At 73.8% G+C, this 111,938-nt stretch carries 103 protein-coding genes, 7 pseudogenes and 2 riboswitches (1 of these 112 cut by a window edge); of the genes and pseudogenes, 50 read left to right on the top strand and 60 right to left on the bottom strand.

The genetic code is table 11. The features are described 5' to 3' along the window. On the bottom strand, positions 1–1,548 hold the 5' portion of the coding sequence (locus tag IEY99_RS16465; RefSeq protein WP_189204105.1) for an ABC-F family ATP-binding cassette domain-containing protein. Its footprint begins 87 nt before the window's first position; only the first 1,548 of its 1,635 coding nucleotides appear in the window; it begins with the start codon at positions 1,546–1,548; its stop codon lies beyond the left edge, outside the window. Positions 1,549–1,571: 23 nt separating this feature from the next. Next, positions 1,572–2,444 (bottom strand): PhzF family phenazine biosynthesis protein, encoded by an 873-nt coding sequence (locus IEY99_RS16460; RefSeq protein ID WP_189204103.1) that lies wholly within the window; start codon positions 2,442–2,444, stop codon positions 1,572–1,574. Between the two features lie 97 nt (positions 2,445–2,541). Here IEY99_RS16460 and IEY99_RS16455 point away from each other — a divergent pair, with 97 nt between their 5' ends. From IEY99_RS16455 to IEY99_RS16405, 11 genes are all read left to right on the top strand, one after another. Continuing rightward, complete coding sequence (locus IEY99_RS16455) at positions 2,542–3,951, top strand: sigma 54-interacting transcriptional regulator (protein ID WP_189204101.1); 1,410 nt, start codon at positions 2,542–2,544, stop codon at positions 3,949–3,951. Position 3,952: 1 nt separating this feature from the next. Beyond that, positions 3,953–5,905: a VWA domain-containing protein gene (locus IEY99_RS16450; RefSeq protein WP_189204099.1), complete on the top strand. Its 1,953-nt coding sequence runs from the start codon at positions 3,953–3,955 to the stop codon at positions 5,903–5,905. 179 nt (positions 5,906–6,084) lie between these two features. Continuing rightward, positions 6,085–6,702: a cardiolipin synthase ClsA gene (gene clsA, locus IEY99_RS16445; RefSeq protein ID WP_189204097.1), complete on the top strand. Its 618-nt coding sequence runs from the start codon at positions 6,085–6,087 to the stop codon at positions 6,700–6,702. Further along, positions 6,699–7,586: a DUF881 domain-containing protein gene (locus tag IEY99_RS16440; protein ID WP_189204095.1), complete on the top strand. Its 888-nt coding sequence runs from the start codon at positions 6,699–6,701 to the stop codon at positions 7,584–7,586. Before clsA ends, IEY99_RS16440 begins: the two co-directional genes overlap by 4 nt. Continuing rightward, positions 7,583–7,915 carry a small basic family protein gene (locus IEY99_RS16435; RefSeq protein WP_071803906.1) on the top strand — a complete coding sequence of 111 codons (333 nt, stop codon included), beginning with the start codon at positions 7,583–7,585 and terminating at the stop codon, positions 7,913–7,915. Before IEY99_RS16440 ends, IEY99_RS16435 begins: the two co-directional genes overlap by 4 nt. A 10-nt stretch (positions 7,916–7,925) precedes the next feature. After that, positions 7,926–8,867, top strand: a complete 942-nt coding sequence (locus IEY99_RS16430; RefSeq protein ID WP_229798784.1) for a DUF881 domain-containing protein — start codon at positions 7,926–7,928, stop codon at positions 8,865–8,867. A 28-nt stretch (positions 8,868–8,895) separates the two neighbouring features. Then, positions 8,896–9,276: a glycine cleavage system protein GcvH gene (gcvH, locus tag IEY99_RS16425; protein WP_071803904.1), complete on the top strand. Its 381-nt coding sequence runs from the start codon at positions 8,896–8,898 to the stop codon at positions 9,274–9,276. Positions 9,277–9,498: 222 nt separating this feature from the next. Beyond that, positions 9,499–9,951 carry an oxoglutarate dehydrogenase inhibitor Odhl gene (gene odhI / locus IEY99_RS16420; protein ID WP_189204093.1) on the top strand — a complete coding sequence of 151 codons (453 nt, stop codon included), beginning with the start codon at positions 9,499–9,501 and terminating at the stop codon, positions 9,949–9,951. A gap of 59 nt (positions 9,952–10,010) precedes the next feature. Further along, entirely contained in the window at positions 10,011–10,691 is a 681-nt protein-coding gene (gene ftsR, locus IEY99_RS16415; protein WP_229798782.1) for a transcriptional regulator FtsR, read from the top strand. Positions 10,692–10,959: 268 nt separating this feature from the next. Next, positions 10,960–11,424, top strand: a complete 465-nt coding sequence (locus IEY99_RS16410) for a bifunctional nuclease family protein (RefSeq protein ID WP_189204089.1) — start codon at positions 10,960–10,962, stop codon at positions 11,422–11,424. 173 nt (positions 11,425–11,597) lie between these two features. Beyond that, entirely contained in the window at positions 11,598–12,149 is a 552-nt protein-coding gene (locus IEY99_RS16405; RefSeq protein ID WP_189204087.1) for a MerR family transcriptional regulator, read from the top strand. A gap of 28 nt (positions 12,150–12,177) precedes the next feature. Here IEY99_RS16405 and IEY99_RS16400 read toward each other — a convergent pair whose 3' ends face one another. Continuing rightward, positions 12,178–13,089, bottom strand: a complete 912-nt coding sequence (locus tag IEY99_RS16400) for a LysR family transcriptional regulator (RefSeq protein ID WP_229798780.1) — start codon at positions 13,087–13,089, stop codon at positions 12,178–12,180. Positions 13,090–13,155: 66 nt separating this feature from the next. Here IEY99_RS16400 and IEY99_RS16395 point away from each other — a divergent pair, with 66 nt between their 5' ends. Together IEY99_RS16395 and IEY99_RS16390 are read left to right on the top strand one after the other, a co-directional pair. Then, entirely contained in the window at positions 13,156–14,046 is an 891-nt protein-coding gene (locus IEY99_RS16395) for an EamA family transporter (protein WP_229798778.1), read from the top strand. A gap of 113 nt (positions 14,047–14,159) precedes the next feature. Further along, entirely contained in the window at positions 14,160–14,930 is a 771-nt protein-coding gene (locus tag IEY99_RS16390) for a DUF3152 domain-containing protein (RefSeq protein ID WP_189204085.1), read from the top strand. 6 nt (positions 14,931–14,936) lie between these two features. On the opposite strand, the gene IEY99_RS16385 is transcribed toward IEY99_RS16390, so the two are convergent. Beyond that, positions 14,937–15,737, bottom strand: coding sequence for a DUF3152 domain-containing protein (locus tag IEY99_RS16385; protein ID WP_229798776.1), 801 nt, complete (start codon positions 15,735–15,737; stop codon positions 14,937–14,939). Positions 15,738–15,940: 203 nt separating this feature from the next. On the opposite strand from IEY99_RS16385, the gene IEY99_RS16380 reads away from it, so the two are divergent. The 3 genes from IEY99_RS16380 (at position 15,941) to dgt (ending at position 21,023) form a co-directional block, all read left to right on the top strand. Further along, on the top strand, positions 15,941–16,585 hold the full coding sequence (locus tag IEY99_RS16380) for a nucleotidyl transferase AbiEii/AbiGii toxin family protein (RefSeq protein ID WP_189204083.1): 645 nt from the start codon (positions 15,941–15,943) through the stop codon (positions 16,583–16,585). 312 nt (positions 16,586–16,897) lie between these two features. After that, on the top strand, positions 16,898–19,384 hold the full coding sequence (locus IEY99_RS16375) for a DEAD/DEAH box helicase (protein ID WP_189204081.1): 2,487 nt from the start codon (positions 16,898–16,900) through the stop codon (positions 19,382–19,384). Positions 19,385–19,544: 160 nt separating this feature from the next. Further along, positions 19,545–21,023 (top strand): dGTP triphosphohydrolase, encoded by a 1,479-nt coding sequence (gene dgt, locus IEY99_RS16370; RefSeq protein ID WP_189204079.1) that lies wholly within the window; start codon positions 19,545–19,547, stop codon positions 21,021–21,023. 127 nt (positions 21,024–21,150) lie between these two features. Here dgt and IEY99_RS16365 read toward each other — a convergent pair whose 3' ends face one another. Both IEY99_RS16365 and IEY99_RS16360 read right to left on the bottom strand, forming a co-directional pair. Continuing rightward, positions 21,151–21,498: a hypothetical protein gene (locus IEY99_RS16365; RefSeq protein ID WP_189204077.1), complete on the bottom strand. Its 348-nt coding sequence runs from the start codon at positions 21,496–21,498 to the stop codon at positions 21,151–21,153. A 248-nt stretch (positions 21,499–21,746) separates the two neighbouring features. Next, a pseudogene (locus IEY99_RS16360) lies at positions 21,747–22,136 on the bottom strand (nucleotidyltransferase domain-containing protein); the annotation flags it as partial. A 59-nt stretch (positions 22,137–22,195) separates the two neighbouring features. Further along, a riboswitch (glycine riboswitch) is annotated at positions 22,196–22,289 on the top strand. Between the two features lie 73 nt (positions 22,290–22,362). On the opposite strand from IEY99_RS16360, the gene gcvP reads away from it, so the two are divergent. After that, positions 22,363–25,167, top strand: a complete 2,805-nt coding sequence (gene gcvP / locus IEY99_RS16355) for an aminomethyl-transferring glycine dehydrogenase (protein WP_189204073.1) — start codon at positions 22,363–22,365, stop codon at positions 25,165–25,167. A gap of 142 nt (positions 25,168–25,309) precedes the next feature. Here gcvP and IEY99_RS16350 read toward each other — a convergent pair whose 3' ends face one another. After that, entirely contained in the window at positions 25,310–25,510 is a 201-nt protein-coding gene (locus IEY99_RS16350) for a DUF5999 family protein (protein WP_189204070.1), read from the bottom strand. A gap of 122 nt (positions 25,511–25,632) precedes the next feature. On the opposite strand from IEY99_RS16350, the gene IEY99_RS16345 reads away from it, so the two are divergent. The 3 genes from IEY99_RS16345 to IEY99_RS16335 are packed head-to-tail and all read left to right on the top strand — an operon-like array spanning position 25,633 to position 28,087. Further along, positions 25,633–26,892 (top strand): chorismate-binding protein, encoded by a 1,260-nt coding sequence (locus IEY99_RS16345; protein WP_189204807.1) that lies wholly within the window; start codon positions 25,633–25,635, stop codon positions 26,890–26,892. A gap of 41 nt (positions 26,893–26,933) precedes the next feature. Then, a complete protein-coding gene (gene def / locus IEY99_RS16340) occupies positions 26,934–27,428 on the top strand; it encodes a peptide deformylase (protein WP_189204068.1) in 495 nt (164 codons plus the stop codon). Continuing rightward, entirely contained in the window at positions 27,425–28,087 is a 663-nt protein-coding gene (locus tag IEY99_RS16335; protein ID WP_189204066.1) for a class I SAM-dependent methyltransferase, read from the top strand. Before def ends, IEY99_RS16335 begins: the two co-directional genes overlap by 4 nt. Before the next feature lie 19 nt (positions 28,088–28,106). Here the strand turns inward: IEY99_RS16335 and IEY99_RS16330 are convergent, their stop codons facing one another. The 5 genes from IEY99_RS16330 to IEY99_RS16310 form a co-directional block, all read right to left on the bottom strand. Further along, positions 28,107–28,544: an NUDIX hydrolase gene (locus tag IEY99_RS16330; protein ID WP_189204064.1), complete on the bottom strand. Its 438-nt coding sequence runs from the start codon at positions 28,542–28,544 to the stop codon at positions 28,107–28,109. Next, positions 28,544–29,689 (bottom strand): alanine racemase, encoded by a 1,146-nt coding sequence (locus IEY99_RS16325; RefSeq protein WP_189204062.1) that lies wholly within the window; start codon positions 29,687–29,689, stop codon positions 28,544–28,546. The genes IEY99_RS16330 and IEY99_RS16325 overlap by 1 nt, the downstream gene beginning before the upstream one ends. Then, positions 29,676–31,292, bottom strand: a complete 1,617-nt coding sequence (locus IEY99_RS16320; protein WP_189204060.1) for an IucA/IucC family protein — start codon at positions 31,290–31,292, stop codon at positions 29,676–29,678. Before IEY99_RS16320 ends, IEY99_RS16325 begins: the two co-directional genes overlap by 14 nt. After that, positions 31,289–32,851, bottom strand: coding sequence for an IucA/IucC family protein (locus tag IEY99_RS16315; protein ID WP_189204058.1), 1,563 nt, complete (start codon positions 32,849–32,851; stop codon positions 31,289–31,291). Before IEY99_RS16315 ends, IEY99_RS16320 begins: the two co-directional genes overlap by 4 nt. 90 nt (positions 32,852–32,941) lie before the next feature. Continuing rightward, positions 32,942–33,931 carry an NAD-dependent epimerase/dehydratase family protein gene (locus IEY99_RS16310; protein ID WP_189204056.1) on the bottom strand — a complete coding sequence of 330 codons (990 nt, stop codon included), beginning with the start codon at positions 33,929–33,931 and terminating at the stop codon, positions 32,942–32,944. Positions 33,932–34,048: 117 nt separating this feature from the next. On the opposite strand from IEY99_RS16310, the gene IEY99_RS16305 reads away from it, so the two are divergent. Further along, positions 34,049–34,462, top strand: coding sequence for a VOC family protein (locus IEY99_RS16305; RefSeq protein ID WP_189204054.1), 414 nt, complete (start codon positions 34,049–34,051; stop codon positions 34,460–34,462). Between the two features lie 32 nt (positions 34,463–34,494). Here IEY99_RS16305 and IEY99_RS16300 read toward each other — a convergent pair whose 3' ends face one another. Continuing rightward, complete coding sequence (locus IEY99_RS16300; protein WP_189204052.1) at positions 34,495–35,040, bottom strand: 2'-5' RNA ligase family protein; 546 nt, start codon at positions 35,038–35,040, stop codon at positions 34,495–34,497. A 220-nt stretch (positions 35,041–35,260) separates the two neighbouring features. Here IEY99_RS16300 and IEY99_RS16295 point away from each other — a divergent pair, with 220 nt between their 5' ends. From IEY99_RS16295 to IEY99_RS16285, 3 genes are all read left to right on the top strand, one after another. Beyond that, positions 35,261–36,124, top strand: a complete 864-nt coding sequence (locus IEY99_RS16295; RefSeq protein ID WP_189204050.1) for a sigma-70 family RNA polymerase sigma factor — start codon at positions 35,261–35,263, stop codon at positions 36,122–36,124. Positions 36,125–36,247: 123 nt separating this feature from the next. Then, a complete protein-coding gene (locus IEY99_RS16290) occupies positions 36,248–37,216 on the top strand; it encodes a tyrosine-type recombinase/integrase (protein WP_229798775.1) in 969 nt (322 codons plus the stop codon). 53 nt (positions 37,217–37,269) lie between these two features. Then, positions 37,270–38,115: an undecaprenyl-diphosphate phosphatase gene (locus IEY99_RS16285; protein WP_189204046.1), complete on the top strand. Its 846-nt coding sequence runs from the start codon at positions 37,270–37,272 to the stop codon at positions 38,113–38,115. Positions 38,116–38,177: 62 nt separating this feature from the next. Here IEY99_RS16285 and IEY99_RS16280 read toward each other — a convergent pair whose 3' ends face one another. Beyond that, positions 38,178–39,848, bottom strand: a complete 1,671-nt coding sequence (locus IEY99_RS16280) for a thiol-activated cytolysin family protein (protein ID WP_189204044.1) — start codon at positions 39,846–39,848, stop codon at positions 38,178–38,180. Continuing rightward, the gene (locus IEY99_RS16275) at positions 39,839–40,177 is read right to left on the bottom strand and encodes a hypothetical protein (RefSeq protein ID WP_189204042.1); all 339 of its coding nucleotides are present in this window, start codon (positions 40,175–40,177) and stop codon (positions 39,839–39,841) included. Before IEY99_RS16275 ends, IEY99_RS16280 begins: the two co-directional genes overlap by 10 nt. A gap of 328 nt (positions 40,178–40,505) precedes the next feature. Between IEY99_RS16275 and IEY99_RS16270 the strand changes: the two genes are divergently transcribed. From IEY99_RS16270 to IEY99_RS16255, 4 genes are all read left to right on the top strand, one after another. Then, positions 40,506–43,616: an AfsR/SARP family transcriptional regulator gene (locus tag IEY99_RS16270; protein ID WP_189204040.1), complete on the top strand. Its 3,111-nt coding sequence runs from the start codon at positions 40,506–40,508 to the stop codon at positions 43,614–43,616. Continuing rightward, positions 43,616–46,906 (top strand): polysaccharide deacetylase family protein, encoded by a 3,291-nt coding sequence (locus IEY99_RS16265; protein WP_229798773.1) that lies wholly within the window; start codon positions 43,616–43,618, stop codon positions 46,904–46,906. Before IEY99_RS16270 ends, IEY99_RS16265 begins: the two co-directional genes overlap by 1 nt. Before the next feature lie 111 nt (positions 46,907–47,017). Then, the gene (locus IEY99_RS16260; RefSeq protein WP_189204036.1) at positions 47,018–48,244 is read left to right on the top strand and encodes a cytochrome P450; all 1,227 of its coding nucleotides are present in this window, start codon (positions 47,018–47,020) and stop codon (positions 48,242–48,244) included. Next, the gene (locus IEY99_RS16255; protein ID WP_189204035.1) at positions 48,241–48,444 is read left to right on the top strand and encodes a ferredoxin; all 204 of its coding nucleotides are present in this window, start codon (positions 48,241–48,243) and stop codon (positions 48,442–48,444) included. Before IEY99_RS16260 ends, IEY99_RS16255 begins: the two co-directional genes overlap by 4 nt. 26 nt (positions 48,445–48,470) lie before the next feature. Here IEY99_RS16255 and IEY99_RS16250 read toward each other — a convergent pair whose 3' ends face one another. Genes IEY99_RS16250 through IEY99_RS16230 form a run of 5 tightly spaced genes read right to left on the bottom strand, consistent with a single transcriptional unit; the run spans position 48,471 to position 54,112 of the window. Then, positions 48,471–48,833, bottom strand: a complete 363-nt coding sequence (locus tag IEY99_RS16250; RefSeq protein ID WP_189204033.1) for a GntR family transcriptional regulator — start codon at positions 48,831–48,833, stop codon at positions 48,471–48,473. 18 nt (positions 48,834–48,851) lie between these two features. Continuing rightward, positions 48,852–50,213, bottom strand: a complete 1,362-nt coding sequence (locus IEY99_RS16245) for an MFS transporter (protein ID WP_189204031.1) — start codon at positions 50,211–50,213, stop codon at positions 48,852–48,854. A gap of 46 nt (positions 50,214–50,259) precedes the next feature. Beyond that, positions 50,260–50,823, bottom strand: coding sequence for a hypothetical protein (locus tag IEY99_RS16240; RefSeq protein WP_189204028.1), 564 nt, complete (start codon positions 50,821–50,823; stop codon positions 50,260–50,262). Continuing rightward, on the bottom strand, positions 50,820–52,664 hold the full coding sequence (locus tag IEY99_RS16235; RefSeq protein WP_189204027.1) for a dynamin family protein: 1,845 nt from the start codon (positions 52,662–52,664) through the stop codon (positions 50,820–50,822). The genes IEY99_RS16240 and IEY99_RS16235 overlap by 4 nt, the downstream gene beginning before the upstream one ends. Further along, entirely contained in the window at positions 52,661–54,112 is a 1,452-nt protein-coding gene (locus IEY99_RS16230; RefSeq protein WP_229798771.1) for a dynamin family protein, read from the bottom strand. Before IEY99_RS16230 ends, IEY99_RS16235 begins: the two co-directional genes overlap by 4 nt. A gap of 278 nt (positions 54,113–54,390) precedes the next feature. Between IEY99_RS16230 and IEY99_RS16225 the strand changes: the two genes are divergently transcribed. From IEY99_RS16225 to IEY99_RS16210, 4 genes are all read left to right on the top strand, one after another. Then, positions 54,391–57,141: a LuxR C-terminal-related transcriptional regulator gene (locus IEY99_RS16225; RefSeq protein ID WP_229798770.1), complete on the top strand. Its 2,751-nt coding sequence runs from the start codon at positions 54,391–54,393 to the stop codon at positions 57,139–57,141. Continuing rightward, positions 57,138–57,686: a LuxR family transcriptional regulator gene (locus IEY99_RS16220; RefSeq protein ID WP_189204023.1), complete on the top strand. Its 549-nt coding sequence runs from the start codon at positions 57,138–57,140 to the stop codon at positions 57,684–57,686. Before IEY99_RS16225 ends, IEY99_RS16220 begins: the two co-directional genes overlap by 4 nt. A 147-nt stretch (positions 57,687–57,833) precedes the next feature. Beyond that, on the top strand, positions 57,834–58,445 hold the full coding sequence (locus IEY99_RS16215) for a DUF2975 domain-containing protein (RefSeq protein WP_189204021.1): 612 nt from the start codon (positions 57,834–57,836) through the stop codon (positions 58,443–58,445). Then, complete coding sequence (locus IEY99_RS16210) at positions 58,445–58,696, top strand: helix-turn-helix domain-containing protein (protein ID WP_229798768.1); 252 nt, start codon at positions 58,445–58,447, stop codon at positions 58,694–58,696. Before IEY99_RS16215 ends, IEY99_RS16210 begins: the two co-directional genes overlap by 1 nt. Before the next feature lie 148 nt (positions 58,697–58,844). Here IEY99_RS16210 and IEY99_RS16205 read toward each other — a convergent pair whose 3' ends face one another. Next, a complete protein-coding gene (locus IEY99_RS16205) occupies positions 58,845–59,714 on the bottom strand; it encodes a lysophospholipid acyltransferase family protein (RefSeq protein WP_189204018.1) in 870 nt (289 codons plus the stop codon). 312 nt (positions 59,715–60,026) lie between these two features. Beyond that, positions 60,027–60,887 (bottom strand): alpha/beta fold hydrolase, encoded by an 861-nt coding sequence (locus IEY99_RS16200; protein ID WP_189204016.1) that lies wholly within the window; start codon positions 60,885–60,887, stop codon positions 60,027–60,029. Between the two features lie 88 nt (positions 60,888–60,975). Here IEY99_RS16200 and IEY99_RS16195 point away from each other — a divergent pair, with 88 nt between their 5' ends. Further along, positions 60,976–61,611 carry a TetR/AcrR family transcriptional regulator gene (locus IEY99_RS16195; protein ID WP_189204014.1) on the top strand — a complete coding sequence of 212 codons (636 nt, stop codon included), beginning with the start codon at positions 60,976–60,978 and terminating at the stop codon, positions 61,609–61,611. A 354-nt stretch (positions 61,612–61,965) separates the two neighbouring features. Here IEY99_RS16195 and IEY99_RS16190 read toward each other — a convergent pair. Together IEY99_RS16190 and IEY99_RS35365 are read right to left on the bottom strand one after the other, a co-directional pair. Next, positions 61,966–62,391 (bottom strand): annotated as a pseudogene (locus tag IEY99_RS16190) (hypothetical protein); the annotation flags it as partial. A gap of 327 nt (positions 62,392–62,718) precedes the next feature. Next, positions 62,719–63,060 (bottom strand): annotated as a pseudogene (locus IEY99_RS35365) (hypothetical protein); the annotation flags it as partial. 565 nt (positions 63,061–63,625) lie between these two features. Between IEY99_RS35365 and IEY99_RS16180 the strand changes: the two are divergent. Beyond that, a complete protein-coding gene (locus IEY99_RS16180) occupies positions 63,626–64,579 on the top strand; it encodes a tyrosine-type recombinase/integrase (protein ID WP_189204012.1) in 954 nt (317 codons plus the stop codon). A gap of 42 nt (positions 64,580–64,621) precedes the next feature. Here IEY99_RS16180 and IEY99_RS16175 read toward each other — a convergent pair whose 3' ends face one another. After that, entirely contained in the window at positions 64,622–65,041 is a 420-nt protein-coding gene (locus IEY99_RS16175) for an organic hydroperoxide resistance protein (RefSeq protein WP_189204010.1), read from the bottom strand. A 14-nt stretch (positions 65,042–65,055) separates the two neighbouring features. Beyond that, positions 65,056–65,493, bottom strand: coding sequence for a MarR family winged helix-turn-helix transcriptional regulator (locus tag IEY99_RS16170; protein WP_189204008.1), 438 nt, complete (start codon positions 65,491–65,493; stop codon positions 65,056–65,058). A 47-nt stretch (positions 65,494–65,540) separates the two neighbouring features. Between IEY99_RS16170 and IEY99_RS16165 the strand changes: the two genes are divergently transcribed. Further along, positions 65,541–66,035, top strand: coding sequence for a GNAT family N-acetyltransferase (locus tag IEY99_RS16165; protein ID WP_189204803.1), 495 nt, complete (start codon positions 65,541–65,543; stop codon positions 66,033–66,035). Here IEY99_RS16165 and IEY99_RS16160 read toward each other — a convergent pair. Continuing rightward, the gene (locus IEY99_RS16160; protein ID WP_189204006.1) at positions 66,017–66,817 is read right to left on the bottom strand and encodes an endonuclease/exonuclease/phosphatase family protein; all 801 of its coding nucleotides are present in this window, start codon (positions 66,815–66,817) and stop codon (positions 66,017–66,019) included. The genes IEY99_RS16165 and IEY99_RS16160 overlap by 19 nt on opposite strands. A 39-nt stretch (positions 66,818–66,856) precedes the next feature. Here IEY99_RS16160 and IEY99_RS16155 point away from each other — a divergent pair, with 39 nt between their 5' ends. Then, the gene (locus IEY99_RS16155; protein ID WP_229798766.1) at positions 66,857–67,414 is read left to right on the top strand and encodes a heme-degrading domain-containing protein; all 558 of its coding nucleotides are present in this window, start codon (positions 66,857–66,859) and stop codon (positions 67,412–67,414) included. Here the strand turns inward: IEY99_RS16155 and IEY99_RS16150 are convergent. Continuing rightward, positions 67,399–68,079 (bottom strand): Clp protease N-terminal domain-containing protein, encoded by a 681-nt coding sequence (locus tag IEY99_RS16150; RefSeq protein WP_189204004.1) that lies wholly within the window; start codon positions 68,077–68,079, stop codon positions 67,399–67,401. The two genes, IEY99_RS16155 and IEY99_RS16150, sit on opposite strands and share 16 nt — an antisense overlap. 66 nt (positions 68,080–68,145) lie before the next feature. Here IEY99_RS16150 and IEY99_RS16145 point away from each other — a divergent pair, with 66 nt between their 5' ends. After that, a complete protein-coding gene (locus tag IEY99_RS16145; RefSeq protein ID WP_189204002.1) occupies positions 68,146–68,628 on the top strand; it encodes a GNAT family N-acetyltransferase in 483 nt (160 codons plus the stop codon). On the opposite strand, the gene IEY99_RS16140 is transcribed toward IEY99_RS16145, so the two are convergent. After that, positions 68,625–68,975 carry a DUF6204 family protein gene (locus IEY99_RS16140; protein ID WP_189204000.1) on the bottom strand — a complete coding sequence of 117 codons (351 nt, stop codon included), beginning with the start codon at positions 68,973–68,975 and terminating at the stop codon, positions 68,625–68,627. The genes IEY99_RS16145 and IEY99_RS16140 overlap by 4 nt on opposite strands. 165 nt (positions 68,976–69,140) lie before the next feature. Here IEY99_RS16140 and IEY99_RS16135 point away from each other — a divergent pair, with 165 nt between their 5' ends. Beyond that, the gene (locus tag IEY99_RS16135) at positions 69,141–70,181 is read left to right on the top strand and encodes a beta-ketoacyl-ACP synthase 3 (RefSeq protein ID WP_189203998.1); all 1,041 of its coding nucleotides are present in this window, start codon (positions 69,141–69,143) and stop codon (positions 70,179–70,181) included. On the opposite strand, the gene IEY99_RS16130 is transcribed toward IEY99_RS16135, so the two are convergent. The 3 genes and pseudogenes from IEY99_RS16130 to IEY99_RS35265 form a co-directional block, all read right to left on the bottom strand. Then, complete coding sequence (locus IEY99_RS16130; protein ID WP_189203996.1) at positions 70,168–71,826, bottom strand: alkaline phosphatase family protein; 1,659 nt, start codon at positions 71,824–71,826, stop codon at positions 70,168–70,170. The genes IEY99_RS16135 and IEY99_RS16130 overlap by 14 nt on opposite strands. Positions 71,827–71,940: 114 nt before the next feature. Next, on the bottom strand, positions 71,941–72,624 hold the full coding sequence (locus IEY99_RS16125; protein WP_189203994.1) for a hypothetical protein: 684 nt from the start codon (positions 72,622–72,624) through the stop codon (positions 71,941–71,943). A gap of 82 nt (positions 72,625–72,706) precedes the next feature. Further along, positions 72,707–72,805, bottom strand: a pseudogene (locus IEY99_RS35265) (nitroreductase/quinone reductase family protein); the annotation flags it as partial. A gap of 255 nt (positions 72,806–73,060) precedes the next feature. On the opposite strand from IEY99_RS35265, the gene IEY99_RS16115 reads away from it, so the two are divergent. Together IEY99_RS16115 and IEY99_RS16110 are read left to right on the top strand one after the other, a co-directional pair. After that, positions 73,061–74,062: an ArsR/SmtB family transcription factor gene (locus IEY99_RS16115; protein ID WP_189203993.1), complete on the top strand. Its 1,002-nt coding sequence runs from the start codon at positions 73,061–73,063 to the stop codon at positions 74,060–74,062. Between the two features lie 68 nt (positions 74,063–74,130). Continuing rightward, positions 74,131–74,268, top strand: coding sequence for a hypothetical protein (locus tag IEY99_RS16110; RefSeq protein WP_189203991.1), 138 nt, complete (start codon positions 74,131–74,133; stop codon positions 74,266–74,268). Positions 74,269–74,495: 227 nt separating this feature from the next. Here the strand turns inward: IEY99_RS16110 and IEY99_RS16105 are convergent. Further along, positions 74,496–74,697 (bottom strand): annotated as a pseudogene (locus IEY99_RS16105) (MFS transporter); the annotation flags it as partial. Between the two features lie 333 nt (positions 74,698–75,030). On the opposite strand from IEY99_RS16105, the gene IEY99_RS16100 reads away from it, so the two are divergent. Then, positions 75,031–77,664, top strand: a complete 2,634-nt coding sequence (locus IEY99_RS16100) for a tetratricopeptide repeat protein (protein ID WP_189203989.1) — start codon at positions 75,031–75,033, stop codon at positions 77,662–77,664. A 117-nt stretch (positions 77,665–77,781) separates the two neighbouring features. Here the strand turns inward: IEY99_RS16100 and IEY99_RS16095 are convergent, their stop codons facing one another. The 5 genes from IEY99_RS16095 to IEY99_RS16075 all read right to left on the bottom strand — a co-directional run bounded on the left by IEY99_RS16095 (position 77,782) and on the right by IEY99_RS16075 (position 80,392). Then, positions 77,782–78,369 (bottom strand): hypothetical protein, encoded by a 588-nt coding sequence (locus tag IEY99_RS16095; RefSeq protein WP_189203987.1) that lies wholly within the window; start codon positions 78,367–78,369, stop codon positions 77,782–77,784. Positions 78,370–78,446: 77 nt separating this feature from the next. After that, positions 78,447–78,800: a hypothetical protein gene (locus tag IEY99_RS16090; RefSeq protein ID WP_189203985.1), complete on the bottom strand. Its 354-nt coding sequence runs from the start codon at positions 78,798–78,800 to the stop codon at positions 78,447–78,449. Then, positions 78,797–79,360 carry a thioredoxin domain-containing protein gene (locus tag IEY99_RS16085; RefSeq protein ID WP_189203983.1) on the bottom strand — a complete coding sequence of 188 codons (564 nt, stop codon included), beginning with the start codon at positions 79,358–79,360 and terminating at the stop codon, positions 78,797–78,799. The genes IEY99_RS16090 and IEY99_RS16085 overlap by 4 nt, the downstream gene beginning before the upstream one ends. Next, positions 79,327–79,857, bottom strand: coding sequence for a MauE/DoxX family redox-associated membrane protein (locus tag IEY99_RS16080; RefSeq protein WP_189203981.1), 531 nt, complete (start codon positions 79,855–79,857; stop codon positions 79,327–79,329). The genes IEY99_RS16085 and IEY99_RS16080 overlap by 34 nt, the downstream gene beginning before the upstream one ends. Before the next feature lie 22 nt (positions 79,858–79,879). After that, complete coding sequence (locus tag IEY99_RS16075) at positions 79,880–80,392, bottom strand: hypothetical protein (protein WP_189203979.1); 513 nt, start codon at positions 80,390–80,392, stop codon at positions 79,880–79,882. Between the two features lie 160 nt (positions 80,393–80,552). On the opposite strand from IEY99_RS16075, the gene IEY99_RS16070 reads away from it, so the two are divergent. Continuing rightward, positions 80,553–81,134 (top strand): hypothetical protein, encoded by a 582-nt coding sequence (locus tag IEY99_RS16070; RefSeq protein ID WP_189203977.1) that lies wholly within the window; start codon positions 80,553–80,555, stop codon positions 81,132–81,134. A 6-nt stretch (positions 81,135–81,140) separates the two neighbouring features. Here the strand turns inward: IEY99_RS16070 and IEY99_RS16065 are convergent, their stop codons facing one another. The 3 genes and pseudogenes from IEY99_RS16065 to IEY99_RS16055 form a co-directional block, all read right to left on the bottom strand. Further along, on the bottom strand, positions 81,141–81,566 hold the full coding sequence (locus IEY99_RS16065) for a GNAT family N-acetyltransferase (protein WP_505661154.1): 426 nt from the start codon (positions 81,564–81,566) through the stop codon (positions 81,141–81,143). Between the two features lie 87 nt (positions 81,567–81,653). Further along, positions 81,654–82,478, bottom strand: a pseudogene (locus IEY99_RS16060) (SDR family oxidoreductase); the annotation flags it as partial. Positions 82,479–82,489: 11 nt separating this feature from the next. Next, positions 82,490–83,371, bottom strand: a complete 882-nt coding sequence (locus IEY99_RS16055; RefSeq protein WP_189203974.1) for a LysR family transcriptional regulator ArgP — start codon at positions 83,369–83,371, stop codon at positions 82,490–82,492. A 70-nt stretch (positions 83,372–83,441) separates the two neighbouring features. Between IEY99_RS16055 and IEY99_RS16050 the strand changes: the two genes are divergently transcribed. Then, complete coding sequence (locus IEY99_RS16050) at positions 83,442–84,032, top strand: LysE/ArgO family amino acid transporter (protein WP_189203972.1); 591 nt, start codon at positions 83,442–83,444, stop codon at positions 84,030–84,032. An 8-nt stretch (positions 84,033–84,040) separates the two neighbouring features. On the opposite strand, the gene IEY99_RS16045 is transcribed toward IEY99_RS16050, so the two are convergent. The 3 genes from IEY99_RS16045 to mycP all read right to left on the bottom strand — a co-directional run bounded on the left by IEY99_RS16045 (position 84,041) and on the right by mycP (position 87,329). Next, a complete protein-coding gene (locus IEY99_RS16045) occupies positions 84,041–85,333 on the bottom strand; it encodes a CoA transferase (RefSeq protein ID WP_189203970.1) in 1,293 nt (430 codons plus the stop codon). Beyond that, complete coding sequence (locus tag IEY99_RS16040) at positions 85,330–85,860, bottom strand: DUF6817 domain-containing protein (RefSeq protein WP_189203968.1); 531 nt, start codon at positions 85,858–85,860, stop codon at positions 85,330–85,332. Before IEY99_RS16040 ends, IEY99_RS16045 begins: the two co-directional genes overlap by 4 nt. A gap of 236 nt (positions 85,861–86,096) precedes the next feature. Beyond that, on the bottom strand, positions 86,097–87,329 hold the full coding sequence (gene mycP / locus IEY99_RS16035; RefSeq protein WP_229798764.1) for a type VII secretion-associated serine protease mycosin: 1,233 nt from the start codon (positions 87,327–87,329) through the stop codon (positions 86,097–86,099). 111 nt (positions 87,330–87,440) lie between these two features. Beyond that, a riboswitch (cobalamin riboswitch) is annotated at positions 87,441–87,588 on the top strand. A gap of 37 nt (positions 87,589–87,625) precedes the next feature. Between mycP and IEY99_RS16030 the strand changes: the two genes are divergently transcribed. From IEY99_RS16030 to IEY99_RS16010, 5 genes are all read left to right on the top strand, one after another. Further along, positions 87,626–87,829 (top strand): CbtB domain-containing protein, encoded by a 204-nt coding sequence (locus IEY99_RS16030; RefSeq protein ID WP_189203967.1) that lies wholly within the window; start codon positions 87,626–87,628, stop codon positions 87,827–87,829. Positions 87,830–87,867: 38 nt separating this feature from the next. Then, on the top strand, positions 87,868–88,635 hold the full coding sequence (locus tag IEY99_RS16025) for a CbtA family protein (protein WP_229798762.1): 768 nt from the start codon (positions 87,868–87,870) through the stop codon (positions 88,633–88,635). Beyond that, complete coding sequence (locus IEY99_RS16020; RefSeq protein ID WP_189203963.1) at positions 88,632–89,183, top strand: histidine phosphatase family protein; 552 nt, start codon at positions 88,632–88,634, stop codon at positions 89,181–89,183. Before IEY99_RS16025 ends, IEY99_RS16020 begins: the two co-directional genes overlap by 4 nt. A 338-nt stretch (positions 89,184–89,521) precedes the next feature. Then, a complete protein-coding gene (locus IEY99_RS16015; protein ID WP_308427051.1) occupies positions 89,522–90,967 on the top strand; it encodes a coiled-coil domain-containing protein in 1,446 nt (481 codons plus the stop codon). Between the two features lie 520 nt (positions 90,968–91,487). Further along, the gene (locus tag IEY99_RS16010; RefSeq protein WP_015622005.1) at positions 91,488–91,826 is read left to right on the top strand and encodes an RNA polymerase-binding protein RbpA; all 339 of its coding nucleotides are present in this window, start codon (positions 91,488–91,490) and stop codon (positions 91,824–91,826) included. 154 nt (positions 91,827–91,980) lie between these two features. On the opposite strand, the gene IEY99_RS16005 is transcribed toward IEY99_RS16010, so the two are convergent. From IEY99_RS16005 to kdd, 9 genes are all read right to left on the bottom strand, one after another. Next, a complete protein-coding gene (locus tag IEY99_RS16005; protein WP_189204795.1) occupies positions 91,981–92,559 on the bottom strand; it encodes an FxsA family protein in 579 nt (192 codons plus the stop codon). A 109-nt stretch (positions 92,560–92,668) separates the two neighbouring features. Further along, positions 92,669–93,460 carry a polyprenol monophosphomannose synthase gene (locus IEY99_RS16000; RefSeq protein ID WP_229798905.1) on the bottom strand — a complete coding sequence of 264 codons (792 nt, stop codon included), beginning with the start codon at positions 93,458–93,460 and terminating at the stop codon, positions 92,669–92,671. Between the two features lie 14 nt (positions 93,461–93,474). Further along, on the bottom strand, positions 93,475–95,130 hold the full coding sequence (lnt, locus tag IEY99_RS15995; protein WP_189204794.1) for an apolipoprotein N-acyltransferase: 1,656 nt from the start codon (positions 95,128–95,130) through the stop codon (positions 93,475–93,477). Positions 95,131–95,672: 542 nt separating this feature from the next. After that, positions 95,673–96,950, bottom strand: coding sequence for a glutamate mutase L (locus IEY99_RS15990; RefSeq protein WP_189203958.1), 1,278 nt, complete (start codon positions 96,948–96,950; stop codon positions 95,673–95,675). Next, a complete protein-coding gene (kal, locus tag IEY99_RS15985) occupies positions 96,947–97,312 on the bottom strand; it encodes a 3-aminobutyryl-CoA ammonia lyase (protein ID WP_189203957.1) in 366 nt (121 codons plus the stop codon). The genes IEY99_RS15990 and kal overlap by 4 nt, the downstream gene beginning before the upstream one ends. Then, positions 97,309–98,043 carry a lysine 5,6-aminomutase subunit beta gene (gene kamE, locus IEY99_RS15980; RefSeq protein WP_189203954.1) on the bottom strand — a complete coding sequence of 245 codons (735 nt, stop codon included), beginning with the start codon at positions 98,041–98,043 and terminating at the stop codon, positions 97,309–97,311. The genes kal and kamE overlap by 4 nt, the downstream gene beginning before the upstream one ends. Then, entirely contained in the window at positions 98,040–99,593 is a 1,554-nt protein-coding gene (gene kamD, locus IEY99_RS15975) for a lysine 5,6-aminomutase subunit alpha (RefSeq protein WP_189203952.1), read from the bottom strand. The genes kamE and kamD overlap by 4 nt, the downstream gene beginning before the upstream one ends. Before the next feature lie 2 nt (positions 99,594–99,595). Continuing rightward, positions 99,596–101,137, bottom strand: coding sequence for an amidohydrolase (locus IEY99_RS15970; RefSeq protein WP_189203950.1), 1,542 nt, complete (start codon positions 101,135–101,137; stop codon positions 99,596–99,598). Between the two features lie 5 nt (positions 101,138–101,142). Beyond that, positions 101,143–102,201: an L-erythro-3,5-diaminohexanoate dehydrogenase gene (kdd, locus tag IEY99_RS15965; protein WP_189203948.1), complete on the bottom strand. Its 1,059-nt coding sequence runs from the start codon at positions 102,199–102,201 to the stop codon at positions 101,143–101,145. Positions 102,202–102,332: 131 nt separating this feature from the next. On the opposite strand from kdd, the gene IEY99_RS15960 reads away from it, so the two are divergent. Then, on the top strand, positions 102,333–103,706 hold the full coding sequence (locus IEY99_RS15960) for a KamA family radical SAM protein (RefSeq protein ID WP_189203946.1): 1,374 nt from the start codon (positions 102,333–102,335) through the stop codon (positions 103,704–103,706). Between the two features lie 69 nt (positions 103,707–103,775). Here IEY99_RS15960 and IEY99_RS15955 read toward each other — a convergent pair whose 3' ends face one another. From IEY99_RS15955 to IEY99_RS15925, 7 genes are all read right to left on the bottom strand, one after another. Continuing rightward, a complete protein-coding gene (locus IEY99_RS15955; protein ID WP_189203944.1) occupies positions 103,776–103,967 on the bottom strand; it encodes a CsbD family protein in 192 nt (63 codons plus the stop codon). 152 nt (positions 103,968–104,119) lie between these two features. Further along, positions 104,120–104,299: a hypothetical protein gene (locus tag IEY99_RS15950; RefSeq protein WP_189203942.1), complete on the bottom strand. Its 180-nt coding sequence runs from the start codon at positions 104,297–104,299 to the stop codon at positions 104,120–104,122. A 22-nt stretch (positions 104,300–104,321) separates the two neighbouring features. Next, positions 104,322–106,094: an ATP-binding cassette domain-containing protein gene (locus IEY99_RS15945; RefSeq protein ID WP_189203940.1), complete on the bottom strand. Its 1,773-nt coding sequence runs from the start codon at positions 106,092–106,094 to the stop codon at positions 104,322–104,324. After that, on the bottom strand, positions 106,091–107,836 hold the full coding sequence (locus IEY99_RS15940; protein WP_189203938.1) for an ATP-binding cassette domain-containing protein: 1,746 nt from the start codon (positions 107,834–107,836) through the stop codon (positions 106,091–106,093). Before IEY99_RS15940 ends, IEY99_RS15945 begins: the two co-directional genes overlap by 4 nt. 171 nt (positions 107,837–108,007) lie before the next feature. Continuing rightward, positions 108,008–108,454, bottom strand: a complete 447-nt coding sequence (locus tag IEY99_RS15935; RefSeq protein ID WP_189203936.1) for an Lrp/AsnC family transcriptional regulator — start codon at positions 108,452–108,454, stop codon at positions 108,008–108,010. A gap of 91 nt (positions 108,455–108,545) precedes the next feature. Next, complete coding sequence (locus IEY99_RS15930) at positions 108,546–109,688, bottom strand: acyl-CoA dehydrogenase family protein (RefSeq protein WP_189203934.1); 1,143 nt, start codon at positions 109,686–109,688, stop codon at positions 108,546–108,548. Positions 109,689–109,698: 10 nt separating this feature from the next. After that, entirely contained in the window at positions 109,699–110,631 is a 933-nt protein-coding gene (locus tag IEY99_RS15925; RefSeq protein ID WP_189203932.1) for a 5'-3' exonuclease, read from the bottom strand. A 320-nt stretch (positions 110,632–110,951) separates the two neighbouring features. Between IEY99_RS15925 and IEY99_RS34255 the strand changes: the two are divergent. Then, positions 110,952–111,938, top strand: a pseudogene (locus tag IEY99_RS34255) (putative bifunctional diguanylate cyclase/phosphodiesterase); the annotation flags it as partial.

The following is a 111,938-nucleotide window of genomic DNA, read 5'->3' as shown; positions in this document are numbered from 1 at the left end:
CAGCGTGCCCGGGTAGCCGGCCAGGGCCGACTCCAGCTGCTCGATCGCCGGCAGGTCGAGGTGGTTCGTCGGCTCGTCCAGCACCAGCAGGTTGACGCCGCGCGCCTGCAGCAGCGCCAGCGCCGCCCGGGTCCGCTCGCCCGGCGACAACGTGCCCGCCGGGCGCAGCACGTGCGCCGCCTTGAGCCCGAACTTGGCGAGCAGCGTGCGCACGTCGGCGTCGGCCAGCTCCGGCACGGCGGCGCCGAACGCGGTCAGCAGCGGCTCGCCGCCCAGGAACAGCCCGCGGGCCTGGTCCACCTCGCCGACCACCACCTGCGGTCCCAGATGCGCGGTGCCCTCCTGCAGCGGCAGCCGCCCGAGCAGCGCCGCGAGCAGCGTCGACTTGCCGGAGCCGTTCGCGCCGGTGATCGCCACCCGGTCCGCCCAGTCGACCTGCAGTGTGACCGGTCCCAGGGTGAAGGCGCCCCGGCGTACCACCGCATCGCGCAGCGCGGCCACGACGGCGCCGGCGCGGGGCGCGACGGCGATCTCCATCCGCAGCTCCCACTCCTTGCGGGGCTCCTCCACGACCTCCAGCCGCTCGATCATCCGCTGCGTCTGGCGGGCCTTGGCCGCCTGCTTCTCGGTGGACTCGGCGCGCATGCTGCGGCCGATCTTGTCGTTGTCCTTGCTCTTGCGGCGCGCGTTGCGCACGCCCTGCTCCATCCAGTTGCGCTGCATCCGGGCTCGTTCCTCGAGGGCCGACACCTTCCCGGCGTACTCCTCGTAGTTCTCCCGGGCGTGCCGGCGCAGGGTCGCGCGCTCCTCCAGGTAGGCGTCGTAGCCACCGCCGTAGAGGCGCACCTGCTGCTGCGCGAGGTCGAGCTCCAGGACGTCGGTGACCGTCCGCGACAGGAACTCCCGGTCGTGGCTGACCAGCACCGTCCCGGCGCGCAGGCCGGTGACGAACTCCTCCAGCCGGCGCAGCCCGTCCAGGTCCAGGTCGTTGGTGGGCTCGTCGAGCAGGAAGACGTCGTAGCGGCTCAGCAGCAGCGACGCCATCTGCGCGCGGGCCACCTGCCCGCCGGACAGCGCGGTCGTCGGATGGTCCAGCGCCACGGCCAGCCCCAGGTCGGCGGTCACCTGCCCGGCGCGCTCGTCGAGGTCGGCGCCGCCGAGGTCCAGCCAGCGTTCCAGGGCCGTGGCGTACGCCTCCTCCGCTCCCGCCGTGCCCGCGGCCAGCGCCTCCGCGGCCGCCTCCATGGCCGCCTGCGCGGGACCCACGCCCGTGCGCCGGGCCAGCAGGTCGCGGACCGTCTCGCCGACCCGCGCCTCCCGCTCCTGCGGGAGGTATCCCACGGTGGCCGTCGGCGGGCTCAGCGCCACCGAGCCGGACTCCACCGGCACCAGCCCGGCGAGGGTCCGCAGCAGGGTCGTCTTGCCCGCCCCGTTGGCCCCCACCAGGCCGATGGTGTCGCCCGGGGCGACGACCAGGTCGAGGCCGGAGAACAGGGTGCGGTCGCCGTGCCCCGCGGCGAGGTCCCGGGCGATCATCGTGGCGCTCATCGGGGCCCGACTCTAGCGCCGCCTCAGGCCGGGATCGGCACCGCCGTGCCGCTGACCCGCACGCCGGCCTCGCCGGGCACCAGGGTGACGGTGAGCCGCCCGGGGCGGCCCATGTCCGTGCCCTGCGACAGCTCGACCACGGCATCGCCCTCGACCAGCCACAGGTCGCGCAGGTAACCGCCGAGGGCGGCGGCCGCGGCCCCGGTAGCCGGGTCCTCGTAGACGCCGCCGACCGGGAACGGGTCACGCACGTCGAAGTGGTGCTCGTCCTCCCGCCAGACGAGCTGGACCGTGGTCCAGTCCCGGCGCTTCATCAGCGCGGTCAGCGCCGGCACGTCGTAGTCCAGGTCGGCGAGGCGCCGGCGGCTGTTCGCGGCCAGGATCGGGTGGTACGCCCCGGCGTACGCGACCCGCGGCGGCAGGGCGGCGTCGAGGTCGGACTCCGCCCAGCGCAGCGCGGCCAGCAACGCCGCCAGGTCGTCGCCGCCGAGCTCCGCGACCCGCGTGCCCACGCTGGTCAGCGTCGCGCGGCGGTGTTCGTCCACGGTGACCGGCACCTCACCGGCGTTGGTGACGAAGACATACCTGATCTGCTGCTTCTCGGCGTCGGGCTGGAGGGTGCCGGGTCCCTGCCGGTCGGCGAGCGCCACGGCCGTGCCGACGGTGGCGTGACCGCAGAACGGCACCTCCACGAGCGGGCTGAAGTAGCGCACCCGCAGGACCCCGCCCCCGCGGTCCTCGGTGACGAAGGCGGTCTCGGAGTAGCCCACCTCGGCGGCCACGGCCAGCATCTCGGCGTCCGACAGGGCGGCGGCGTCCAGCACCACGCCGGCCGGGTTGCCACCGGCCGGGTCCGCGCTGAACGCCGCGTACCGGAGAATCTCGAGGTCTGTCATGGTGCCGAGCCTGGCGCGCACCGGTGCGGGAGACCAGGGCCAATCGGAAGGCTCTGGTCTTGGCCGCCCGCCGCGGGCCGGGAGTAGCGTCGGCGGGGTGACGAAGGCACCCATCCCGCCCACGGACCTTCCGCGTACGCTCGGCGACCTGCGCGCCCACGGGCACGAGTTCCGCACCGTGAAACAGGAGCTGCGCGACAACCTGCTCGACCGGCTGCGCCGGGGCGAGCCGCGGTTCCCCGGCATCGTCGGCTACGACGACACCGTGCTGCCCGAGGTCGAGCGCGCGCTGCTCGCCGGGCACGACATGGTGCTGCTCGGCGAGCGCGGGCAGGGCAAGACCCGGCTGCTGCGCGCCCTGGCCGGCCTGCTCGACGAGTGGACCCCGGTCATCGCCGGCTCGGAGCTGCGCGAGCACCCGTACCAGCCGGTCACCCCGGCGTCGCGCCGGCTCGCCGAGGAGGCCGGGGACGCCCTGCCGATCTCCTGGCTGCACCGCCGCGAGCGCTACGGCGAGAAGCTCGCCACCCCGGACACCAGCGTCGGCGACCTCATCGGCGACGTCGACCCGATCAAGGTGGCGCAGGGACGCGCCCTGGGCGACCCGGAGACCATCCACTTCGGGCTGGTGCCGCGCACCAACCGCGGCATCTTCGCCGTCAACGAGCTGCCCGACCTCGCCGAGCGCATCCAGGTGTCGCTGCTCAACGTGCTGGAGGAGCGCGACGTGCAGGTACGCGGCTACCAGTTGCGGCTGCCCCTCGACCTGTTGCTGGTCGCCACGGCCAACCCCGAGGACTACACCAACCGGGGCCGCATCATCACCCCGCTCAAGGACCGCTTCGGCGCCGAGGTCCGCACCCACTACCCGGTGGACCTGGCCCTCGAGACCGCGCTGATCCGGCAGGAGGCGGCGCTGGTCGCCACCGTGCCCGACCACCTGATCGACGTCCTGGCCCGCTACACCCGGCAGGTGCGCGAGTCGCCGGCGGTGGATCCGCGCTCCGGCGTCTCGGCGCGGTTCGCGATCGCGGCGGCCGAGACCGTGGCGGCGTCGGCGCTGCGCCGGTGCGGCCTGCGCGGCGAGCGGGAGGCCGTCGCCCGCATCGGCGACACCGTGTCGGTCACCAGCACTCTGCGGGGCAAGGTCGAGTTCGACAGCGGCGAGGAGGGCCGCGAGACCGAGATCCTCGCCCACCTGCTGCGCCTGGCGACCGCGGAGACGTTCCGGGACCGGCTTTCCGGTCTCGACCTGTCCGGGTTCACCGGCCTCGTCGCCGGGGGCACCACCATCGAGACCGGCGACCTGGTCTCGGCCGGGGAGCTGCTCGCGCAGGTCGGCACCGTGCCGGGGCTGGCCAAGGTCCTCGACCGCCTCGGCCTCGGCGATGCGCCGAGCCCGGGGGAGGCGGCCTCCGGTGTGGAGTTCGTGCTCGAGGGGCTGCACCTCACCCGCCGGCTCGCCAAGGAGCTGACCGGCGACGGGCGTACCCGGTACGGGAGCTGACGTGACCGGCGACCGGTTCCGCTACGGGGCGTGGCGCGACGGGCCGGATCCGCTCGCCCCGCCGTACGACGTGCGCGCCGCGGTCGACGAGGTGGGCGAGCGCGTCCTCGGCGGCGAGAGCCTGCGCGAGGCGCTGCGCGACCTGGTCCGCCGGGGCCCGCGCGACGGCCGCGGCCTCGACGACCTGCGGGCCCGCGCCCAGCGGCTGCGCCGGGAGGTGTTGCGCCGCGGGAACCTCGACGGCGCGGTCACCCGCGCGCGGCAGCTGCTCGACCAGGCGCTCGCCGCCGAGCGCGACGAGCTGCGCGAGCGCGGCGACCCCTTCCGCGAGGCGGTGCTGGACACCCTGCCGCGCTCCACCTCGCGCGCGGTCGAGGAGCTCTCCGGCTACGACTGGGCCAGCGCCCGGGCCCGCGACCTGTACCGGCAGATCCTGGACGGTCTGCGGCGCGAGGTGGTCGAGCAGCGCTTCGCCGGCCTGCGCGACGCCCTGCGGGGCCGGGACCCGGCCACGGACGCCCGGCTGGCCGAGATGATCGGCGACCTCACCGACCTGCTCGGCCGCCACGCCCGCGGCGAGGACACCGGCGACGCGTTCGCGCGGTTCATGGCCCGGCACGGCGACTTCTTCCCCGAGCGCCCGGCGAGCGTCGAGGAGCTGATCGACTCGCTGGCCCGGCGGGCCGCCGCGGCCGAGCGGCTGCTGCGCTCGCTGAGCCCGCAGCAGCGCGAGGAGCTGTCGCGGCTGATGGACCAGGCCCTGGGCGACGGGCCGCTGCGCGACCGGCTCGCCGAGCTGACTCGGCACCTGCGGGACCTGCGACCGGAGCTCGCCTGGGGCCGCGGCGAACGGGTCCGCGGTCCCGGCGACCTCGGCTACGGCGACGCGGCGGCCGCGCTGGGGGAGATCGGCGAGCTGGACGAGCTGCTCGACCAGCTGGGCCAGGAGTATCCCGGCGCCACGCTCGACGACGTCGACGTCCAGGCGGTCGAGCGCCAGCTCGGCCGGGACGCCGCCGACGACCTCCGGCGGCTGCGCGAGCTGGAGCGCGAGCTGCGCCGCCAGGGCTGGGTCACCCGCGACGACGCGGGGCTGACGCTGTCGCCGAAGGCGCTGCGGCGGCTCGGCCGCACGGCGCTGGCCCGGGTGTTCGACGACCTCGCGGGCCGCCGGCGCGGCGAGCACGACCTGCGCGACGCCGGTGCGGCCGGCGACCTGATCGGCTCGTCGCGGCGCTGGCACTTCGGCGACGAGCAGCCGCTCGACGTGGTGCGTACCGTCGGCAACGCGGTCCGGCGCCGGGCGGGCCACGGCGCCGGGCTGCTGCCCGTACGCCTGGCGCCGGAGGACTTCGAGGTCGCCGAGACCGAGCGGCGGGCCTCGGCCGTGGTGGCGCTCTGCGTCGACCTGTCGTACTCGATGCTCGCCGACGGCCGGTGGGGCCCGATGAAGCAGACGGCCCTGGCGCTGTCGCACCTGGTGGCGACGCGGTTCCCGCAGGACTCGCTGCAGATCGTGGGCTTCGGGCGGCACGCGATGACGCTGTCGCAGGGCGAGCTGGCGGCGGTCGAGCCGGAGCTGGTCCAGGGCACCAACCTGCAGCATGCGCTCAAGCTCGCCGGCCGCCACCTGCGCCGGCATCCCGGCGCGGAGCCCGTGGTGCTGGTGGTCACCGACGGCGAGCCGACCGCGCATCTCGAGGCGGACGGCGAGGCGTTCTTCTCCTGGCCGACGACCCCGGAGACGGTCCGGCTCACCGTGCGCGAGGTGGACCAGCTCACCCGGTACGGCGCCACACTGAACGTCTTCATGCTGGGGGAGGACCCGGGTCTGCGGCGGTTCGTGGACGCGGTGGCCCAGCGCAGTGGCGGACGCGTGTTCAGCCCGGACGTGAGCGAGCTCGGCCGCTACGTGGTGGACGACTACGTGCGCAGCCGGCGCGGCCGGCGGTGACCGGCGTCAGCCTATCTTCCTAGGATGACTTACGGGTGGTGGCGCCCGGCACGGGGTGCTCCTCGGCCACGGCGGGGCTGGATATAGTGACTCGGCGAGTGAGCGGCCCGGCGGGGCGGAGACGGCGGTCAGGGACGGCGCCGAGGCTCGTCGCCGGGTCCGGGGGAGAAGGGGGCGCCATGTCGCAGCACGCTGCGCCCGTCGCCGCCAGCAACCGCATCTGGACCCTGCCCAACGTCATCAGCTTCGTCCGGCTGCTGGGCGTGCCGCTCTTCCTCTACCTGCTGCTCGGCCCGGAGCACGACGTCGCGGCGGTGGTCGTGCTCGCGCTCGGCGGCACCACCGACTGGGTCGACGGCTACGTCGCCCGCCGGATGAACTCGGTCAGCCGCCTCGGTGAGCTGCTCGACCCGTTCGCCGACCGGCTCTACATCCTGGCCACCCTCACCGGCTTCACCGTACGCGAGATCATCCCCTGGTGGCTGGCCGGCGCCCTGCTGCTGCGCGAGGCCGTCCTGGCCGTCGCCCTGCTGGTGCTGCGCCGCCACGGCTACGGCCCGCCGCCGGTGCACTACGTCGGCAAGACCGGCACGTTCGTGCTGCTGGGCGCCTTCCCCGTGCTGCTGCTGGCCGCGGCGGTGCCGGCGACCGAGGCGGTCGCCGCGCCCATCGGCTGGGGTCTGGCGTGGTGGGCGCTCGGCCTCTACTGGGCCGCCGCCGTCCTCTACCTGGCGCAGGCCCGCGCGATGCTGCGCGCGGACCGCGCCGCCGAGCGGCGCGAGGCAGTCGCCGGATGACCTCGCCCGACGGCGGCGGCGCGCAGCCCCGGACCTACACCCCGGACTTCCTCACCGAGCTGTTCCGCAACCCGCTCGACCCGGGGTACGCCGACGCCGCGGCGCGCCGGGCCCGTGGCGAGGGCCCGTCCGCCACCCGCCGCAAGCTGTTGCGCGCGGTCACCGCGCTGACCCTGGCCGGGGTCGGTTTCCTGCTGGTCGTCGCCTACCGGCAGACCGTCGCCGACGAGCCGGCCCGGGCGCAGGCCCGCGACACCCTCATCGAGCAGGTGCAGAACCGCCGGGAGGAGACCGCGGAGCTGCAGATCCGCGCCGAGCGGCTCCGCGCGGAGGTCGCCGACCTGCGCGAGCGTCAGCTCGGCGGCGCCGCCGTGGCCCGGCTGCGCGACCTGGAGGCGGAGACCGGGCTGGCGCCGGTGCGCGGCTCGGGCGCGCGGGTCACCGTCGGCGACGGGCCGACCCCCGTCGACCCGGCCACCGGGGAGCGCCGCAGCGAGGCCCGCGTCCGCGACACCGACCTGCAGCTCGCCACCAACGCGCTCTGGGCGGCCGGCGCCGAGGCGATCGCGGTCAACGGCCAGCGGCTCACCTCGACCTCGACCATCCGCCAGGCCGGGCAGGCGATCCTCGTCGACTTCCGGCCGGTGACCACGCCGTACCAGGTCGTCGCGATCGGGCCGGAGTCGCTCGTGGAGAACTTCCGCGACGGCACGGCCGGCCGGTTCTTCCGGGCCCTGCACACCAAGTTCGGCATGTCGTACGACGTGGCGGAGGTGCACGACGTGACCCTCGACGCCGCCACCGAGCCGAACCTGCGCCAGGCCACCCCGTCCACGCCGCCGTCACCGTCGGCGGCCGGCTCCCCGTCGAAAGGCGGCAGATGATCGCCGTACTCGCCCTGATCGCCGGTGTCGTCCTGGGGATCGTGTTCCATCCCACGGTGCCACCGGCGCTGCAGCCGTACCTTCCCATCGCGGTCGTCGCCGCGCTCGACGCGGTCTTCGGCGGGGTACGGGCGAAGCTCGACGGCATCTTCGACGACAAGCAGTTCGTCGTGTCGTTCATCGCCAACGTGGTGGTGGCGGCGCTGATCGTCTACCTGGGTGACCAGCTCGGCGTGGGCGGCCAGCTCTCCACGGGCGTCGTGGTGGTCCTCGGCGTGCGCATCTTCGGCAACGTGGCGGCGATCCGCCGGCACCTGTTCCGGGCATAGGGCGGCGGCGATGAGCGACGAGAAGGACCCTCAGGACCGGCCCGGCGACACCCCGCCGGAGCCGGTCGAGACCGCCCCGGTCGAGCCAGCGGCTCCGGTCGAGGCGGCCCCGGTCGAGGCCGCGCCTTCCGGGGCGCCGTCCGGGCCGGAGCCCGGGCCCGGGGCGTCCGAGCCGGCGGAACCACCGGTCCCGGACGAGCCGGCGCCCGCGGCGTCACCCGATGCGGTGAGTGCCGCGCCGGTCGTCGCGCCCTGGCGCCGGCTGTCGTCGGCGGGCGCGCTCATCTGGGTGCTGCTGGCGCTGTTCGGCTTCACCCTCGTGGTCCAGCTGCGCAGCAACGACGCGGACTCCGGCCTGGCTTCGGCCCGGCAGGAGGACCTGGTCCGGATCCTGTCCGATCTGGAGGCCCGGGACCAGCGGCTGCAGCAGGAGATCAACGCCCTCGAGGAGAGCCAGCGGCAGCTGACCTCCGGTGTGGCCGGTCGCCAGGCCGCCCTGGCGGAGGCGGGCAAGCGCGCGCAGGAGCTCGGTCTGCTCTCCGGCACGCTCCCCGCCCGCGGGCCCGGGTTGAAGATCACCGTCGACCCGCGGGGGCAGCCGCTGAAGGCGTCGGCGATCCTCAACGCCGTGCAGGAGCTGCGCGGCGCCGGCGGGGAGGTCATGGAGCTGCTGGGCAACAACGGCGTCTCGGTGCGCATCGTCGCGTCGTCGTACTTCGTCGATGCCGACGGCGGTGACATCATGGTCGACGGCAAGCAGCTCAGCGGCCCGTACACGCTCTGGGTGATCGGCGTGCCGGCGACCATGCAGACCGCCCTGCAGATCCCCGGTGGGGTGGTCGCGTCGGTGAGCCAGGCCGGCGGTAACGTGACCATGGAGCAGCGCACCACGGTCGAGGTGACCGCGGTGCGTCAGCCAGCCAGCCTGCAGTACGCGCGCCCGGCCTCCTGAGCGGGCGCGCTTCTCAACGGAGGAATGCGTGATTCCCGAGGATCTGCGGTACACGGCCGAGCACGAGTGGGTGTCCGGTGACGGCACCGGGCCCGTGCGCGTGGGCATCACCCACTTCGCGCAGGACGCGCTCGGCGACATCGTCTTCGTGCAGCTGCCCGAGGAGGGCACCACGGTGCAGGCCGGTGACCAGCTCGGCGAGATCGAGTCGACCAAGAGCGTGTCGGAGATCTACGCGCCCGTCGCGGGCACGGTGGTCGCCCGCAACGCCACGCTCGCCGACGAGCCGGAGCTGATCAACGCCGAGCCGTACGCCGCCGGGTGGCTGGTGGAGATCGCCCCGGAGGATCCCGCGGCGCTCTCCGGCCTGCTGGACGCCGAGGCGTACAAGGCGCTGACCGACGGCTGAGCCGGACCGGTCCGCCCGTCGCCCGCGCGTCCGGTTGCCCGCCATTTCGGCGCTGACTAGGCTCGCGGGGCACATGTAGAACTGTTATTACTTCGAAACCGATAGTCGTACGTCCGGAGTACCGGGCAGCGGCGGCGGGGGGCGCTGCGCTCCGGACCTCACGTCCGGCTCGCTCACCCTTCGTCGTCGGGCGGCGACCGAAACAGATCCGTGAGGTGGTCCATGACGCGCCCAGACGACGAGTTCCCCCCGCTCGACGTCACGTCCACGCTGAACCTCGGAGCGCTCGACGAGGTGCTCGAGGGTCCCGAGACCGACGTGGTGCCGAGCCGCATGTCCGGCTCGCTGCCGCCCGGGATGGCCCTGCTGGTGGTGCGCCGGGGCCCCAACGCGGGCGCGCGGTTCCTGCTGGATCACGACGTGACCACGAGCGGGCGGCACCCCGACAGCGACATCTTCCTCGACGACGTGACGGTGTCGCGCCGGCACGCCGAGTTCCACCGTGCCGGGGGTACGTTCACCGTGCGTGACGTCGGCTCGCTCAACGGCACGTACGTCAACCGTGAGCGGGTCGAGTCCGCGACCCTGAGCAACGGCGACGAGGTCCAGATCGGCAAGTTCCGCCTGGTCTTCATCGCCGGCCCGCGGCCGGAGGGCGAGGGCGGCGGGGCGTGAACCCGGCGGGGGCGGCCGCACACGACCCGGGCGCGCGCCCGGGTCGTGACGTCGCGCTGATGAGCATCGGGGAGGTGCTGGCCCAGCTGCGCACGGAGTTCCCCGACACGACGATCTCCAAGCTCCGGTTCCTGGAGGCGGAAGGGCTGGTCGACCCGCAGCGTACCGCCTCCGGCTACCGCAAGTACTCGTGGAACGACGTGGCCCGGCTGCGGTTCGTGCTGACCGCGCAGCGCGACCAGTACCTCCCGCTGCGGGTCATCCGCGAGCAGCTCGAGGCCCTCGAGCGCGGCGACGACCCGCTGAGCCGGCAGCGCCCGTCGCTGGTCGCGGTGGGTTCCGAGGCGGAGGTCGCCGCGGACGCGGCGGACGCCCGGGTGGCCCGGGCAGATCTGATCGAACGCACGGGCGTCGCGGAGCCACTGCTCAGCGAGCTCGAACGGATCGGGCTGGTCACCTCCCGCCCGCCCGGCTGGTACGACGGCGACGCGGTGGTCATCGTGGAGGCGGTCGCCGGCCTGACCCGCCACGGCCTCGAGGCGCGTCACCTGCGCGCCTTCCGCGCCGGCGCGGACCGTGAGGTGGGGTTGTTCGCCCAGCTGCTGGCGCCGCTGGTGCGCCAGCAGGACCCGGCGGCGCGGGCCCGGGCGGCGGAGACGGCCCGGGAGCTGCAGGCGTTGTCGCAGCGGCTGCATGCGGCACTGGTGCGCGCGGGCCTGCGCGACACCCTCGGACGCTGAGCGGCGCCCGGTTACGCCGAGCGCTTAACCGGGCGGCTGTGACCCGTGCGACGGCGCAGCGCGGACGCGCGGTGCCCGATCGGGCCGCCGACCTGCGGTTCGGCCCGGTCCGGCGGGGTATGGCCAGGGGGATCGGACACGGACCTCGTGTGGCGCTTGTCCGGCGGCGTCCGTGTACCGTGCAGGATAGGGCGGGATACAGCCTGACGATCACCGCTTCGCGCGGTGACGGACGGGGCGGCGACGACGTGCGACACGGAGGCGGGCGGTGCGCGAGCTGAGCGTGGTCGGGGTTCGGGTGGAGCTGCCCAGCAACCAGCCGATCGTCCTGCTCAGGGAGGTCGACGGCGATCGGTACCTACCGATCTGGATCGGCGCGGTGGAAGCGACCGCCATCGCGTACGAGCAGCAGGGCGTCAAGCCGGCGCGGCCCCTGACCCATGATCTGCTCCGGGACGTCCTGGCGGCGCTGGAGGCGCCACTGAAGGCCGTCGAGATCACGGAACTCAAAGAGAACGTCTTCTACGCCGACCTGCTGATCGGCGACAGCCTGCGCATCTCGGCGCGCCCGAGCGACTCGATCGCGCTGGCGCTGCGGGTGGGCGCCCCGATCCGCTGCGCGGACCAGGTGCTCACCGAGGCCGGCATCGTCATCCCGGACGAGCAGGAGGACGAGGTCGAGAAGTTCCGGGAGTTCCTCGACCAGGTCCGCCCGGAGGACTTCGCCGGCTGACCGTGGCGTGCGCCACCGGGCGGCGTTTTGCGGCCGAATGTATCGACGTTCGCCACATGTCCGGTCGTCCGTACGCGGCGTGTCGCGGCATTACCTCCCTGCTTCCGGGCACGCTGAGTTATAGGCTCGTTAGGTCCAGGTGAAGCGGCACCGCGCAGCGGGGAGGTAGTCGCGTGCACGGCTCAGATCCTCAGGAGGGTCCTCTCGTCGGCGAGGACGGTGAGGTCGGCTATCGCGGGGTCACCGCGTGCCAGGCGGTCGGTATCAGCTATCGCCAGCTCGACTACTGGGCCCGCACCGCGCTCGTCGTGCCCAGCATCCGTGACGCGTCGGGTTCCGGCACGCAGCGCCTCTACTCGTTCCGCGACCTGGTGGTACTCAAGGTGGTGAAGCGCCTGCTCGACGCCGGGGTGTCGCTGCAGAACATCCGCAAGGCGATCGAGACGCTCCGCTCGCGCGGGGTGGACGACCTGGCCGGCATCACGCTGATCTCCGACGGCACCACCGTGTACGAGTGCCGCTCGCCGGAGGAGGTCGTGGATCTGCTCCAGGGCGGCCAGGGCGTCTTCGGCATCGCCATCGGCGGGGCCTTCAAGGAGATCCAGGGCTCGCTGTCGCACCTGCCCGCCGAGCCCGCCGCCGCGCCGCAGCCGGTCGGCGCCCCGGCCGAGCCGGCGGCCGGTGACGAGCTGGCCGCCCGCCGCGCCCGCCGCCGCGCGGGCTGATCCCGCGCGCCGCCGGGCCGGCGCCTCTTCAGGGTGACGGCCGGTCCCCGGCCACCGCCGGGACGGACCGCAGCAGGCGCAGCACCAGGGCCAGCGGCGGCCACGCGGCCCGGCCGCGCCGGACCACGGCGTAGCTGCGCAGCGAGACCGGGGCGCCGGGCAGCGGCAGCAACCGCACGCCGGGCGCCGGCGGCCGCCCGGCCGGCAGCAGGCCCACGCCCAGGCCCGCCACGATGAGGTCCTCGACCAGCTCCAGGCTGTCGGCCCGATGCGCGACGCGGGCCTCGACGCCCTCCAGGGACGCGACGGTGCGGACCACCTCCTCGTCCGCCGTGTTGCGCGAGTTGACGATCCAGTCCGCGGCCGCGAAGTCGGCGAAGCGGGTGCCGGGCGCCCCGGCCGGCACGGCGAGCCCCCACGGCACCGACCACAGGGCGGTCGTCTCCAGCGTGGCGTCGAAGGCCGCCGGGGCGAGGTTGTAGTCGTAGGTCAGCGCCAGGTCGACCGCGTCGGCGGCGAGGAGCGCGAACGCCTCGGACGGCTCGTGCTCGTGGATGAGCAGGCGGACCCGGGGATGGTCGCGGGCGAGGACGGCCGCGGCCGGCAGCAGCGAGCGGCGTACGGCGGTGGCGAAGCCGGCCACCCGCACGTCCCCGGACGGCACCGCGTCCGGATCCAGGTCCAGGCGCGCGGCGTCGACCGCGGCGAGGATGGTGACCGCGTGCTCGGCCAGCCGGCGCCCGGCCGGGGTGAGCCGCACCCGCCGGCCGTCCGGCTCGACGAGGGTCGCGCCGGCCTCCCTGGCCAGGACGGCGAGCTGCTGGGACACGGTGGAGGTGGTGAGGTGCATCGCATCCGCCACCTCGCGCATCGACCCTCGTCGCGACAGTTCGAGCAGTAGGCGCAGGCGGCGGGTCTCCACCGAAAGATTGTCCGTCATCGTCGAACGGTATGTCCATGACTATCACGTGGACGCGAACGGTGGACCGGGCTTTCACTGGAGCGCATGCGTAGTGACGCCCGTACCGGGACGGCGATGGCCCTCGCCGCGATGCTCCTCGTCCAGCTCGGCCTGGCCGCCTCGACCGGCCTGCTGGACCGCCTCGGCGCGGCGGGCACCGCCTGGCTGCGGCTCGCCTGGGCGGCGGTCGTCCTGCTCGTGCTCGTGCGCCCGCGCCCCCGCGCGTTCTCCCGCGACACGCTGCTCGCCTGCGCGGCGCTGGGAGTCGTGACGGCCGGCGTGACGATCCTGTTCATGGCGGCCGTCGCCCGGCTGCCGCTGGGCACCGCCAGCGCCCTGGAGTTCCTGGGCCCGCTCGGCGTCGCGGTGGTGCGCGGGCGGCGGGGCACCGCGCTGTGGCCGGCGCTGGCGGCGGTGGGGGTGGTGCTGCTCACCGAGCCCTGGCAGGGCGGCATCGACCCGGCCGGCGCGGCGTTCGCGCTGGGGGCGGCGGCGTGCTGGGCGGCGTACATCGTGCTGACCCAGCGGGTGGGCGACGGCGTCTCGGGGCTGCGCGGGCTGGCGGTGTCGATGCCGGTCGCCGCCCTGGTCGCCACCGTGGTCGCCGGCCCCTCGGTGCTCGTGGGGCTGACCTGGCAGGTGGCGCTCGCCGGGCTCGCCCTGGCGGTGATCCTGCCCGTGGCGCCGTTCGCGCTGGAACTGCTGGCACTGCGCCGGCTCACCATGTCGGCCTTCGGCACGCTGATGAGCATCGAGCCGGCCCTCGCGCTGATCATCGGCCTGGTCGTGCTGGGCCAGCGGCCCGGCTGGGGCCCGCTCGTCGGCATCGCCGTCGTGGTGGCGGCGGGCATCGGCGCCGAACGCACGGGCAGCCGCCGCGAACCCGCACCCGAGCGCCCGGCGGTCTCGGTTCCCGCGGCCGCCGGCGCCTGCTGAGGCCGGGCCAGGACGGGTGACGCCCGGAAAAGGTTGACAACGATCGAGATCAACTTTTCGGGGCCCTCACGGGTCTTCTCTGTCGCACTGCCCCTCGTGCGAAGGAGAAGACCATGCCCGTCCGCGGTCCCGCCGCCCAGGCCGTCCTTGCCGCCGCCCTGCTCGCCGGCTGCACTCCCGCCACCGCCGGCCCCGGTGGCGCCGCACCGGCGTTCGTGCCCGCGTCGCCGCCGGCGTCGCCGCGCGCCGCGGCCGCCCCGAAGCCGCGCCTGGAGAAGATCACCTATCCAGCCGCGGGCGCCGGGGCGTTCACCGCCGCCGGCGCCGAACCCGCCGGGGCGCGCCACGGCACCCTGTTGCGCTACCGGGTTCTGGTGGAGAAGGACATCAAGGGCATCAGCGCGGCCACGTTCGCCGACGCCGTCCGGGCGACGCTCGCCGACCCGCGGGGCTGGACCGCCGGCGGCGACCGGTCGTTCCGCCGGGTGGACCGCCGGCAGCCGCACGACTTCACGGTCTACCTGGTGACGCCCGGCACCCGCGACCTGCTGTGCCAGGACGCCGCCGACGGCTACACGTCCTGCCGCAACGGCGACAAGGTGGTCCTCAACGTGGCCCGCTGGGCCAAGGGCGTGCCGGGATACCGGGCGGGCCTGCCGGTCTACCGGCAGTACCTGGTCAACCACGAGGTCGGCCACCGCCTCGGCCAGGGCCACGAGCTGTGCCCGGGCAAGGGCCGGCCCGCGCCGGTCATGCAGCAGCAGACCCTCGGTATGCACGGCTGCACGCCGAACCCCTGGCCTTACCGCGACGGCGAGCGGTACGCGGGCGCCCCGGGCGCCTACGAGGACGAGGTGCCCCCGCGCGAGGGCGGTTCCTCCTGAGCCACCTCAGGCGCCGTGGTCGCCCTCGCGTCCCGGTGCGGCGTCGTCGTACGCCCCCGGCCGGCCGGCATAGCGCTTGCCGTCCCGGTACGGCCACGGGTTGGCGGCGCAGCCGTGCATCCCCAGCGTCTGCTGCTGCATGACCGGCGCGGGCCGGCCCGCGCCGGGACACAGCTCGTGGTCGTGGCCCAGCCGGTGACCCACCTCGTGGTTGACCAGGTACTGCCGGTAGACCGGCAGCGCGGCGCCGTAGCCGGGTACGCCCTTGGCCCAGCGGGCCACGTTGAGCACGACCTTGTCGCCGTTGCGGCAGGACGTGTAGCCGTCGGCGGCGTCCTCGCAGAGCACGTCGCGGGTCACGGGGGTGACCAGGTAGATCGTGAAGTCGTACGGCTGACCCGGGCCGACGCGCCGCAGCCGCAGCGTGCCCTCGGCCGTCCACCCGCGCGGGTCGTCGAGGGCGGCGGTGACCGCGTCGGCGAACGTACCCACGCTGACGCCCTTGATGTCCGACTCCATGAGCACCCGGTAGCGCAGCAGCGTGCCCCGCTTGCCGCCGGTGCGGTCCGAGCCGGGCGCCGTCCGCCAGTCGCCCCGGCCGCGCGCCGGATAGGTGATCTTCTCCACTCGGGTGGCCCGGTCGGTCTTCGGCGTCGGCCGGGTGGGAGCGGGCGGTGCGGGCGGCGGTGCCGCGACGGCCGGCCGGTCGGCCGGGGTGCCCGGGGAGTGGACCGCGATGCCGATCAGGACGAGTCCGGGCAGCACGAGCAGCAGCAACGCCGCCAGCACCGACCAGGACCGTGTCACGCCTGACCATCGGCTGGGGCGCCGGTGCGCTGAGCGCTTGGTCACGCCGCCGCCGGCTCGGTCACGCTCCGGCCACCCATCGTGTCACTCCCGTCGTCGCCGCGGATGTCAGGCAGACAGAAGAAGATAGAGAAGCGGATGTGTGGCGGATGTGAATAAAACTCCGCACCTTTTCTGTCGGAGGCGGACGCTACGGTCTGCCGGTGACCGCACACATCGACGACTTCTACCGCGACGTGGCCACCATCGCGCTCGGGGTGGCGCGCAAGCACGGCTTCGTGCTCGGTGGCGGCGTCGCCTGGCTCGTCAACGGCCTGGTCCGGCGCCACACCGAGGACATCGACCTGTTCACCGACACCGCCGGCGCGGTGCGGGCCGCCGCCGCCGGGGTGACGCGGGCCCTCACCGAGGCGGGATACCAGGTGTTCCGGGAGACCGGCGAGGAGATGTTCGCCGGCATGGACGAGGACCTGCGGGAGTACCACGTCGCCGACGGCCGCCGGGCGCTGCGGCTGACGCTCACCCGGCTCGACCGGCGCCGCGCCCCGGTGGTCATGGACGTCGGCCCGGTCATGCACCTCGACGACCTGGTCGCGTCCAAGGTCGCCGCCCTGGTCAACCGGCGCGAGGTCCGAGACTACATCGACGTGGCCGCCGCCCTCGAGCGCTATCCGCTGGCCCGGGTGCTCGCCCTGGCCCACGCGCTCGACGAGTCCCTCGATGCCGACGACATCGCCGACGCCGGGCGCTACCTGGACCGCCTCGACGACGCCCGGTTCGCGGTCTACGGCCTCGGCCCCGGCGAGGTGGCGGCGCTGCGCCGCCGCCTGGCGTCCTGGCCCCGCTGACCCCCTTCCGGCCGCCGGCAACCCATTGGCAACCGAGCGGGTCCCGCGCCGCAACCGGCGACGCCGAATCTTGCTGTCAGCGAGGCCAGTCACACCGGAAAGGCTCCCGACATGCGCCTGAGAATCGGTTCCACCATCGCCGTCTTCGCCGCCGTCATCGGCCTCGCGGGCAGCGTCGCCGGCCCGATCTACGCGGCGTTCGCCGCGTAGGTCACGCTCCACTCCACAGCAAGGTCCCTTCCGTGGCCGGGCGCGGTGCGCGCCCGGCCACGGTGCTGTGTGCCACCGGGCTGCTCATAGACTGCAGGCATCATGACGCTGACCGAACGCCTGCCCGGCACCGCCGAACCCGACGCCGTCTTCGACGCCTTCCAGACCTGGGCGACCGAGCAGGGCCTGACGCTCTACCCGCACCAGGAAGAGGCGCTCATCGAGATCGCCACCGGGGCGAACGTCATCCTCAACACCCCGACCGGCTCCGGCAAGAGCCTGGTGGCCACCGGCGCGCACTTCGCGGCGCTGGCCGACAAGCGCACCACCTTCTACACCGCGCCGATCAAGGCACTGGTGTCGGAGAAGTTCTTCGCCCTCTGCGCGACGTTCGGCGCGCACAACGTCGGCATGCTGACCGGCGACGCCAGCGTCAACGCCGACGCCCCCATCATCTGCTGCACCGCCGAGATCCTCGCCAACCTGGCGCTGCGCGAGGGCGCCGAGGCGGACGTCGGCCAGGTCGTCATGGACGAGTTCCACTTCTACGCCGAGCCCGACCGGGGCTGGGCCTGGCAGGTGCCGCTCATCGAGCTGCCCCAGGCGCAGTTCCTGCTCATGTCGGCGACGCTCGGTGACACCACCCGCTTCGTCGAGGACCTGACCCGGCGCACCGGCCGGGAGACCGCCGTGGTCGCCAACGCCGAGCGGCCGGTCCCGCTGATGTTCTCGTACGCGATGACGCCGCTGCACGAGACCATCGAGGAGCTGCTCACCACCCGCCAGGCGCCGGTGTACATCGTGCACTTCACCCAGGCGGCCGCCCTGGAACGGGCGCAGTCGCTGATGAGCATCAACATGTGCACCCGCGCCGAGAAAGATGCCATCGCCGCCGCGCTGGGCAACTTCCGGTTCACCGCGGGCTTCGGGCGTACGCTGTCGCGCCTGGTCCGCCACGGCATCGGCGTGCACCACGCGGGCATGCTGCCCAAGTACCGCCGCCTGGTGGAGACCCTCGCCCAGGCCGGCCTGCTCAAGGTCATCTGCGGCACGGACACCCTCGGCGTCGGCATCAACGTCCCGATCCGCACGGTGCTGTTCACCGGCCTGTCCAAGTACGACGGGGTGCGGACCCGCCTGCTCAAGGCCCGCGAGTTCCACCAGATCGCCGGCCGCGCGGGCCGGGCCGGCTTCGACATCCTCGGCACGGTCATCGTGCAGGCGCCCGAACACGTCATCGACAACGAGCGCGCGCTCGCCAAGGCCGGCGACGATCCCAAGAAGCGCCGCAAGGTGGTCCGCAAGAAGCCACCGGAGGGCACCATCGGCTGGGGACAGCCCACGTTCGACCGGCTGGTCGCGGCCGATCCCGAGCCGCTCACCTCGTCGTTCCAGGTCTCGCACGCGATGCTGCTGAACGTCATCGCCCGCGGCGGCGACCCGTTCGCGTCCATGCGGCACCTGCTCACCGACAACCACGAGGAGCCCGCCGCCCGGCGCCGGCACATCCGCCGCGCCATCGCCATCGCCCGGGCGCTGCTCGCCGGCGGGGTGATCGAGAAGGTCGGCGGCGCCTACCGCCTCGTGGACGACCTGCAGCTCGACTTCGCCCTCAACCAGGCCCTGTCCCCGTTCGCGCTGGCCTGCCTCGAACTGCTCGACAAGGAGTCGCCGGACTATCCGCTCGACGTCGTGTCGGTCATCGAGGCGACCCTGGAGGACCCGCGCCAGGTGCTGTCGGCCCAGCAGTTCAAGGCCAAGGGCGAGGCGGTCAACGCCATGAAGGCCGAGGGCATCGAGTACGACCAGCGCATGGAGCTGCTCGAGGAGGTCACGTACCCCAAGCCCCTGAGGGAGCTCCTCGAAGCCGCATACGAGACCTACCGGCGCGGACACCCCTGGGTCGCCGACCACGAGCTGAAGCCCAAGGCCGTCGTCCGTGACATGTACGAGCGCGCGATGACCTTCACCGAGTACGTGTCCTTCTACGGCCTGTCCCGCTCCGAAGGGCTCGTGCTGCGCTACCTCGCCGACGCGTTCCGGGCGCTGCGCCAGACGGTGCCGGAGGACGCACGGACGGAGGAGCTGACGGACCTCATCGAATGGCTCGGCGAGCTGGTCCGCCAGGTGGACTCCAGCCTGCTCGACGAGTGGGAGCGGCTGCGCAACCCGGGCGCGGAGATCGCCGAACCGGCCCCGCTGGACGACAGGCCGCCGGCGGTCACCCGCAACACCCGCGCCTTCCGCGTCCTGGTCCGCAATGCCATGTTCCGCCGAGTAGAGCTGTTCGCGCTGCGCCGCGCGGAGGAGCTGGGCGAGCTGGACGCGGAGTCGGGCTGGACGACGGACCGCTGGATCGAGGCGCTGGAGGACTACTACGCCGAGTACCCGGTGGTCGGCACCGGCCCGGCGGCCCGCGGCCCGGCGCTGCTGCACATCGACGCGGGCCCGGCCGTGTGGAAGGTCCGCCAGGTCTTCGAGGACCCGGAGGGTGACCACGACTGGGGCATCGACGCCGAGATCGACCTGGCCGCCAGCGACGAGGCCGGCGCCGCGGCGATCCGCATCCTCGCCGTCGGGCCGCACTGAGGTGCCCCTGAGGCCGGTGTTCCTGGGGTTACCCAGGTGACCCCGGTCCCGGCTCCGGGTCCGCGGCATCTCGCCGATTCGCCGGGCGGACGCCCTCGTCATGCCATGCTTTGTGCGCAGGAGAGCGGTGTGCGGCACCCGTGACGAAGGGCGACCAGCGATGACGACTGCCCTGCCCGTGGCGGTTCTTTCCTCACCGAGACGGGTCGCCCGGGACATGTGTCATGAGGCGGCGAGGGACGGCCGGCGCTGGCACCAGGACCCGTCGCCCACCGATGCCCGCACCGAGGGGATGCGCGACCGCGACCGCATCCTCTACTCCTCGGCGTGGATGCGGCTCACCGGCGTGACGCAGGTGGTCAACCACCGCCCCTGCGACTCGATCCTGCTGCACAACAGGATGACGCACTCCCTGCGCGTCGCCCAGGTGTCCCGCAGCATCGCCGAACAGCTGCTGATCGGCGACGCGGAGCAGGACATGGAGCGCCGGGACAGGCTGCGTGCCCTGGGCGGCCTGGACGTCGACGTCGCCGAGGCCGCCGGCCTCGCCCACGACCTGGGTCACGCGCCGTTCGGTCCCGCGGGGGAGCGGATCCTCGACGAGGTGGCCCGCACGGAGCTGGGACTCGCCGACGGCTTCTCACCGCACGCGCAGACGCTGCGCATCGTCTCCCGGCTCGAACGCAAGTACCAGGGGTCACCCGGGATGGACCTCACCCGGGCGACCCGCGCCGCGATCCTCAAGTACCCGTGGGTGCGCCGGCCGATGCTGGTGGACCACGACGACTTCGTCGAGGGCGATCCGGACTACCGCCGGCACTGGTGCAGGTTCGGCGCGTACGTGGAGGACAGCACCGAGATCTCCGAGGCCCGCTGCTTCTGCGCCGACGCCCTTGCCGGCGAGGTGCAGACCCTGGAGGCCTCGATCCTGGATGTGGCCGACGACATCAGCTCCGCGATCCACGACCTGGAGGACTTCCTGCTCGCCCGGGTCGTCGACGTCGAGGCGGTGCGGGAGCTCGTCGACGACCACTCGCCGGCCGTCGTGTCCTTGCAGCGCAAGCTGGCCGGCGACTACGCGGACTACTTCGACGCGTCCCTCATGGCACAGGCGCTCCGCCGCGTCCGCGAGCGTCTGCTGCGGGCCGTACCCCGGCCCTTCACCGGTCTCGCCGACGAGATCGGCCAGGTGCGCTGGCACTGCTCGCAGCTGATCGGCGAGTACATCGCCGACGTGCATCTGGCCCCCGGAGCCCCCGCCGAGCCGCACTGGCCGGGCGGGCCGTTCATCGGCCTGGGGCCGCTGAGGTGGCACGAGATCCAGATCCTGAAGGCGATCAGCGGCCACGTCATCACGTCGCGGGTCGTCGGCGACCGCCAGACCGGGGACAAGGCGACCCTGCGGCTGGTGGCGGTCCGGCTGGCGGAGCTCCTGGAGTCCGACCCCGCACTGCTGCCGGACCCGATGCGGCGCATGCTGCGCTCCATCGACCAGGACCCGGCCTTCGACCCGGACGGCTCCCTGCGCCGGCGGCTCATCCCGGACTTCCTGTGCGGGCTGACCGACAGCCAGGTCGACGACCTCTTCGACTGGCTCTACGGCCGCCAGGCGCGGTCCGCGAAACCACGCTTGTACTGAGGCTTACCCGCACACCCCGGCCAGGCTCCTACCCGGCGCGGCCCGCCCCGCCGCTCGCGCCGCGAGGCTCGGGGTGCCGCCGCCTCGGCGGCGCGGACGTCGTCAGGGCGGTCCGGGGCGCGTGGACCTAGGCCGACGCCCGGCGGCGCAGGCTCGGGTGGCGGGCTTCCCAGGCCGCGCGGACGCCGCGGGGCAGGTTGAGCTCCGGCCAGACCCGCGCCAGCGTCGGCCCGTCGAGGTGCGCGCGCAGCTCGTCGACGCGGATCGCCTCGCGCAGCACGTTCTCGTACATCCACAGCAGCATCGTGCGCTCGCCGAGGTCGAAGGCGCGGCGGGGATGCCACCAGAGGCGCAGCGGCAGCTCGACCAGGCCGCGGGTCGGCCCGGTGAGCTCGGCGAGGGTCCCGGCGACCACGACGGGCCGGTGCGGACGCGCCAGGTGGGCGACCGGTGCGTCGCTCGCGCGGGTGGGCATGGGGACCAGCGTAAACCGCCGCCGACCAGCACCGGGTAACCCCTAGGTTCCTAGGATGCTCTAGGCGCGGAGCGCCCGGACACCCCGAAGACGACGGCTTCGCCGACCGCCCCACCCGGCCCCGGCTCGGCCGGCCCGGAGACGATCAGGGGCGAAGGCGCCGATGATCAGCCGGAGCCGCTCAGCTGCCGTCGACCGTGCCGGAGAGCCGGGCGCGGACGACCAGCTGGTGCAGTGCCTCGACCGCCGCCGGTGCGCTGCCGCCGGGCGGCGACGCGTTTGAGCTGGTCGCGGGCGTATGCGCCGTACGTCTGGGCGACCTTGCGGGAGAGGAAGGCCGTGCGGGCCGCACGCAGCTCGTGGCCGTCCGGGGTGGCGTGTTCGACCAGCGGTGTCCAGAGCACTTCCAGCACCGTGGGGTTGGCTTGCAGGGCGAGGGTGCAGAAGCGTTCGATCTCCCAGGAGAACTGTTCCTCGCGGGGGCCGTCGAGGTGGGTGGGCGGCTTGTCGAGGTGCCAGAACGCGCGGGTGGGCGCGGCGAAGACGCCTCGGCGGTCGTGGTCGGAGTCCGGGCCGTCGAGGCCGTACGCGCGGGAGCCGACCACCACCGCGAGGACGGTGTGGGGCGGGTAGGTCACACACCACACCCTAGGAGGAGGGTGCCGGACAACGTCGCTGGTAGGTTGTTCGCAGCCGTACCACCCACGCGGGAGAGACCGCCGGTTCGCCGGTGGCGCCGAAGGGGCAAATCCTCCCCGGAACCTCTCAGGCAAAAGGACCGCGGGGGCAGGCGACTCTGGAGTGCGCTCGTGGGTATGACAGAGGGGGAGGTTGCCCGTCGACCTCGTCGCCCCTGGAGCCGCCATGACGTTCGCACATCGCCACATCGGTCCGGATCCGGACGCGCAGACCCAGATGCTCAAGGCGGTCGGGTACGCGTCGCTGGAGGCGCTGATGGATGCCGCGATCCCGGAGGTGATCCGCTGGCACGGCACGCTGGAGCTGCCGCCGGCCGCCTCCGAGGAGGAGACGATCGCGGAGCTGCGGGAGATCGCCGGGCGCAACGCGCTCAGCACGTCGATGATCGGGCTGGGCTACTACGGGACGGTGACGCCGGCGGTGATCCGGCGCAACGTGCTGGAGAACCCGGCGTGGTACACGGCGTACACGCCGTACCAGCCGGAGATCAGCCAGGGGCGCCTGGAGGCGCTGCTGAACTTCCAGACGATGGTGACCGACCTGACGGGCATGGCCACGGCGAACGCGTCGATGCTGGACGAGGGCACGGCGGTCGCGGAGGCGATGACGCTGGCGCGCCGCTCGTCGAAGAGCAAGAGCAACGTGTACGCGGTGGACGCGGACACGTTGCCGCAGACCCTGTCCGTGCTGCGGACCCGGGCGGAGCCGCTGGGCATCGAGGTGCGCCTGGTGGACCTGGACGCGGGCGCGGAGCTGCCGGCGGAGTTCTTCGGGCTGCACCTGCAGTATCCGGGTGCGTCCGGCGCGGTGCGCGACCACAAGCCGCTGGTGGCGGCGGCGCACGCGGCGGGTGCGCTGGTGACGGTGGCCGCGGATCTGCTGGCGCTGACGCTGCTGCGCGCGCCGGGTGAGATCGGTGCGGACATCGCGGCGGGCACGACGCAGCGGTTCGGGGTGCCGCTGGGCTTCGGCGGGCCGCACGCCGGCTATCTGGCGGTGCGCGCCGGCCTGGAGCGGTCGCTGCCGGGCCGGCTGGTCGGCGTGTCGCGCGACGCGGACGGCGCCCCGGCGTACCGGCTCGCGTTGCAGACGCGTGAGCAGCACATCCGCCGGGAGCGGGCGACGAGCAACATCTGCACCGCGCAGGTCCTGCTGGCGGTGATGGCGAGCATGTACGCGGTCTACCACGGCCCGCGGGGGCTGCGGGCGATCGCCGAGCGGGTGCACGGGCACGCGCTGGCGCTGGCGGGCGGTCTGCGGTCTGCGGGCGTGGAGGTGGCGCACGCGGCGTTCTTCGACACGGTGACCGCGGTGGTCCCGGCCCGGGCGGCGGCGGTGGTCGCGACGGCGGCGGAGGCCGGCATCGACCTGCGCTTCGTCGACGAGGACCGGGTGTCGGTCGCGTGTGACGAGACCACCACGGCGGCGGTCGTGGCGCAGGTTTTGGCGGCCTTCGGTGCCGCGCCGGCGGCGCCGGCGGAGTGTGGTGCGCGTCCGCTCGCGCGTACGTCGAACTATCTGACCCATCCGGTGTTCTCGACGCATCACTCGGAGACGGCGATGCTGCGCTATCTGCGCCGGCTGTCCGATTCCGACTATGCGCTGGACCGGGGCATGATCCCGCTGGGGTCGTGCACGATGAAGCTGAACGCGACCACGGAGATGGAGCCGGTCACGTGGCCGGAGTTCGCGAACATCCACCCGTTCGCGCCGGCGTCGCGCACGGCGGGCTACGAGGCGCTGGTGGCGCAGCTGGAGGCCTGGCTGGCGGAGATCACCGGGTACGACGCGGTGAGCGTGCAGCCGAACGCGGGTTCGCAGGGTGAGCTGGCGGGCCTGCTGGCGATCCGGGGCTATCACCGGTCGCGCGGCGACGTGCACCGCGACGTGTGCCTGATCCCGTCGAGCGCGCACGGCACGAACGCGGCCAGCGCGGTGATGGCGGGCATGCGGGTGGTCGTGGTGGCGTGCGACGACAACGGCAACGTGGACCTGGCGGACCTGGATGCGAAGATCGACCGGCACCGCGACGCGCTCGCCGCGATCATGGTGACGTACCCGTCGACGCACGGGGTGTACGAGCGGGGCATCGCGGAGCTGTGCGCCAAGGTGCACGACGCGGGCGGGCAGGTGTACGTCGACGGCGCGAACCTGAACGCGCTGGTCGGGTTCGCCCGCCCGGGCAGGTTCGGTGCGGACGTGTCGCACCTGAACCTGCACAAGACGTTCTGCATCCCGCACGGCGGCGGTGGGCCGGGTGTGGGCCCGGTGGCGGTGCGCTCGCACCTGGCGGAGTTCCTGCCGGGCGATCCGCTGGAGCCGGGCGATCACCATGCGGTGTCGGCGGCGGCGCATGGTTCGGCGGGCATTCTGCCGATCTCGTGGGCGTACCTGCGGATGATGGGCCCGGACGGCCTGGCGCAGGCGACGTCGGTGGCGGTGCTGGCGGCGAACTACGTGGCGGTGCGCCTGCGCGAGCACTACCCGGTGCTGTACGCGGGCAACGAGGGCCTGGTCGCGCACGAGTGCATCCTGGACCTGCGGCCGATCACGAAGGCGACGGGCGTGTCCGTGGACGACGTGGCGAAGCGGTTGATCGACTACGGCTTCCACGCGCCGACGATGTCGTTCCCGGTGGCGGGCACGTTGATGGTGGAGCCGACCGAGAGCGAGGATCTGGCGGAGCTGGACCGGTTCTGCGAAGCGATGATCGCGATCAAGGGCGAGATCGACCGGGTGGCGGCGGGGGAGTGGCCGCGGGACGACAATCCGCTGCGTCACGCCCCGCACACGGCGGCGGCGGTGTCGGCGGACGAGTGGCCGCACGCGTATCCGCGGTCGCTGGCGGGTTTCCCGGAGGGTGTGGACCGGTCGGCGAAGTACTGGCCGCCGGTGCGCCGCATCGACGGTGCCTACGGGGATCGGAACCTGGTGTGTTCGTGTCCGTCGCCGGAGGCGTTCGAGGAGTGAGTGGGGGCGGTCGCCGGGCCGGTGGCGTTCACCGGCCGGTGTCGCGCCCGGACACCGCTGCGGGTGTCGCGTGGCGCCGCTCGGTTCGGCCGGGCGGGGCCACGGCGGGGCCGGGCCGGCCCCGGGTGTGCCGCGGGGCCGGTCAGGCGGCGAGGGCGTGGCGGGCCGGGCCGCGGTGCGGTTCGATCTTGCTGCCGTCGGGCAGCAGCTCGCCGGTGTCCTCGAAGAGGATGACGCCGTTGCAGAGCAGGCTCCATCCCTGCTCGGGGAAGGTCGCCACGATGCGGGCCGCCTCGCGGTCCACGGCCTCAGCGGAGGGGCAGGGAGTTTGGTGCTGGCACATCGGAGGTCTCCGTGTCGGGGGTTGTGTCGTTCTTCACATCAACGGTGGCGAACACTACTCCCATCGGAACGAGTCCGGGTGGAGCGAGTGACGGTGCCCCATTGAGCGAATCCACTGTTCAGATGTTCCACGGTGGCCGCGGATACGACCACTGTGCGACAGCGGCGCCAGCCGTTCCACCGGGTTCTCCGGCCTCCTGCCAGCGCCGTCACCGTCCGTCATGCCGGTTCGAGTGGTCCCAGAGTGACGGTGGTGACCCTGCTGAGCTTGTGACAGCTTGGCTGGAGGACAACGGACTGCCGGTGCGAAAATTGGGCCGAACGGCCAGTGGTTTTCACCCGTTCGGCGCCGGGACCCCCTGCGGCTCTTCACTGTACGTGTCGGCCGCGGCCGGTTCGGTGATGGCCGGCGGGGCGCCCGGGCGGCCGAGCCCGGTTCCCGGAATCCCCGACGTGGTAGCGGTTCTGTACCGGCACACCGACGGCGGGCAGCCCACCCCGGACGACCTCCCGGCGCTGCCGAACGGTGACTCCGAGTCATCTCCGGCCGCCTGGTCCCTGGGACCCTGGGAGGACAGCTGGACCCGGGAGGAGCACGCACACGCGGTCCGTCAGGTCCGTGCGGCGATCCGCCGGGGGGACGTCTATCAGGTGAACGTCGTAGGCCATGTGAGCGCGCCGTACACGGGAGATCCGGGCCCGGCCCTACAGCGGGTAACCACATTGCCCGGAGCGCGGTATGGCGGGATTCTGACAGGGCGCGACTGGGCGATCGCGACGGCCTCGCCGGAGACCCTGGTGGAGGTCCGCGGCGGCCGGGTCGTCACGCGGCCCATCAAGGGCACCCGCCCGGCCACTCCGGAGGGCCGCCGGGAGCTGCTCGGCTCCGCCAAGGAGCGGGCCGAGCACGTGATGATCGTCGACCTGGAGCGCAACGACCTGTCCCGGCTGGGCGGCGTCGGCCCGGTGCGGGTGGACGAGCTGTTCGCCGTGCGCCGCTGGTCCGGCCTCTGGCAGGCCGAGTCGCAGGTGTCCGCGCCGATCGAGGCCGATCTCGGCCTGGCGGGGCTGCTGCGCGCGATGTGCCCGGGCGGCTCGGTGACGGGTGCACCCAAGCTGGCCGCCCTGGACGTGATCGCCGCCCTGGAGCCGGTCGGGCGCGGCGTCAGCATGGGCGCCCTGGGCTGGGTCGGCACCGACCACCTGGACCTGGGGCTGACCATCCGCACGGCCGCGGTCGCCGGCGGCCGGGTGCACCTGTGGGCCGGCGGAGGCATCACCTGGGACAGCGACCCCGGCGCGGAGGTGGACGAGGCGGCCGCCAAGGCGGGCCCGATCCGGGCCGCGCTGGCGGGCGGACGGCCCGGCTCCGGTAACGAGTGACGGGGCTTCCGGTGCATACAGTGGATCGTTAGGGTTGGGGCATGACTGTGCGTCCCATCCGGATGTTCGGCGATCCCGTGCTGCGCACTCCCGCCGAGCCTGTGACCGTTTTCGATGACGACCTGCGCCGGCTGGTCACGGACCTGGAGGACACCGTGCGCGAGCCCGGCCGCGCCGGCGTCGCGGCCCCGCAGATCGGGGTCGGCCTGCGGGTCTTCTCGTACCACGTGGACGGCGTGGTGGGTCACCTCGTCAACCCGGTCCTGTCCGGCTTCGAGGGCGAGCAGGACGACGAGGAGGGCTGCCTGTCGCTGCCCGGGATGGGCTTCGCCACCCCGCGGGCGATGGCGGTCACCGCGACCGGCTTCGACATGCACGGCGAGCCGCTGACCATCGCGGGCACCGGCTTCCTGGCCCGCGCGCTGCAGCACGAGACCGACCACCTCGACGGCCGTCTCTACATCGACATCCTGACCGGGGACACCCGCCGCCAGGCGCTGCGGGAGTTGCGCCGCACCCGTCCCATGCCGGCATGACCACCCCCGGGCCCCGGCGGGACGTCGTCCGCCTGGCCGCGGAGTCGCTCGCCGCGGGCGATGCGACCGGCTGGTTCGAGCGGCTGTACGCGCAGGCCGGCGCCGGGGCGGCCGAGGTGCCCTGGGACGTGCCGCAGCCCAGCCGGTACCTCGCGGAGTGGGCCCGGCGCGGCGCCGTCGCCGGGGGCGGTCGCCGGGCCCTGGTGGTCGGGTGCGGGCTCGGCCGCGACGCCGAGTTCCTGGCCGGGCTGGGCTTCGCGGTGACCGCCTTCGACATCTCCGGCACCGCGGTGCGCACCGCCCGGCAGCGGCATCCGGACTCGCCGGTCGGCTACGTCGTGGCGGACCTGCTCGAGCCGCCGGCCTCCTGGCGGCACGGCTTCGACCTGGTCGTGGAGAGCAACAACGTGCAGGCCCTGCCGGAGCCGCTGCGCGGCCGGGCGATCGCCGCCGTCGCGCCGCTGGTGGCGCCCGGCGGGACCCTGCTGGTGATCGCGGCGGCCGCGACGCCCGAGCCCGAGGGCCCGCCGTGGCCGCTGTCGCGGCGTGAGATCGACGCCTTCGGCGCCGGCCTCACGCCGGTGTCCGTGGAGCACCTCGGCGACCCGGACGACCCGCGGGTGGCCCGGTGGCGCGCCGAGTTCCGGGCCGCGCCGTGACCGGCGCCGGCCCGGGGCGTCAGAGCCGGCGGATGATCTCCGGCAGGTCGGGCGGGTCCAGCCCGGGCAGGCCGGGCAGCTCGTCCAGGTCCAGCCAGACGTGACCGGTCAGGACCTCCTGCTCGTCGGGCAGCAGCCCGCCGCGGCCCAGCGCGGGTCGCGGTGAGCCGAAGCGGGCCAGGAAGAACCGCTCGGGTCCGGTGAAGCGCCGCCCCTTCCAGACGAAGTCGCGCGGCACCTCGACCCAGCGGTCCAGCACGGCCGCCGGGTCGAGGCCGGTCTCCTCGGCCAGCTCGCGCCGGGCCGCCTGCCAGTGCGTCTCGCCGGGGTCGAGGCCACCGCCGGGCGGCTCCCAGATCTCGTGCCCGTCGACCGGGTCGCGCCAGTGCAGCAGCAGCACCCGCTCGTCGGCGTCGAGGCAGACGATCCGGGCGGCGGGTCGGTGGGTGACGTCCATCAGACCACGATGAACGACGGCGGCGGGTGGCGCAGGAACCGGTCGTGAGAGATGTCCCACCCGTACGCGCCGGTGCGGGCGAAGACCAGCACGTCGCCGACGGCCAGCTCGGCCACGTGCCGGTCGCGGGCGAGCACGTCGCGCGGCGTGCAGAGCTCGCCGGCCGCGTCGAGCGTGACGTCGCGCCAGCGCGGGCGCGGCCAGTCGTACGGCCACCGGTCGCGGGGCAGCACGGTGAACGGGTGGCTGTAGCCCCAGGCGGCGGGGAGCCGGAAGTGGTGGGTGCCGCCGCGCAGGACGGCGAACCGGCGGCCGTGGGTGTGCTTGAGGTCGAGGACCTCGGCGGCGTACCAGCCGGCGTCGGCGGCGAGGATGCGGCCCGGCTCCACGATCAGCTCCACGCCGGGCGGCACGGTGACGCCGGCGCCGACGGCGGCCAGGTCGACGGTGGCGTCGCCGGCATGGTCGACGCCGAGACCGCCGCCGGCGTTGACGGTGCGCAGGGTGAGGCCGTACCGGCGGGCGGCCCCGGCCGACCATGCCAGCGCGTCGGCGAGGAAGCGGGCGTGCGCGGGGCCGTCCAGGTTGTTCGACACCGCGTGCAGGTGGAAGCCGGTGATCGCCACGTGCGCGTGCGGCAGTGCCAGCACCTCGCCGAGCTGCGCCTCGTCGACGCCGAACGGGGTCGGCGCACCGGTCATGGCGTGGCTGCCGGGCAGGGCGGCGCCGGCGCGGTTGACCCGTACGCAGGCGCTCACGACGACCCCCGCGGCGCGGGCCAGGCGGTCCAGCCGGAGCAGCTCGTGGCCGCTCTCCACGTTGACCTGCGCCCCGGCGGCGATCGCCGCGGCCAGCTCGGCGTCGGTCTTGCCGGGCCCGCCGACCACGATGCGCCGGGCACCCGCGGCCCGGGCCAGCTCCAGCTCTCCCGCGGAGGCCACCTCCAGGCCGTCGCAGACCTCCGCCAGGGTCCGCACGACCTCCGGGTGCCCGTTGGCCTTCACCGCGTAGAGCAGGGTGGCGAAGGGCAGCGCGGCGCGCACGGCGGCGGCCCGCTCGCGCAGCGACCGGCGGTCGTAGACGTAGGCGCAGACGGGCGACGGCAGCTCGCGCAGCGCGGCGAGGACCCGCTCAGGCGGCGGCATGCAGCGGATTCTCCACGAGCAAGTATTCGTCGCCCGCGCCGGCCAGGCGCATCCGCACCAGCGCCTTGTGCGGCACGAACGGGGCGGTGAACGCGGCGTGGTCCGCGCGGCCGGCGTCGCCGAGCGCGTCGTAGGTCTCGTCCACGACGCGGCGCACGATGCGCCAGGCCGCGTCCTCGGCCAGGCCGTGCGACTCGCCCAGCCGCAGCACCAGCTCGCCGAGATGGGCCTGCAAGGCGGTGTATCCGATCTTGGCGCGGAGCACGCCCTCGTCGCGGGTGCCCACCACCGAGCCGGGCCAGAGCGGCACCTCGTGGCCCGCGGCGGCCAGCCGGCCCGGGTGCAGGCGCAGCCCGGCGAAGTCGCGGACGGCCAGCCGGTGCGGCACGCCGGCCACGAAGGTGGGCAGGCAGTTCTGCAGGTGCGCCTCCAGGGCCACGCCCCGCACGGTGAGACGCAGCAGCGGCGGCAGCAGCAGCCTCGCGTACGCGTCGAGGAAGCCGGCCGCGGCCCCGGCGTCGTCGCGGCGCCCGGTGGTGGCGGCGAACGTGGCGACCAGGCCGGCGGCGAGCACCGGCAGCGCGCCACCGGCGACGGCCTGCTCGCCCGGGTGCAGCCGCCCGGTGAGCCCGTCGCGCAGGATCGCCGACATGTCGCGGCCCGCGGCCGGCACCGCGGCGCCGCCGGTCTCGGCCATCAGCAGCAGCCGGTCGGCGTCCGGGTCCGCGGCGGCGAGGCGGTGCAGCAGCGCCGACACGCCCGGGCCGTTGCGGGTGCTGGCCACCGAGATCCCCCGCCGGGTCGAGGTGACCTGGATGTCGAGGGAGAGCTTGAGGTAGCGGCGGCTGCCGTCGGCCGCGGCGGGCAGCAGCAGGGTGCGCAGCGCCGCGGTGGGGACCGCGTCGAGCTCGTCGTCGAGGATCCGCACGGCCCCGGCGGCGAGCAGGGCGCGGTGGCGGGCGGGCACGACCGTGTCGCGCTGCCAGGCGTGCACGGGCTGCAGGCGGAATCCGGCCGGCGCGGCCGCCAGCCCCGGGTACGCGGCGCGCAGGGCGCTGCCGAGGTCGTCACCGAGGTGGGCGTCGTCGCGGACGGCGAGGAACCCGACCCGGGTCCGCCCGGCCTCCAGGTCGTGGGCGAGGACGTCGGCGGGGTCCCAGCCGAGCCGGGTCCGGCCGCACGGGTGCAGGTTGTGCCCGGCGACGGCGAGCCGCTCGGCGGCCACGGCCTGCGCGTCGGGGTCCCCGCCGGCCGTGACGGGTTGCTGCCGGGCCAGGGCGATGGCCAGGTTGACCACGGCGTTGCGCAGCTCGGCGGCGAACCCGGCGGCGTTGCCGGGCAGCCCGGCCGGCAGCAGGTCGGCCGGGTCGCCGGCGCCGGCGTGCGCGTACTCGACGCGGCGGAAGGCGTGCACCTCGTCGCCGGGTGCGGCGGCCGCCAGGCCCTCGCGCACCAGCGCGCCGCGCAGCCGGCGCCCGACGACGTCGGCGGCGACGGGCAGAGCCGCGGCGAACGCTTCCCGCAGGTGCGGGGCGTGCACCGCGAGACACGCGCCCGCGTCGGCGGCGCCGGCGACGAGGGGGTCGGCCACGGAAGGTGTCATGATGCCGCCATCGGGTTGTCGAGGTGGGTCCACAGGTCGTCGAGCGGGTCGGCGGCGAGGCGCATCGCCGTGGTCGCCTTCACGGGCAGCGGCTCGCGGAGCATCGCCGCGGCGTCGCCGGTGCCGGCCGAGGCCAGCGCCGCGGCGGCGATCGCCCACAGCTTCGCCGGATCGGCCCCGCCGCGTGCGCCGACGGCGACCAGCTGAGCGGTGACCGTGCCGAGCGCGGCGGCCAGCTTGGTGCGCAGCACGGCCGGGTCGTCGCTGGGCAGCTCGCCCCGCAGCGGCGGCGGGTCGAAGCCCGCGGCGCGCAGGCGCTCGGCGCCGACCCGGACGCCGCCGAGGTCGCGGTAGACGATCCGGACGGGACGCCCGTGGCGCAGCACGACCAGGGTGTTCTGCCCGTGCGCCTCCAGCGCGACACCCCGGTCGAGGACCGCCAGCAGCGGCGGGAACAGCAGGTGGGTGAGGTCGTGCCACCAGGCGTACGGGTCGGCGGCGGCGTGCCACAGCAGGGGCCGCCCGTCGTACGGGTCGGCGGCGGCGAGCGCGGCCAGCGGCACGACCGTCTCGCCGGGGCCGGTCGCCGGGGCGTTGCGGCGCAGGTGGGCGAGGTGGCGCTCGGGGCGCCCGCCGACCAGGACCGCGCCTGCGCCGTACTCGGCCAGGACGGTCAGCGGCAGCCCGGCGGTCACGTCGCGCAGCAGGGCGGACAGCCGGGGGCCGTTGTGCACGGCGGCGGGGGAGACCGTCCGTACGGCGGAGGTCATCTGTACGTCCACCGCGGTCTTGACGTGCCCGGCGGCGGCGGCGACGGTGCGCAGCGACATCAGCGGGCGCACGGGCCCGGTCTCGCCGTCGTCGCGCAGGTAGGGATGGCGGTCGCGCAGGTGCGCCGCCTGCCACGGGTGGGCGAGCAGGAGCGGGGGGCCGTCGCCGTACCAGCGGTCGGCGGGCACCCGCAGCCGCCGCAGGCGCAGGGTGGGCCGGTGTTCCGGGCCGTACGCCAGCACCGCGGCGACGTCCATGCCGGCGCGGGTGCGGCAGCAGGGGTGCAGCGGGTGCCCGTCGAGGACGAGCTGCTCCACGGTGGCCAGGTCGGGCGCGCTCGCCAGCAGGGGCGCCGCCGTGGGCGGTGGCGGGTCGGCGTACGCGAGGGCGAGGTTCGCCACACTGTTGGCGATCTCGTCGTGGAAGCTCGCCGCCCAGCCCAGCGCCCGGACCAGCGCGGCCGGATCGGTGATCTCCTCGACGCGTGCCGTGCCGGGGGCACCGTCGCCGGGGGTGAGCCGGCAGGTGAGGCCGGCGGGCGGCACCGCGAACGGCGCCGCCGCCCCGGCCGGGTGGGTCAGGACGCGGCCGCCGGCCAGGGTGACCGCGCCGGGCGCGCGGGCGGCGACGCCGGGCAGCGGTTCGCGGTGCAGCGCCCCGAGCAGGCGGGCGAGAATCTCCGCGCGGGCCCGGGGCAGCGCCCGGTCGTACGCCTCGACCAGCCCGGGACGGAGGGTGCCCAGCTCGGCGCGGGTCCGGTCGGAGTCGGGCGGGGGCACGATGCCCATTCTCCGGCACGGCACCCCCAGCAGTCCCGCTGGCCCCTAACATCCTAGGACGGCTCACCGGGTGTGCATCCGCACACCCGAGACCGGATTTCATCGACATCCCAGAACAGCGGCCTCCTTGGCGGGGTCCAGGCCCACCCGGGGGCGGTCGGGGCGCTGCGGTGGCGGGCCGTCCAGGCCGCGCAGCCAGGCCCAGGTGTCGGCGAGGGTGTCGCGCACCGGGCGCAGGGTCAGGCCCGCCGCGAGCGCGCGGCTGACGTCGCCGCCGTGCATGAAGGCGTGGTCGGCACCGGGCGGCAGCCAGATCGGCAGGTCGGTCCAGGGTGCGATGCCGGCGGCGAGGAGGGTCTCCGGCGGGGTCCAGCGCAGCTCGGCCCGGCCGCCGGTGATCTCGTTGCCGAGCTCCAGCAGCTCGCCCATGGTGGTGTGACCCGGCGGGCTGACCAGGTTGTAGGCGCCGGTGTGCCCGGCCGCGGCGGCGTCGAGCAGGAAGGCCGCCAGGTCCCGGGCGTCGATGTACTGCAGGGGCAGGTCGTGCGGGCCCGGGGCGAGGGTGGGCCCGCCGGCGGCGAGGCGCCGCAGCCACCAGGGCAGGCGGCCGATGTCCTCGTGCGGGCCGAGGATCAGCCCGGCCCGGGCGAGCAGGAGGGGCCCGTCGAAGCACCGGCCGGCGGCGATCTCGGCGCCGCGTTTGGCGGTGGCGTAGTCGGCGTCGTCGCCGGCGTCGGGGGAGGCGTCGACGACCGGGGCGTCCTCGGTGCAGGGCGCGGGGCCGGCGTCGGCGTAGACGCTGCGGCTGGAGACGTACGTGTAGTGGCCGGCGCGCCCGCGCAGGGTGCGGGCGGCGTCGCGGACGGCGGTCGGTGCGGCGGACCAGGTGTCGACGACGGCGTCGAAGGTGCGCCCGTCGAGGGCGGCGAGGCCGCCGGGTGTGGTGCGGTCGCCGGTGAGGGCGGTGACGCCGGGCGGTGCCGGGCGGTGGCCGCGGTTGAGGACGGTGACGTGGTGGTCGCGGGCGCGGGCCTGGTCGACGACGGCGCGGCCGACGAATCCGGTTCCCCCGAGTACGAGCAGATGCATGGGCGCGACGATGCCGGGTGTCGTACCCGGGGGGAAAGATGTGATCGCTGTCGGCGGAACGCTATCGCTGTCGGCGGAAATCGCGGGTGCGTGGGTGGCGCGGAGATGGGGTGTGTCGTGGCGTTGCGGGTGGATCTGACGTTCGACTGCGTGCGGGCGGGGTCGCTGGCGGAGTTCTGGAAGCTGGCGCTGGGTTACGAGGACGAGCCGCCGCCGGCGCCGTTCGCGACCCGGGCGCAGTGGGTGGCGTCGTTCGGCGAGCCGGCGGAGGACGAGGGCGACGGCGCGTGGTTGCACGATCCGTCGGGGGTGGGTCCGCGGCTGGTGTTCCTGGAGGTGCCGGAGCCGAAGGTGGCGAAGAACCGGCTGCACATCGACGTGCGGGTGGGCAGGTCGGCGCAGCAGTGGGAGCGGATCCTGGCGAAGGTGCGGGAGCTGGTGGCGGCGGGTGGCCGGGTGCTGGCGACGTTCGAGGGTCATCACGTGGTGATGGCCGACCCGGAGGGCAACGAGTTCTGCGTGGCGGCCTGACGGCCCCGGCCACGTGACGGCCTTCTGCCGCGTCAGGACGACGAGATCTGCGGCGCCGCGAGCGGGAAGTGGGCGGCGGTGTGCCAGGGGCCGCCGGGTGCGGGAACGCCCTGGATGAGGTGGACGGCGGTGACCTCGGTGGCCAGGGGCAGGTGGGTGGCCGCGTCGTCGGCGGCGGCGCGCAGGGCGTCGTACGGGTGGTCGTGGCCGATGGTGAGGTGCGGCACGACGTCGGGGTGGGCGCCCTCGTAGGGCTGGGCCTCGGGGAACCGTGCGGTGACGGCGTGGGTGAGCGCCTGGAAGGGTCCGCTGGGCGTGGGTGCGAGCCAGGCGACGGTGGTGCCGAACCAGCCGACGTGGGTGAGGGCGGCGGTGAAGCGGGGGAGGGCGCCGATCGCCTCGCGCAGGCCGTCCAGGACGGTGGCGGTGACCTGGCCGGGCGCCAGGAACGGGTAGACGACGGTGATGTGGGCGGGGACTCCCCAGGAGGCGGCCGCGTCGAGGCGGGCCCGGTGGCGGGCGACCGCGGGTTCGGCCTGCGGGACCGGGACGATCAGTGCGGTGCGGGTGGGGGTCATGGTGGCGAGTGTGCGCGGTGGGGGCCCGGTGGTGTCCAGCGGTTTGCGGCTGTGTCGTGGTGAGCCGCCGCCTGGGAGGTCGCTGTGCGGACTTTAGGTTTTCTTGAGGTGCAACCGAGCAGCAACCGTCTGTGACCTTCTGCTGCACCCTGCGCAACGAAAAGTTCCCCCTGTCAGCCGGTGAGCCGTCACCGGGAGACGGGATACGAGGGGGAACACCATGTCCGCAGCGACCGCGCCGAAGACCGTCAGCCGTGAGCTGGAGAACCTGATCCGCGAGAACATGCCGCTGGTGGGCCACCTGGTGCGCGAGATGCTCTTCAAGGTGCCGGCGCACGTGCACCGCGACGACCTCGCCTCGGCGGGGTACGCGGCTCTGGTCACCGCGGCGCAGGCCTTCGACGAGAGCCGGGGCATCCCGTTCGGCCGCTTCGCCGCGGTCCGGGTCCGGGGTGCGCTGCTGGACGAGCTGCGCAGCATGGACTGGGCGAGCCGCTCGGTGCGGGCCCGGGCCCGGCGGGCCGAGGTGGCCCGAGAGGAGCTGACGGCGCAGCTGGGCCGCACGCCGTCGCCGACGGAGCTCGCCGAGCTGCTCGGCGTGGGCGTGTCGGAGCTGGCCTCGGTCGACGACGACGTGCAGCGGGCCGCGGTGCTGTCGCTGCAGGGCTTCACCGCCGGCGCGGCCGAGGACATGGTCACCGAGTCGGCGCTGAACCCGGAGGAGATGCTGCTGCACCGGGAGCGGATCGGCTACCTGCACGACGCGGTGGCGGTGCTGCCGGAGCGGCTGCGGTTCGTGGTCGAGGCGTCGTTCCTGCAGGAGCGGCCGCTGGCGGAGGTCGCCGCGGAGCTGGGCGTGACGGAGTCGCGGGTGTCGCAGCTGCGCACCGAGGCGCTGGCGCTGCTGCGCGACGGTCTGAGCACGCACATGGAGCAGAAGCAGGACGGCGTCAAGGGCGACGGTGTCGTGGCGCGGCGGCGGGCCGCGTACGCGGCGCAGATCGCCGGGCGCAGCACGATGGCGACGCGCCTGGCCGTGACCGACGTGCAGGGCGTGAACCGCTCGGTGGCGTACGCCGCCTGACGCCACGAGGAACGGCGCACGCCGCCCGGCGGCTCGAGAACCACGAGGCAGGCCGTCACCCGCGACCGCGGGTGACGGCCTGTCGCTTTCTGCCGGGCCGGCGCAGCTGAGATCATGGGCGGCATGTCCCTGGTTCCGCGTCAGCACGCCGGGACGGTCGCGGCCGTCGGCGGCGCCGAGCAGGTCACCGAGGCGTGGTTGCAGAACCGGCGGTTGTCGGCGCACACCCGCGACGCGTACCGGCGGGACGTGGCGGCGTGGCTGGGGTGGTGCGCCGAGCGCGGCGTCGATCCGTTGCGGGCCTCCTTCCTGGACGTCAACGCGTACGCGCGGGGCCTGGAGTCGCGCGAGCTGGCCCCGGCGACGGTGGCGCGCAAGCTGTCCGGCCTGTCGAGCTGGTACGACTTCCTGGTCAAGCTGCGGGCGGTCGAGGCGAATCCGGTGGCCGGCGCGGACCGCCCGTACGTCTCGCGGGACCATTCGGCGACGGTGGGCCTGAGCCCGGAGGAGGTCGACGCGGTGATCGCCGCCGCGGAGGCGGGCACCGGCGCGGCGGCGGTGCGGCACCGGGCGGTGGTCGCCCTGCTCGCGGACCTGGGGTTGCGGGTGGGGGAGCTGGTCGGTCTCGACGTCGCGGACCTGGGCGTGGAGCGCGGGCACCGCAGTGTGCGGTTCGTGGGCAAGGGTGGGCGTCCGCGCCGGCGGGCGCTGACGCCGTACGCGGGTGCGGCGCTGGACGCGTACCTGGCCGGGCGCGCGGCGGCGGAGGGGACCACCGTGGACCGGCTGGACGGGCCGCTGCTGGTGACCGCCTCGGGCGCGCGGCTGGACCGGCACGCCGTGTTCCGGCTGGTGCGCCGCCTGGCCCGGGAGGCCGGGATCGAGGGGTGGGCGCGGTTGTCGCCGCACTCGCTGCGGCACGCGTTCGCGACCTCGGCGCGGGCCGAGGGGGTGCCGTTGGAGGACGTGCAGGACGCGATGGGGCACGCCGATCCGCGCACCACCCGGCGCTACGACCGGGACCGGCACAACCTGGACCGGGACCCGGCGTACACGCTCGCCGCCGCACGGGTCCGGCGCAGCGGGCCCTGAGCGACCCCCTATCCTCGACCGGTCCGGCTAGTCGATCACGGGGCGGGGTTGGGTTGAACATCTTCGAAGCGGTGCTGCTGGGCGCGGTGGAGGGTTTCACCGAGTTCCTGCCCATCTCCAGCACCGGCCACCTGACCATCTTGGAGAAGCTGCTCGGGTACGAGATCGACGCGCGGGACATCACCGCGTTCACCGCGATCATCCAGTCCGGCGCGGTGCTGGCCACGGTGATCTTCCTGCGGCACGACATCGTGCGGATCGTCACCGCCTGGGTTCGCGGCGTGATGCGCCGTGACCTGCGCGCGAACGCGGACTACCGGTTCGGCTGGGCGGTCATCCTGGGCTCGATCCCGATCGGCATCGTGGGCCTGCTGTTCCAGGACACGATCGAGACGACGCTGCGCAGCCTGTGGTTCGTCGCCGGGGCGCTGATCGTCTACAGCGGTGTGATGTGGTTCGCCGACCATGCCGCGACCCAGGTGCGCCACGTCGGGGACGTCACCTGGAAGGACACTTTGATCATCGGTACGGTGCAGTGCCTGGCCCTGGTCCCGGGTGTGTCGCGCTCCGGCGCCACGATGACCGCGGGCCTGCTGCGCGACCTCGACCGGGTGACGGTGACGAAGTTGTCGTTCTTCCTCAGCATCCCGGCGCTCATGGGCGCGACGGTGCTGCAGACCGTCACCGAGTTCGACAACATCTCCGCCGACAACGGTGGGGTGGGCTGGCTGCCTACGATCGTGGCCACGGTGACCAGCTTCGTGGTGGGCTGGTTCGCGGTGTCCTGGCTGCTGAAGTTCATCGCCCGGCACTCGTACTCGATCTTCATCGTCTACCGCGTGGTGCTCGGCGCGGTGCTCATGGTGCTGCTCACCACGAACGTGATCGACGCCAGATGACCGCCGCGACTGCGGCGGTCATCTGACCTGATGCCCTGCTGGGCGGGAGGTCGGGCATCGCGTCAGGGCGCATCGCCGTAGTCGTACAGGTGCTTCACGAACTTCAGCTCGAACCGCAAGTTCACCTTGCAGTGCACGCTGCCGCCCTCGATGGTCTGCTGACCGAGCACGAGGTTGGGATACCTCATGGTCGTGTCGTACAGGTTCACCGGATACTTGCCGATCCACACGCTCTGCACGATGCTTCCCGAGATTCTGATCGCAGTCGATCCATCGTGGAAGAGGGCGAACTCGCCATTTTGCATGGTGTGCCGGTAGGCGGGAGGCAGCGGAGTCGCTGTCGGCGTCCCGAGGTCGGGAAAGGTGAACTCTCCCCGCACAGGCGGGCCGGCGTAGGGCTCTTCGTCTTCGGTGTCCCAGACGTTCTCGCCGTTGATGAACAGGGTGCCGTAGAGCGCGGGGTCCTCGCACGGCCCCGTGACGTCCCCGCGCAGGTTCTCGAGCTTCACCACGTCGCCGACCACGACCGGCTCCACCGGTATGACCGAGCAGGTGGTGAGGTTGTAGTTCGTCGTCTCGGAGAACGCTGCGGCGCTGTCTTTGACGACGTTGTCCACCTGGTACGAGATCGGCACGGCGGAGAGGAGGGAGTTCTTCTGGGCCAGGTATTCGTTGATCTTGTGCTCGGCGATCAACTTCCGGACGGCGCTGTCCTCACCGCCGACTGCCACGACGCTGTACCGGGCGGAGCTGATCAGCGCCTTCTGCTGGAGGCTCAGCTCCGCGCTGTTACCGCTGACCACGAGGGACACGGCCGCATCGAGCTCCTGCGCCGACGACTTCGCCGTGACGGTGTAGATCAGCTTGCGGCCGTAGACGATCTGCGAGACGACCACCGGTGGATTGGACCGGCCGATCCGCCCCATAGCGGCCTGCTTCTTGAGGTCCTTGAGCGTGTACTTCCTGCCGAAGTACTCGGCGGGAGTGGCCGGCTTCACGATGTTGACGGTGAACATCCGTTGCGTGAGGGTGACCAGGATGCTCGACTCGCCGGTCTTACGGCTGATCTTCAGTGAGGCGTTTGCTCTCGCCCCGAGGTACTTCACGGAGATGCCGGCTTTCAGCAGCGCCTCTTCCGAGCTCTGCGCCTCTTTGCGGTCGTAGTCGTACGCGGCGGGCGGCTCGATCTGTGCGCTGTGCGCATCGGCCACCACATCGTTGATCGCCTGCTGGACCCGGGCTCCGGTAGGCAACTTGACCTTCCTGAGGATGCGCTTTCCGGGAAGGTCGGCGTAAATCGTCAGCGGTGCCCGATCCCGGATCGGCAGTTCGGCGAGAGATCCGGGGCCGCCCGCATATCCGGATCCTTGCAACAGCGCGCCGAGCCACAGCTTGCCCCGGTCCGCGTTGAGCGAGATGATCTCGCTCGGATTGGCGGTGAGTGTTCTCGGCGTGGTCTGGCACTCGTACTTGGTCTGGTCGACCACCTCGGTCGACGTCGAGGTAGGCCCCGTGGGATTGTCGGCCGCCGGCCTCGCCGTGAGTGCACGGAGTCGGAGAATGTATCGGTTCACAGCGTCGGCCTGAGTCGGTTTCCCGCCGGACGCCAGCGTCCACGGAACCGCGACGGCCGGGGTCCCCGGCAGTGCCGATGCTGTTGTGCTGACACCGGACACGATGGCGCCGGTGAGTGTGGCCACGAGTGCCACGCGGAGTATGGCGATCATGCGCATGCTGGTTCCTTGTGTCGAGGGTGGTTGCTGAGGGTGGTGGTCTGCGGGCTGTTCGCGCGAGGCGGCGGCGCCGGGCTGGCAGAGCCGCCGGCGAAGGTGGTCTCGGCGAGTTCGCGTGCCCAGCGCATGCGCGGAGCGGCCACCTCCGGGTGGTCGCCGTACGCGTAGGCGACACTCGCCAGGCACCCGCAGACGCCTTTGTGCCGCCGGAGCTCCGTGCGGACGACGGCGTTCACCTCGCGCCGGCCCACACGGGATCCGGTGGCCAGGTCGCTGGTGAAGACCGCGTAGGCCCGGGTAGTGCAGACGAGGTTGCGGCGCCCGTCCATGAGATACCCCCCCTTAGCTGGGCATTCGTGCTGTTTCCCGTGAGTCGGTACCGCCGAGATGGAGCGGTCCGGTTGTCTGCGGCTCCTCCTGTCGGGGTGCGGTTGCGTGTTCCGGTGTTCTGCGCCGACCCTGACGGGGTCCGCTTGCACCGGTCTGACGTGCGCCTTGCAGCCGCCGCTCGCACTTGCGTGCCAGGGACGCCGTCGCCTGTTCGGTGGCCACGTCGGGGAATTCCTGCGGTCGTCGGGGACCGGGGCAGACAATTCGTGGGTCGACGGCGTGGGAACGCCCGCCCGGCATCCGGGTCGGGCCGCGGGGGTGCATCGGATGGAAAGCGACCGTCTAGAACACGCACAGGTGCAGGTCCTGGGGCGTTTCGAGGCCGTGCGCGCGGGTGAACCCGTCCGGCTCGGTGGCCGCCTCCAGTGCGCCGTGCTGGCCCGGCTGCTGATCGCCGACGCACCTGTCGACGTCGACCAGCTGGCGGAGGACGTGTGGCAGGGCCATGCACCGAATGCCGCCCCGGCGACCGTGCACGCGTACGTGTCGCGACTTCGCAAGATCCTGGGCGGCGACACCGTGTGCCGTGGCACGGGCGGCTACCGGGTCGATCGCAGCCGGCTGCGGGTCGACGCCTGGTCCTTCGAGCAGGAGGTCGCCGCGGGACAGCGGGCGTGGGACGAGCAGGACGTGGGCGACGCGGCCGAGATTCTCAGCCGGTCCCTCTCGCGGTGGACCGGCGAGCAGGCATTCGGACCACTGCGCGGCGCCGGGTTTCTCGATGCCGAGGCGCACCGGCTGGAGGAGCTCCGGCTGCATGCGGTGGAGACGCTGGCCGACGCGCACGACCTGCTCGGCCGGCAGAGTATGGACATCGGGCCGCTGCGGGAACTCGTCGACCGGTGGCCGTTGCGGGAGTCCGCGGTACTGCGGCTGATGCGGGCGCTGTATGCCGTCGGTCGTCAAGCCGACGCGCTGGCCGCCTACGATCGCTGCCGCCGCGTGCTCGCTGACGAGCTGGGCGTCGACCCCTGCCGCGAGCTGCGTGAGCTCTACGCGGCCGTACTGGCGCAGCAGGACGTCGGCTCCTGCCCGCAAGCGGGCGCGACCGGGCCGGTGAGACCGGGCGCACCGCGCCGGCTACCGCCGCCGCACCGCGCCTTCATCGGGCGGGAACAGACGATGCACGCCGCCGCCGAGGTGCTGGACGCCTCGACCGGCGAGCCCCGGGTGCTCGTTCTCTACGGCCTCGGCGGGGTCGGCAAGAGCGAGCTGGCGCGGCAGCTCGCACATGCCCGGCGGAGTCCCGACACGGTCAGCTGGTGGGTGCGCGCCGACAGCCCCGCCGCCACCGCGACCGGCCTGGCCGACCTGGCGCGAGCCTTGGGCATCACCGGCAGGGGGACGCAGGAAGAACTGCTGTCGGCGCTCTGGGACGAGCTGGCCACCCGGCCCTGGCTGATCGTCTTCGACAACGCCGAGGAGCCCGACATGCTCGAGGCGTTCCTGCCGCCCGCCGGGCCGGCCGGCTCGGTCGTCGTGACGTCCCGCAACCCGGCCTGGCGCCGGCTCGGCACGCCGCTGCCCGTGCCGCCGTTCAGCCGCGACGAGTCGGTGCACTTCCTCACCGCCCGCAGCGGTGACCACGACCCCGTCGCGGCCCACCGGGTCGCCGAGCTGCTCGGTGATCTTCCGCTGGCACTCGAGCACGCCTGCGCGTACGTGGAGCACGTCTCGACCGGGCTCGGTGAGTACGCGGATCTGCTGCTCGACCGGCAGGAGGCGCTGATGACGACGCGGTGTCCCGGCACGCTGCGGCCGCCCGTCGCCGCGACCTGGGAGGTGTCCGCCGAGCTGATCCGCAGGCGGTCGCCCCACGCGGCCGGGTTGCTGGAGACCGCCGCATTCCTCGCGCCGGACGCCATACCGCTGAGTCTCCTGCTCGCCGGCGGCGCCGAACGGCTGACCGTCAACGAGGCGGTCGCCCAGCTGTTGCGGTTCTCGCTGCTGCACCGGCAAGGTGACCTGCTGCGGATGCATCGGCTGGTGCAGGTGGTCGTCCGGGCCCGGTTGAACGCCCGGGAGCGGGGCGAGCGGCTCGGTGCCGCGATCCACCTCGTGACGGCCGCGGTCGCCGATGGCGAGGCCGGCCGATGGGACGCGTTGTTTCCGCACACCCTGTCGTTGTCGGCCCACACGGCCGAGAGCGAGCACGCGGCCCGGCTCGGCCCTACGCTGGTTGACCTGCTCGTACCCTGCGCCGAATGGCTTGCCGGACGGGCACTGTTCCCCGCCGCGCTGGACGCCCTGCGAATGGCGCTGCGGCTCGCGCAAGCGACGACCGACCGGTTGATCGAGGGCCGGGTGCGCAGCGCGCTGGGCGAGACCCTGGACCGGGCCGGTGACTGCGCGGCCGCGCACAGCGAACTGGAACGCGCCGTCGCCCTGCTGGCCGACGTGACCGGGGCGCAGCTGCCCTTGCTGGCGCACGCCTACGACCGTTTGGGACACGTCCTGAACTGTGCGGGCGACACCGTCGGCGCCATCGAACAGTACCGGAACGCGCTGCGGCTGCTGCGCGCCACGGACCAGCGGGTGCCGCTGGCCCGGGTCCTGACCGATCTCGGCTATGCGTGGTGGGCGTCCGGCGAGCTGGCGCAGGCCCGGGGCTGCCTGGAGGAGGCGATCGTGATCGCCGAGGCCGGGCCCGACCGGGCGGTGCTGGCCCACGCCCTGGCCGGGCTGGGCCTCGTCGAGCAGGACTCCGACCACCTGCCGGCCGCGCTGGCCTGCCAGACCCGGGCTCTGCGGATCGCCGTCGAGGTACACGGGGCGGGTCACCCCGCCGAGTACGAGGCCCTGGACAAGCTCGGATACCTCAAACGGCTGCTCGGCGACGTCACCGGCGCGCTGCAGGCCCACGAGCGGGCGGTCACCGGCCTGGAGGCGGTGTTCGGCGGGGCGGACGGCCGGCTCGCGATGGCGCTGAGCAACGCCGGCCTGACCTACCGGGACGCCGGTCGCCACCGTGACGCACGGGCCGCGCAGCAACGGGCGTACGACATCCTGTTCCTGCGGCACGGCGCCGACCACCCGAGTACGCAACTGGCTGCCCGCCGGCTCGGCGTCGCCCTCGCCGCCGACGGCAGCGCCGCGGCGGGGCAGGCGCTGGCCGAGTCGGCGCTGCGGTACGTCGAGGCCAGCCGCCCGGCCGGCTCACCCGAGGTGGCGCGCGCCTGCGCCGACCTGGCCCTCGTCGCCGACGAGATCGGTGACCACCGCCGGGCCGGCGAGCTACGGCGGCGGGCCCGCGACCTGCTGCTCGCGACGTTCGGACCGGAGCATCACGAGGTTCGCGCGCTGGCCGACACACCCGTACCGGTCGCGGCAGGCGGCATCCGTTCGACGCCCGGTGCACCGACGGCCGGAGCACGATGATGCCCGACATCGCGTGTTGGACGGCGGGCCTGGAGAACTGGCCACGGCTGCGCATCGACTCGGACCCCGGGGACCCGCAGGCGCCGCGGACGGTAGAGGCGGTGATCCCGGTGGGCCTGTGGTGCGCCCTGGACCTCACTCCGCAGGTGCGGTTGACGGCCGAGGTGGCGGGCCGGCAGTTCACGGCGTCGACCGCGGACGGGAGCATGCCCGCGCTGGGGCGGATCCTGCGCGACCTGCGTCAGTCGAAGAGCTTCGTGCCCGGGATGCCGGGCCGTGGTGACGCACTGAGCTGGTACGTCGACATGGAGGCCAAGCGGGCGCAGTCGCCCAAGAACCGGTACTACGAGGCAGCGCTGCCCGGCCTGCCCTACGGCGAAAGGCTGCTGCTCACCATCACGGCGAGCGTGCCCGGCCTCGAACCGGATCTCCGTCGCTACGCCCTGGACCTGGTCGTACCCGAGTTCACCGGGGCAGACGTGCGGCACGTGGAGACGCCTGAGGGCCACGACGACCGCTGGTTCGTCGTCATGGCCACGCCGCCGGAGCGGTCCGCCGACTTCGACCACATCCGTATCGACTTCCTCCAGCAGTACGGCGACCCCGTGAAGCCGGCAGACCGGTGTCACCGCGAGCCGCCCGTGCGCCGGTTCGACCCGCCACCCCTGCAGGTGCGGCTCGGCGACGACGAGGACGCCGCGTGGCTCGGCGTGCACGACGCGGCCGACGACGGCGGACCCCACCCCACGCCACTGCCCATCCTGGACCGCACCGCGGACAGCCTCGTCTTCTCCGTACGCCGCCAGGGCGAGCCGTTGCCGTGCGTGCACGTGCGCGCGGCGGGAGGAGAGCCCGTACGGGTGCCGTTGCAGGACCCGGACCACGAGGGACGCGGGATGACACCCGCCCGGTTGATGATCATCTGTTTCGGCATCCAGCGGGTGAACGATCTTTTCTCCACCCCGCTCGCCGGCTACTCGGAGCCGAAGACGTACATGCAGGCGTCGATGGCCGACCCGAAGGCACTGTTCTCCAGCCGCCCGCAGTCGGCCGAGAACGGCGAGCCGGACGGCTACGCCTTCACCCTGGCGGCACACCGGCACTACCGGGTGAAATATCACTGGGCGTTCAACGCCGGGATCCTCCTGATGATGGCGCACGACAGTCCGGAGGAGCTGGCGCTGCTGCGACAGGACGTCGCAAACGGCCTCGTGTCCCCGAGCAACGCCGGATACGGCGCCCACCGCCTGCCCTACTACCAGCGCGAGACCAACATCCGGGAGATCGAAGGCGGCCGCGAGGTGATCCGCGCCGTGCTCGGCCGGGTGGACGACCTCTACTACCCGAGCCAGCGGCTGTACAAAGCCACCGCGGCGGAACGGGAGGCGTACGAGCAGACCGGGGTGAAGTTTCTGGTGTTCGACCGGTCCACCGTCTGCCAGCCGAAGGAGAAGGATCCGGAACGTCAGGAGCGCCACTTCCCGCACAGCGCCGAGGACGGCGACTACCTCTGGCGGATGAAGGGCTCCGACAGCCGGATCCTGTTGATCGAGGACGTCTTCCGTAACGGGATCGGCGCGATACCGCTGGAGGAGGCGTTCCTCGGGAAGATCGCCTATCAGCTGCGCCGGAGCCTCATGCGGGCCGTCCGGGTCCCGGGCACCGGTCCGGCACCGGTCATCGTCCTCGGTGACGATGTGGAGCACTTCGCCGGCAACGGCTGGTTCGACGGCAACTACGCCGGCTGGAGACAGCACTTCAACCGCAAGTACCAGGCCGCGCTGCGCTGGATCAGCAGGCACCCATGGGTGCAGGCGATCACCACCGACGACCTCGACGTGCAGAGGGACACCAAGCCCGAGATCGCGGTGTCGAGCTCTGTGTGCCCCAGCATCGACCCCGACGGCGGCGAGGGCGGCCTGCGCTTCGACCAGTGGTACGACGACTGGGCGCGCACGCCGGCCTGGTGGGTGGGCGGGACGCTGCGGGACCTGTCGGACACGGTGGAGAACGCCCTGGTCCGCTGGCGCGGCGCACGCAACGAGCTGTACGAGCTCGCCTGGCTGCACTTTCTGGAAGACCATCACGAGGGCATGTGGAGCAAGACGCCGGTGGAGAATCGGGATGCGCCGGCCATCCACGAGCCCGAGGACTTCGTCATCGCCGCCGGCCTGCAACGCCGCAACGTGTGGGTCTACCTGCACGCCGCCGTCTGGGGGCAATGGGCGGCCGAGCCGGCCCGGACACCGGACACCACGTACGTCGACGGCGGCCCGCTGCTGGACCGCATCCGCCAGGACGACATGGTGGCCGAGCCCTTCCGCGGCGACACCGACGGCCTGCACTGGGACCGGGACCTGCTGCCCAATGTGATCGTCTACAACCGTGAGGTGCTGCTGGTACTGGACCGCAACGGTGGGGTGGTCACGCACGTCTTCACCATGGCCGGCGGCCGGCCGGTGTCGGTGAGCGGGACGTTCAAGGCCTACCAGTTCTACACGCCGTGGGCCGAGCGCCCGCCGGGCCGGCAGGACGGCGGTGTCACCTGCGACGGGTTCGCCCTGCAGAACACCGTCGTCACCCCGAACCACGCGTACGTCGCCGGAGACACCGGGCTGGCCGCCGCGCGGCTGGGCACGTATCGGGATCCGCGGCGGCCGGATGCGTCACAGCTCTGGCTGTACCCGAACCTCTTCGACGAGTACCGGTGCGAGACCGGCGCGGACGTCTGCTTCACGTACCAGCGGGGCACCGAGGATCCACCACCGCACGGAAGCCTCGATCGTGACGTCCTGCAGGCGCTGTGCGAACGCGACCGGAGCGCGCGTCAACCGGGCGCCACGGCGACACCGGTGATCTGGCACCACGCCGCCTCCGTGGGATTCACCAAGAGGATCTCGCTCACCGGACGCACGGTGACAGTGCGCTACACGGGCGTGCGGCCCGGCCACGTGACGTCGAACGAGTTCTGTGTGGACCTGCTCCAGGCGGTGACATCGGCTCGCTTCCAGGACAAGACGGCCAGCGCGGACGGTACGGCGGTCACCCTGCGAAGCCCGTCCGGCGTCGCTCTCGCGGTGGCGACAGGCGACAACTGCCGGTTCACGGCCGAGGGCCTGCTCTCCTGGGATGAGGTCAGAAGCGCCGGGCAGGCCGACGCGATGGTCGGATACCGGCGACTGCACAGGGTCCTGACCGACAACCTGGAAATGGTCTGCGACAAGGGCGGCGACTTCGACTACCGGATCGACCTGCTGCCCACAGATCCGGCCGGTCCGGCGCCGACCTGAGCTGACGGACAAGAATGCTAGCTTCATCGACATTCGTTGTTCTTTGCCCGACATGGGGTTAACGTAGCGCGTGTCCATCGACACACATCGCTACGTTGGAGGAGGGCCGTCGTGGCCGACCTCGCGACCGACCGCCTGCCCCTGTTCCCGTTCCGCAGCCCCGGCGACGACCCGTTCACCCCCGTGGCCGCCGCCGACCGGCGCCGCCTCGACGGTCCGGTCACCCGGGTACGGCTGCCCACCGGCGGATGGACCTGGCTGGTCACCCGGCACGGCGACGTCAAGCAGATGCTGCGCAGCGACGCGTTCAGCGCCGACGCCACCCGGCCCGGATTCCCGCTGCTGCGCGCCGTGTCGCCGCAGGCGCCGCAGTTCACCAAGGGCGGCTTCATCCGGATGGACGGCGAGGCGCACCTGCGGCTGCGCCGGATGCTCACCGCCGAGTTCATGATCCGGAACATCCGGCGGATCGAGCCGCTGATCGGCGACGTCGTCGACGGCGCCCTGGACGCCACCGAGGCGGCCGGGCCGCCCGCCGACCTCGTCGCGACGTTCGCGCTGCCGGTGCCGTCGCTGGTCATCTGCCACCTGCTCGGCGTCCCCTACGCCGACCACCCCTTCTTCCAGCGGCACAGCACGACCCTGCTCGACCGTAGCGCCGACCCGATGCGGGCCCGCGAGGCCATGCTCGGCCTGCGCGGCTACCTCGGCGCTCTGATCGAGGGCAAGCGCAGCAGCGACCGGCCCGGCGAGGACCTGCTCGGGCGCCTGGTCGCCGAACGCGTGCACACCGGCGAGCTCGAGACCGGTGAGCTCGTCGGCATGGCGGTGCTGCTGCTGATCGCCGGGCACGAGACCACCGCCAACATGATCGGGCTCAGCGTGCTGCTGCTGCAGCAGTACCCGCGCGTGTGGCAGCGGCTGCGCGACGGCGACCAGGACACCGCCGACGCGATCGTCGAGGAGCTGCTGCGCTACCTGACGATCGTCCGCACCGGCCTGGCCCGCCAGGCCGTCCGCGACGTGGAGATCGGCGGCCGGCTGATTCGCGCCGGCGAACCCGCCACCGCCCTGCTGTCGCTGGCCAACCGCGACGACACGGTCTTCGAGGACGCCGACGCCTTCGACCCGTACCGCGAGGCCCACCAGCACCTGGCGTTCGGCTTCGGCGTGCACCAGTGCATCGGCCAGCCCCTGGCCCGCGCCGAGCTGCGGGTGGCCCTGACCCGCCTGGCCCGCCGCTTGCCGGGCCTCACCGTCGCCGCCGACCCCGCCCGCCTGCCGAGACGGGACACCTCCGTCGTGTACGGCGTCGCCGAGCTTCCGGTGACCTGGTGACCGCCCGCATCGCCGCCGACCGCGACATCTGCGTCGGCGCCGGCACCTGCGTCCTGACCCTGCCGCACGTCTTCGACCAGGACGACGAGGGCCTCGTGGTGGTGCTCGACCCGGCCGCCGACGGCGAGCCGGACGAGGCGCTCCGCCAGGTCGCCGCCTGGTGCCCCTCGGGGGCGATCACCACCCTCGGTCCCGGCTGACCCGCCGCCGCGCCCGGCCACGACGCTCAGCCCGGACGGCGCAGCACGGCCTGGACCAGCGCCAGGGCCGCCTCCGGTGTCAGTCCGAGGGCTCTGGTCTCGTCCGCGTACCGCAGCGCGGCAGCGTGGGCGGCGGCCGGAGTCCCGGCCGCCGCCGGGGTGACCAGCGTGCCCGCCCGGCCGTGGGTCTCCACCAGCCCGGCCTGCTCGAGCTCGCGGTAGGCGCGGGCCACCGTGTTGACCGCCAGTCCCAGGTCGGCGGCGAGCCGGCGCACCGGCGGCAGCCGGGTGCCCGCCGGGAGCACCCCCTGCGTGGCCAGCTCCGCGATCCGCAGGCGCACCTGCTCGTACGGCGGCACCGGCGACGCCGGGTCGATCACGATGTCCACGCGCGTTCCCCCGTAGCGTCACAGCAGTCGCGGCGGGGTGTTGCCCGCGGCGACGATGGCCCGGCGCATCGGCACCATCGCCAGCAGAATGCCACCGGCGACGAAGAACACCACCAGCGACACGATCCCGATCCGGTAGCTGCTGGTCAGCTGGAACACCAGGCCGAACGCGAGCGGTCCGAGCCAGCTCGTGCCCTTGTCGCTGATCTCGTAGAAGCCGTAGTACTCGCCCTCGCGGCCGGTGGGGATGAGCTGGCTGAACAGCGAGCGGCTCAGCGCCTGGCTGCCGCCCATCACCAGGCCGATCCCGACGCCGAGCAGCATGAACGGCACCGGCTCGCGCTCCGGCAGCCAGAACGCGCCGAGGATGACCAGCAGCCACAAGGCCAGCGACAGCAGCACGGTACGGCGCGCGCCGATGCTCTCGGCGACCCGGCCCAGCAGCAGCGCCCCGCCGAACGCCAGGAACTGCACGATCAGGATGGTCACGATCAGAGTGGACTGCTCCAGGTGCAGTTCCTCGGTGCCGAACTGGCTGGCCAGGGCGATCACCGTCTGGATGCCGTCGTTGTAGACCAGGTAGGCGACCAGGAAGAACAACGTCAGCGGGTACGCCCGCAGATCGCGCAACGTCCGGGCGAGCTGGCGGAACCCGTCGGTGAGCACGTTGCCGCCCACGCTCGCCGCCGTCGGGTGCTCCCGCAGCCACCGCAACGGCAGCAGGGTGAACGCCGCCCACCACACCCCGGCCGACACGATGCACCAGCGGGCCAGGTCCAGCGTGCGGCGGTCGTCGCCCTCGACGCCGAGCAGCGTCACCACCACCAGGTTCGCCAGCAGCAGCACGCCGCCGCCCAGGTAGCCCAGCGCCCAGCCGCGGCTGGACACCCGGTCACGCTCGTCGGGGCCGGCGAGCCGCGGCAGGAACGAGTTGTAGACGACCACCGAGGCACCGAACGCCACGTTGGCCACGACGAACAGCGCCCCGCCCAGCAGATACCGCTCGCCGGTCACGAACGCCATCGCGATCGTCGCGCCCGCGCCGGTGAACGCGGCCGCGGCCAGCAGCGGCTTCTTGCGCACCGCCCGGTCGGCGACCGCGCCCATGACCGGCAGCACGAACACGGTCAGCAGCACCGACAGCGACACCAGGTAGGGAAAGTACGAGCCCGCGGCGACGCTGATGCCCAGCGGGTACACCCGGCCGTCGCACTCGTCGGCGCCGAGGGCGCACCCGGCGGCCTGCTCGGTGACCGAGGTCAGGAACGGGCCCAGGAACACCGTGATGACGGTGGTCGAGAACGCCGAGTTGGCCCAGTCGTACAGGTACCAGCCGGTGCGTTCACGCCGCGCCACGGGCGCCGCGGTGATGTCGGTCATGGCCGCAGATGATGTCACCTCGAAGGCCCGCGCGGGTATCGCTGGGTCAGCCGTTCACCGACCACCAGCGGGCCAGTGCCGCGGTGGCGGGGTCCTCCGAACCGGCCAGCGCCGCCCACGGGTCCGCTCCCGGCGGCAGGTCCTCGGCCGCGTACGCGGCCAGCTCCTGCGGCGTCACCGGCGGCGTGGCGGCCGCGGCCGCGTCGACCAGGCCCAGGCTGCCCGTGTCGATCCACGGGAACCCGTCGACCGGCTCCGGCAGCGGGCCCACGTCGACCACCGGCGGGAACACGCTCACCGGCGCGTCGCCGTCCCCGCCCGCGTCGGGGTCCGCGCCCACCGGGCCCAGCCCCGGAGCCTCCGCCGTCTCGGCCGCCGGTGCGGGCTGCGGCTCGTACCCGGCGCCCGGCTCGTCGTGGTGCGCCCACCCGGCGTCGTCCTCGTCGTCCGCCGCCACCACGTCGTCGTAGCCGTGGTGCTCCTCGGGGACCAGGTCGTCGTGCCACGGGTCGCTGCCCGCGACCGGTTCGTCGGGCGGGCCCGGATCGTGGTGACCGGGATCGTCGTGGCCGCCGTCGGCAAAGTCCGGCCAGCCGTACTCGTCGCTCATGCGTTCTCCTGACCGATGGGTGCGGACGCGGGCGCCAGGGCACGCGCGCGGGTGAGGACCTCGTCGACCTGCGCCAGCCGGCCGCGGACCTGCTGCAGCTCCGCGGTGGCCCGCGCCCGCCGCCGCGAGCGCCCCGCGGCGTCCTCGGCGGCGGCCGCGTCGATCTCGGCGATGTGGGCGTCGAGCTCGCGCAGCCGGCGCTCGACGGCGTCGTCCACGGCGACGCCGAGCGCGTACTGCAGGTCGGTGAACCGGTGCGAGATCTCGTCCTGCAGGGCGGCGCGGGCCTCGCCCAGCACGTCGCGCAGCCACGCGCGGGCCTGCTGCCGGTCGCTCTGCACCCGCCTGCGGTACAGCACGTAGCCGCCGGCCGCCAGCCCCAGGCCCAGGCCCGCGACCGGGACCAGCAGCCCACCGGCGACCGCGCCGCCCACGCCCAGCACCGACGCGCCGAACATCGCCCCGCGACCGGCCATGAACGCGATGCCGCCGGCCGACAGCGCCACCAGCAGGTTGTCGCCGGAGCCCTCGCGCGGCGGCCCCGCCGCCAGGGTGTGCCGCAGCGTCGCGTTGAGCCGGTCCAGCATCCCGGACAGCTCCTCGTCGTCGAAGACCTGCGCCAGCACCCGCTCGCCCACCTGGCGGAACGTGGCGCGCAGATCCTCCGACAGCCGTACGGCCACCGCCTGCAACTCGGCGTCCACCCGGTCCGGCAGCGCGGCCAGCGCGTCGCCGCGCAGCGTGTCGATGCGCGCCGCGACCTCCTGCTGCAGCGCGGCCACCCGGGTCCGCAACAGGCCCACCACCTCGACCCGGGCCCGCTGCGTCTCGGTGCTCAGCAGCAGCGCCCACTGCCGCTGCTCGGTGCGTTTGCGGGCGGCGAGCGCGCTGCGCTCCTCGCGTACCCGCGCCGTCTGGGCGGGGTCGGCCTCGGCGGCTCGCACGCGCGCCTCGGCGGCCTGCTCCAGGCGGACCAGCTCGGCGCGCGCCGCGCGCAGCACGTTCGCCAGCTGCAGCTGGTGGCCGCGCCCGGCGAGCTCCACCAGGGCGTGTTGCAGCGCGGCGATGTGCGAGGCGTCGACCAGCGCGGCCTGCTCGCCGGCCGGGACGCCCAGGGCCAGCTCGGCCAGGCGCGCCGACACCGGGAACCAGGGCGCGTCGGCGAACCGCGGCGCCCGCGCGCGCAGCAGCACCCGGTTGTCGTCGGCGATGCGCCGCCAGCCCGGGAACGCGTCCACCTTCGTCAGCGCGAACACCACCGTGTCCACCCGCTCGCTCGCCGCGTCGAGGAAGTCGAGCTCCGGCTGCGACAGCGGCGCCGACGCGTCGGCGACGAACAGCAGCGCGGTCGCCCGGTCCACCGCGTCCAGCGCCACCGCCGTGTGCGCGGGATCGAGGCCGCCGACGCCCGGGGTGTCGAGCAGGCTCACGTACTGCAGCAGCGGCGCCGGATGCGTCACCTCGATGCGCCGCGGCGCGCGCGGGCCGCCCCGGCCGGTGGCCCACTCACCCAGCTCCCGCAGCTCCAGGTCGACGGGCTCGCCCAGGCCCGGCACGTACGCGACCGCGCCGGGTGTGGCACCGGGGGAGAAGTGCAGGTAGGCGGCGGTGGCGACGGCGGCGTCGACCGGCGACAGGCCGGGCACCCCGAGCAGCGCGTTGACCAGCGAGCTCTTGCCGCGTTTGGTCTCACCGACCAGCACGATGGACGGGCGGGTCAGCCGGCGGCGGCGCAGCTCGGCCAGCTCGGCGCCCGCGTCGGCGTCGGCGGCGCGCACCGCGGCGAGCGCGTCACGCACCGCGACGTCCAGGGCCTGGGCCAGCTCCCGCGACGCCGTCACGAGCCGGCCGCCTCGGCGTCCCGGCCGCGGGCGGTGTCGCGGATCGACTGCGCCAGCAGGTGGAAGCCGCGGTGGGCGACCTGGGCCACCCGGGCCTGCGCCGGGCCGGCACCGGCCACCGCGTACACCCGCCACCGGCCGGCCGCCTCCACCGCGGCCGCCGCCAGCTCGTCGGCGCCGGCGTACGGCAGGCGCAGCACCGTACGCGCATCGTCGCAGGTGGCCAGCCGGGTCAGCTCCTGCTCCCAGGCCACCGGCAGCTCCACCCGGCCGGTCGCCACCCGCTGCGCCACCTCCAGCAACCGCAGCCGGTGGTACGCCGGCTCGCGCAGCAACCGCTCCGTCGCGTCCCGCAACGCCTCGCTGTCGCGGCGCTCGCTCGTGTGCCCGGCGATGCGCTCCAGCCGCGCCAGCGCCCACCCCGCCTTGATCGCGTCGGCGCGCCAGCGCAGCGAGCGGTCCAGCGTGTCCCGCAGCCGGGGAAAGCCCGAGGCCAGCACCAGGCGCCGCACCAGCTCCCCGGTGCCCAGCTGCGGCTGCGCGGCGAGCTGCGCCAGCGCGAAGCCGACCCCGTACAGATCGAGCAGGCTCAGCAGCCGCTCCCGGCGCTCCGGGCCGACCGGCGCCGGCCGGCTGCGGAACAGGTCCACCGAGGCCAGCAGCACCCGCAGCTCGTCCGCCGGCAGCGCGGCGAGCTCCTTGAGGGCGGCGCAGTCACCGGCCGTGAGCCGGCCCGCCTCCCCGGTCTCGGCGAGCAACCCCACCACCGGCACAACCTGCGACACCGTACGCGCCAGCAGGGCGGCCTGCTGCTCGGCCAGGGGACCGGCCACCGGCCATGGATCCGCCGCCCCGCCGACCAGCGTGTCGACCTTGCCGAACACGCCCAGCGCGTTGATCGGGCTGCTCGCCAGCCGCGCCGACGCCGCCCGGAACGCCTCCAGCGCCCGCACGTCGTCGGCGCGCACCGCCTGCGTGAACACGTAGACCACCGCCTCCGCCGCGGCGACCTCGGACGCCGAATCCGCGTCGATGGCCGCGTCGAACGGCGCGGTGGTGGCACCCAGCTCGGCGGCGGCGCGCGCCGACACCACCGTGTCCGCCGAGGCCAGACCGGGGGTGTCCACCACGGTCAGGTCCCGCAGCTTCTCGCTGGTCAAGGTCACGTCCACGTACGCGACCCGCCCGGCGCCCATCCCGAGCCGCTGCGGGATCATGCCGTCGTCGTCCAGCGGCAGGCTCGCCCGGCTGCCGTCGCGGCCGACCACGTCGACCCGGTCGGCCGTGCCGTACCGGAACCGGGTGACCACCCGCGTACACTCGCCGACGGCCGTCGGGGCGACCCGGCGCCCGATCAACGCGTTGACGAGTGTCGACTTTCCGGCTTTCAGCCGCCCGGCGATCGCCACGCGTAACGGCTCGGCGAGCCGGTCACGAACGTGTCGCACCTGGCCAGCGGCCTCCGGGCCGACCGTGGCAACAATGTCGTCACACAAAGTAGCCACGCGGGCCGACAGCGGTCCCACGGTCATGACTCGTCAGCCGAGCACACATTCGGGGAGAATGTGCAGACCGCGGCCGTCGACGCAGACAAGGCGAGTGACCTTCCCCTCCCGGGCAGGGCGGATCGCCTGCCGCAGCACAGACTACGGACACGGGCACACGCGGGGATCCCGAGTTCGTGCCAACGGACGCTGCCGGGGGGCGCAGCGGGATGGGGGTGTGGGTGTCACAGCAGGACCTGGCCGGCCTCGCCGCCGCCCACCTGCGCCGCCCCGGCCTCGTCGTGCTCACCGGCGCGCCCGGCGCCGGCCGCAGCACCCTGCTGCGCCGCGTCGTGCAAGCCGCCGCCGGCCCGGTCCACGCCGGCGGCGGCCTCGCCATGCTCGCCGGCGTGCCCGCGCTCGCCCTGTCCCGCGCGGTCAAGGCCCGCCTGCCCGCCCACGACGTGCCGCTGCTGGCCGAGGCGGTCCGCTCCCGCGTGCGCACCGGGCTGCTCGTCCTCGACGACCTGCAGTACGCCGACCCCGCCACCCTGGCCGCCCTGCCCCACCTGGCCACCCGCATCCGTGTCGTCGCCGCACTGCGCACCCCGCACCGCCTCCCCGACGCCACCGTGGCCGCCCTGCGCGACGCCGCCACCGCCTGGCTGGACATCCCGCCGCTGCCCGCGGACGACGCCGCCGACCTGGCCCGCCGCACCGCCGGACACCTCGACGACGCCACCGTGGCCGCGGTCGTCGCCCGCGCCGGCGGCAACCCCCTCGCCGTCACCGCCCTCGCCCGCGCGGCCGGCGCCGCCCGCGGCACCCCCGACACCGGCATCGACCAGGTGGCGTACGCGATCGCCACCGCCCTGGCCGACCTGCCGCGCCCCGCCCGCACCGCGCTGGCCGCCCTCGGCCTGCTCGGCCGCCCGGCACCCGCGCCGCTGCTCGGCACCGGGGCGCAGGACCTGCACCACGCCGGGCTCGTGCAGGACACCGGCGACGGCATCGCCCCGGTGTCGGCGTACGTCGCCGAGATCGCCGCCGGGCTGCTCGACGCCGACGCCCGCAACGACCTGCACCGCGCCCTGGCCGCCGCCGTGCCCGACGCGGAGGCGGCCCGGCACCTCGCCGCCGCCGGCGACCACGCGCAGGCCTACCGCAAGGCCCTCGCCGCCGCCGACCACACCACCGGCGGCGACCGCGCCGACCTGCTGCTGTTCGCCTGCGCCCGCCCCGGCGTCACCGTCACCCCCCGGGTCCGCGTCGCCGCCGCCGACGCGCTGCTCACCGCCGGACGCCCGCACGCCGCGGCCACCGTGCTGACCACCCCGGGCCCGCTCGGCGTCGAGGCCGACGTCCTGCGCGGCGAGGCCCTCCTGCAGGCCGGCGACCCCGCCGCGGCCCGGGCGGCCGTCGCCCCCGTACCCGACGCGGCCGCCGCCTCCGTCGTCGCGGCCCGCGACCGGATCCTGCTCCTGGCCGACCTGGCCACCGACCCGGCCGCCGCCGCCGACACCGCGGCGAAGATCGCCGCCCGCCACCCGGACCCGCCACCGGCCGTGGCGGCGGCGCTGGCCGCGGTCCGCGCCGCCCACCGCACACCGGGCTGGGAAGGGGAGCTCGCCGCCGCCGCGTCGGCCGCGACCGACCCGCTCACCGCCCGGTGGAGCGCCTGGCTGCTGGTCGACCACCTCGGCGCCGACGGGCGCCTGGCCGACGCGGCCCAGGCGGCCCGGTCCGCGGCCGCGGCGTGCGGGGCCGCGCTCGCGTACAGCTGGCAGACCCGCTTCCTCGCGGTCGCGGGATGGGCCGAGGTCCTGCAGGGCCACACCCGGCCGGCTTCCGGCGGAGTCGCCGCACCCACCCCGGCGCCGGCTTCCGGCGGAGTCGCCGCGCCCACCCCGGCGTCGGTGGCCGACGACGTCGTGCGGCGCGGCGCCGACCTCGCCGACCGGGCACTGCCACCCGACGCCCGCGCCTACGCCCTCGCGGCGACCGCCCTGGTCGAGGCCGACACCGGGCTGCTCGCCGCCGCCCGGGCCCGGCTCGCCGCACCGCAGGAGCATCCCGTCACCGCCTGGGTGGCCCGCGAGGCCGCCTGGCTCGACGGGCAGCCGGAACGCGCGGCCGCCCCCGCCGACCTGCGCACCGCGGGCCTGCTCGCCGGCCTGCAGCACATCACCGCCCGCTGGGCCGCCTACGACACCGGCGGCCCGGCCCGGCCACCCGCCGGCGCCACCGCACCGGCCATCCCCGCCGGGGTGCCCGACGCCGCCCGCCGCACCCTGACCGCCTGGGCCACCGGCACCGGATTCACCGCGGCCGCCCAGGCCTGGACCGGCACGGCCCGGCGCGAACAGATCCGCTGCCTGCTCGCCGCCGGCCTGCAGGAAACCGACCCCGAACGCGCGGTCGCCGCCCTGCTCGAGGCCGAACAGCTCGCCGACGAGGCAGGTCTGGTGGTCCTCGCCGGCCGGGCCCGCCGCGGTCTGCGCCGCCACCGCGTGCACCGCGACGCCCGCAGCCCCCGCTCCGGCACCAACCTCACCCGCCGCGAGCTGGACGTGCTGCATCTCGTGGCGGCCGGCGAACCGACCCGGCGCATCGCGGGCCAGCTCGGCATCTCCACGGAGACGGTCGACACCCACATCCGCGCGGGCATGCGCAAGCTCGGGGCCCGCACCCGTACGGAGGCGGCGGCCCTGGCCCTGACCCAGCTGGAGTCCGCCCGCCCTTTCGCCGGCGGCTCCGGCTCAGCCGCTTCCCGCGCGCCCGGGCCTGCCGGCGAGCCGGACCGCATTCCGCCGGGGGACCGCTGCGCCGAGCCGGCCTCGTTCCGCGTGCCGGAGCCGGACCCCTTCGCCCCGGGGGACCGCTCCGCCGCGAACGAGCCGGCCGGCCCATGGCTCGCCGACCGTTCCCCGCCGCATGACGGCGGTGCTCCGCGTGACCGCTTCGACCGATCCGACCGTGAGGATGGCCGGTGAGCCGACAGCCTGACGCCCCCCGCCACGTCGTCGCCTCCAGCGCCGACGCCGACACCGTCGTGCGCCGCCTCCTGCGCGACGGCTGGACCGTCCGCGAGGGATACGCCCTGCCCAGCTCCGCCTGGGACGTCGCCCCGGAACGCCTCGTGCTCTACGGGCGCATCGGCGACCGCGACACCCTCAAGCTCGCCGTCCTCGCCGCGGCGCGCGGCGCGGGCATCGTCGCCGTCTGCGACGCCGACAGCCCCACGGGCCGCGCGCTGGTCGACGACCTGAGCCGCCTCGGCACGGTCCAGCTGGGCCCCGGCAACCAGGCCACGCCCGCCGCGGACACCGGCGACGCCCTCGCCGAGCTCATCCCCGAACAGCGCGCCCTGCTCGACCGCCTCGCCGCCGGCGACACCATCGCGGCGGCGGCAGCGGCGGAATTCCTCTCCCTGCGCACCGCGAACCGCCGCATCGCCGAAGCCCGCGCCTTGTTCGGGGTCCGCACCACCCGGGAGGCCGTCCTGGCATACCTGCGCCAGCGCCGCTCGGCCGACTGATGATCTGAGCCCCCAAGCGCGGGACCGGGTAGGCGTCCAGGATCCCGCGCCTGACACCGGGCGGCACGAGCCCCTGACGCCCGTGTTGACACGCCACGATCTCTTATCGATACTCGATGCATCGACCTTCGATAAGGAGTTCTCCTCGTGGCGCCATCCCCTCGCCGCTCTGGCGCCCTGCGCCCGCTGCGGGCCCTGTTGACCTTCACCGTCATCATGAACATCCTGGGCCTGTTCTTCACGGCCATCGACTGGATCAGTGGCGGGCGTAGCCCGATAGAGTTCTACGCACCGTCGGACGCGCTGATCAACCCCGTGCCCGACCCGCTGCAACCAGCCTTCACACCGAAGGTCGACGACGCCGTGGTGGTCACGGTCGCCGACCCCACCCCCGCACAGGCGACGCTGGAAGTCATCGCCGGGGGCCTGGTAGGCACGGTCGCCTGGCTCGTGATAGCCGTCCTGGCCCGCCGGATCGTCACCTCGGCCCTGCGCGCGGATCCGTTCACCGTCTCCACCGCCGACCAGATCCGCCGGCTGGGCATCGTCATCCTCGCCGCCGGTGGCCTCGCAGCACTCATCGGCGTGGCGGCGTCGTACGCGCTGTACCGCAGCGTGTTCCCGTCCTCTTCCTACCTGGGCCCCGGCACCGCGGAGGTCAGCTACCTGTGGCTGCCGTTGGGCCTCGCCGTGCTGGCGTTCGCCGCTGTGGTGCGGCACGGCTGCGCACTACGCGCCGAGCTCGACGAGGTCATCTGATGCCTCCCGAGGAGCAGCACCGCGTCGACATCCACATCGACCGGCTACTGGCCGCCCGCGGCATGACCCTCACCGAGCTCGCCGGGCAGGTCGGCCTCACCCTGGCCAACCTGTCCATCCTCAAGAACGGGCGGGCCCGCGCCATCCGGTTCAGCACCCTGACCGCACTCTGCGACGCGCTCGACTGCCAACCCAGCGACCTGATCACCGTCCGACGCCCGCCACCGGAGTCCACTACCAACGACCGATGACGTCGCGGCCAGCGGGGCGCGGCCAGGGCTTCGCTTTCCGGCGCCGAGGGTCATGGCATCGCCGACGGCGAGGGTCTCCGCGCACGCGGTGTCATCGGCCGTCCTGTGGCGCGCGGTCAGCCTATGCCGCTCGGGTGTGCTCGAGCGGTCAGGTGTCCCCATGCCGCTCGATCGCGCTGGGTCCCTCGGGCGTGCCGTGGCGCTCGGGTGTGCTCGGTGGCGCCGGTGCGCTGTGCCGTTCCGAGCCGGGGGAGACCGTCGCCGGGCGCCGCCGGACGCGGGCCATGTCGACCGGACGGGTGTGGTCCACGACGCGCGGCATCTCCGGCTCGTCCACCCGCAGCGGCGCCAGTGTCTCCGCGATCGCCTGCATGATGCGATCCGTGGCCCGCATCGCCCGGGCCCCCGCGGAACCGGCCAACCCGGAAAGATCCACCGGCTCGCCGAACCGCACCTGCACCACCGGCCGGCGCCACATCGCCCTGAGCACCGAGCGCACCACATCCTTGGGCGCCGTGTACGGCAGCACCGCATGCGAACCCCACTGCGCCACCGGAACGACGTCCGCGCCGGACAGTGCCGCCATCCGGGCCACACCGGTCTTGCCGCGCTCGGGCCACATCCACGGGTCCAGGCCGATGCGGCCCTCCGGATACACGAGCACCACCGACCCGGCCCGCAACGCGGCGGCGGCGTTCGGCAGCGCCTCGGCGACCTGCGCCGTGTGCCGGTCGACCCGCAGATGCCCGCACGCGCGCATCGCCCACCCGGCGATGGGCGCGTCGAACAGCCCCCCGGTCGCCATGAACCGCGGCGCCACCCCGGCGATACTGCACGCGGCGGTCATGATGATCGGATCCACCGGGCTGACATGGTTCGCCGCCAGAATCAACGGCCCGCGCCGCATCCCGGCCGGCACCTGCCCGGACACCCGCAGCCGGCAGATCAGCGGCACGAGCACCCGCGAGAACCGCAGCAGCACCCGCCACAGGACCGGTACCCGCCATGTCGCATCCATCAGGCCGTCATGATCGCACGCCCGCCCGCCGTCCCTGCCGCCCCGCCCTGACCGGCCCTCGCGCCAGGGGAGACGTGCTACCCGATCATGCCTGCGCTCCTCGCGCCCGGGGGTGGCGTGCTATCCGGTCGTGCCGGTGCTCCTCACACCGGGGGAGACCGGCCCATCCGGTCCCGGCTGTACTGTCGTCCCGCCCGAAGCACGGCCCACCTGCGATTCGTCGCGGCAGATTCGGGCGTCCAGGTCTCTCAAGGCCGGAAGCGACGCACGTCCATGGCGTCCCGGTATGGAGGACTGCCGTCAGGCGGGGCCTCAGCGGGGCATCCGGGCGATCACGTCGTCCCAGATGGCTTCGGGCCAGTCGTGGCCCACGCCGGGGTATTCCACGAACTGCGCGCCGGGGATCTGGTCGGCCAGGTCACGACCCGCGCTGGGCTTGAGCATCGGATCGTCGGCGCCCGAGACGACCAGTGTCGGCGCGGTGATACCGGACAGGGGCGGCAGCTTCACGGCGCGGCCGGCGGCGAGGTGCCGCTGGGTCGTGCGCGGATCGTGCGGTGCTCGGCTGTGGCTGAGCGTCGCCGCCTCGCGGACCCACTCCTCGGGGAACGGGTAGCCGGGCGAGGCCTGCGCCCGGTAGATCGCGATCTGGTTGTCGATCTCCTGCTCGGGTGTGGTCGCCTTCGGCAGCTTGCGGAACTGGCGGAAGATGCCGAACTTGAGGTAGCGCAGCATCTGCAACATTCCCGCGGTGGCCGGGCTGCTCATGCAGAGGGTGAGGCCGCGGACCCGCCCGGGGTGCAGCAGCGCCAGGGCCTGGGCGATCGCCGACGCGCCGCCCAGCACGTGCGCGGCGGACCAGCCGAGCGCGTCCATCACCGCCAGCCCGTCGGCGGCCATGTCGGCGATCGTGTAGAGGGGCCGGGAGCGACCGAGCAGCGCCCGCCACGGGCCGCCGTCCGCCGGCTGCGGGTAGTGCGTGGACAGTCCGGTGTCCCGGTTGTCGTAGCGGGCCACGTGGAAACCGGCCTCGACCAGGCGCTCGCAGAACGCGTCGGGCCACCAGGCCATCTGATAGTCCAGCCCGAGGACCAGCAGCAACGGCTCACCGCCCGTGCCGAAGGTCTCGTAGGCGATTCGGACGTCACCGTTGACGGCGTACTCGATGCCCATGCCTGCCTCCCCGGTTTTGTAATGCGATCGCATGATAACCGTGCGCAGGCATCGATAGCAATGCGTTCGCATGAGATACGTTGAGGGCGTGCCGAAGCAGGTCGATCACGAACAGCGCCGCCGCCATCTCGCCGAAGCGGTCTTCGCCGTCATCAGCACGCAAGGGTTCGAGGCGGTGAGCCTGCGCGACGTCGCCGAGCAGGCCGGCGTCTCGATGGGCACCGTGCAGCACTATTTCCCCACCAAGCAGCAGATGCTGTTGTTCGCGCTGTCGCACATGCGCGACCGCGTACTGGCCCGGCTCCAGACCACCGTCGCCGCGCTGCGTGAGCCCACCCGCCGCGATCTCATCCGCGCCGCTACCGCGGTGATGCTCCCGGTCGACCCGGCCGGCCGCGAAGAAGCCTGCGTGAACATCGCCTTCTTCTCCGCCGCGACCGTCACACCGGCGTATGCCGAGCAGCTACGCAACGGATACGGACGCATATTGACCGTGTCGGTCGCCAACTTCCGCGAGGCGTCCCGGCTGGGCGAACTGCGGGACGGAGTCGATCCCGAGGTGGAGGCACCCGCCCTCTACTTCCTCACCCAGGGCCTGGTGGGCCCGATCCTCGTCGGCCTGTACAGCCCGGCCGAGGCACTGGCCCTGATCGATGCCCAGCTCGACCGCCTGTTTCGTGCCGGGACCCACGCCGCCTCCACCGCGGACAAACCTCGGCCGTAGAACCGCCGCTGTTCACCACGCCGTAGTCACCCGGCCCCGGCGATGGCGTCCGGGCGGGCCAAGAACGCGCTCGGGATCAAGCCACTAGCGACCAGCGCGTGGAGCCGAACTTCGCTCGTAGGTGAGGCCCGGACCTGTCCTCATGGCCACGGCACCGACACCAGGGCGCCGACACAGGCAGCGATGCATGGGCACCGACACCTGGGCGTCGACGCGTGCGCATCGACACCAGGGCGTCGACGCGTGCGCACCGACACCAGGGCGGCGACGGCAGGGCAGCGATGCATGGGCGGCGACGTCGGAAGACGTTCGGCAAGCCGAGTCCGCTCACACTCGAGCCGAGCCTGATCACGGTCAGCCGGCCTCACCCAGCTCTCGCAGCCGCGCCTCGACCTCCGCCAGCTCCGCCCGCAACCGCTGCGCCTGCTGCTCCGCCTGGGCACGCTCGGCAGCCATGATCTGCTCCACCGCCTCCTGCACCCCGGGAACGTCGACCAGAGACACCATCCGCAGCGCCTCGGCCGGACGAACGATGTACGGCTTCGCCAGCGCCTTCGACCCCTGGTTGGCCGCCACCGTCCACTCGCCCTCGGCATAGGCGAGGGTGACGGTCAGCTCCGACACCGGTTTCGGCCGCGCCGCCCGGCCGGACGCCTTGCGAGGCGCCGGAGCCCCACCGCCCGAAGCCCGGGGCGCCGGACCCGCGATCCCTGAAGCCCGGGGCGCCGGAGCCGTGATCCCCGAGGCCCGGGGCGCCACAGGGCTACCCCCTGCGCCCCGCCGGCCATCGGACGTCGCCGTAGCCGGCCCCGTTTCCGACGCCCCGGCATCCGGAGCGGCTCCCGAGGAAGACGACGACGTGGACGACGCTCCAGCACCCGGGGAAGGTCGCGGAGCGGAGGGGGACACCGAGGCCGCTGACGGGGGAGCCGAGGACGCCGAGCCGGAAACATGCGACCTCGCCCGTCCGTTCGGCGCACCACCAGCAGACCGCGCCGATCCCGCGCCACCCTCGGGCGCCGGCTTGGACACGCGACGCCCGTCACCCGATGCCCCCGAATCGCCGGAAGCTTCCGTGCCGCCCGGAGCGCCGGAGGCACCGGACCGGCCGCGCCGGGCGGGCACCACCGGCTTGTCGATCACGAACTCCGGCTCCGGCCGTGCCGGAGGGGCGGGCGGCGGGGGAGCCGCCTTCCGCGCCGTCGCTCCCTTCGGCGCCACCTGCAGGTCGGCCGGCGCGAACGGCAGCTCGTCGCGGCCGAACCGCACCACGACCCACTCGTCCGACTCCGCCGGATCGGTCAGCGCCACCACCTGGCCCAGCTGGCCCGCGATCTGACCCGCGGACTCGGTGAACACCACCTTCGGCTTGCGCCCGGCCGCCACCGCGTCCCGAATCACCTGCAGCTCGTCCGCTGAGAGCCCTCGCACCCCGGTCCGTGCCGCCATCGACCCACCCCTCACCGTCGAACGTGTGTTCCAACGTCGCCAGTTCTACCAGGACGGTCCGACAGGAAAGCGGGGGACCCCGGCCGCCGACCGTGTTGGTCGATAATGAACATTATGTAAACCTGAGCGCGAAACGGTCGCAAGGGGTGCGCTCAGAGAGGGCAAATCGGCCGGCGAGCTGAAAGGTGCCCGGCCCGCCGGCACACCACTCCACGGCGCGAAAGATGCCGGCTCGTCCGCAAGATCACGCCCGGGTGCCGGCCCGAGACCAGAAGGCTGCACCCGCGCCGTCACTTGAGTAATCGGCAGGCCGGTCGACACCTGCCTTGCCGAGCGGCGCGGACGTCGGCAGGCCCGACCACGACGTGCTGCGACACCAGCAGGCCGCGACGAGCAGGCACGGCCCACGGCGCGGCCCAGGAGGCGCTGGCTCCAGGCACGGCCCAGGAGGCGCTGGCTGCGACGCCAGCAAAGCGCCTACGCCAGCAGCCACGACGAGCTCGAAGGACGCGAAGGACAGAACCCGACACCCCGCCAGACGGGAGTTTCCTGCATAATATTCCTTATGCAGGATGAACAAGACATTCCGGTCGAAAGCCTGATCGAAGAGTTCCTCGCCGCGCGGGCCGTGCGTAAGCCGTCCGAGCACACCCTCCTCGCCTACCGCCGTGACCTGCACGCCGTCCTGCGCCTGCTCGGCGAGCACGTCACTCTTCGCGACCTCTCCCCCCGTACCCTGCGCGCGGCCTTCGCGACGTTCGCCGCCGGCCGCTCCCCTGCCTCGGTCTACCGCGCCTGGTCGAGCTGGAACTCGTTCTTCGGCTTCCTGGTCGTCGACGGCGTGGTCGCCGGCAATCCGATGCCGGCGGTCGGCAAGCCGCGGATGTCGGTGCCCTCCCCCAAGCCCCTGCGCGGCGAGGACACTCCGGAGCGGCTGCTGGAGGCGGTGAACCGCGCCGACGAGCGGCAGCGGGATCCGTGGCCGGAGCGGGACGTGGCGGTGCTGGCGCTGGCGTTGTGTGCGGGTTTGCGGCTGTCCGAGTTGCTCGCGCTGCGGGCCGGTTCGCTGGTGGGGCGCCCGGGTGAGCGGCGGGTGGAGGTGGCGGGCAAGGGTGGGCGGCCGCGGACGGTGCCGGTCGAGCCGGAGCTGGATGCGGTGGTGGCGCGCTATGTGGAGAGCCGGCGGCTGCGGTTCGGGCGGGTACGCCCGGAGGATCCGTTGCTGGTGGATCGGCGGGGTGCGCCGCTGCGCCGGGGTGGCCTGCAGTATCTGGTGCAGTCGTGTTTCCGGCGGGCGGGGGTGTCGGACCGGGTGCCGCGGGGTGCGCAGTTGCATGCGTTGCGGCACACGTTCGCGACGCGGCTGGCGGAGGACGGGGCGAACGCGTCGGAGATCATGCGGTTGCTGGGGCATGCCTCGTTGACGACGTCGCAGGGGTATATCGAGGTGACGGCGGCGCAGCAGCGGGCGGCGGTGCGGGCCAACCGGACGAACCGGGCGCTGGGGCGCTTGCCGTAGGGCGGTCCCGGGCGCGAGGGGGCGCGCCCGGGACCGGGTGTGTCAGGCGAGGGTGAGGTTGACGTCGACGTTGCCGCGGGTGGCGTTGCTGTACGGGCAGACGTGGTGGGCGGCGTCGAGGAGCTGCCGGGCGGTGGCCTCGTCGATGCCGGGCAGTTCGGCTTCGATGGCGACCGTGAGGCCGAAGCCGCCGGTGCTGTTGGGGCCGATGCCGACGTCGACGGTGATGGCGGTGTCGGTGAGGGTGATCTTCTGCTTGCCCGCGACGAGCTTGAGGGCGCTGTGGAAGCAGGCGGCGTAGCCGGCGGCGAAGAGCTGCTCGGGGTTGGTCTGCTGGCCGCCGGGCCCGCCGAGCTCCTTGGGGACGGCGAGCTCCAGGTCGAGGACGCCGTCGCTGGAGCGGGTGCGTCCGCTGCGGCCGTCTCCGGTGGCGGTGGCGGAGGCGGTGTAGAGGGCCTGCATGAGGGGTCTCCCGTTCAGCTGGGGGTGGTGGCTGCGGCGCCGCGGATGCGGCTGAGCAGGTGTTGCAGGGTGGTGAAGTCCTCGATGGTGAGGTCGAGGGCGCAGGCGAGGCGCTGGGGCAGGTCGGCGACCTGCTGTTCCAGTGCGGTGCCGGCGGGGGTGGCGCTGATCCAGACGACGCGTTCGTCGTCGGTGCCGCGTTCGCGGCGGATGAGTCCCTGGCTTTCGAGGCGTTTGAGCAGGGGTGAGAGGGTGCCGCTGTCGAGGCGCAGGGCGGTGCCGAGGTCGCGGACGGTGATGCGGCCGCGGTGCCAGATGACGCGCAGGGCGACGTACTGGGGGTAGGTGATGCCGTGGGTGTCGAGCGCCGGCCGGTAGAGGCTGGTCATCGCGCGGGAGGCGGCGTACAGCTCGAAGCAGATCATCTGTTCGAGGCCGGTGCTCTGATCCATGCGCTGAACGGTAGTACGCAATTAGGTTGTGCACAATCGAAAGCGGGGTGGCGGTGATCACGTTCGTACGGCTGCCGGTGGCGGCGTTGCGCGCCCTGGTCGCGGAGGACCTGGAGGCGGCGAGCGCGGCGGCGGGCGTGCCGCTGTCGGCGTGGATCCAGGGCGAGAAGTGGCTGTGGGAACTGCGGCTGGGCGACGTCGAGCGGGATCCGGCGGCCGCGGAGTGGGTGGCGCGGGTGGCGGTGGCCGACGGCCGGGTGGTCGGCCACGGGGGCTTCCACGGGCCTCCGGACGGCGAGGGGCGGGTGGAGGTCGGCTACTCGGTCGATCCGGCGTACCGGCGAAGGGGTTTCGCCAGGGCGATGCTCGCGGAGCTGATCCGGCGGGCCGAGGGTGACCCCCGGGTACGGGTGGTCCGGGCGAGCATCCGTCCGGACAATGCGGCGTCGCTGGCGACGATCGCGGGGTTCGGTTTCGCGCGCGTCGGTGAGCAGTGGGACGAGGTGGACGGCCTGGAGACGATCTACGAGCGGGCGGTGTGAAGCGGCGGGTCGAGGTGCACGACCAGCGGGCGGTGGTCCGAGACGGCGGCGGCCGGGGTGCGGATCTGCACCACCCGGCCGAGCCGGGCGGCGCCTCGGGGGTCGGCCAGGACGTGGTCGAGCTGCGCCCGCGGCGCCGGGCTGGGATAGGTGGGCCGGCGGGCGAGGGCGCGCCATCCGGTGAAGGCGCGGACCGGTCCGGCGGGCATGTTGAGGTCGCCGAGCAGGACGCGGGGCGCGGGCAGCGACCGCAGGACGCGCACGGCGGCGCGCAGCTGGCGGATGTTCCAGCCCGGTACGAACGACAGGTGGGTGGTGGCGACGGTCATCGGCCCGGTGGGCGCGTCGAGGACGGCCGCGATCAGGACCCGGGGCTCGTCCTTGAGCAGCAGCAGGCCGCCGTCGGGTCCGGGGGCCCAGACCGGGGAGCGGACCGGGGCGGCGGGCAGCTGGGTGATCTGCCAGCGGGCCACCGGGTAGCGGCTGATCAGGGCGATGCCGTAGAGCGGGTGGACGTTGTCGTCCTCGCAGCGCCAGGGTTGCCAGGTCTCCCCCGGCGTGCCGGCGATGGCGGCGGCGAAGCGGTGGGCGCTCGCGCCGAGGGCCTCGGCGGCGATGGCGGTGAGGTCGAGGTGGCCGCTGCGGGGCTGGGCACGGTCGACCTCCTGCAGGCCGAGGACGTCGGCGTCGAGGTCGGCGACGGCGGCGGCGACGCGGTCGGCGTGTACGTTGCCGTCGGAGAGGGACCTGCCGTGCAGCAGGTTGAAGGTGGCCAGGCGCACGGATCAAGAGTACGGAGGTGAGCTCGTGTTCAAGGCGGTGTGCTGCTCGGCGACGGTGTTCGTGCTGATCGGGCTGGTGGCGATCTGGTTGCGCCGCCGCCGGGGCTGATCTTGCTCCAGAATGGGCGGATGACCGACGAGGATCTGATCGACCGGCTCGAGGAGCAGGAGCGGCGCCTGACGTTCGACCGTTTCGACAACGCGGACGCGTGGCATCTGGGCAGCCTGCTGGTCGATCTGGCCACCGGCCGTGACCTGCCGGTGGCGATCGACATCCGGCGCGGTGCCCAGCAGCTGTTCCATGCGGCGCTGCCGGGCAGCACGGCGGACAACGATCATTGGATCGCCCGCAAGGTACGGGTGGTGGAACGGTTCGCGGCGTCGTCGTACCTGGTGGGCCGGCGGCTGGCGGCCAAGGGCGACGCCCTGGACGCGAAGTACGGGGTGGACCCGGCCGACTATGCGGCGCACGGCGGGGCTTTCCCCGTTCGCGTGGACGGTGTGGGGGTGGTCGGCGTGGTGACGGTGTCGGGTTTGCCGCAGGCCGACGACCACGCGCTGGTGGTCGAGGCGATCGAGACCTATCTGGCGGACTGAAGCGCCGCCTCGACCGCGGCCTTGTCGAGGCCGAGGCCGCCGAGCACGCCGCCGCCGTGGGCCTCCTCGAGCATGGCGAGCAGGAGGTGGCCGGTGTCGACGCTGTCGTCGCCGAGGCGCAGGGCCTCGCGGAAGGTGAGCTCGAGCACCTTGCGGGAGCGGGCGTCGAACGGGATCAGCTCGGGCAGGGTGCCGCCGGGGGCCTCGGGCAGCTCGGCGTGGGCGGCCTCGCGGACGGTGCCGAAGTCGCCGAGCGCGGCGTGTGCGGTGGCGCCGGGCACGTCGAGCAGCCCGAGCAGCAGGTGGGCGGGGTGGATCTCCGGGTGGCCGGTGGCGCGGGCGGCGGTCATCGCGCCGACGACGGTGGCGCGGGCGTCGTCGGTGAAGCGGCTGAAGCCCTGCGAGGGGTCGAGGTCGGCCTTGGGGACGAAGCGTTTCTGGGCGGCCTGCTTGGAGACGCCCATGCTGCGGCCGATGTCGGTCCAGGAGGCGCCGGAGCGGCGGGCCTGGTCGACGAAGTGGCCGATGAGGTGGTCGGCGAGCTCGCCGAGGTGGTCGGCGAGCAGGACCGCGTCGGAGAGCCGGTCGAGCGGGGCGTCGGGGCGGTTGGCGGTGATGGTGTGGATGAGGTCGTCGAGCCGGACCGGCGGCGAGAGCTGCGTCATACCGTCAACTCTAGGTTGACGATGCGGGCAGCGTCAACGACCGGTTGACGCGTACGCTCCGGGCTCATGGAGAACGACGGGCTCACCCTGCGCCCCTGGCGCGACAGCGACGCGGCGGCCCTGATCGCCGTGGCCACCGATGCGGAGCTGCGCCGCTGGACGTCGCTGCGGGTGTCCGACGAGGCCACGGCGGGCGCCTGGCTGCAGGCTCAGCACGAGGGCTGGGCGGCCGGCACCCGCTACGCCTTCGCGGTGCTCGACGGGCGGCGGCTGCTGGGGCACGCCGTGCTGAAACAGCCCGGCGGGGAGGTCGGCTACTGGACGGCCGCGGCGGCCCGCGGGCAGGGTGTCGCCTCAGCCGCGCTGACGACCCTCACCGGCTGGGCGTTCGCCGAGTTTCCCGAGCTGGCCGAGCTGCGGCTGCTCCACCAGGTCGGCAACGCCGGCTCCTGCCGGGTCGCGGTCAAGACCGGCTACGCGTACGCGCAGACGTACGCCGCCGAGCACCCGTTCCCGTACGACGCGCACCTGCACCTGCGGCCGCGCTAGCGGGCGGCCTCGCGGCGGCCGCGCTTGCCCAGCGGCGTCTGCGACATGTCGACGGCCTGCGCGGTGAGGTTCTTGTACGCGTACCCGTGCGAGGTCAGCCACCGCACCGCCGCGGCCTCGGCGCGGGCCGCCACCGCCGGGATGTCGCGCTCGTCGTCGACGGTGCCGGCGAAGCGGAACGTGAAGAAGGGGCGGGCCGCGATGTCGTAGGTCAGCGAGCCCTCGGCCGTGAACGCGGCGAACGCGACGTCGTGCGCGGCGGCGTCGACCAGCAGGGCGGCACGCTGCTCGGCGCTCAGGTCGGCGAACGCGCCGCGTACGGTGACTCGGATGGTGCGTGATCCCATGGCCCGACCGTAGTGGCGGCCGGCGGACGACCACCATCGGTTTTCTGCGCCCGGAACGAGCCACGGATGGCGGATTTCGGGCCCGGGGGTGTGTATCGGTGTGCCGGCTCCCCGGGACGCAGACCATTCTGGGGTGGCGACGCCCCACGGTGCGAAGGAGAGAGCATGCAGGCAGCGGCCGTTGTGGAGGGTCTCGGTGCAGTGTTACCGACGCGTACTGTACCCAACGCGGAGCTGGAAGCGGAACTGGGTGTCACCGACGAGTGGATCCGCCGGCGCACCGGCATCGCCCGGCGCCACGTCGTCGACCCCGGCACCACCACCGCCGACCTGGCCAGCACGGCGGCCCGCAACGCCCTGAAGTCCGCCGGCACGGACAGCGCCGACGCGGTCGTGGTGGCCACCACCACCCCGGACCGGCTCAGCCCGGCGACCGCCCCCGAGGTCGCCTGGCGCGCCGGCGTCGCCCCGGCGGCCGCGTTCGACCTCGCCGCCGTGTGCAGCGGATTCGTCTACGGGCTGGCGACCTGCGCCGGGCTGATCACGGCGGGCATCGCGCAGCGGGTGCTGCTCGTGGGCGCGGAGACCAACTCGTACTTCCTGCGCCGCACGCCGCAGGACCGCGGGCCGGCGATCCTGTTCGGCGACGGTGCGGGCGCCGTGGTGCTGCGCGCCGGCAGCCCCGGCGAGCCGGGCGCCGTCGGCCCGTTCGACCTGGGCAGCGACGGCGGCCACGCCGACCTGATCCGGATCGAGTCGGGCGGCAGCCGGCAGCGGGCCCGCAGCGCCGCGGGCTGCCCGCCGAGCGGCGACGACGCGTACGACGACCTCTACTGGGCGGTGTCCGGACAGGAGGTCTACCGGCGGGCGGTGATCCACATGACCCGCTCGTCGCTGCGCGTGCTGGACGCGGCGGGCGTCGCGGTCGCCGATGTCGACCGGTTCGTGGCGCACCAGGCCAACCAGCGCATCCTCGACCGGGTCGCCGAGGAGGTCGGGGTCGGCGAGCAACGCCGGCTCGGCAACGTCGCGAGCGTGGGCAACACCGGCGCCGCGTCGATCCCGCTGGCGCTGGCCGACGCGGTCCGCGACGGTTCGCTGGCCGCCGGCCACCGCCTGCTGATGACCTCCTTCGGCGGCGGCCTGACCTGGGGGTCGACGTTGCTGACCTGGCCCGGCGTGGAGGCGGTGCTCACCGAGCAGTAGGCCGGCGCGCCCCGGGACCGAACGCGGTCAGGAACTTGTCCCGGAACGCGTCCATCCGCCACACCGGTGCCTGCGGGGCGGGCTCGAGCCCCTCGGTCCAGCCCCACCCGGAGATCCGGTCCAGCACCGTACGGTCGTGCGCCACGACGGTCACCGGCACGTCGTGGCTGGCCCGGTTGCCCACCACGATCGGGGCCGGCTGGTGGTCGCCGAGCAGCACCAGCACGAGATCGTCGTCGCCGTACTCGCGGATCCAGGACACCACGCTGCCGATCGAGTACGCGATCGACGCGGCGTACTCGGTGCGTACCTGCGCGGGGCTCTTCCACACCTCGCCGGCCTCCCGGCCCCGCGCGTGCTGCTCGCGGTAGAGCGCGCCGTCGCCGATCTCGTCCCAGCCGACCAGGGACGGGATCGGCGCCCACGGCGTGTGGCTGGACACCAGCGTGATCTCGGCCATCAGCGGTGCGCGTCCCGGGCGGGCGTACTCGCTGTCGGTGAACGCCTTCAGGGTGAACTGGTCCGGCACCGGCGCCCAGCCGAACGACGGCCCCGCATAGCCCAGGGTGCGCGAGTCGTAGAGCCGGTCGAAGCCGTAGAACCGGCTCTCGGGCCAGTCGAACGTGATGCCCGGCTCGACCCCGACGGTGCGCCAGGCACCCGCCTTTCCGAACGCGCCGGTCAGGGTGAGCCGGTCCCCCGAGACCAGGTCCCGGTAGCGCTGCTCGTTGTCGATCCACACCCCGGAGTGCAGGGTCGCGTGCGCCAGCCAGCTGCCGCCGCTCGTGGTCGGCGAGGTCAGGAAGCCGCTGCGGGCGGCGTACCCGGCGGCGGCCAGCCGCGCCGTGCCGGCCGCCAGCACCGGGTCGACCTGGCGGCTCAGCCGGGGATCCTCGATCGCCGACCGGCCGTAGCTCTCCACGAACGCGAAGATCACATCCTTGCCGCGCAGCCCGGTGAGCAGCGCGTCCGGCGGCGTGTCCCGGAACGCGTCGGTGGCCGCCTCCGCGGTGAACTGCTTGCGGTCGTGGACCGCGGCGGGCACCCGCAGCACCTGCTCGCGCGCCAGCACGGCGGCGCTGTCGGAGGCGACGTACAGCCCCGGCACCAGGGACGTGCCCAGCAGCGCCAGCGCCAGCCACGCCACCGTGGCGACGCCCACGCCCGCGCGGGCCACCCCGTCGTGCCGGGCCGCGACCGCGGCCAGCCGCCGTACGGCGAACACCATGCCGGTCGGCAGGCCGGCGGCCAGCAGCACGGCCCCGGCGGCCGCGCCGACGGCCCCCGCGGTGCCGAACGAGTCGCGGACGAAGCGGTACGCGTCGGCGAACAGCGGCCAGTCCAGCACCGGGTCGAAGGGCCGGTCCAGCACGGTGAGGAACCCCACGTCGATGATCTTCACGACGGTGAGCACCCCCAGCGACCCACCGATCACGCTCGCGGTGACCACCCGCGCCCGCGCCGGCAGCACGACCAGCACGGCGGCGGCGAGCAGCGCCTCCACGGGCAGCCGCACCAGAGCGGCCCAGGGCGAGGCACCGGCGGGCAGCCGGGTGATCTGCTCGGGAACCACCAGGGCGAGGAAGACGACCAGCGCGCAGAGGCCGGTGACGGCCCCCGCGGCGATGCGGCGCGGACGAGACAAGACAGGCGATCCTTCAACACGCGAGGGCGACGTACCTGCGGCCAAGCCTATGCGCACGCCCCGCAGGGCGTCCTGGCCGGCGGGTGGTCGCCGCGCGGTGCCGACGGATCGCCGTCAGCAACCCCTGCTGTCCGCGATGGTGACGGCGATGTCGTCCAGCGTCCGATACGTCGCCGGCAGCCGGACGTAGTTGCGCTGCTCCGCGAAGGCGCGCACGTACTCGTCCGTGGCGTCGCCCTCCGTACCGATGATCAGCATGTGGAAGGTGTTTCCCTTGTCGGCCGGCCGGCCGATCTGCTGGGATTCGAGATCCCAGTCGCCGGAGCCGCGGGACGTCGGGATGATCTTGCGGGTGAGGTAGTACAGGTCTCCCGTGCCCGGCCCCTTCACCAGCAGCCAGGCGGCCCGGCCCGGGGTGAGCCCGGACACGGTGCCCCGCACCGGGGTGCAGAGCGGAACGTCGTTGCCGTCCCTGGGCACGGAGAAGGACGCCGTCAGGCCGGTGGGCGCCGGCTTCGTGAGCGCCGACGGCGCGGGCACCACGGGCTGCGGCGACCCGGAGACGGTCGGCGCGGGCGGAACCGGGTCGTCGGCCGAGCAGCTCCACACCGAGCACCACGCGTGCTCGACGTCGTCGACGGTGATGTCGCCGAGATCGCGGACGAAGGAAAGAACCGCGAACACGCCGCCGAGGACGCCGGCGGCGGCCACCACCGTCGCCACGGCCCGCGCGCGGCGAGAGCGCCCCGGCGCGGCAGCGTCCGCCCCGGGGCGCTCTTCGGTCTCCTGTACCACCACAGTGTCCTCCATAGGGCTCGATCTGCGGAGGGTACGAGTCGGCATGGACGTCGAGTTCAATCGATGTCCACCCATGAGAACTTCAGGCGGAAGGGTGAATGATCACGACCGGGATTTCTCGTTCGGTGGCCTCCTGGTAGTCCCGGTAGGACATCGACGTGGTCGTCAGCCGCCACAGCCGCGGCCGCGGCCGCTCCCCGCGCGGTGGCGGGTCGCGCCCGGGCGGGCAGGGTCACGCCGCCGACCTGCACGACGACATCCGGCTCGGCCACGAGATCGAGAAACCAGGGGGGTGCCGGTCGGCGCCGGTGGCCGGCGCCGCGACGATGAAGCGGTCGCCGTCGGCTGTGAGCCGTCACCCATGACGCGCCCGCGCGAGGCGAGGCGGGCGGCACCGCCGGTAGCCTGGCGACGAGCCGGGCAGCGGGGGTGGACGATGATCAGGATCGGAATCGACGACGCCGCGCTGGGCACCACCGTACTGACGACCAGTCCACTGAGGGAGCTGGTGTCCAGCCTGTTCCTGCTGTGCGCGGAGGTGCCGTGGCCGTACGACAGGTGGGCCGTCGAGGCCCGGCGGACACTGCGGCACGACGATCGCACCCTGCCGCTGAACGTCTTCCCCGAACTGGATCGCGGCTTCCCCTGCTTCCTCGGCCTGCCACCACGACCCGGCGTCAACACGCTCAGCGACGAGCTGGCCCGGCTCCGGGCGATCCCCGCCCAGGAAGTCCACGAACAGCTGGACCACTACTACGGCGACCAGGTCCCCGACCACCTGAAGCCGTACCGGCGCGACCCCCGGCTGGCCCTGCACCGCCTGGCCGACGCCTTCGCCGCGTACTGGCAAGGCGCCATGAAGCCGATCTGGCCGACCGTCCAGGCGCTGACCGACGGCGAAGTGCTGCGCCGCGCGAAGGCGATGGCGCAGACCGGCGCGGACGCGCTGTTCGAGGACCTGCACTCGCGGATCCGCTGGCGCAAACCGGTGCTGGAGCTGACCAAACGGCTGGACCTGGAGTTCGCCGCCGGGGAACGCCGGCTGCAACTCGTCCCGCAGGTCTTCGCGGCCGACTGGATCCTCATCGGCGAGTACGACCCGGACCTGTTCACCCTGCCCTTCCAGGTGCGCGGCGCCGCCGCGCTGGCCGAGACACGCGCCGCTGCGCCCGGCGGCGACGAGCGCCTGGACCTGCTGCTCGGCCGCGGCCGCGCGGCGGTGCTGCGCCAGCTGAGCGAACCGGCGACCACCCAGGAGCTCGCGGCACGCCTGGCCGCGGCCCCCAGCACCATCTCGGAACATCTGTCGGTGCTCGTGACGACCGAGGTCGTCAGCCGCCAGCGCGTCGGCCGCCGCGTCTTCTACCATCTGACCGACTCGGGCCGCGGCCTGCTCGGCCTGCTCGACAGGTCCGCCGTCCGCACGCACGTCGCCTGACGCCGGCAACGATTCGGTCAGGACCGAATTGATCGCGCGCCCGGCCCGGGCCCTCCTAGCGTGTCCGCATGCGAATCTTCCGAACCGCACGAGCCCGCCCCTGCTGGCGAAGGCCCCAGCCACCCCGGCGCTGGCACCGGTCGTACCCGCCCGAGGACCCGGAGACCTGGAAGCTGATCGACCGGGAGCTGGCGCGCCTGCGGTAACGCCCACGGCACACCGGCGAGGCCGGGGCCGGCACGGGGCGGCACCCGGCACGCTGAGCGGTCCTCCCGCGGGAGGACCGCTCAGCCAGGCCGTCTCGTGGGACTACCCGGTCGCCTCGCGCAGCGGCCGCCAGGCGCAGGCGGCCACGGCCGCCATGACCACCGCGCCGCCGCGAAGGTCAGCGCGTCCAGGCCGAACGGTACGGCCGCCGAGACGACGAACAACCACGCGCCCAACAGGGCGAACAGCAGCCACGGCAGCTGCTGGGCGAAGACGGCACCGGCGATCGCGGCCGGATCGTCGGTGACCGACGCGACCAGCAGCGGGCCGGCGGCCATGGTGACACCGTCACCGAGGTTCGACACCGCCGAGGCGGTCCACAGTCGGGTGAAGTCCGCGCCGAGACGCGCGGATACAAGGGCACGCAAAAGAGCTCCTCGAGCCAAGGAAGGAAACGGTCGTCCGGGACCGTTCCGCGGCGAGGAGCACGCACCGCCGGAAGAAGCCGGCGGCGAACCGGGTCAGCGCGCGGTGTGCTCTCGCAGCGAAACGGGGACCGTCACCAGGCCGAGGCGCATCTCAGCTCCCATCTGTGGATCAATGCTGCGGGGAGGAAGCGCCACATCGCTCGATACGCTGCAAGGGCCCCGGCCATACAATCAGCACCGGGTCCACAGCGCACTCGGCGGACTCCCACCTCTCAGGCGCGTCACTACCATCTGCGCAGAACACCCCAGCCACGTCGACGGCGGGAGGCGCCGGTGCCTGAACGACGGCGACGTCGCCGACGCTGGCCGTGGATCGTGCTCGGCAGCGTGGGGCTGCTCGCGCCGGCCTGGAACTGGCTGGTCCCGGCGGTGGATTCCTACCGTGATGCCGGGCTGCCCGAACGCGACCAGTACAGCAGCGTCTACAGCCTTCCGGTCGCAGCCGTCTCGCTGCTGGTGGCGGTGATCGGGCTGGCCGTGCAGTCCCGGCAAGGCCGCCGCGCCCTGGAGTCGTCATCGGGTCCGGTCCCTGCGCCACCGGCGGGAATGACCTCCCTGGACGTCCCCGAGGCGACCGCGGGCGAGCAGATCCGCGGCAGGGACCGGCTGATCGCCGAACTCACCGGCAGGTACGAACGCGACGCGCGGACCACGGCCCGGGTTCGCGTGCTGCACGGCATGGGCGGCGCCGGCAAGACCACCATCGCCCGGCACGTCGGTGACATCCTGCGCCGGCGCGGGACCTCGGTCTGGTTCGTCTCCGCCGCCGAGCAGGCCGACCTGGACGCCGGGATGCGGCAGCTCGCCGGCAGCCTCGGTGCGAGCAGGTACGAGCTCACCGACGGCTGGGCCGAGGCACCCGACGTGCTGTGGCGACATCTCGAGGCGTACTCCCGGCGATGGCTGCTGATCATCGACAACGCCGACGACCTGACCCTGCTCGCTCCCCACGGCCAGACCCTCGCCCAGAAACGCGGCTGGATCCGACCGGTCGGCACGCGCCGCGGCGCGATCATCGTGACCAGCCGCAACGGCGATGCGCAGACCTGGGGCGACTGGTGCCGGCTGCACCCGGTCGGGATGCTCTCCACCGTCGACGGTGCGCAGGTCCTGCTCGACCTCGCCGGACCCGGCAGTGGCACCCGCGACCAGGCCGCCGCCCTCGCGGACAGACTCGGCGGACTGCCCCTCGCACTGCGCCTCGCCGGCCGCTACCTCGCCGACGCCCACCGCAGACCTGCGCTGGAAGGCCAGATCACCACCTTCGCCGACTACCGGGCCACCCTGGACGCCGAGGGAATCGCCGCCGTCTTCCCCGACCCCGACGGCCAACTGACCGATGTCCAGGCGCGTGAGGTCATCGCCCACACCTGGGAACTGTCGCTCACGCTCCTGGAGACCAGAAAGGGTCTCCCGCAGGCACGGAACCTGCTGCGCCTGCTGTCCGTGCTGGCCGACGCGCCCATCCCCTACCAGGCGATCCTGGACGCGTCCACGATGGCGGCGTCCCCGCTGTTCCCCGGGCTGAACACCACCCGCCTCGCGTCGCTGCTCGCCGGCCTCGAGACCTTCGGCCTGCTCGACCTCGGCCGGCCCGACCCCGGAGCGCCGGCCACGCTGCGCCTGCACCCGTTGATCCGCGACACCAGCCTGTTCCACCTGCACGACGCCGGGCAGACGCCGACGGTCTTCGACCTCGCCGCCCAGCTGCTCTTCCGCGCCGCAGACCGCCACGAGTCCTACGGCGACCCCGCGACCTGGGCCTTCTTCCGGCTCTTCGCTCCCCACCCGATCCACCTGCTGGCCCAGGCCGCCGCCGCTGCCGGCCCCAGCCAGGAGGTGATCGGCAACCTCACGCAGGCGGCGAACCTGGTGACCCAATACCGGGCGTCCCTCGGCCTGTTCACGGCCGCCGCCGCCGAGGCCAGGACGATCCGCGCCATCGCGGCACAGGTCCTCGGCGACGAACACCCGAACGTGCTCCACAGCAGCGCCAACGTGGCGTCGTTCACCGGTGGAGCCGGTGACGAGGCCTCCGCCCGCGACCAGTACGCCGCCCTGGTCCCGACACTCGCGCGCGTGCTGGGACCAGATCATGAGAGCACCCTGCTGTACCGATCGAACCTCGCCTGGTTCACCGGCCAGGCCGGCGACGCGGTGGCCGCACGGGAGCAGGGCGCAGGGCTGTTGCCGCTGGCCGTAAAGGCGTTGGGTGACGAGCATTACGTCACCCTGATCATCCGGCACAGCCTCGCCCGCTTCACCGGCGAGGCCGGCGACCCCACGACGGCACGCGACCAATATCGGAGACTGTTGCCGTCGATGCGGCGAACACTGGGCCCGCTGTACAACTCGACCTTGCACGCCGAACAACAGCTGGCCATCTGGACCGGCAAGGCGGGCGACCCGGCGACCGCCCGCGACCAGCTCACGGACCTGCTGCCGGTGCTGCAGCGAGCCTTCGGCCCCGAACACCACGACACCCTGAGCGCCCGTTCCGACCTCGCCTACTGGACCGGCAGAGTGGGCGACCCGGCGGCGGCACGCGACCGGTTCGCCGACCTGCCGGCGCTCTTCCGGCAAGCCCTCGGCCCGGAACATCGCAAGACTCTGAACGCCCGCGCTCATCTCGCGTACTGGACCGGATGGGCCGGAAATCCGGCGGCCGCCCGCGACCAGCTCACCGACCTGCTGCCGGTCCTGTACCGGGTCCTCGGTCCGGAACACCGCGACACGCTGGGCGCCCGCTTCGACCTGGCCCGCTGGACCGGACGGGCAGGGGATCCGGCGGCCGCCCGCGACCAGCTGGCCGACCTGCTTGCGGTCCTGCACCGGGTCCTCGGCCCGGACGACCCGCAGACACTCAGGACACAAGTCGCCCTCGCCTGCGCGGCCCGCCGCGCCTGAACGTCATCCCGTCCGCGCCGCGTACACCATAACTGTCATTATGGTGTAGCGGGCATTATGTCCGTTTCCGGATTACTGGATTACTGATAATGGCAATCCAATAATCCATCCGTGTGATCAGGTCAGGATCGTCGCGGTGATGAGTGCGGTCGGCGACAGCGCCGTGACGACGGCGGCGAGCTGCGCGAGTCGTCGCGGTCCGGGCCGGCCCAGTTCGCTCAGGTCGCCGCGTCCGGCCAGGACCGCCACGGCCAGCGGTACGGCGAAGGCCGTGCCGGCCACGAGCCCGCTCCATGGCGGTGCCACGTGCAGCGCGACCGCGGCCAGCAGTACCCAGGTGGTCGAGGAGACCCGGAACGTGCTCCACATCAGGCCGGTGTCGAGACCCCAGATCAGCGGGGCGACCCACCACGGGAGCCCGGCGCGCTGCCCGAGCTCCTTGGACGTCTGCCGGCGCAGGCCTGGAGCGTACGCGCCGCTCGTCAGCGCATGGACGTCGAAGGCGGCCCCTGCCACGGCCGCGACGAGGCATGCCGCGACCGCGACGCCGTCGTCGATGTGCGCGGCCGGCACGGTGCCGACCTGGTGGAGCAGCGCCGCGACGAAGCCGGCCATGGCGATGTGCGCCGCCGCCAGGACGGCGAGGAAGCCCCGGGCTCTGCGGGCCGGGCGAGACGGGTCCCCTTGCACGAAGGGGCGGATCATTCCGATGAAGGACTGTCCTCAAGGACTGAAGAGCTGGGCGAAGCCCGCCACGGCGGCCAGCGCCACCGTCCAGAGGACTACCATGCGTACCAGATCGAGCAGGCGAACGGACCGTCGTTGCAGGTCTCGCCCGTGCTGCACTCGCCGCAGCCGTACGTTCTGCTGCCGCTCACGCAGGTCCAGACCGTACGCCGGTAGCCGTCCGGGCACGTGTACCGGTCTCTGCTGACCGCGTACTGGCATTGCTCACAGCTGGCGAGGCTGCAGCAGGGCGACCCGAGGCAGTCGGCGACGGCCGGGGAGGCCTTCAGCACGGTGGCCAGCCCGGCGACGACGGCGGAGGCGGCGCTCAGCAGCGCGCGCCGGCGGCTGCGGCGCTCACCGGCGGCGGCCGTGCGGGCGGGTGTCACGCAGGTCATGGCGGTGGTCATGGCCGGACGGTTCCTTCCTTGGCGACGGGCGGGATGGACGGCGTGGTGCGAGGTGACAAGAGAGGCTGCAACTGCCGCAAGGACGGCAGGGTCTGGGCGAGGACGGCCTCGCCGGAGCGGTAGAGCACCACCGACGGCACCGCCTCGATGCCGACCGCCCGTGCGACACGCTCGTCGGTGTCCACGGTCGCCCGGTCCAGGGGCAGGTTCATTCCTTCCAGCCACATGCGGCCCTGCGCGGCGGAGCGGGCCTGCTGCAGCACGATCCAGACGTACGGCAGGTCCTTGCGGCCCAGACCCTGCGCGATGGAACGGCAGGTCGTGCACGACACGGAGAGGAAGAGCACCGCGAGGTGCGGCTGCTCGTCGAGCCGGGGCGGTAGCCCCACCCGCGACGGCTTGATCGAGCCATCCGCGCGGAACGGGATCGGCGTGGGGTTGTCCTCGAGCCCGAGGGCCGTGCGGATGACTTCCAAGCTGCGGTACTGGTCGACCAGCGCCAGCAGGCAGACCACCACGAGCAGGCTCAATGCGGCGACGACGACCCAGAGGAAGCCCATTGGCCCTCCAATACCTTGAGGTACCGCCAGCTGCGCCAGGCCAGCGGCGACAGCCGGCGTACGGCGACGGACACGCTGACCGCGAGCCCGGTGACGGCGACCCAGCGGACCCCGACGACGTGCTCCGACGACGCGGTGTGCGTCACCCACGCCACCGCCGGCCACACCGGGAACAGCACCAGTTGGGTCCAGCCGAGCGTCGCCTGCGACTCGCGGCCGAAACAGGCGCAGCGCACCGGCTCACCGCGAGCCAGGGCGACCATGGCCGCACCCGCGAACGACGCGCCGAGGGCGATCACCATGGCCGCGGTCACCCCGCTGCGGGGAACCACGAGCAGCAGCACCGCCGCGGCGAGCTCCGCAACGCCGAGCGCGGCACCGGAGAAGCGCGGGAACGGCATCCTCAGCGTCGTCAGGGTGAGCCGGATGGCGGCGGGTGCCGTCAGCTTCTGAGCCGCCGCATGGATCAGCAGGGCTGCCGTGAGCAGACGGACCACGGCGTCGATCGTGTCGGGCATGTCAGGCCGGACGGACGGCGAACACCTGGGCGTCGGGCAGTTCCGTGTCCATGACGCACACTCTCAGCCGCTGTCCCCGGTGGGCGTCCAGCAGCGGTGACGCGGCGATGCGCTCGCCGGCCAGGTGGTATCCGCCGCCGGCGGCGCGGTGCGGCACTCCGGTCAGCCAGTGCACCACCGGCACGGCGGCGAGCTCCAGACCCGGCCAGGTGTCGATCACCGTGACGAGGTCACCGGGCCGTGGGGTGACGCCGTCCGGGAACCCCGCGAACGGCACCTCCTCCCGGCTCGCGAGAGCCGTCCGGTTGGCGGCCCGAGGAGCGCCGACGACGGCACCGCGCCCCCGCACCGCGGCCACCCGGGCCAGATCACCGCGGGACCTCGCCTGCGTGGCGCCGCCGCCAGGATCCGCCGGCGCCGCCTGCGCCGACGCCGCGACCAGAGTGACCGCGGAACCGGCCACCGCACCGACCCGCAGAACCTGACGCCGGGAAATTGCCCTGTCCTGGATCATGACTGACCCCCGTTCGGGACACTCGATTCCAGGCATTGATGATTGTCAGTGTCTTTGGGAAAAGCAACCCCCGGCTCATGATCGGGTTTTTCCGCCGCCGGAGGAGAGACGACAATGCCGCGATATGACAGCATGGCGACAGCGGACGAGGGGAGATGTCGTGCCGGTGGCAACCATTCGACGGGCGACGGCCGCGATCGCCGTCCTGGTCCTGGCCGGCTGCGGCGGCGGCCATTCCGCCGGTGTCCGGCCCTCCCGCGCCGCGCCGGCGGCGACCGGCGCCGACAGCACCGCCCAAGCGGCCGGCACGCTGGTGATGCCCCGGACGATCGCCTGCACCCCGGCCGAGGCGCATCTGCGGTCCACCGCACCGCCGTCCGGTGCCGATCTCGTCGTCGGCTCCCTTTCCTGGCCCGGTCTGCGCGGCTGGGAAACCGCCGATCCCGCCGACTTCAATGGCGGCACGGGCGACGATTACAAAGTCGGAGCCGTGGTCAGGGCGGGTGCCGTGGTGACGGTTTCCGTCCCTGATCCGAGCGACGGCAAAATAGGTCTCAAATATGGCCAGGGCTGGAACTATGAACCCGCCCGATCGGTCACCTTCCGCGGCTGCCCCGAATTCGACACGATTTACATCGGCGGTTTTCACGTGGCCGGACGCCGGTGCGTCCCGCTGGAGATCACCGAGGGCAGCACACCGCCGGTCCGGGTCACCGTCTCGTTCTTCGCCGGTCCCTGCTGAGCCGGGTCAGGACGGGCCGGCCGGCACCTCGTACACGAACTCCAGTCCGTCCTCGTCGTCCCACTGCTCGCCGACCTTGCGGAAGCCGTACCGGGACGCGAGCCGGTAGGAGGCGACGTTGTCCGGTGCGATGCTGACCCGTACCCGGCGGACCTGCGGCTCCCGCGCGGCCCGGGCGAGAAGGATCTCCAGGGCGGCGCGGGCGTAGCCGCGCCGCCGGTGCGCCGGGTCGACGGCGTAGCCGATCTCCACCATGCCGTCGGCGTCCGGCGGCGCGTGGAAGCCGGCCCGGCCGACCGCCGTCCGGCGGCCCTCGTCCCAGATGACGCCGGTCACCCAGGCCGCGGCGGCCGGGTCCTCCTCGGCCTGCCGGCTGCGCATCCGCCACACCGCCCGGCACTCGGGTCCGGCCAGATAGTCCGAGACGGGCACGGGGCTGAGCGCGTTCGCCGCCGCCACGTCACCGTCGGCCAGGGCCCGGAACGCCGGACCGCTCAGGTGGACGACGCGGACGTCGGTGCGGGCGGACCCGGCCAGGAACTCGTGGACTCCCCTGAGCCTCGTACGCAGCACCGACTGTGCCCTGTCGAGGCGCAACCGTACGTCGGCCGGCAGCCGCAGGCCCTGCCCGGCGATCGTGCCGGCCGGCACCAGATCGGGGTCGAGGCCGTCGCGGCGGGCGACGAGCAGGCCCAGGTCGTAGCGGCTGATGACGTCCGGGCCGGCCACGTTGAGGATTCCGCGGTATCCGTTGCCCGCCAGCTCCAGCAGCGCGTCGGCGAGGTCGTCGACGTGGACCGGCTTGCGGATCTGGTCGGTGAACAGCACCCCGGTGGCCTGGCCGGAGACCAGCCGGTGGGTGAGGACCTCGTGCGCTCCGCCGCCGTCGCCCAGGATCGTGGAGGTGCGGACCACGACGGCCGCCGGGGCGACCGCGCGGACCGCCGTTTCGGCCGCCGCCTTCGCCGCGCCGTAGCGGTACACCGGGTCCGGGGGTGCCGTCTCGTCGTAGTGCACCTCCCGGCCGGAGAAGATCGCGTCGCTGGAGACGTGCACGAGCCGGATCCCCAGGGAAGCGGCGGCCACCGCCACGTGGGCCGCGCCGTCCGCCATGGCGCGCCAGTCGTCGCGGCCGGCGGCCGTGTGGATCACCGCGTCGGGGCGCAGGCGGCGCAGCAGCTCACCGACGGCGGCGGGGTCGCGGACGTCGAGCCGTTCACCGGCGAAGGCCGACGGTGCGGTGAGGTAGGTGCCGGACACCGACCAGCCCGCGGCCGCCGCCCGTTGCACGGTTCTGCGCCCCAGGTTTCCCGACGCGCCGGTGACCAGTAGTCGCTCGGGCATGGGCAGGGACCCTAGCGCAGCGCGCCGGCGGCGGCCGCGCGGACCGCGGCCGTCAGGGCCGACAGCACCGCCGACTCCAGGCGCCAGTACTGCCAGTACAGCGGCACGTCCAGGTGGTGACCCCCGGCCAGGTCGACGAGACGTCCGGCGGCGATGCCGGTACGGGCGCAGGCCTCCGGGACCAGTCCCCAGCCTAGCCCCAGCCGGATCGCCTGGGTGAAGCTCGCCGACGCCGGTACGAAGTGCGTCGGCGGGTCGATGGCGCGCCCGGTCAGCGTACGGGCGAAGCGGTGTTGCAGGGTGTCCTTGCGGTTGAAGCGGATCATCGGTGCGGCGGCGAACGCCGCGGCCGGGTCGCGGCCGGCGAACCAGGTCGTGTGGCAGCCGGGGGCGGCGACGGCGAGGTAGCGCATCGCGCCGAGGCGGTGCACGCGGCAGCCCTGCACGGCCACCCGGTCGGTGGTGACCGCGGCCATCACGGTGCCGGCGCGCAGCAGCTCCGCCGTGTGACCCTCGTCGTCGGTGTGCAGGTCGAAGTCGGCGTCGGGCAGCGCGGTCAGGGCCGGCAGGAACCAGCCGTCGAGGGAGTCCGCGTTGACGACGACGGCCACGCGGGTGCGCCCGCTGCCGCCCAGGGCGCCCCGCGCGGCGGCGAGGGCCTCGTCCTCCAGCAGCGCCAGCTGCCCGCCGAGGCGCACCAGCGGCCGCCCCGCCGCGGTCGGCACGCACGGCCGGGCCCGGCGCACGAGCACCTGCCCGACGACCTGCTCCAACGCCTTGATCCGCTGACTGACCGCGGACGGCGTGACGTGCAACATCCGCGCCGCGGCGTCGAAGCTGCCGTGCTCGATGACCGCCTGGAACGTGGCCAGCTGCACGGGGTCGAGCGTCATAAGCGATTCTAACCGTACTGAAGAATCTTTAGCTGGAGTGGTCGCGGGCCGCCGCCCTAGCGTGGCGGCCATGGGTTCCGTGCTGGCCGGATTCGGCTTCTCGCTCGCGCTGATCGTCGCCATCGGCGCGCAGAACGCCTTCGTGCTGCGCCAGGGGCTGCGCCGCGAGCACGTGCTGCCCGTCGTGGTGGTCTGCGCGTGCGCCGACGCCGTACTCATGACCGCCGGGATCGCCGGCCTGGGCGCGGTCCTGACGGACGCGCCCACCGTGCTGACCGCCGTACGGTGGGGTGGTGCCGCTTTTCTGATCGGGTACGCGGCGCTGGCGGCGCGCCGGGCATGGCGGCCCGGCGGCCTCGCCCCGCTGGAGCGTCCCCCGGCGACGCTCGGCGCGACGCTGCTGGCCTGCCTGGGCTTCACCTTCCTCAACCCGCACGTCTACCTCGACACGGTGGTGCTGCTCGGCACGGTCGCACAGCAGGATCCGCACCCGTGGCCGTTCGGCGCCGGCGCGGCGACGGCGAGCCTGCTGTGGTTCGCCGCCCTGGGCGCCGGCGCCCGCCGGCTGGCGCCGCTGCTCGCCCGCCCGGCGGCGTGGCGGGTCGTGGACGCGGCGATCGCCGTGGTGATGGCGGCTCTCGGGGTGTCCCTCGTGCTCTGAACGGCAGGTCAGGCCGGCCAGGCGGCCGGGGCCGCGCCGTATGCCGCGGGCAGGCGCGGCCAGCTCAGCGCCCGGCCGTCGAGCATTCCGGGCGGGCCGACACCGCTCCACCCGCCGCCGAGATCCACCCGGTGCGCATCCGGGTCCCCCTCGCCGACGGCGAGGTGCCCAGGTTCGTGATCTTCGCCGGCGGCGGAGTGCCCAGGCTCGTGATCGAGCAGCCACTGCGCCGTCCGCTCCAGCGAGACGGACACGTGCGTGGCGGCGCGGCCACGGCACCGGCGGGTCAGGGCGTCCAGCACTCCGGCCGCCAGGAAGTAGCCGGTGGCATGGTCGAGCAGCTGGCACGGCAGGGCGCCCGGTCGCTCACCGTCCACGCTGGTCAGCCAGCCGATGCCGGTGGCGACCTGCACGAGGCTGTCGAAGCCGCGGCGGGTGCCCCACGCCCCCGCCGTACCCCAGGCGCTCAGGGTGGCCACGATCGTGCCGGGGAAACGCTCGGCGATCCGGCCGGGCGCCAGCCCGAGCCGGTCCAGCGCGCCGGGACGGCACCCGGTGACCACCACGTCGGCCCGGTCCACGAGCCGGTCGAGAAGCTCCCGGCCCGCCGCCGTACGCCCGTCCACCATGGTGCTCGCCTTGCCGATGACGCCCTCGACCCGCAGCGCGTCGAGCTCCGGCCGGGCCGGGTCGTCGACGCGCAGCACGTCGGCGCCGAGCGCCGCCAGCATCCGGGTGGCGACGGGCCCGGCGATCGCCCGGGTCAGGTCGAGGACCCGCACCCCGGACGCGGGCAGTTCGCCGGCCGGGGCAAGAACCCGCGCGGGACCGAGGTCGACCGTGCGCACCAGCGGCGTGCCGTCCGGCGGGTTCTCCGCCCGCCACTGTCCCGCCGTGCGGGCCGCGACGGCGAGCCCGCCCGCCGCGTACACCCGCTCCTCGACGGCGGCCGCGGGCAGCGCGGCGATCGCCTCGCCCACCGCCGGGCCGGCCACGTCGTCGGGCCCGTCGGCCACCCCGAGGGCGGCCAGCAGGGCGGAGCGGTGCCAGGGATAGTGGGCATGGGTACGCACCCAGCCGTCGGCGGCCGGCCACAACCGCGACAGCGGCGGGAATCCGGGCATGCCCCGGCCGGCGGGGTCCCGCAGCAGCACCTCGCTGCGCACCGCCGCAACGGCGTGCGCCGGATCGAGGGTGACCTCGGGACGCCGGCCCGTCCGCGCGAACGCCAGCTCGGCCGCGGCTGTCAGACAGGCCGACACGGAAGCGACCGCGCAGTCCGCGACGGGCAGCGCACTCATGCGCCGAACACCCGGCCCACCTCGGCGAGAACGGGCGCCGAGGCCACACCCTGCCAGGCGCCGAAGACGGTACGGAAGTACGGGCCGTGCTCGCGCGCCATCGAGGCGTCGTGCTCGGCGACGTCGAGCTCGTTGACGATGGTCAGGTCGGCGAACGCGGTGAGCAGGTCGCCGGGCAGCGGCTCGGCGACGCCGGTCCAGCGGTTCCACACCTGGCGGCTCTCCGGCAGCACCGACCACGTCCGGGACCGGTCGCACGCGCCGTACAGGTGGACGAGCGCCTCGGCCCGCTCGCCGACGAGGCGCCGCAGCGGGGCCCGGTCGCCGGCGTCCAGCAGCGTCAGGTCGAAGCCGTCGGTGCCGTAGACGGCGTGGGTGAGGCCGGCGAGGCAGACGTCCGGGCCGTGCCCGAACGCGGCCAGCCGGTCGTGGACCCGGCCGAGATGGGCGTACAGCGTCCCGCCGGGATGGCCGACCGTCTCGGTACCGCGCTCGCGCAGCCAGGACTTCACATCGTCGATCGTCACGGCTCCATGCTTACCAAGCGAGCGCCGCTGAGCGATGTCACCGAGCTCACTGTGTGGTGCGGCCTACGGGTGCTGTCGCCCAGGGACGGTCGAGTATCGATACGGGCGATCTGTGGACCAGCCTGAGCCACGATGGACGGCCCTGGTCCGCCCGGCCGGGGGACGTGAGCCCACCGGATAGCCCCGACAATCCCGGGCGCCCGCAGCCACCCCACCGGCGGGCGGGCGTGTGGCGGTCAGCCGCTGGTCGGGTCCGGTGGGGTGGGTGGGCGCCAGCCGCGGCGGCGGCCCTGGCGTACCGCTGCCGCCACCATGACCACCAGGACCATCGCCCCGGCGCCGGCGGCCGCCACGATCAGCGACAGGTGCTGGGCTCGGGCGCGGCGGGCCGTGAGGGCCACGGCCGCCGGGTCGTTGGTGACGACCACCTTCGGCGCCGGAGCGGCCGGGGCCTCCGGGCCCAGGGTCTCGGTGAGGGCGCGATAGGGGTTGACCACGCCGAAGCCGTACTCGTCGCTGCGGGCTCCGCCCGGGGCCGGGTCGGTGGTGGCCAGGATGCGGCGCGCCACCTGGGCCGGGGTCGCCTTCGGGAAACGCTGCTTGACCAGGGCGGCCGTGGCGGCGACGAAGGGTGCCGCGTAGCTGGTGCCCTGGCCGGAGGTGTGGCCGCCGCGGCGGGCGGCGACGGTGATGTCGACCCCCGGCGCCATCACGTCCACATAGTCGCCGCGCTGGGAGAAGCCGGCGCGGACGCCGCCCGCGTCGATGGCCCCGACGCCGATCACGCCGGGGTAGGACGCCGGATAGGGCGTGGGATTGCCGGCGTCGGCCCCGCCGCGGTTGCCCACCGCCGCGACGACCACGACACCGCGCTCGGTGGCCCGCTCGACCGCCGCCCGCACCTGGTCGCTGGGCTCGGTCATCACGAGGGACATGTTGATGACGTCGGCGTCACCGCCGGACGGGCTGGCCGCCCAGTCGATGGCCTCGGCGAACGTCCCGGGGGCGACCGGGGCGGGCCCGCCGGCCGGGGAGTCGGTGTCGGGCTGCTCGCTGACGCGCACGGGCACGATCGTCGCGTCGGGCGCGAGCCCGCGCGGGCCGGCCGACGCGACGTGCCGGGCGGCGATGATGCCGGCCACACCGGTGCCGTGGCCGACGCAGTCCTGCCGGGCGTCGGCGTTGCCGTGCAGGAAGTCCCGCCCGCGGCTCACCTGGCCGTCCAGCTGGGGATGGTCGGCGTCCACACCCGAGTCGATCACCGCGACCCGCACGCCGGCGCCGGTGGCGAAGGGCGCCAACCGGTCCGGGGCGAACATCTTGTCTTCATAGGGCTGGGCCTTGCTGACCGGGGCGGCGACGACCTGCTGCTTGTCGGGGCAGGCGAACGCCCGCGCCTGTGCCGGCGCGGCGGGCATCAGCCCTCCGGCCACCACGGCGACGGCCACTGCCGCCCGTCTCATCCGCATGCTCACTCCTGTGTCACGACCGGGTGGGATGCTACCGGCCCGGGACCTGCGGTGGAGATCCACGGCGGGACGGTAGGCAGATCGTCGGAATTGGTGTGCGGGGGACCTCGATTGACCGCTTCACCGGCGCGCCGCTAGGTTGTGGGGACCATCTGCGGCGTCGCGAGGGAAACCGGTGCAACTCCGGTGCGGTCGCGCCACTGTGAACGGATCCGCCGGATCCGTGAGTCAGGACGCTCACGCGCCGCAGGCCTGTCGATCGGGACGCGTCATCCCGCAAGGAGGTCTTCTCCGTTATGCCCAAGATCCAGACGGTTCGCCCGCTGCGCCCCACCGCCATCTCCCCCCGCGTGCTGGGGGCTGCGTCCGGCGTCGTGGCAACCCTGCTGCTGCTCGCCTACCTGGTCGCGTTCGACCAGGGCGCGGTCTCCCAGAACGGGGCATTCCTGCACGAGCTCATGCACGACGGCCGTCACCTGCTCGGCGTCCCGTGTCACTGACGCCGGGTCGCACGGCGCCGACCTACGGGGCCCTCCTGGTGCGGGGCCTGCTGGCGGGTCTCCTCGCCGGGCTGCTCGCCGGTGCCTTCGCGTACGCGCTGGGCGAGCCGAAGGTGGAGGCGGCGATCGCGATCGAGGAGGCCGCGGCACACGCCGAGGCGGCCTCCGCGGCGGCGTCCGGGGCACCGGCCGCCGCCGACCATCACGGCGAGGACGCCCTGGTGTCGCGCACCGGCCAGAAGGGCGGCCTGTTCCTGGCCACCGCCCTGTTCGGCGCGGCGATGGGCGGCCTGCTCGCCACGGCGTACACGCTGCTGCGCCGGCGGCTGCGCACCGAGCGTGACTCCCATGCCGCGCTGGGCCTGGCCGGCGCGGCGTTGCTGGGCATGGTTCTGGTGCCGTTCGTGAAATATCCGCCGAATCCACCCGCCGTCGGTGACCCGGCGACCATCGACCAGCGCACGATCAGTTACGTGTCGATCGTGGTGATCGGGCTGGTGGCCGTCTGGGCGGCGGTGGTCGCGGCCCGCGCCCCCCGCGCCGGCGCCGCGGACTGGGTCCGTGCGGCCGCGGGCCTGGGCGCTTTCCTGGCGGTCGTCGTGGTGGGTTACGTACTGCTGCCCAACATCGACGAGGTGCCGGAGACGTTCCCGCCGAGCCTGTTGTGGAACTTCCGGGTGACCTCGCTGGGCACCCAGGTGACGCTCTGGACGATGCTCGGCCTGGCCTTCACCGCCCTGCTGCCGCGTCCCGCGCCGAGCGAGGCCGTGGCGGCGGGCAAGAGGACGGAGTCCGTGCCGGTGTGAGTGGCCTGCGGCTGCTCGCACACGCCCCGACAGCGGCCCTGCGGGGCGCGCACTTCGGTGGCGACGACGACATCGACGAGGGTGGCCGGCGGGCCGCCCTCGCCATGTCCCCGCTCAGCCGCGGCGACCTGTGGGTGTGCGCGCCGTCCCGGGCGGCCCGCGAGACCGCGCAGGCGCTCGGCCATTCGGCGGCCGTCGAACGCGCGCTGGCCGACCCCGACTTCGGTGAGTGGAACGGCCGCAGCCTCGACGAGGTGTCCACGGCCGACCCCGCCGGCGTGCAGCGGTGGCTGACCGATGTCCGATCGGCGCCGCACGGCGGCGAGTCGCTGGCCACGGTCCGCGACAGGACCGGCACCTGGCTGGACGCGATGGCCGGCCAGCGGGTCGTGGCCGTCGCACACCCCCTCGTCGTACGAGCGGCGATCGCCCACGCCCTCGCACTCCCGGACGACGGCATCTGGCGCCTGGACGTGGCGCCGCTGTCGCTGACCCGGCTCACGTACCGGACGAATCGCTGGCATCTGCACTTCCCCGCCGCGGGGTGACCGCCGTGGCATGACCGCCCGTGCCGACCAGCCCCGGGCGACCAGCCCCCGGGCGGCCAACCGTGTGACGGTTCGGTGTGCCTCACCGTGCGCAGGTCGAAGTCCGCGATGTCCCCTGGCTCCCTGGCGAAGACCCGTCATCCGGGAAGATCCTCTGCCCCGGAGAGACCTTTCGCCCGAGAAGACTCGTCTTCCGGCGACCCGCCACCGTGAAAGACCCCGCACCTGCGGAAGAACCGTCTTCGCCGGGCCCGCCACCTGCGCGGACCCGCCACCGTGCCGGGCGCTCGGCGCGGTGGCCGGATGTTGTCGGCGGGTGGCGCTAGGGTCGGGTCGCGATGGCAGAAGACGATGTTTCCCCGACGACGCGGCCGGTGCCGAAACAGGCCGTGCTGACCGTGGCGATCCCCGGCGAGCCGCCGGAGCGCACCGCCGCGCCTCGAGTCCTGGTGCCGCAAGATGCGGCTCCCGCCGACACGGCGACCGGAGATGTGCCGCGCGGTGAAGGGGCGAAGCGCGGCACGGCCGAGCCTGGTCAGATGGGCACGGTCGAGCCCGTTCCGGGCGGCACGGCCGAGCCTGGTCAGATGGGCACGGTGACCTTCGCCGCGCGGGGCACGGCGGAGCCGGCGCCGGAGACGCGGCCGTGTGCGCACTGCGGCCGGCCCGTGCCGCAGCGGGCGTCGGCCGGACGGCCGTTCCGCTACTGCCGGGACAACGACGGTGAGTGCCAGCGCGCCTCGCGCAACGTCCGGATGCGGCACCGTTCCTCGCCGGGGCTGGCCGGGCAGGTGGCTCGCACCTGGGAGCTCGTCGACCGCCTCGATCAGTTCGTCGGCACGCTCAGCGAGGCCCTGCACGCCGAGATGTCGCCGGCCGGGGTCGAGCGGCAGGTCGCCGAGGTGCGCGCCGAGACGTCGCGGCAGGTCGCGGCCGCACACACCGAGCGCGACGACGCCCGCCGCGACGCCGACCGGGCCGCCGACGCTGCCGCCACCGCCGTGCAGGAGGCCCTGGCCGCCCGCGCGGAACGCGACGAGGCGCTGCAGGCGGCGCAGGCGGCCCACCGGCTGGCCGAGGCCGCCGCGGCGGACGCCCGGCAGGCGGTCGCGGCCCGCGACGAGGCGCAGGCCGAGGCCCACGCCGCCGCCGCGCTGCGGATGCGCGCGGAGGCGGACCGCGACGCGGCCCGCCGCGAGACCGACGGGATGCGCCAGGAGCGCGACGAGGCCCGTCACCAGACCGATTCCGTACGCCGGGAGCTGACCGACACCCGCCACGAGTCCGCCACCCGTGCCCGGGAGCTGGACCAGGCGCTGGCCGACCTGCGCACGGCCCGGAGCGACCGCGACGACGCGAACGCGGCACGCGAGGCGGCCCTGCGCGAGCGGGACGAGGCGCGGGCAACACGGGACGAGGCGCTCGCGGCCCGGGACGAGGCCACGGCGGCCCTGGCCGCCGCCCGCGCCGACGCCGAGCGGGCCGCGGCACAGGCCACCGAGGCGCGCGCCCAGGCGGCACGGGCGGCGGAGGAGTCCGCATCCGCTCAGCGTGCGCTCGCCGAGGCGCGGGCCGGGGAGGACCGTGAGCGGCAGGCGCGGGAACGGGCGACGGCCGAGCTGGCCGCGGTCCGGGAGGCCGCCGAACGCGACGCCGCGGAGCTGCGGCGGCGGCTGGAAACGGCGCGTGCGGACGTGGACGCCGCGCAGGACCGGGTGGCGCAGCTGTCGGCCCAGGTCAGCGACCTGGCCTCGGCCCTGGCGGCACTCGGGTCGCACCGATGAAGCACTCGCGGCCCTCAGCTGAGACTGACAGAGCGCTCGCAGCACTCGGCCGGGACCGTTAGAGCACTCGCCGCAGCCCGGGGCCGACGAGACCGCCGCCGGGCGCTGGCGGTGGACGTGGGCGCGGCGGGGGGGGCGTGGAGGGCAGGCGCCGGGCGGCCGGGCGCGGGACGTGGCAGAGCGGGCACGGCGGGCCGAGCGGCGGGGCGCGGCCGGCGGGCTGGTCGGGGCGGGATAGGCTGGGGCGGCAGGTTGACGGCGGGTCTGTCGTCCGGTGCCGGTCGGCGAGCGGGGCCCTGGTCCGGCGTGACCGACATCGCACTATCCGTAGATCTCGCATTGTCCCGTAAAGTGGACCAAGGTCCACTTCAGGACGGGCCGAGGCGGCCGATAGGGGACGGTGCCGGTTACGCTCGAAGCGTTAACACCGCCGACACACACGGCGGTCGCCAGGAATCTCGCGACCGCCCCTTTCGTTACACCAACGGAAGCAGCACCACGAGCGAGGGGAAAGCCGATCATGGGCGAACGCATGCTGCGCGGCAGCCGACTTGGCGCAGTCAGCTACGAGTCCGACCGCAACACGGAGCTGGCCCCCCGGCAGACCCGCGAGTACCTGTGCGTGAAGGGTCACCAGTTCGAGGTGCCGTTCGCCGTCGATGCCGAGGTGCCGATCACCTGGGAGTGCAAGTTCGACGGCAGCGTCGCGCGACTGGTCGACGGCAACGAGCCGGAGCAGAAGAAGGCGAAGCCGCCGCGCACCCACTGGGACATGCTGCTGGAGCGGCGGTCGATCTCGGAGCTGGAGGACATCCTCAACGAGCGGCTGCAGGAGGTTCGCACCCGCCGCGGTCGTTGATCCACGGCATCTGGTCGCCGTTCCGCCGGACGAGGGCGGGACGGCGATTTGCTGTGCCCGCCCGAACGGGCTGGACAAAGCGCGACACACCGGGTGGACGAAGCGGGACACCGGGTGGACGACGCGGGAGACGACCGCGGACGCGGCCGCCCGATCAGCGGATGATCTCGCCCTCGACGACCTCGCCGGTGACGACCGGGCCCGGACGGCCTCCGCCGGATGCCTTCGCCGCACCGGTCGCGGATTCCGAGGCGGTCAGAGGCGCCGCGCCGGTGGAGGAAGCCGGCGCCGGCTCGTCGACCGGGTCGGACTGGTGGACGCGCACGCGCCGGGGCCCGAACAGGTCACCGGCGACCGCCGACGGCACCCGGCGCTCGGTGAAGCGTTCCACCCCGCGCCGGGCCAGGATCCGCCCCGGCGGCAGGATCAGCAGCAGCCCGGCGACCGCCGAGACGAAACCGGGCATGGCCAGCAGCAGCGCGCCGAGCAGGCCGACGAGCGAGTTGCTGACCTGCGGGCCCGGTGGGCGCCTCTGCTCGGCGGCGCTGCGAAAGGCCCGCCATCCGCGGATGCCCTCACGGCGCAGCAGCGCCATCCCGGCGATGCTGGACGCCGCGACGAGCAGTACCGCCCAGCCCGCGCCGAGGGCGTGCGCCACCGCGGCGAACACGGCGATCTCGGCCGCGGCGAGCAGCAACAGCCCCAGCGGTAGCAGAGCCAGGATCCGACGCAACTCCGTCACCCTCCCTCACCGACGCCGGCGACCCGCGCCCCTGCAGAGTCCGGGACGACAGATCCGCGGTGTCACACCGGCTTGTCCAGCATGACACGCGGCCGCACGGTCACGGCCAGGTCGACGGCTGCTTCGGCGTACGCCCGAACTTGTTCAGCAGCGTCTCCTTGCGGGCCGCCGCACCCCACAGGGTGACCCTGAGCAGCTGTTCCTTGAAGATGTTGCCGCTCATCTTGCTGACGCCGTGTTCGCGCTCGGTGAACGTGATCGGCACCTCGGCCATCCGGAAACCGTGCCGGTAGGTGCGCCACGCCAGCTCCACCTGGAACGAGTAGCCCTGCGAGGCGACCGTCGACACGTCGATCGCGTCGAGGACCGGCATCCGGTAGGCCCGGTAGCCGCCGGTGGCGTCCTTGAACGGCATGCCCAGCGCCATGCGGATGTAGATGTTGCCGCCGCGGGAGAGCAGCAGCCGGTGCAGCGGCCAGTTGTGCACGCTGCCGCCCGGGATGTAGCGGGTGCCGAGCACGGCGTCGGTGTCGCGCAGCGCGTCGAGCAGCTTCGGCAGCTCCTCGGGGGCGTGCGAGCCGTCGGCGTCCATCTCGACGACCGCGTCGTAGCCCTTGTCCTTGGCCCACGCGAATCCCGCGACGTACGCGGCGCCGAGGCCCTCCTTGCCGGCGCGGTGCAGCACGAACACGTGGTCGTCGGCGGCGGAGATCTCGTCGGCGATGGCGCCGGTGCCGTCGGGTGAGTTGTCGTCGGCGACGAGGATGTCGACCGACGGCACCGCGGTGCGCACCCGCTCGGTGATCGACCGCAGGTTGTCGGCCTCGTTGTAGGTGGGGATGACCACGAGGACGCGGCCCACCCCCGGGTACCCGTCCGAGCCCGCTGCCATCGGGTTCGCGTCGCTCACCGTTCCTCCGTCTTTGCCTGTGCGTCGGTCATGTCGCTGCTCCGGCGCCGCCGCAGCGGTAACGCCCCGGCCAGGACGAGCAGGGTCAGGGCGACCATGGCGAGCTCCGGCCACTGTCCCAGACGAGTGGCCAGCGTACGCGGTCCGCCCACTCGCATCTCGCGCAGGACCACGGCCTCCACATTGAATCCGGTGGCGGCGTGCACCCGGCCGTCCGCGCCGGCGAACGCGGACACCCCGACCGTCGATACCATCAGCGCCTCCCGGCCGTGCTCGACCGCGCGCAGCCGCACCATCGCGAGCTGCTGGCGGGCCTCCGCCTCGTTGAACGTGGCGTTGTTGGTCTGCACCGCGAGGATCTGCGCACCGCCGGTCACCGTGTCGCGCACGATGCCGTCGTAGGCGACCTCGAAGCAGATCACGTCGCCGATCGTCGCCGCCCCGGTGCGGATGACGCCCGGGGTGCTGCCGGCCAGCATGTTCTGCACCAGGTCGACCTTGGTGGAGACCAGCCGGGCGACGGGACGAAGCGGCATGTACTCGGCGAACGGCACCGGGTGCCGCTTGACGTACACCTGATCGAGGTCGGGTCCGGTGACCGGCATCCACAGCAGGCCCGCGTTGCGGATCTCCCGGGGCTTGTCGCCGCGCAGCACCGTGCCGACGAGGATCGGCACGCCGATCGCGTCGGCCGCCCGGGCGATCTGCTGCGCCGCGTCCTGGTCGCGCAGCGGGTCGATGTCGCTGGAGTTCTCCGGCCAGATCACCAGCGCCGGCCGCGGCTTGCTGCCCGCGCGCACCTCGGCGGCGAGTCTCTCGGTGGCGCGCACGTGGTTGAGCAGCACGGCGGCGCGCTGGGCGTTGAAGTCCAGCCCGAGGCGCGGCACGTTGCCCTGCACGATCGCGACCGTACGGGTCTGCGCCGCGCGCGCGGCGGTCGGCACGAACGCCGGACCGGCCAGCAGCACCGCGGCGGCCAGCGCGAACCCGGCGGCGCCCCACCACGCCCGGGCCCCGCCGGTCGGCGCCGGGGACCGGCCGCGCCATGTCCGCACCACCTGCCAGGCCAGCGCCACCAGGGCACCGCCGGCGGCGGCGAGCGCGAACGTCACCAGGGGTGCGCCGCCGAGCACGGCCAGCCGCAGCGCCGGCGCGTCCTGCGCGGCGAACGCCAGCCGCCCCCAGGGGAACCCGCCGAACGGCGCCCGGTCCCGCAGCGCCTCCTGCGTCACCCACAGCAGCCCGGCGACCAGCGGCCAGGCGGCCCGGAACCGGTCGATCAGCGGCGACAGCCACGCCGACGCCAGGCCGAGCAGGCCCAGGTATCCGGCCTGCGCGCCGGCCAGCAGCATCCACGGCAGCCAGCCGGCGGCGATGTGCGTCCAGTCCAGCAGCGGCACGAACAGCACCAGCCCGGCGAGCATGCCGGCGCCGAAGCCGGCCCGCAGCCGCCGGCGGTGCGCCGCCGCGGCCAGCAGCGCCACCGAGACCGGCGCCAGCCACCACAGGTCGTACGGCGGGAACGACAGCAGCAGCCCGGCGCCCGCCACGACGGCGAGCACCACCGACGCCCAGCGCGGCACCGGCCGCGGTGTGCCCGGCACGGCCGGCGCGGCACCGGCCGCCGCGGGTGCGGGCTGAAGCGTCGACAGATCCACGCGCGGAAGGCTACCCGGCGGCGGTCACGAAACCGTCGCGCCACCCGCCGGGCCGGGCGAACGCCGCCCGCCGGGCCGGGCAGGGCCGCCCTCCAGGCCGGAGGACCCCGTCATCGGGGTGAAGGAACGCGCCGGGAGGCCGAGGGAATCGGGACACGGCCGCGGGCCGTGCCCCGATTGCTCCCAGAGATCCCGTTCCGAGCCGCTGCGTGGGTGTGGTGTCGCGGGACCTTCGGACCGACCCGCCGCAGGCTGGCTGCCGGCGTCGTGCCGTTGTCTACTGGCCTCGTTCCACCGCGCCCGCACCGGAAAGTCGCGGCCGGTCCGCGCCGCCCCGTCGACCCCCACCCCCTGGACCTGGCGTACGCGTCGGTCTTGCCGCGTGGCCATTGGGCGAAGGAACGAAGCGAACAACAACCGCTCCCCGGAAAAGGACCCATCGACGGTACGCCGCACCCCCGGCGCCTTGTCAACCAGGTCACCCGCACCCGGGCGTGTCGCAACCCCGGCGTGTCACCGCGCCGGAAAAGCAGTCGTCACAGGCTGTTGACCAACGCGGCCGCGGCCGCCGGATGATCTTCGGCGAGCATCCCGGCGGCGGCCAGCACGTACCGGGTGTCGACCACCCGCCGGACCTGGCGCGGCGCCGCCCAGCCGCCCGCGGTGTCGCCCAGGACCGCGTCCAGCACGGCCTGCCCGCCGCCGTGGCGCAGCACCCCGCCGGAGCCGACGACCAGCCGCACGTCGCGCAGGTCGCGCCCGCCGGTGCGGGGCAGCCCCGGCCCGGGGGAATGGCCGCGGGCGTGCCGGCGCAACGCGATCATCGCCGCCGTCGACGCCAGCGCCCGGTCGGTGGCCGCGTCGTACGGCCGCCCGCCCGAGATGTCCGGCTCCGGCAGCTTCTCCGCGGCCGCCGCGGCGACCACACCGGCCGCGCCCACGCCGACGCCGAGATCACCCTCGACGGTCCGCGACCGCCACAACGTGCCGGCCACGTCCCGCTGCGGCCCGTGCTCCAGCTCCCCGTCCGGCAGCAACGCCGAGTACACGTCGGTCGTCGCCCCGCCCACGTCCACCACCAGCACCCCGGCGGCGGTCTCGTCGGCCAGCAGCGACACCCCGGCCAGCACCGCGTCCGGCGTCGCGCACCGCACCAGCGACGCGAACCGCCGGCCCTTCGACAACTTCTTGCCGCCGATGACGTGCCGCAGGAACATCTCCCGGATCGCCGCGCGCGCCGGCAGGGCGTCGAGCACCCCGATGCGCGGCAGCACGTTGCCGGTCACCGTCACCGGCACACCGCGCTCGGTCAGCACCCGCGCCGCGTCCGGGCGCGCGTCGGCGTTGCCGGCCACCACCACCGGCACCCGCATCCGCGACGTCGCCAGCCGGCCGGCGTTGTGCCGCAGCGTCTGCTCGTCGCCGCCGTCGGTGCCGCCGACGAGCAGAACCACGTCCGGTCGCGCCGCCCGCAGCGCCGCGACCGCCCGCCCGTCGAGCGGGCCGGCGGCCACGTGCACCACCTGGGCGCCCGCCGACAGGCCCACCCGGTGCCCGGCCTCCGCCGTCACCAGCGACTCGTAGCCGACCACCGCCAGGCGCAGGCCGCCACCGGCCGACGAGCACACGTAGAGCTCGTCACGGGCCGCGAGACGGCCGCCGGCGGCCTCCACCGCCGCGTCGAGACCGGTCAGCACGTCCGACGACGACGTGGTCGGCACCTCCGAGCGGGCCAGCACCCGGCCGCTTGCGAGGTCGACCCGCAGCGCCTTGGTGTACGTGGACCCGACGTCGACGCAGACGGCCTGCGTCATGCCTTCGGCGGCACGACCACCGTGCCCGTCGCGGTCACCGCCACGATCGGCTCGTCCAGCACGACCGCCGCCGAACCGCCCGTACCCCGGCACACCACCGTCGACGAGAACTCGATCCTGCGCGACCGGGTGCCCATCCTCACCACCGTCGCCGTCACCTCGAGCACGTCACCGGCCTGCACCGGCGCCTTGAACTGCACGTCGTCGTACGAGGCGAACAGGCCCTCGTCGCCGTCGAGCTGGATGCACACCTCGGTCGCCACGTCGCCGAACAGGCCCAGCGAGTACGCCCCGTCCACCAGGTTCCCCGCGTAGTGCGCGTGCGCGTACGGCACGTAACGACGATGCTTCACAGTGATCATGCGGCACTCCCTGTCAGGGCATGGACGAGATACGAGGCGACCTCCCGGGGCGTCGTACCCCGGGAGAAGATCCGGTCGACGCCGAGCTCCTCGGTCATCAACTCGTCGAAGCGCGGACCACCGACGATCAGCAGCGGCCGTTTGCCCTCCGGCAGCGCCTCCCGGAACGCCGCCGACATCTGCCGCGTGTTCAGCAGGTGCGCGTCGCGCTGCGTCACCACCTGCGACACCAGCACGGCGTCGGCCTTGCACGCCTTCGCCGTCTCCACCAGGTCCGGCACCGACACCTGGGCGCCCATGTTCGTCACCGACATCTCCCGGTACGACTCCAGGCCCTTCTCCCCCGCGATGCCCTTGAGGTTGAGGATCGCGTCGATGCCCACCGTGTGCGCGTCCGTGCCGATGCAGGCGCCCACGACGTTGAGCCGCCGCCGCAGCCGGCGCTTGATGACCGCGTTGATCTCCTTCGCGCCCAGCAGCGGGAAGTCCCGCTCGACGACCTGGACCTTGTCCGTGTCGACGAGGTGGTTCACCTTCCCGTACACCACGAAGAAGGTGAAGCCGTCGCCCATCGCCTTGGCGTGCACCAGCATCGCCGGGTCCATGCCCATCTTGTTCGCCAGCTGGATCGCGGCGCCCTCGGCCCGCTTGTCGTGCACCAGCGGCAGGGTGAACGACAGCTGCACCATGCCGTCGCCGGTCGTGTCCCCGTAGGGGCGGACGATGCTCATGCCTCCAGGGCCTCCGTCACCGGGTTGTAGTAGTCGGCGTCGTGCTTCGCGACCCCGTCGAGGCCCTTGCCCCGGTCGGCGGGCCGCTTCATGATCCCGAACGTGCCGTCCGCGATGGCGTTGAGCATGCCGTCGTCGACCACCCGCTCCAGCAGCTCCACCGCCTCGCCCAGCACCGTGTGCGCCCGCTGCTGGATGAACCCGCCCGGCGCCGGCACGAAGTCCTCGTGCAGGTTGCCGGCGCCGTTCAGCACGTACCGCACGTTCTGCAGCGCGATGTCACGGTCGGACAGCCACGGCGTCACCACCGCCTCGGTCATCATCCCCACCAGCAGGATCCCCTGACCGGTCAGCGCACCCACCAGGTTGAAGAAGCCGTCCAGCAGGTTGCCGCGGAACACGTCGCCGGTCATGTGCTTGGTCGGCGGCATCCACTTCAGCGGCGCGTCCGGGAACAGCTCCCGCGCCAGCAGCGCGTGCGCCAGCTCCAGCCGGAACGACTCCGGCAGGTCCGGGTTGATCTCGAACGCGTGCCCGAGACCCAGCTGCCAGTCCTGCAGGCCCGCCTCGTGCGCGAAGAACTCGTTCAGCAGCTGCGACACCGTCACCGTGTGCGCCGCCTCGACCGCGTCGGCCGTGGTCAGGTAGTTGTCCTCACCGGTGTTGATGATGATCCCGGCCCGGGCGTGCACCTGCCGCGAGAACCGCTGGTCCACGAACGTGCGGATCGGGTTGATGTCACGGAACAGGATCCCGTACATCGAGTCGTTGAGCATCATGTCGAGGCGTTCCATGCCCGCCAGCGCCGCGATCTCCGGCATGCACAGGCCCGACGCGTAGTTCGTCAGCCGCACATAGCGGCCCAGCTCCTTCGACGACTCGTCCAGCGCCGCCCGCATCAGCCGGAAGTTCTCCTGCGTCGCGTACGTACCCGCGAAACCCTCCCGGGTCGCACCCTCCGGCACGTAGTCCAGCAGCGACTGCCCCGTCGACCGGATCACCGCGATCACGTCCGCGCCGGCCCGCGCCGCCGCCTGCGCCTGCGGAATGTCCTCGTAGATGTCGCCGGTCGCCACGATCAGATAGATCCACGGCCGCCGCGGCGGATCCCCGTACCGCTTGATCAGCCGGTCCCGCTCCGCGCGCCGCCGGTCCACCACCTTCAGGCCCGCGTTGGTCGCCCGCCGCGCGGCCCGCTTGGCCGCGCTCACCTCGGCCTTCTTCTCCGGTACGGCGAAGCGCACCGCACCCGCGGCCGCCTTCTGCGCCAGCACCGTCACGTCGTCGAGGCCCTCGGCCGCCAGCGCGTGGAACACCGGCACCGCCACCCCGTGCCCCAGGCCCACGTCCGCACGGACCGCGTCCACGAGCCGGTTCACCCACGGGATGCCGTCGGAGTCCGCGCCCCGCACACCCGCCAGCCGCAACACGGCCCGCTCCACCGACACGGTCGTGTGCGACCGTGCCAGATCCACGACCGGCTGCCCCGCCCGCGCGGCGAGCTCACGCGCCCGCCGCACCACCTCCGGGTCCAGACCCAGCTTCCGCACCGTCACTCCTCGTAGATCGTCTCGCCGGACAACACCGTCCGGCGGCACACCGGCCGCGCCGGCACGTCACCGTCGGGCCCCGCCAGCAGCGCCGGCAGACCCTCCTCAAGCCCCCCGGGCGTGTCCCACACCGCGAAGGTGGCCTGCGCACCCGGCGCCAGCTCCCCCGCGTCGTCGACCCCCACAGCCCGCCAGCCACCCCGCGTCGACGCCGCGAACGCCGCCCGCACACCCATCCGGAACACCGGATTGCGCGGCGCCGCCGCGGCCGCCACCGCCGCCCACGGATCCAGCGGCGTCACCGGCGAGTCGGACCCGAACGCCAGCGCCACCCCCGTCGCGTGCATCGCCCCGATCGGGTTCGACGCCAGCGCCCGCGGCACACCCAGCCGCTGCGCGTACATCCGGTCCGGGCCGCCCCACAGCGCGTCGAACACCGGCTGCACGCTCGCCACCACGCCGAACTCGACCATCCGGGCGATCATCGCCCGGTCCGCCAGCTCCACGTGCTCGATGCGATGCCGGCCCGCGCGCACCCGCTCCACGCCGACCGCCTCCGCCGCGATGGCGAAACCGTCCAGCACGCTCGCGATCGCCGCGTCCCCGATCGCGTGGAAGCCGCCCTGCACCCCCAGCTCGATGCACTCCAGCAGATGCGCCCCGGCCTGCTGCGCCGTCACGAACGCCTCGCCGCACCCGCCGCCGTCGGCGTACGGCTCGCGCACCGACGCCGTCCGCGAACCCAGCGCCCCGTCGGCATACAGGTCGCCGGCCGCACCCACCGCGCCCAGATCCTTCGCGCGCCGCGCCCCGCCCAGCTCACCCCAGTAGCCGAACACCCGCGGCAGGCCCCGGCCCGACAACGCCAGCACCGACGCGAGATCCTGCTCGCTCGACGTCCCCGGCCCCGCGCACTCGTGCACCGACGCCACCCCGCGCGAGGCCGCCAGCCGCAACGCCGACCGCTGCGCCGCCTCCCGCTGCGCCGGCGTCAACGACCCCAGCGCCACCGCGCGCACCGCATGATGCGCGTGCTCGCGCAGCCAGCCGGACGCGGCGTACCCGCCGACGCCCTCGATGCCCGGGCACGCCGCCAGCAGCGCGCGCGACGCCAGCGCCGAATGCACCGACGCCTGCGACAGGTACACCCGCCGACCGCCGGCCACCCGGTCCAGCTCGTCGGCGTCCGGCGGCGTCTGCTGCGCCCACGTCGACTCGTCCCACCCGTGCCCGTGCACCACCGCGTCGCCCGCCCGCGTCCGCGCGAACGCCGCCACCGCCGCCAGCAGCTCCGCCGCCGAGCGCACCCCCGACAGCTCCAGGCCGTCGGCCGCCAGCCCGGTGTCCGTGGCGTGCACGTGCGCGTCCACGAACGCCGGCGTCACCAGCGCACCGCCCAGATCCACCACGGAACCCGCCGACGGCGCGTCAGCGGACGCGCCCAGCCACGCGATGCGCCCGTCGTGGACCAGCATCGCCGAGGCCTGCGGCTGTGCCGCCGAGTAGAAACGGCCGTTGCGGAAGAGCACCGAGGGGAGAGTCATGAGCGTCAGTGTGCCGCGATCCGCGCCTCGAACAGCGCGCGCACCGCGGGAGTACGCCGCAGGACATCCAGCGCGAACTCCGCATGCCCCGGCACGTACCCGTTGCCCACCAGCATCGTCACGTCCGCCGCCAGGCCCTCCGCGCCCAGCGCCGCCGCCGGGAAACTCGTCGCCATCGAGAAGAAGATGACCGTGCCGCCGTGCCCCGTCGACAGGATCGCGCCGTGCTCGCACCCCGGCACGTCCACACACACCACCGTCACCGTCGCCGGCGCGCCCAGCGCCCCGGCCACCGCCGACGACACCGCCACCGGATCCCGGGCGTCGGCGATCGCGACGTGGTCCGCCAGGCCCGCCGACGTCAGCGCGTCGCGCTCGGCCTCCGACACCACCACCCCGACCGTACGCGCGCCCGCCAGCCGCGCCGCCGTCAACGCCAGCGACCCGCTCTTGCCGGCCCCGCCCAGCACCGCCACCGTCACCGGCTCCCGGTCCCCGGCGATCCCGGCCGCACCCACGTACGCCTTCACCACCCGGTCCGTCAGCGCCGGCGCACCGCACACGTCGAAGACGGCGAGCGCCAGCTCCGGCGCCAGATCCTCCGGCAGCACCGCCACCACCGAGCGCCCGAACAGGATCGCGTGCCCCGACGCCGGCACCTGCTCGCCGAGGCCGTCCCAGCCGGCCAGCTCGTCGTCGATCACCAGCGGCGTCAGCGTGAGCGACACCAGCGTCGCCACCCGGTCGCCCACCTTCACCGGCAGCGGCGACTCCGGGCCCACCTCGTCCACGACCCCGATCAGCATGCCGCCCGAACCCGTCACCGGGTTGTGCATCTTGCCGCGGGTCCGCACGATTTCCAGGACCTCGGCGCGCACCGCGGCGCCGTCGCCGTCATGTTTGCCGGCCAGTTGCCGATAACTGGCGGCGTCGAGGTTCAGCCGCTCCACCCGGATCCGCACCTCGTCCGGCCCGATCTCCGGCCGGGCGTCCAACCGCCACGCCGCCTGCGGCAGCACACCCGCCGGCTCCAGCACACGAGACAGGCCCACAGCGAACGACATACCCACCATCCTCACGAGAAACAAGGTGCTGCACCGCTGCTACACCGTAAATCCTCCGGACCGACGGTTTCTAGACCGAAGATTCTCCAGTATCGTGATCCCAGACCACCCCCGACCCCCAGGAGGCCCCGGTGACTGAGCCGGCCACCGCCCCGGCAACTCCCGCCGGCCAGCCGTACGAGTACCGGCGCCGGCCCCTCGTGGAGCCCGACTGGACCCGCTTCCCCGGCTGGCGCGACGTCACCGCCGCCCAGTGGGAATCCGCCCAGTGGCAGCGCGTCAACTGCGTCAAGAACGTCAAGCAGCTCCGCAACGTCATGGGCGACCTGCTCGAGGAGCGCTTCTACGCCGACCTCGAGACCGACATGGCGCGCCTCGCCACCATGTCGATGCTCATCCCGCCGCAGATGCTCAACACCATGGTGCCCGACCGCACCCCGGACACGGAGTCGTTCTACGCAGACCCGATCCGGCGCTACATGCTCCCGGTCGCCACCGACCGCCGCCTCGACTGGCCGTCGCACCCGCACGCCACCCGCGACAGCCTCCACGAGCACGACATGTGGGTCGCCGAGGGCCTCACCCACCGCTACCCGACCAAGGTCCTCGCCGAGCTGCTCAGCACCTGCCCGCAGTACTGCGGCCACTGCACCCGCATGGACCTCGTCGGCAACAGCACCCCCACGGTCGACAAGCTCAAGCTCACCCTCAAGCCCGTCGACCGCTACGACGCCCACCTGGCCTACCTCAAGGCCCACCCCGGCGTCCGCGACGTGGTCGTCTCCGGCGGCGACGTCGCCAACGTCCCCTGGAAGCAGCTCGAGACCTACCTCATGGGCCTGCTGTCGGTGCCCACCGTGCGCGACATCCGCCTCGCCACCAAGGCCCTCATGGGCCTGCCCCAGCACTGGATCCAGCCCGACGTCGTCGAGGGCCTGCACCGCGTCGCCATCACCGCCGAGCGGCGCGGCGTCAACCTCGCCGTCCACACCCACGTCAACCACGTCAACTCGCTGACGCCGCTGGTCGCGCGCGCCGCCCGTACGCTCATCGAGGTCGGCGTCCGCGACGTCCGCAACCAGGGCGTGCTCATGCGCGGCGTCAACGCCACCAGCACCGACCTGCTCGACCTCTGCTTCGGCCTCCAGGGCGAGGCGGGCATCCTGCCGTACTACTTCTACATGTGCGACATGATCCCCAACGCCGAGCACTGGCGCGTGCCGGTCTGGCACGCCCAGCAGCTCCAGCACGACATCATGGGCTACCTGCCGGGCTACGCCACCCCGCGCATCGTCTGCGACGTGCCGTTCGTCGGCAAGCGCTGGGTGCACATGGTCTCCGAGTACGACCGCGAGAACGGCATCTCGTACTGGACCAAGAACTACCGCACCTCGATCGAGCACGACGACACCGAGGCGCTGAACAAGCTCTACGCGTACTACGACCCGATCGACACGCTGCCCGAGGCGGGCCAGGAATGGTGGCGCAAGCAGAGCGCCGAGTGACACGAGCCGCGTGAGAAAGGGCCCCGGGAGCAGCTCCCGGGGCCCTTTCTCGCTGTCTGTCCAGGCGGCTCAGCTGAACGCGTCCCGCACGTCCCGGCCGGCGTCCTTCACGTGCTCGCCCGCCTGCTTGGCGTGTGCGGCCGTCTCCTGCGCCTGCCCCTCGGCGATGAGCCGCTCGTTGTCCGTCGCGTCGCCGATGCCCTGCTTCGCCTTACCGGTCAGCTCTTCGGCCTTGTTCTTGACCTTGTCAGTGAAGCTCATCGTCAACCTCTCACCAGCTCGAACTTGTTTTTGTTCTTGCTGGTGAGTTCAGTGCCCGAAGGGCTCGTGTGTGAAACCCGAGGCGACGGGGCGTGAGCCGGTGCACACCGCCTAAGGCATCCTAGGATCCTGAGATATAAGAGAAGGCGGCGTCAGATCGCCCAGCCCTGCCGGACGTGCCAGTCGTCGATGTCGCCGTTCATCGGGTCGTGCACCGCCTGCACGACCGGCTGCACCGGGACCATCTCCTCCGGAGTGATCCGCGGCGGCAAGTGCCGGAAGTCCTGCTCCTGCTCCGGACCCGGCTTCGTCTCCTGCTCGCGCTTGTCCATGGGTCCAGGCTAGGCCCCGTCCTCAACGGTAGGCACGCTCCTGCAGCCGGTACAGCTCGGCGTAACCGCCTCCGGCCGCCATCAGCTCCGCATGGCTGCCCTGCTCCACCACGCGGCCGCCGTCGAGGACCACGATCCGGTCGGCCATCCGTACGGTGGTGAAGCGGTGCGAGACCACGACGGTGACCGCGCCGGCGCGCCGGGCCCGGCCCAGCTGGTCGACGAAGTGCCGGAACAGCTCGTGCTCGGCCAGCGGATCCAGCGCCGCCGTGGGCTCGTCGAGCACGACGCAGACCGGCGCCCGGTCACCGCTCACCTCCCGCATCAACGAGCGGGCAAGGGCCAGCCGCTGCCACTGCCCGAGCGACGGCTCCACCCCGCCGAACGCGGCGCCGAGCCGGGTGCCGAGGCCCTGCAGCACCGGCGCGCCCGCCCGGTCGATCGCCGCACGCACCGCGACGCGGTCGCGCACGAAGCGGACGTTGCCCACCCCGACCGTCTCCCCCACCCGCAGCCGCAGCCGGGCGAAGTCCTGGAAGACCCCGGCGAGCCGGGCCCGCCAGCCGGCGGCGCTCAACTCGGGCAGCGGCACCCCGTCCACCGTGATCCGTCCGGCGCTCGGCTCGTACATGCCGGTCAGCAGCTTGATCAGCGTGGACTTGCCGGCGCCGTTGGCCCCGACGACCGCCACCGTGCCACCCGCCGGCAGGTGCACGTCGACGTCGTGCAGGACGTCCGCCGCGGCCCCGGGGTACCGGAAGCTCACGCCGGACAGCGTGATGCCGTCGCGCAGCACGACCGGCACCGGCGCGCCCGGCCGCGCGGCCGCGGCCGCGTAGCGCCTCAGCCACCAGTAGTGCGACACGACCTGCCCGGCCTCGGCCGCCTCCGTCAGACTCTCCAGGACCATGCGCAACTGGCCCTGCAGCTGGGTGGCCAGGGACACGACCAGGACGGCGGCGCCCACGCTCGTCCGGCCGGCCCGGATCTCACCGGCGACCAGCACCAGCGCGGCCGCGAACCCGGCGGCGTACAGCACCCACGCGCCGGCCTGCCCGGCCGCACCGCGCAGCCGGGCCGCCGCCTCGCGCCCCGCGGCGGCCTCCCACAGCTCGCCGGCCCGCCGGCTCCACCGCGCGCCGTCACAGGTCAGCAGCAGCTCCTTGGCCGACTCCGGCTCCACACACATGTCGTGCAGCCGGTGGTGCAGGCGCAGCTCCTCGGTCCCGGCGTCCCGGGCGTCCCGCAGCAGCCGGTCCGCGCGGCGAGCCGCCGCATAGAGCGGCACCCCGAGGAGAGCGAGCAGGCAGAGGTACGGGCTCACCGAGACCAGCAGCCCCACCGTGACCGCCAGTCCGGCCGCGGCCACCACCGCGTTCAGCGCCGACCACGGCATCGCCGCCAGCGCCTGGGAGCTCTGGAACAGGCGGTCCCAGCGGTCGACGAAGGGTGCGTGCTCGAGGTGGGTGAGCGTGGGTACCGAGGAGACCAGGCGCTGGGTCCGCTCGTTCTGCATGCCCCGTACCCGGCCGACCAGGAAGACCTGCAGGTTGCCGCGCACCCGGCCGGCGGTCGCCGAGACCGCGTACGCCGCCGCACCGAGCAGGACCGCCACCGCGACACCGGCACCACGGCCGGCCGTGCTGTCGTCGACGAGCTTGCGCTGGCTCAGGCCGATCCCGGCGATGACGCCGGCCTGCGCGACGGTGACCAGGGCGAGCAGCAGCGCGGGCCGCCGCCCGGCCCGCAGGGTGAGCCGGACCATGTCCGCGAGCAACCGGAACCAGTCGCTCATGCCGCCTCCTCGCCGAAGGCGGCCGCCTGGGTGGTGAAGAACGTGGCGTAGCCGCCGCCGGCCGCCAGCAGCTCGTCGTGGGTGCCGTCCTCGGCCACCCGGCCGTCCCGGAACAGCAGGATCCGGTCGGCGTAGCGCACCGTGGACAGCCGATGCGAGATCAGGACGGTCGTCGTGTCCCGTACCCGCGAGATCACCTGCTCGTGGAACTGCGCCTCGGCCCGCACGTCCAGGCTGGCGGTGGGCTCGTCGAGCACCAGCAGGCGGCGCCCGGCGTCGACGGCGTACAGCGCACGGGCCAGCGCCACCCGCTGCCACTGGCCGCCGGACAGCTCGGTGCCGCCGGTGCCCTCCCGCCAGAGCAGAGTGCCGAGATCCTCGGGCAGGCCGGTCGCGCCGGCGCGCCGCAGCGCGTCGCGGACCGCGTCGTCGTCCGCACCGCGCTCCGGCGCGGCCGAGGTGACGTTGTCGCGCAGGGTCGAGGGATAGCGCAGGAAGTCCTGGAAGAGCACGGTGACCGGCGCCCGCCGGGCGTGCGGGTCGGCGCCGTCCACGGTGATCCGACCGGAATCCGGCCGGTAGAGGCCCGCCAGCAGCTTCACGAAGGTGGTCTCGCCGGCGCCGTTCTCCCCGACCACGGCGACGATCTCCCCCGGGCGCAGGGTCAGGCTGAGGCCGTCGAGGACGCGTCGGTCGGATCCCGGGTACGAGAACACGACGTCGTCGAACCGTACGGCCGGAGCCCGCGAGGCGGCCGCGACCCGTCGGGGTGCCGGCTCCGCGGCGTACCGGGCGGTCAGCTCGTCGGCGGCGGCCAGCCCGCGCAGCCCGTACTCGATGTCGTACGCCTCCTGGCCCATCGTGCTGATGCCCAGGACGGCGAGACCGGCGAGGACCGCGGTGACGAGCTGACCGGGCCGCGCGTCGCCGGACAGCACCGCGACGGCCGGCACGCCCAGCGCCGCCGCGCCCGCCACCAGCAGCAGGCCCGTCGCCCACCACTGCCGGCTGAGCACGCCCAGCAGCTCGCGCCAGACCGGCCCGTACGTCCGGGCGGCCGCCGCCCGGAACCGGCCCGCGAACCAGTCGGTGAGCCCGTAGAGCCGCACGTCCTTGGCCGCGCCGACCACCGCCTGGGAGGCCAGGTAGAACTCGTAGCGCTGCCCGGCCGTGTCGGCGTCCAGCTTGTCGATGATCCGCATCCACTGCCGGCGGACGAACGCCCGGACCGTCAGGGCCACGGCGAGCAGCCCCGCCGCGAGCGGCACCGAGAAGGTCGCCAGCAACGCCGCCGCCGCGGCCGCGCTGAGCATCCGTACGGTCAGCTCCAGCTGTCCCACCGCGGCGTTGCCCACCGACCGGTCGCGGGCCACGCCGGTGCCGGAGTCCACGGCACGGCTGACCCGGTCCTGGAACGCCGCGCTCTCGAGCACGTCCAGGCGGGACACGGAGGCCGCCAGCAGGCGCACGCGGGCCCGCAGGTCGCCGTCGACGCGCCGGGCGAGCAACGCGCGGACCGGGTCGATCAGGAGCCAGACGACCTGGTCGGCGAGGAACGCCGCGGCGACCAGGATGGCGGCGCCGGCCGCCTCTTCCCCGGTGCTCGCGGCGACCAGGACGGCCACGAGGCGGCCGGCGGCCAGCGCGAGCGCCACCGGCAGGGCGGCGCGGACCAGCTGGAGAAGGACGAGCAGGACGGCGAGGCCGGCGCCGCCCCGGGTCAACAGACGTAGCAGCCGCATCCGAGCAGCGAACACCGACACCCCCGAAGTCGATCGGCGTCAATCCTGTCCGCTGGCGCTTCCGGGGGCAAATCGCTTTCCGTGACCGGGCGCACCACCTCTACGGCATCCTAGGAAGCAGCCGTGCGAGCGTCCGTCCGATGTCGCGCCTGGCGCGTCCCAGGAGGCTAGTCAGTCGGCGATGCGCGGCGGGCGGTTCTCGTACGGGGTGCTCAGCACCACCGTCGTGCGCGTCGTGACGTTCGCGGCCGTACGGATCTCCTGCAGGAGCCGTTCCAGGTCCGCCGGGCTGGCCACCCGCACGAGCAGGAGGTAGAAGTCCTCCCCCGCCACCGAGTAGCAGGAGTCGATCTCCGCGAGGTGGCGCAGCCGCTCCGGCGCGTCGTCCGGCTGCGACGGGTCGAACGGGCGGATCGCCACGAAGGCGGTCAGCGGCAGGTCCAGGGCCTCGTACGAGACCACGGCGGTGTAGCCGTTGATGACACCGCGCTGCTCGAGGCGGCGGACCCGCTGGTGCACGGCCGACACGCTCAACCCGACCCGCTCGGCGAGCACCGTGTAGGACAGCCGGCCGTCGGCGGTGAGGGCGGCCACGATCGCCCGGTCGATCTCTTCCACCGCGTCACGATACCGGTCGAAGCCGGGCCGCCCCGCACCCATTCCCGCACACCGCACCCGGCCTGCGCAAAGTCCACACGAGACGGGCGGCTCAGCCGCGGGTCAGCGAGCGCGAGATCACCAGCCGCTGGATCTGGTTGGTGCCCTCCACGATCTGCAGCACCTTCGCCTCGCGGAACCACCGCTCGGCCGGGTGGTCGCTCACGTAGCCCGACCCGCCCAGCACCTGGACCGCGTCCGTGGTCACCTTCATCGCGACGTCGGTCGCGAAGAGCTTCGCCTTGGCGGCCTCCGCGGAGAACGGCCGGCCGGCGTCCTTGAGCCGCGCCGCCGCCAGCATCAGCGCCCGCGCCGCCGAGACCTGGGTGGCCATGTCGGCCAGCAGGAAACCCAGACCCTGGAAGGAGGCGATCGGCTTGCCGAACTGGGTGCGTTCCTTCGCGTACGCGGCCGCGTAGTCGACGGCGGCCTGGGCGAGGCCCACCGCGCACGCGGCGATGCCGAGGCGGCCCGCGTCCAGCGCCTGCATGGCGATCCGGAAGCCGCCACCCTCCTCGCCCACCAGGCGGTCGGCCGGCACCCGGGCACCGTCGAGCACGATCTGCGCCGGGGCCGACGAGCGCAGGCCCATCAGCCGCTCCGGGGCCTGCGGCAGCAGCCCCTCGGTGGCCGCGTCCGCGAGCAGGCAGGAGATGCCGCCGGGGCCGGGCCCGCCGGTGCGGCAGAAGATGTTGTAGAAGTCGGCGCGGCCACCGTGGGTGATCCACGCCTTGGTGCCGGTCACCACGTACTCGTCGCCCTCGCGCACGGCCCGGGTGGCCAGGGCCGCCGCGTCGCTGCCACCCTGCGGCTCGGACAGGCAGTACGCCCCCAGCAGCTCGCCGCCGAGCATCTCGGGCAGCGACTTGCGCTGCCGTTCGGTGCCGAACGCGGCCACCGGGAAGCACGACAGGGTGTGCACGCTGACCGCCTCGGCGATGGCCACCCAGGACGACGCCAGGATCTCCAGGACCTGCAGGTACACCTCGTAGGGCTGGCCACCGCCGCCGTCGGCCTCGGGGTAGGGCAGGCCGAGCAGGCCGGACCGGCCGATGGTCCGCAGGATGTCGCGGGGAAACTCACCCTGCTGCTCGTAGCGGGCGACCTGCGGGGCGAGCTCGCCCTCCGCGATCTCCCGGGTGAGCCCCAGCAACTCGTACGCCTCTTCGGTGGGAAGGATCCGCTCGACCGTCACGCCCGCAAGCTTAACGGCCGTTAGGTTCCGCCGTCACGCCGAGGGCGTCCACCAGGCGACGGGCCGAGCCGGCGAGGTTCCACCGTTCGGCGAGCGCCAACAGAGCGTCCGCGTCCTTCGGCGCCCGGGGCAGCGTGGCGTCGAAGGGCGGCAGCGGCACGTCGCGCGCGACCCGGCACACCGGCAGCGCCGCCGCCAGGTAGTCCTGCGCGGCCAGCAGCTTGGTCCGCACCCCCGGGGCGAAGCCCGACGCCGGGTCGTCCAGCGCCGCGACGATCTGCTCGACGCCGCCGTAGCGGGCGATGAGCCGGGCCGCCGTCTTCTCCCCCACCCCCGGCACGCCCGGCAGGCCGTCGCTCGGGTCGCCGCGCATCGCCGCGAAGTCCGCGTACCAGCGGGGCGGGACGCCGTACTTGGCCTGGACCGCCGCGTCGTCGCTGTCCTCGAGCTTGGCCACGCCGCGGCCGCAGTAGAGCAGGCGGGTGCCGCGGGCGTCGTCGACGAGCTGGAACAGGTCGCGGTCGCCCGAGACCACCTCGACCGGGGCCGGCTGGGTGGCGGCCAGCGTGCCGAGCACGTCGTCGGCCTCGTAGCCGGCGACCCCGAAGGCCGGGATGCCGACCGCCTCGAGCACCTGCAACAGCACCGGGATCTGCTTCTCCAGCGCGGCCGGGACCTCCTCCACGTCGCCGTGCGCGACGCGGTGCCGCTTGTACGAGGGCACCAGCGCCACCCGCCACGCCGGGCGCCAGTCGGCGTCGAGCGCGCACACCACGCGACCCGGGCGGCGGGTGCGGATCAGCTGCGCGAGCATGTCCAGGAAGCCGCGGATGGCGTTCACCGGCTCCCCCGCGCCGGTCCGGGCGGCCGACTCGGGGATGCCGTGGAAGGCCCGGAAGTACAGACTCGGGGCGTCCACGGCCAGCAGAGGTCGTTCGGTCACGGCACCGACCCTAGTGCCGCCCTCCACCCGCCGGGAGACACGACGTTCACCCGGATGTCACATCGGTGCGGCACGGTGCTTGCAGGGGTGATCCCCACCGGCCCCGATCGGGCGGTGCCGGTCGCGCGGCGCAACGGCCTGCGCCGACCCCGCCGCGTCCCGGGTCCGGCGAGACGTCGCCGGACCCGGGACGTCCGTCCGGGCGTCGCGCGGCCCGGGCGGGGCGTATTCCGGTTGCGAACGCCGAACCGGGTCAGAAACTCCGCCCCCGCGCCGATGGAGAAGGGGTCGACCCCCCGACCGGCCGGAACGGAGCCCGCATGACGACGCGATTCGCTCGCGGATGCATCGTCGCGTGGTTCACCCTCCTCGTCGCGATCTTCTACGCGTGGCCGGAGTCACACACGTACTCCTGGGCCGCGATCGGCCTGTCCGGCGTGGCCTGCATCCTGCTGGGTGTCCGCATCCACCGGCCCGAGCGCCGCTCGCCGTGGTACCTGCTCGCCACCGCGCTGCTGTTCTTCAGCGCCGGGGACACCTTCGGCTTCGTCGGGCTCACGACCGGCCGTACGGCGTGGGCCTCGGTCGTGTCCGACCTGCTGTACATCCTGGTCTACCCGCTGCTCGCCGCCGGGCTGGTGCTGTTCGTACGGGCCCGCTCCGGCGACCGCAACCGGGCCGCGCTGCTCGACGGGCTCGTGCCCACGGTCAGCCTCGGCCTGCTGTGCTGGATCTGGCTGATCGCGCCGTACACCCGCGCCACCGATCTGACACTGGTGGAGAAGGCGATCTCCGTCGCATACCCGCTGGGCGACGTCCTCGCCCTCGCGATGATGCTGCGCCTGCTCAGCGTTCCGGGCCGCAAGCCCGCCGCCGTCGGCATGCTGTGCGCCGGCGTGGTCGGCGTGCTCGTCTCGGACGTGGTCTACGGCCTCGCCCGCCTGGACCACGCCTGGAACGTCGGCGGCCCGATCGACCTCGGCTGGGTCGTCTTCTACGCCGCCATGGGCCTCGCCGCGATGCACCCGTCCATGACCTGGCTCAGCACGGACGCCACCCCGGCCGACACCGCCCCGGTCACCGCGCGCTGGCGGCGCCTCGCCCTGCTCACCGCGGCGGTGCTCATCGCGCCGGGCGTCCTGCTCACCGAGCACCTCACCGGCGGGGTCGTCGACGCGCCGGTCATCGCGGCCGGCTCCGCGGCGCTGGTGCTGCTGGTCATGGCCCGGGTCGGCGGCCTGCTGACCGACCAGCGCCGGGCCAACCACCGCGAGCGGGCCCTGCGCCAGGCCGCCGCCACGCTGGCG

Source organism: Couchioplanes azureus (assembly GCF_014648355.1).
Taxonomy (GTDB): domain Bacteria; phylum Actinomycetota; class Actinomycetes; order Mycobacteriales; family Micromonosporaceae; genus Actinoplanes; species Actinoplanes azureus.
This window is presented reverse-complemented; position numbering and strand designations above follow the sequence as displayed.

Excerpts from the sequence above, each read along its gene's own strand:
- IEY99_RS16460 (WP_189204103.1), bottom strand. The coding sequence starts at position 2,444 with ATGACAGACCTCGAGATTCTCCGGTACGCGGCGTTCAGCGCGGACCCG.
- clsA (WP_189204097.1), top strand. The coding sequence starts at position 6,085 with ATGTCGCAGCACGCTGCGCCCGTCGCCGCCAGCAACCGCATCTGGACC.
- IEY99_RS16440 (WP_189204095.1), top strand. The coding sequence starts at position 6,699 with ATGACCTCGCCCGACGGCGGCGGCGCGCAGCCCCGGACCTACACCCCG.
- IEY99_RS16435 (WP_071803906.1), top strand. The coding sequence starts at position 7,583 with ATGATCGCCGTACTCGCCCTGATCGCCGGTGTCGTCCTGGGGATCGTG.
- IEY99_RS16430 (WP_229798784.1), top strand. The coding sequence starts at position 7,926 with ATGAGCGACGAGAAGGACCCTCAGGACCGGCCCGGCGACACCCCGCCG.
- odhI (WP_189204093.1), top strand. The coding sequence starts at position 9,499 with ATGACGCGCCCAGACGACGAGTTCCCCCCGCTCGACGTCACGTCCACG.
- ftsR (WP_229798782.1), top strand. The coding sequence starts at position 10,011 with ATGAGCATCGGGGAGGTGCTGGCCCAGCTGCGCACGGAGTTCCCCGAC.
- IEY99_RS16400 (WP_229798780.1), bottom strand. The coding sequence starts at position 13,089 with ATGACGGACAATCTTTCGGTGGAGACCCGCCGCCTGCGCCTACTGCTC.
- IEY99_RS16395 (WP_229798778.1), top strand. The coding sequence starts at position 13,156 with ATGCGTAGTGACGCCCGTACCGGGACGGCGATGGCCCTCGCCGCGATG.
- IEY99_RS16390 (WP_189204085.1), top strand. The coding sequence starts at position 14,160 with ATGCCCGTCCGCGGTCCCGCCGCCCAGGCCGTCCTTGCCGCCGCCCTG.
- IEY99_RS16375 (WP_189204081.1), top strand. The coding sequence starts at position 16,898 with ATGACGCTGACCGAACGCCTGCCCGGCACCGCCGAACCCGACGCCGTC.
- dgt (WP_189204079.1), top strand. The coding sequence starts at position 19,545 with ATGACGACTGCCCTGCCCGTGGCGGTTCTTTCCTCACCGAGACGGGTC.
- IEY99_RS16365 (WP_189204077.1), bottom strand. The coding sequence starts at position 21,498 with ATGCCCACCCGCGCGAGCGACGCACCGGTCGCCCACCTGGCGCGTCCG.
- gcvP (WP_189204073.1), top strand. The coding sequence starts at position 22,363 with ATGACGTTCGCACATCGCCACATCGGTCCGGATCCGGACGCGCAGACC.
- IEY99_RS16350 (WP_189204070.1), bottom strand. The coding sequence starts at position 25,510 with ATGTGCCAGCACCAAACTCCCTGCCCCTCCGCTGAGGCCGTGGACCGC.
- IEY99_RS16345 (WP_189204807.1), top strand. The coding sequence starts at position 25,633 with ATGTTCCACGGTGGCCGCGGATACGACCACTGTGCGACAGCGGCGCCA.
- def (WP_189204068.1), top strand. The coding sequence starts at position 26,934 with ATGACTGTGCGTCCCATCCGGATGTTCGGCGATCCCGTGCTGCGCACT.
- IEY99_RS16335 (WP_189204066.1), top strand. The coding sequence starts at position 27,425 with ATGACCACCCCCGGGCCCCGGCGGGACGTCGTCCGCCTGGCCGCGGAG.
- IEY99_RS16330 (WP_189204064.1), bottom strand. The coding sequence starts at position 28,544 with ATGGACGTCACCCACCGACCCGCCGCCCGGATCGTCTGCCTCGACGCC.
- IEY99_RS16325 (WP_189204062.1), bottom strand. The coding sequence starts at position 29,689 with ATGCCGCCGCCTGAGCGGGTCCTCGCCGCGCTGCGCGAGCTGCCGTCG.
- IEY99_RS16320 (WP_189204060.1), bottom strand. The coding sequence starts at position 31,292 with ATGACACCTTCCGTGGCCGACCCCCTCGTCGCCGGCGCCGCCGACGCG.
- IEY99_RS16315 (WP_189204058.1), bottom strand. The coding sequence starts at position 32,851 with ATGGGCATCGTGCCCCCGCCCGACTCCGACCGGACCCGCGCCGAGCTG.
- IEY99_RS16310 (WP_189204056.1), bottom strand. The coding sequence starts at position 33,931 with ATGCATCTGCTCGTACTCGGGGGAACCGGATTCGTCGGCCGCGCCGTC.
- IEY99_RS16300 (WP_189204052.1), bottom strand. The coding sequence starts at position 35,040 with ATGACCCCCACCCGCACCGCACTGATCGTCCCGGTCCCGCAGGCCGAA.
- IEY99_RS16295 (WP_189204050.1), top strand. The coding sequence starts at position 35,261 with ATGTCCGCAGCGACCGCGCCGAAGACCGTCAGCCGTGAGCTGGAGAAC.
- IEY99_RS16290 (WP_229798775.1), top strand. The coding sequence starts at position 36,248 with ATGTCCCTGGTTCCGCGTCAGCACGCCGGGACGGTCGCGGCCGTCGGC.
- IEY99_RS16280 (WP_189204044.1), bottom strand. The coding sequence starts at position 39,848 with ATGCGCATGATCGCCATACTCCGCGTGGCACTCGTGGCCACACTCACC.
- IEY99_RS16275 (WP_189204042.1), bottom strand. The coding sequence starts at position 40,177 with ATGGACGGGCGCCGCAACCTCGTCTGCACTACCCGGGCCTACGCGGTC.
- IEY99_RS16270 (WP_189204040.1), top strand. The coding sequence starts at position 40,506 with ATGGAAAGCGACCGTCTAGAACACGCACAGGTGCAGGTCCTGGGGCGT.
- IEY99_RS16265 (WP_229798773.1), top strand. The coding sequence starts at position 43,616 with ATGCCCGACATCGCGTGTTGGACGGCGGGCCTGGAGAACTGGCCACGG.
- IEY99_RS16245 (WP_189204031.1), bottom strand. The coding sequence starts at position 50,213 with ATGACCGACATCACCGCGGCGCCCGTGGCGCGGCGTGAACGCACCGGC.
- IEY99_RS16240 (WP_189204028.1), bottom strand. The coding sequence starts at position 50,823 with ATGAGCGACGAGTACGGCTGGCCGGACTTTGCCGACGGCGGCCACGAC.
- IEY99_RS16210 (WP_229798768.1), top strand. The coding sequence starts at position 58,445 with ATGCCTCCCGAGGAGCAGCACCGCGTCGACATCCACATCGACCGGCTA.
- IEY99_RS16205 (WP_189204018.1), bottom strand. The coding sequence starts at position 59,714 with ATGGATGCGACATGGCGGGTACCGGTCCTGTGGCGGGTGCTGCTGCGG.
- IEY99_RS16200 (WP_189204016.1), bottom strand. The coding sequence starts at position 60,887 with ATGGGCATCGAGTACGCCGTCAACGGTGACGTCCGAATCGCCTACGAG.
- IEY99_RS16180 (WP_189204012.1), top strand. The coding sequence starts at position 63,626 with ATGCAGGATGAACAAGACATTCCGGTCGAAAGCCTGATCGAAGAGTTC.
- IEY99_RS16175 (WP_189204010.1), bottom strand. The coding sequence starts at position 65,041 with ATGCAGGCCCTCTACACCGCCTCCGCCACCGCCACCGGAGACGGCCGC.
- IEY99_RS16170 (WP_189204008.1), bottom strand. The coding sequence starts at position 65,493 with ATGGATCAGAGCACCGGCCTCGAACAGATGATCTGCTTCGAGCTGTAC.
- IEY99_RS16150 (WP_189204004.1), bottom strand. The coding sequence starts at position 68,079 with ATGACGCAGCTCTCGCCGCCGGTCCGGCTCGACGACCTCATCCACACC.
- IEY99_RS16145 (WP_189204002.1), top strand. The coding sequence starts at position 68,146 with ATGGAGAACGACGGGCTCACCCTGCGCCCCTGGCGCGACAGCGACGCG.
- IEY99_RS16140 (WP_189204000.1), bottom strand. The coding sequence starts at position 68,975 with ATGGGATCACGCACCATCCGAGTCACCGTACGCGGCGCGTTCGCCGAC.
- IEY99_RS16135 (WP_189203998.1), top strand. The coding sequence starts at position 69,141 with ATGCAGGCAGCGGCCGTTGTGGAGGGTCTCGGTGCAGTGTTACCGACG.
- IEY99_RS16115 (WP_189203993.1), top strand. The coding sequence starts at position 73,061 with ATGATCAGGATCGGAATCGACGACGCCGCGCTGGGCACCACCGTACTG.
- IEY99_RS16110 (WP_189203991.1), top strand. The coding sequence starts at position 74,131 with ATGCGAATCTTCCGAACCGCACGAGCCCGCCCCTGCTGGCGAAGGCCC.
- IEY99_RS16095 (WP_189203987.1), bottom strand. The coding sequence starts at position 78,369 with ATGATCCGCCCCTTCGTGCAAGGGGACCCGTCTCGCCCGGCCCGCAGA.
- IEY99_RS16090 (WP_189203985.1), bottom strand. The coding sequence starts at position 78,800 with ATGACCACCGCCATGACCTGCGTGACACCCGCCCGCACGGCCGCCGCC.
- IEY99_RS16085 (WP_189203983.1), bottom strand. The coding sequence starts at position 79,360 with ATGGGCTTCCTCTGGGTCGTCGTCGCCGCATTGAGCCTGCTCGTGGTG.
- IEY99_RS16075 (WP_189203979.1), bottom strand. The coding sequence starts at position 80,392 with ATGATCCAGGACAGGGCAATTTCCCGGCGTCAGGTTCTGCGGGTCGGT.
- IEY99_RS16055 (WP_189203974.1), bottom strand. The coding sequence starts at position 83,371 with ATGACGCTCGACCCCGTGCAGCTGGCCACGTTCCAGGCGGTCATCGAG.
- IEY99_RS16050 (WP_189203972.1), top strand. The coding sequence starts at position 83,442 with ATGGGTTCCGTGCTGGCCGGATTCGGCTTCTCGCTCGCGCTGATCGTC.
- IEY99_RS16045 (WP_189203970.1), bottom strand. The coding sequence starts at position 85,333 with ATGAGTGCGCTGCCCGTCGCGGACTGCGCGGTCGCTTCCGTGTCGGCC.
- mycP (WP_229798764.1), bottom strand. The coding sequence starts at position 87,329 with ATGCGGATGAGACGGGCGGCAGTGGCCGTCGCCGTGGTGGCCGGAGGG.
- IEY99_RS16030 (WP_189203967.1), top strand. The coding sequence starts at position 87,626 with ATGCCCAAGATCCAGACGGTTCGCCCGCTGCGCCCCACCGCCATCTCC.
- IEY99_RS16015 (WP_308427051.1), top strand. The coding sequence starts at position 89,522 with ATGGCAGAAGACGATGTTTCCCCGACGACGCGGCCGGTGCCGAAACAG.
- IEY99_RS16010 (WP_015622005.1), top strand. The coding sequence starts at position 91,488 with ATGGGCGAACGCATGCTGCGCGGCAGCCGACTTGGCGCAGTCAGCTAC.
- IEY99_RS16000 (WP_229798905.1), bottom strand. The coding sequence starts at position 93,460 with ATGGCAGCGGGCTCGGACGGGTACCCGGGGGTGGGCCGCGTCCTCGTG.
- IEY99_RS15990 (WP_189203958.1), bottom strand. The coding sequence starts at position 96,950 with ATGACGCAGGCCGTCTGCGTCGACGTCGGGTCCACGTACACCAAGGCG.
- kal (WP_189203957.1), bottom strand. The coding sequence starts at position 97,312 with ATGATCACTGTGAAGCATCGTCGTTACGTGCCGTACGCGCACGCGCAC.
- kamE (WP_189203954.1), bottom strand. The coding sequence starts at position 98,043 with ATGAGCATCGTCCGCCCCTACGGGGACACGACCGGCGACGGCATGGTG.
- IEY99_RS15970 (WP_189203950.1), bottom strand. The coding sequence starts at position 101,137 with ATGACTCTCCCCTCGGTGCTCTTCCGCAACGGCCGTTTCTACTCGGCG.
- kdd (WP_189203948.1), bottom strand. The coding sequence starts at position 102,201 with ATGTCGTTCGCTGTGGGCCTGTCTCGTGTGCTGGAGCCGGCGGGTGTG.
- IEY99_RS15955 (WP_189203944.1), bottom strand. The coding sequence starts at position 103,967 with ATGAGCTTCACTGACAAGGTCAAGAACAAGGCCGAAGAGCTGACCGGT.
- IEY99_RS15950 (WP_189203942.1), bottom strand. The coding sequence starts at position 104,299 with ATGGACAAGCGCGAGCAGGAGACGAAGCCGGGTCCGGAGCAGGAGCAG.
- IEY99_RS15945 (WP_189203940.1), bottom strand. The coding sequence starts at position 106,094 with ATGAGCGACTGGTTCCGGTTGCTCGCGGACATGGTCCGGCTCACCCTG.
- IEY99_RS15940 (WP_189203938.1), bottom strand. The coding sequence starts at position 107,836 with ATGCGGCTGCTACGTCTGTTGACCCGGGGCGGCGCCGGCCTCGCCGTC.